The organism is Haemophilus sp. HN_Hi08, from assembly GCF_049824455.1.
Lineage (GTDB): Bacteria > Pseudomonadota > Gammaproteobacteria > Enterobacterales > Pasteurellaceae > Haemophilus > Haemophilus influenzae_D.
The window spans coordinates 403,701-519,043 of the sequence record NZ_CP187493.1; the positions used below are offsets into that span (position 1 = coordinate 403,701).

Genomic DNA, 115,343 nt, shown 5'->3' on the forward strand with positions numbered 1-115,343 from the left:
ACCAAGTCTTCCACTGAACTGGCAAAATTAACCGAAGATGTTTCATTCGTATGCTCCGTTGGCATAAAGCATTGTAAAAATTGAGACACGGGTACATCTAAATTGATATTGATACAAAGCAAACCAATAATACGTTGAGTTTTATTACGAATGGCAATAGTGACTGATTTCATCAGTACGCTACCTTTTGCTCGTGTAAAATAAGGCTTTGAAACACTTTCGCTTTGCATATTTCGTAGCGAACGTAAGGCAAGATCGGTAATTGGCGAACCAACTTGTCGATTCGTGTTATGTCCGTTGGCAATACAAATAGCAGAATGTTCAATATCTTCTAAAGAATGAAGCACGATTTCGCAGTGCTCACCAATCAGTGCGCTGACACCATCAACGACCGCTTTGTAGGAATTTATGATAGCGTGATCTTCGTCAGTGAAAGGATATTTATCGTTTAATGTCATAGCTTTAGGTTAAAAGTGCGGTAAAAATTTCGCTCGTTTTTATAATAAAAAGCACGCATTAAAGAATGCGTGCTGTTAAACTTATCCGTTATTTTTCTGCTTTTGGATTGACGTCTAATACTTCTACATCAAAAATTAATGTTGAATTTGGTGGAATAGATGCACCAGCACCTTGTTCGCCATAGCCTAATTCAGGGGCAATAACTAATTGAATTTTTCCGCCTTTTTTCACTAATTGAAGACCTTCAGTCCAGCCTTTAATCACTTGATCAAGTTGGAATTCTACAGGTTGTCCGCGCTCGACAGAGCTATCAAATACTTTTCCATTTGGTAATTTACCCGTGTAATGTACTTTAACCGTATCTGTTGCTTTGATTGCATCGCCTTTACCTGCGTTTTCAATTTTGTACATTAAACCAGATTGCGTCGTTTTTACATCTTTACCTTTAGCAAATTCAGCACGGAATTTATCGCCTTCTTCTTTTGCTTGTTTAGCAATCGCTTCTGCTTTTGCTTTTGCTGCAGCCACTAATTTTGCTTCAATAGATTCTAAGGTTTTTTGGATTTTTTCATCTTTACGCACATCCACTTTGCCTTCTAAAGCATCTTTTAAGCCATCTAAAATACGAGCATTATCATATTTGATAACATCTTTATGGGAATCAACAAGATCTTTCATTTGACTGCCCATTAACGTACCTACAGCATAAGATGCCGCTTTTTCATCGAATGTGTTATCTTCTGCAAAAACTTGACCAGAAATTACCGCACTTACCATTAATGCTGCGATAGATAATTTTTGAATTTTTAACATATAAGTTAATCCTTTATAATGAATGAAATACTACGAGGAATAGATTAAATTGCTTTCTATCTATTCTCAACTTTTTTTTAGAATTTAGAGAAAAATTTATGCAAATTCAACAAATGTTAGAAAATCGCATTGAAGAACTTGAAATGAAAATTGCATTTCAGGAACAGTTATTAGATGAATTAAATCACGCTTTAGTTCAACAGCAATTTGATATAGATAAAATGCAAGTCCAATTGCGTTATATGGCAAATAAATTAAAAGATTTTCAACCCTCTAATATTGCAAGCCAATCTGAAGAAACGCCACCGCCCCATTATTAATTTCTGTAATGTAAAGAATGAAAAGTAATTGTAGGCTGGGCGTAAGCCCACGCGGGATATAACAAACGCGTGGGCTTATGCCCACCTTACGGAAATTATATAAAAATATTCTGACATCACGCCTTAATGAGTGGGTCTGAGACCTTTTACAACAGGCTACAGCTGCTACTCGCATTTCCATATTTTCCTTACATACTCGATATTGTTTTTCTTCTTGCCATTAAAAATTATCGGCTGAATTATGCATAAAACTATGGTATAGTCCAAGCCATTAATTCCATTCTTTGAAGTTAATTTTTCCACAGGGAAAATCGAATGAATATCCGTGATTTAGAATATCTTGTTGCCTTATCTGAATATAAACATTTCCGTCGTGCTGCTGATTCTTGTAATGTGAGCCAACCCACATTAAGTGGGCAAATTCGTAAGTTAGAAGATGAGCTTGGTATTATTTTGTTAGAACGTACTAGCCGTAAAGTATTATTTACTCAATCTGGAATGTTATTGGTTGAGCAAGCTCGTAAAGTGCTTCGAGAAGTAAAACTATTGAAAGAAATGGCAAGTAATCAAGGTAAGGATATGACAGGGCCGTTGCACATTGGTTTAATTCCAACTATTGGGCCTTATTTACTTCCTTATATTGTTCCAACATTAAAAGCGGCATTTCCTGATTTAGAAGTTTTTCTTTATGAAGCACAAACGCAGCAATTATTAGAACAATTGGAAACAGGGCGTTTAGATTGTGCGATTGTTGCTACAGTGTCAGAAACAGAATCTTTTATTGAAGTGCCTATTTTCAACGAGAAAATGTTACTTGCCGTATCAGAGCATCATCCTTGGGCTGTAGAAAGTAAAGTGCCTATGAATCAATTAAGTGGTCAAGAAATGTTAATGCTTGATGATGGCCATTGTTTGCGTAATCAAGCATTAGATTATTGCTTTACTGCTGGTGCAAAAGAAAATTCCCATTTCCAAGCAACTAGCCTTGAAACTTTGCGCAATATGGTAGCGGCAGATGCTGGTATTACATTTATGCCTGAATTGGCGGTACTTAATGAAGGTACGCGTAAAGGTGTGAAATATATTTCTTGTCATTCGCCAGAACCATCACGAGCTATCGTTTTGGTTTATCGTCCCGGCTCGCCATTACGTAATCGTTATGAACGTATTGCAAGAGTGGTAAGTGATGAGGTTAAATCTATTCTTGGTAGGTTGAAATAATGGCTGGTGTTCGTGCTGTTCAAAAAGAAAAGACTCGCCGCGCTTTAGTGGATGCAGCATTTAATCAACTTAGTGCAGAAAAAAGTTTTTCTAATTTGAGTTTGCGAGAGGTTGCTCGCGAGGCTGGCATTGCACCTACCTCTTTTTATCGCCATTTTAGCGATATGGATGAACTCGGCTTAGAAATGGTGGATGAAGCAGGTTTGATGTTGCGCCAATTAATGCGTCAAGCGCGTAAACGTATTGATGCTGGCGGTAGCGTTATTTCTGTTTCTGTGGATACATTTTTTGAATTTATCACTAACAGTACGAACGTTTTCCGCTTGCTTTTACGAGAAAGTTCAGGCACTTCCCAAGCTTTTCGTACTGCGGCAGCACGTGAAATTAAGCATTTTGTTGATGAGTTAGCAGAATATATTTCCTACAAACATCAATATTCACAATATGTTGCTTATGTTCAAGCGGAAGGCATCGTAACAATTGTATTCACTGCTGGGGCGAATGCCTTAGATATGAGTAAAGCTGAACGTGAGCAACTTAAAGCTCGAGTGATTTTGCAATTGAGAATGCTTGCAAAAGGTGCTGATTTTGCTGCGAATAAGGAAAGAGGTAAGTAAGATAGTTTATATTTAGCTGATTAGTTTTCTCTTTGTGCTTAGATATTCACTATCTTTTATTCTTCTAAGTTATTTTTCATACCAAATTTTATTCACATAAAGTGTGATAAAACCTGAGGGCGTTTCTACCCGCACTTCGTCGTCTAATGTTTTTCCGATTAAAGCCCGAGCAACTGGGGAATCAATGGAGATCCAATTTTTCGCAGGGGCAAATTCATCACAACCGACGATACGATATTGCTTGATTTCGCCTTCTTCATTTTCTAATTCCACCCACGCACCGAAGAAAACTTTTCCCTCTTGCTTTGGGTTGTAATCGACAATTTGTAGCATTTCCAATCTTTTAGTTAAAAAACGTACACGACGATCAATTTCACGTAAGCGACGTTTACCATAAATATATTCGGCATTTTCGCTACGATCGCCTAGTGCGGCTGCATCTGAGACTGCTTGAGTGACTTTTGGGCGTTCTTCTTTCCACAAAAACTTGAGTTCTTGGTCAAGCGCAAGCCAGCCTTGACGAGTAATATAATTTGATTTTGCCATAATGAAAATAAAAGAAAGTTTTTTGAATTATATTTGAGCCAATCTGCTAAAACCAGTATTCTATCTTCGTTTTTTTATAACAAAGAAGTATGACAATGTTAAATCAACAAATTAGCCAAATTATTGCGGCAGAATTAACCGTTCAACCCCAACAAATCCTTGCCGCCATTCAATTATTAGATGATGGCAACACCATTCCATTTATTGCACGTTATCGTAAAGAAGCCACTGATGGCTTAGATGACACCCAACTTCGCCATTTTGAAACCCGTTTAATTTATTTGCGTGAATTAGAAGATCGTCGTCAAACCATTTTGAAATCTATTGAAGATCAAGGGAAATTGACCGATGAACTGCGTGAAAAAATCCATGCGACACAAAGCAAAACCGAATTAGAAGATTTGTATTTGCCGTACAAACCTAAACGCCGCACTAAAGGGCAAATTGCCATTGAAGCAGGTCTTGAGCCATTGGCTGATTTACTTTGGAACGAGCCGAAGAATGATCCTGAAACGGCAGCAGCGGAATTTGTGAATGCAGATAAAGGCATAACAGATACTAAGGTAGCGCTTGATGGTGCACGCTATATTTTAATGGAGCGTTTTGCTGAGGATGCAGGTTTATTAGCGAAAGTCCGTGATTATTTAGCGAAAAATGCGGTTATCGTATCAAAAGTAATCGAAGGCAAAGAAGCGGAAGGCGCAAAATTCCAAGATTATTTCGATCACCAAGAATTATTGAAAAATGTGCCTTCTCACCGTGCATTAGCGATGTTCCGTGGACGTAATGAGGGCATTTTACAATTAAGCTTAAATGCGGATCCTGATGTAGAAGAGGGAAGTCGCCAAAGTTATTGTGAAGAAATTATTCGTGATTATTTAGATGTACGTTTCACAGGGCAGCCTGCGGATAAATGGCGTGAGCAAGTGATTGCGTGGACATGGAAAATCAAAGTGTCGTTGCATTTAGAAACGGAATTAATGGCGAGTTTACGTGAAAAAGCGGAAGAAGAAGCCATTGATGTTTTCGCTCGAAATCTGACCGCACTTTTAATGGCTGCACCCGCTGGCGCGAAAAGCACCATGGGCTTAGACCCAGGCTTGCGTACAGGGGTTAAAGTTGCGGTGGTGGATAACACAGGTAAATTATTAGATACCACCACCATTTATCCACACACGGGGCGTGAAGCCGAAGCGCAAGTGGCGATTTTCAGCTTAATCCGCAAACATAATGTAGAATTAATTGCCATTGGTAATGGTACGGCTTCTCGTGAAACTGAACGTTTTGCGAAAGAAGTGATTAAAGAAATTAAAGAAAATAAACCTCAAACCGTTGTGGTGAGCGAAGCAGGTGCATCCGTTTATTCAGCTTCTGAATTTGCCGCAAATGAATTCCCGAATTTAGATGTATCTTTACGTGGTGCGGTATCAATTGCGCGTCGTTTACAAGATCCATTGGCAGAATTAGTGAAAATCGAACCAAAAGCCATTGGTGTAGGGCAATATCAGCACGATGTAAACCAAATCCAACTTGCGCGTAAACTTGATGCGGTGGTGGAAGACTGTGTAAACGCAGTAGGTGTGGATTTGAATACGGCATCCGCGCCATTACTCGCTCGTGTGGCTGGAATGACAAAAACCTTAGCACAAAACATTGTGGAATATCGTGATGAAAATGGGCGTTTTGAAAGCCGCAGCGAATTGAAAAAAGTGCCACGTTTAGGGCCAAAAGCCTTTGAGCAATGTGCGGGCTTTATGCGTATTGCAGGCGGGAAAAATCCACTTGATGCTTCAGGTGTTCACCCAGAGGCTTATCCTGTGGTCGAAAAAATTTTGCAAGCTACCGCACAATCTATCCAAGATTTAATGGGCAATGCCGGTGTGGTATGTCAGCTTGATGCAAAACAATTTATTGATGAGCAATTTGGTTTACCAACGGTTCAAGATATTTTTAAAGAATTGGAAAAACCGGGTCGTGATCCACGAGGCGAGTTCAAAACTGCTGTATTTGCTGAAGGGGTGGAAGAAATCACGGATTTGAAATCTGGAATGATTTTAGAAGGAACAGTGACTAATGTAACCAATTTTGGCGCATTTGTGGATATTGGTGTTCATCAAGATGGTTTAGTACATATTTCATCATTAAGCGATAAATTCGTGGAAGATCCCCATCAAGTGGTAAAAACAGGCAACATTGTAAAAGTCAAAGTGTTAGAAGTGGATGTGCCACGTAAACGCATTGCATTGACGATGCGATTAGATGAAAGTGCGGTCAAAAATGACGGCAAATCTGACCGCACTTTATCTGCAAGAGCTCGTGGAAATACGCAGCGAGAGGATCGTAATTCAAGAGGTAATAATACAATGGGCAATGTCTTTGCTGATGCGTTAAAAAATTGGAAAAAATAACAAGTTATGGGGCGAAATTATTCGCCCTTTTTTTATCGCTTTCCTTTCCCGAAAAGCATCGCCAAAACGGCGATTTTTTGCTATAATCCCGCCCAATTTTTATTTACAAAAGAATGAGATAAATTATGTCAGAAACGACCAATGATAACTATGGTGCATCGAGCATTAAAGTATTAAAAGGCCTTGATGCAGTGCGCAAGCGTCCCGGTATGTATATCGGCGATACCGATGACGGTACTGGTTTGCACCATATGGTATTTGAAGTGGTGGATAATGCCATTGATGAAGCCCTCGCTGACCATTGTTCCGATATTATCGTGACAATTCACGATGATAATTCTGTATCAGTGCAAGATGATGGGCGTGGAATTCCTGTGGATATTCATCCTGAAGAAGGCGTTTCTGCAGCAGAAGTGATTATGACTGTGCTTCACGCTGGTGGTAAATTTGACGATAATTCCTATAAAGTATCGGGCGGTTTACACGGCGTGGGCGTGTCTGTAGTGAATGCGCTTTCTGATAAATTACAATTAACTATTCGTCGTCAAGGTCACGTTCACGAGCAGTTTTATCATTTAGGGGAGCCACAAGCACCATTAACTGTGATTGGCGACACAGAGGCAACGGGGACAACGGTTCGTTTCTGGCCAAGCTCGGATATTTTTGCTATAACAACCTTTGATTACAAAATCTTAGCAAAACGTTTACGTGAGCTTTCTTTCTTGAACTCAGGCGTATCTATTCGTTTAATTGATAAACGTGATGGCACTGAAGATCATTTTCATTACGAAGGCGGTATTCAAGCATTCGTCGAATATTTGAACAAAAATAAAAACCCAATTCATCCAAAGCCATTTTATTTTACAGCTGAGAAAGATGGCATTGGCGTGGAAGTCGCATTGCAGTGGAATGATGGTGTAAATGAAAACGTGTATTGCTTCACCAATAACATTCCTCAACGTGATGGCGGTACTCACTTAGCAGGTTTTCGTGGGGCTTTAACCCGTAGCTTAAATAGCTATATGGAAAACGAGGGTATGCTGAAAAAAGAAAAAGTGGCGACTTCAGGCGATGATGCGCGTGAAGGTTTAGTTGCGATTATTTCAGTTAAAGTGCCTGATCCAAAATTCTCATCGCAAACTAAAGACAAACTCGTGTCTTCAGAAGTTAAAAGTGCGGTGGAATCTGCGATGAATGAAAAAATGCAGGAATATTTATTGGAAAATCCTGCAGATGCAAAAATCATTGTAAACCAAATTATTGTGGCTGCTCGTGCGCGTGAAGCCGCACGCAAAGCGCGTGAAATGACTCGCCGTAAAGGGGCATTAGATATTGCAGGTTTACCGGGTAAACTTGCAGACTGCCAAGAAAAAGATCCTGCGCTTTCTGAACTTTACTTGGTGGAGGGGGACTCCGCAGGCGGCTCTGCAAAAGTTGGTCGTGATCGTAAAACTCAAGCAATTTTGCCATTGAAAGGTAAAATCTTAAACGTAGAAAAAGCACGTTTTGACAAAATGTTGTCTTCCCAAGAGGTGGGGACATTGATTACTGCCTTAGGCTGCGGTATCGGTCGTGATGAATATAACCCAGATAAATTACGCTATCATCATATCATTATCATGACCGATGCTGATGTGGATGGTTCTCACATTCGTACGTTGCTTTTAACGTTTTTCTATCGTCAAATGCCTGAGCTTATTGAGCGTGGTTATGTTTACATTGCTCAGCCGCCACTTTATAAAGTGAAAAAAGGAAAACAAGAACGCTACATTAAAGATGCGGATGAAATGGAGCAATATGAATTAACGCTTGCTTTAGATGGCGCAGAATTACATATTAGCGCAAATGCACCAGCAATGAATGCCCTTGTATTTGAAAAATTGGTGGCAGAATATAACAGCGTACAAAAACTTATCGGTCGTTTAAGCCGCCATTATCCAGCCCCTGTATTGCAAGGATTAATTTATCAGTCGCCAATTTCTGTTGAAATGATGAAAGACGAAAGTGCGGTTGAAAATTGGGGTAAATCTTTTGTTGAACAACTGACTGCAAAAGAAACAGAAGCACATCAATATTCAGTACGTACACAATTTAATGCGGAACGCCAAGTGTATGAAGCGGTGATTACTGTTCGCAAACACGGTATTGATACCGATTATTTCTTGAATTTTGATTTTGTTCACGGCAATGAATACGCGAAAATTGTTTCTCTTAATAAACAACTCAATGGTTTATTAGAAGAGGGTGCTTATGTTATTCGTGGTGAAAAAGTACAACCAGTACGTAATTTTGAACAAGTCGTTGAATGGTTAGTGAAAGAATCGCGTAAAGGTCTTGAAGTACAACGTTATAAAGGGCTTGGGGAAATGAACGCAGATCAACTTTGGGAAACCACAATGGATCCAAATTCACGTCGTATGTTGAAGGTTTCTATTAAGGACGCCGTTGCAGCGGATCAACTCTTCACGACCTTAATGGGAGATGAAGTTGAGCCACGTCGTGAGTTCATTGAGCTGAATGCCTTAAGAGCAAATTTAGACGTGTAAATTTCCGTGTATTCATATCTATAACTGAAAGGGCATTTAGATGCCCTTTCTTCGTTTATCTTATTATTCATATAAGGATTACTATTGGTTTTTTGAACTTAAGTGAGTAAACTAAATGCACTCATTTTCTCAACGGAGAACCTTTATGAAACCTTATCTTATCGCCCCATCAATTCTTTCTGCCGATCTCGCTCGTCTTGGCGATGACGTACAAAACGTACTTAATGCAGGCGCGGATGTTATTCATTTTGATGTTATGGATAATCATTATGTACCTAATCTCACTTTTGGGCCTGCGGTATGTCAAGCTTTACGTGATTATGGCATTACCGCACCGATAGATGTGCATTTAATGGTAAAACCCGTCGATCGCATTATTCCCGATTTTGCTAAAGCGGGTGCGAACTACATCACTTTTCACCCAGAATCTAGCGAACATATTGACCGCTCTTTGCAGCTTATTCGCGATTGTGGTTGTAAATCTGGATTAGTTTTTAATCCTGCGACGCCGTTGAGCTATTTAGATTATGTTTTGGATAAAGTGGATGTGGTTTTATTAATGTCAGTGAATCCTGGATTTGGCGGACAATCTTTTATTCCAGCAACGTTGAAGAAATTACAACAGGCTCGTAAGATTATTGATGAAAGTGGTTATGACATTCGTCTTGAAGTCGATGGGGGCGTGAAGGTTGATAACATCGCAGAAATAGCCGCAGCGGGTGCTGATATGTTTGTGGCAGGTTCCGCAATTTTTGGTAAGCCAGATTATAAACAAGTTATTGACCAAATGCGTACACAGTTAGCAAGTGTTAGCGCATAACCGTTATTTTAATAAAATACGATCGTAATAGAACAGAGAAAAACAATGAACACACAATTTAAACTTATTGGCTTTGATTTAGATGGCACCTTGGTAAATAGCCTGCCTGATTTGGCATTATCAGTAAATTCTGCTTTGGCTGAATTTGATTTACCGAAAGCGCCAGAAGAATTAGTTTTAACTTGGATCGGTAATGGCGCGCCTGTATTAATTGCTCGAGCGTTAGATTGGGCGAAAAAACAAACAGGAAAAGTGCTAACTGAAACAGAGGTTAAGCAAGTAACAGAACGTTTTAATTTTTATTATGGCGAGAATTTATGTAATGTCAGCCGCTTGTATCCAAATGTAAAAGAAACTTTAGAAACCTTGAAAGAAAAAGGCTATGTCCTAGCAGTTGTTACGAATAAACCGACAAAGCACGTTCAACCTGTATTAGCAGCATTTGGCATTGATCATTTATTTAGTGAAATGTTGGGCGGTCAATCCTTGCCTGCCATTAAGCCACATCCAGCTCCACTTTATTATTTATGCGGAAAATTTGGTTTTGAACCACGCCAAGTGCTTTTCGTGGGCGATTCTAAAAATGATATTATCGCAGGTCACGCTGCGGGCTGTGCAGTTGTTGGTTTAACTTACGGCTACAATTACAATATCCCTATCCGTGAATCCAATCCAGATTGGGTGTTTGATGATTTTGCCCAGCTATTAAGTATTCTTTAAGTTTTCCATCTAATAAAAAGTGCGGTTAATTTTTACCGCACTTTTGTTATCTACTTAATTGATTTTAAAGAATGTTTGAAAATTCTTCTAACATTTCTTTTGGCCATACGCTTGATTGCACTTCACCGATATGTTTTTTACGAAGTAAAAGCATCGCTAAGCGAGATTGACCGATACCACCGCCGATAGTTAATGGCAATTTCCCGTTTAATAAATCTTGGTGCCAATCCATTTTTAAATGGTCTTCATCGCCTGTTAAGCCAACTTGTAAGCGTAATGCACTTTCATCTACGCGGATACCCATTGAGGATAGTTCAAAGGCTTTGCCTAATTGGTCGTTCCATACCAAAATGTCGCCATTTAATCCTTTGTAGCCATTTTCAGATTCTGTTGTCCAGTCATCATAGTCAGGTGCACGACCATCATGAGGTTTGCCATCTGAAAGTTTGCCGCCAATCCCGATTAAGAATACTGCACCGTATTCTTTACAAATTGCGTTTTCACGCTCTTTACTGCTTAAATCTGGATAGCGTTTTACTAAATCTTCGCTATGCACAAAGGTAATCTGTTTTGGAAGAATGGAAGGAATATCAAAACGTGCTTCTACGGCTAATTCTGTTAAACGAATAGCACGATAAATAGAATTTACCGTTTCTTTTAAGTATGCAAAATTACGACGACCTTCAGGAATCACTTTTTCCCAGTCCCATTGATCTACATAAACAGAGTGCGTTGAATCAAGAGAATCTTCATCGGGACGCAATGCTTTCATATGAACAAACAAGCCTTCGTCTTCTTTAAAGTTGAAACGAGCTAATGTATGGCGTTTCCATTTCGCAAGAGAATGCACAACTTCAAATACGGCATTTGGAATACATTTCACATTAACCTGTACGGCTTTTTCAATGCCTGATAAGTTATCTTGCATTCCGTTACCCACTTGGCTCAAAATTGGGCCTTGCACTTCAATAATGCCAAGTTGCTCAATAAGATTTTGGGTAAAAGTGTTCTTCACAAAGCTGATTTCTTGTTGTTGTAAAATAAATGTCTTTTTCATTTTGATAACCTTTTTTAACGAGGAGTAATATTTTTGAGTATTATTCAGTAAATAATGATTTTATTTCAAGTATTTTATTTACTTTCTTTTCTTGGTTGAATATTATCTAATTCATTGTGAAAAAATTAAATAAAATCTAAAGGAGGAAGTTTTATGCACAACATTGATAGTTTAGATCAAAAAATATTACGTGTACTCACTAAAGATGCGAGAACACCATACGCAGAAATGGCTAAAAATTTTGGTGTTAGTCCAGGAACGATTCACGTTCGGGTCGAAAAAATGCGTCAATCGGGCATTATTAAAGGCACAAAAGTAATTATTGATGAACGTAAATTAGGCTATGATGTATGTTGTTTTATCGGCATTATTCTAAAAAGTGCAAAAGATTATGAAAAAGTGATCAAAAAGCTAGAAAGTTTTGATGAAGTAGTCGAGGCCTATTATACAACGGGCAATTATTCGATTTTCTTAAAAGTGATGACACACACAATTGCAGAATTACATTCTGTTTTGGCGACCAAGATTCAGTTAATTGATGAAATTCAATCCACTGAAACCTTGATTTCAATGCAAAATCCAATTTTGCGAGATATTAAACCTTAAGAACATAGAAAGTGCGGTGAAATTTTTATTCAAATTTATCTTGGTGTTTAAATTTCAATAAATCTCTCCGCTCTTTTTTATTTGGGCGACGATCAGGATGGGGCATTGAAAGGGAATTATTTTTTCTTGCCCATGCGATTTCTTCTCTTTTTTTCACGCTACTTTCGGTTTCTTGATAGAGTAATTGTGCTTCTGGCGCACCTCGGCGTTGATCGCTTAAGGCGATAATTTTTATTTCTTTTTCTTCGTTTCCCTGGCGAAGTTTTAACATTGCGCCCACTTCCACAATTTTACTTACTTTCGCACGTTGATTGTTGTAATGCACTTTACCACTTTCAATCATCGCTTTAGCAATGCTCCGTGTTTTGTAAAATCGGGCAGCCCACAACCATTTATCTAATCTGACTTCTTTTTCTGCCATTATTTTCTCCTTATTTTGATTCGACAAAATAGTACCACAAAGTATGCTAATGAACTGTTATTAAAAATTTTATTCTTTAATAGGATTTTTATTAAATGAAAAAAAATAAAAACAGGTTAATTTAAACATTTTTCAATAAAACAAATTTTATGTTAAAAAAACTTGAAAAATAGTCAAATTTTTGACAAGGTTGAGCGGTTTTCTTTTTTTAAGCTCAAGGAACAATTTATGCATAACGAAAACTTAAAAGAATTGACCGTTCGAGGAATTATCCTCGGTGCATTGATTACGGTAATTTTCACTGCATCCAATGTGTATCTCGGTCTAAAAGTGGGGGTGACATTTGCGTCATCTATTCCAGCGGCCGTCATTTCTATGGCAGTACTCAAATTTTTCAAAGATTCTAGCATTCTTGAAAATAATATGGTGCAAACTCAAGCATCTTCAGCAGGTACGCTTTCTTCGGTGATCTTCGTCTTGCCTGGTTTATTAATGATGGGCTACTGGCAAGATTTCCCATTCTGGCAAACGATGTTGATTTGTGCAGCTGGTGGTACATTGGGCGTGTTATTCACTATTCCATTACGCCGTGCAATGGTGGTAAATAGTAATTTACCTTATCCTGAAGGGGTAGCCGCTGCAGAAATTTTGAAAGCAGGTAATCATGCAGATGGCGACAGCGGTGTGAAAGATATTGCTTACGGTGGTGTTTTAGCAGGATTAGTGGCATTTTTAACTAATGGTTTACGCGTGATGGCTGATGGTGCAAGTGCTTGGATTCAAACAGGAAAAGCGGCGTTCCAATTACCAATGGGCTTTTCACTTGCCTTACTCGGTGCTGGTTATTTAATTGGTATCGTGGGCGGTATCGCAATGTTGATCGGTGTTATTTTGACTTGGGGTGTGGCAGTGCCATATTTCACAATGTCAGAAGATATTGCCGCGGATGCAAGTTTAATTGATTCTGCGATGACTGTTTGGAAAACCAAAGTGCGTTATATTGGTGTGGGTACAATTGGCATTGCTGCGATTTGGACATTGCTGATTTTAATGAAACCAATGATTGAAGGAATGGTTCATTCTTTCCGTATGCTGAAAGGTGGGCAAGAGGCATCAGAACATCGTATTGATATTGACCTTTCTCCAAAAACAATGATTTATATCTTAATTGCGACGGTTGCGTTAATTGTTATTTCATTACATCACTTTATTGCGGCGGCACCAATTTCGCCTGAGCTTTCCATTTTATTAGTGGTAGTTTGTACTTTCTTAGCGGTATTTATCGGCTTCTTTGTGGCAGCGGCTTCTGGTTATATGGCTGGTTTAGTGGGTTCATCTTCAAGCCCAATTTCTGGTATCGGAATTATTTCTGTTATCGTGATTTCATTAGTATTGGTGTCAATCGGTAATGCCTCGGGCTTATTTGAAACTGTAGATGGTCAGAAATTTTTAACCGCACTTACATTGTTTACGGCATCTATCGTAATCACTACAGCTTGTATTTCTAATGATAATCTACAAGATTTAAAAACGGGTTTATTAGTTGAAGCAACACCTTGGCGACAACAAGTTGCATTAATTATCGGCTGCTTTGTCGGTGCACTTGTTATTGCGCCAGTATTAGAAATCTTATATCACGCGTATGGTTTCAGTGGTGCATTGCCACGCCCAGATATGGATCCTTCACAAGCCTTATCTGCACCACAAGCAACGTTAATGACCGCCATTTCTCAAGGTATTTTCACAAATAAATTGGAATGGACTTACATCTTAACTGGTGTGGGTTTAGGTGCTGTGTTAATTACGATTGATGCATTTTTGAAAAAAGTCAGCAACAAAGTCTTTAGCTTGCCAGTTATTGCTGTGGGGATTGGTATTTACTTACCACCATCAATTAATACGCCTGTGATTGTTGGTGCATTCCTAGCGTGGATTATGGCTCGCCATATTGCAAAACTTGGTAACAAAGAAGTGTCAGCTAAAGCAGAACGTTTCCGTACGCTTTTCTCTGCAGGTTTAATTGTAGGCGAAAGTTTAATGGGGGTAATTTTAGCATTCATTATTGCGGCTTCTGTTACCACTGGCGGTTCTGAAGCACCATTATCCTTAAATCTTGAAAACTGGGATACAATTGGCGAGTGGTTCGGTTTAATCGTATTTATCGTGGGCATTGTGATTTTTGCATCTCGCGTATTACGTGCGAAAAAAATCTGATTAATCCTTAAATTTATTTTAGAATAGGTTATCTTCTGGATAGCCTATTTTTCACTATGAAATCTTACTTAAAAACACTTATTTTTTTCCCTATGATTTTACAGATAGTCGTCACCGCACTTTTGATTTGGTTCGATGATGACTCAAGTGGCGTTATCGTTCCTTTTTCTAGTTATGCTCTCACAGCATTTCTTCTTGCCACCATTCCCGCATTTTTAACCGTACTTTTAGCCGCAAAATTCCGTTACACACGTTATAACATTGCTTCGATTGTATTAGTTTCATCGATCATTTCATTTGTTTACTGCAATATGGCATCTTATTTTTATTTGTTATTACTCGGCGAACAAGACACTTCCTTTTGGGGCTGGTTGACCGAAGGGGGATTATCCCTCGGGTTAATAAGCACATGCGGAATGGTTTTTTATGCTCTATTTGTAATGCCTTGGTTGCTGCCAAAAACAAGAGAATAATTTTATGCTGACGCTAAACGAACATTTACTTAACCAAGTATTGCTGATTGCTTACCAAGCAGGTAAGCATTTGCAACAGTTTTATCAAAAACAGGTTCATGTTGAATTGAAAGAAGACAACACGCCTGTGACGGAAGCGGATCTTTTTGTGAGCCAATTTTTAACCGAAAAATTGACCGCACTTTTCCCTAATGTCCCTGTTCTTTCGGAAGAAAATTGCCATATTTCCTTTGAAGAACGTAAAAATTGGAAAGAATATTGGTTGATTGATCCTCTTGATGGCACACAACAATTTATTAATCGTACCGATCAATTTTCTGTGTTGATTACCTTAGTTCGTAAAAATAAACCAGTGTTAAGCGTTATTCATGCACCAATTTTATCGACAACTTATTATGCAATGCGTGATTTCGGCGCGTTTAAAAAACAACTGGATCAGGTAAAAAAACTCACTAAAAACACGACAAATTTTGACCGCCCTTTACGAATTGCGGTAGGTGCAACGACTTCACAAGAAAAAGTGCGGTCGATTTTACCGAAGGATTTTCCTTGTGAATTTGTTGTGGTTGGTTCAAGTAGCTTAAAAAGCGGTTTGGTGGCTGAAGGCGCAGTAGATTGTTATGTTCGTTTAGGACAAACAGGCGAATGGGATACCGCTGGGACAGAAGTTCTGCTTGCTGAAACTCACGGTGCCATTTTTGACTCTCATTTTGAGCCTTTAACCTATAACCAGCGTGAAACCTTGATTAATCCGCATTTTGTCATGGTGGGCGATCAATCACTCGATTGGCGTTCTGTCTTTCAATTTAATTGATTGGTTCGATTGGTTTTTTTCTCTAGAATACGGCATTATTTTCGACATTACTCGGAATCTTATAAGGAATAATTATGCAAACAGATAATAACTGTATCGTCATCTTTGGCGCGTCTGGTGACTTAACTCACCGTAAACTCATTCCAGCTCTTTATAATCTCTATAAAATCGGGCGTTTGAGTGAAAACTTTTCCGTTCTGGGTGTTGCACGTTCTGAGTTGAACGATGAAACTTTCCGCGAAAAAATGCGTGAGGCGTTAATCCATAATGAAGAAACAACACCAGAAACCTTAGATGCTTTCTGCTCTCATCTTTATTACCAAGCTGTGAATACATCTGATGCTCAAGATTATGGCAAACTTGTTCCACGTTTAGACGAGCTTCACGATAAATATCAAACCTGTGGTAACACCCTTTACTATATGTCCACTCCGCCAAGTCTTTATGGCGTGATTCCTGAGTGTTTGGCTGCTCATGGTTTAAATACGGAAGAATATGGCTGGAAACGTATTATCGTTGAAAAACCTTTTGGTTACGATGAAAAAACAGCACAAGCATTAGACGTACAAATCCACCATTTCTTTGAAGAACACCAAATTTATCGTATCGATCATTATTTAGGTAAAGAAACCGTTCAAAACTTGCTCGTATTACGTTTCTCAAATGGTTGGTTTGAACCGCTTTGGAACCGTAATTTCATTGATTATGTAGAAATTACTGGCGCAGAATCTATCGGTGTGGAAGAGCGCGGTGGCTATTATGATGGTTCTGGCGCAATGCGCGATATGTTCCAAAACCATTTATTGCAAGTATTAGCGATGGTGGCAATGGAGCCGCCTGCGATTATTAATGCGAATTCAATGCGTGATGAAGTAGCAAAAGTGATGCATAGTTTGCGTCCATTAACCGCCGAAGATATGGAGCATAATCTCGTTTTAGGTCAATACACTGCGGCTGAAATTAACGGCAAAATGGAAAATGGCTATTTAGAAGAAAAAGGCGTACCGACAGATTCTCGCACTGAAACCTACATCGCATTGCGTTGTGAAATTGAAAACTGGCGTTGGGCTGGTGTGCCGTTCTATGTCCGCACGGGTAAACGCTTACCAGCTCGTGTGACTGAAATTGTGATCCATTTTAAAACCACGCCACATCCTGTATTCAGCCAAAATGCACCAGAGAATAAATTGATTATTCGTATTCAACCTGATGAAGCGATTTCAATGCGTTTTGGTTTGAAAAAACCAGGTGCAGGCTTTGAAGCGAAAGAAGTATCAATGGATTTCCGTTATGCAGATTTAGCAGGTGCGCAAGTATTAACTGCCTATGAACGCTTATTGCTAGATGCGATGAAAGGCGATGCAACCTTGTTTGCTCGTACTGATGCTGTTCACGCTGCATGGAAATTTGTGCAACCGATTTTAGATTACAAAGCGAATGGTGGTCGTATTCATGAATATGAAGCCGGCACTTGGGGACCTGTTGCTGCAGATAAATTAATCGCAAAACAAGGCAAAGTTTGGCGTAAACCAACAGGTTTAATGAAGAAAAAAGTTTAATTAATCTAATGTAGGGTGGGCTTGAGCCCACCGCTCTTAATATCTAACATAATAAATTGTGGGCTAAAGCCCACCCTACGGAAAATCAATGAATTATATCAGCTTCCCAACGGCTCAACACGCAGTCGATAAAATTGCACAAGAGTTTTTGATTTATAGTCAATTAAATCATCCCGTACATATTTCCCTTTCTGGTGGTTCAACGCCTAAGTTATTATTTAAAACCTTAGCCAAATTGCCTTATGCGGAACAAATTAACTGGAAAAATCTGCATTTTTGGTGGGGTGATGATCGTATGGTTCCATCATCTGATCCTGAAAGTAACTATGGCGAGGTGCAAAAACTTTTATTCGATCATATTCAAATTCCAACGGAAAATATCCATCGAATTCGTGGCGAAAATGAACCGCACTTTGAGCTAAAACGTTTCGAAGAAGAATTAAGTGCGGTTATTCCAAACGGTGTTTTTGATTGGATCATTTTAGGCATGGGGGCTGACGGTCATACTGCTTCTCTCTTCCCATATCAAACCAATTTTGATGATGAAAACCTAGCTGTCATTGCTAAGCACCCTGAAAGTGGTCAAATTCGCATTTCTAAAACAGCCAAACTTATTGAACAAGCCAAACGCATTACCTACTTAGTCACTGGCGAAGGCAAAGCGGAAATCCTAAAGGAAATTCAAACCATATCTTCTGAGAATTTGCCGTACCCTGCGGCTAAAATTAAAGCAAAAAATGGGGTGACGGAATGGTATTTGGATAAGGCAGCAGCGGAGTTGCTTTAATGCTGAATTTAGATAATAAAAAATTCGTTGCTGTTGAAAATACATCAAATGGTGAGGTTAGTAGCCAAACAGAATTTCATTACCATCAACAAGGTAAAATGATTTGGGCCGAATATGGTGGTGGGGAAATTTTAAAAGGCTTTTTAATTGGGAAATGGATTAACGATACTCAAATTGAATTTACGTATCAACAGTTAAATCAATCTCTAGAAAATCGTTTGGGGCGTTGTTGTACCACATTTTCCTTAGAAGAAAGTAAACTCATTGGTCATGAAAAATGGCAGTGGCTAGACACGTTAGAGCAAGGCAGCTCTTTAATTAGAGAAATTTAAAAGAAGTTTTGCTATAGAATATCTGAGACAAGCTTCTTATACTTTACAATAAATACTAAATGATAGGTGCATTCGTACCTCACAAACAGGAGAAAACAATGTCAGTAAAAGGTGACATCGGTGTTATCGGCTTAGCCGTAATGGGGCAAAACCTCATTTTAAATATGAATGATCATGGCTTTAAAGTTGTGGCGTATAACCGCACTACTTCAAAAGTAGATGAATTTTTACAAGGTGCGGCAAAAGGCACGAATATTATCGGTGCTTATTCTTTGGAAGATTTAGCTGCTAAATTGGAAAAACCACGTAAAGTGATGTTAATGGTGCGCGCAGGCGATGTAGTAGATCAATTCATTGACGCATTACTACCACACTTGGAAGAAGGCGACATCATTATTGATGGCGGTAACTCAAACTATCCTGATACCAACCGTCGTGTAAAAGCATTAGCTGAAAAAGGGATTCGCTTTATTGGTTCTGGTGTGTCTGGTGGCGAAGAAGGGGCGCGTCACGGGCCTTCAATTATGCCAGGCGGTAATCAAGAAGCGTGGCAGTATGTGAAACCTATTTTCCAAGCAATCTCAGCTAAAACAGAACAAGGCGAACCTTGTTGTGACTGGGTCGGCGGCGAAGGTGCTGGTCATTTTGTGAAAATGGTTCACAATGGTATCGAATATGGCGATATGCAGTTAATTTGCGAAGCATACCAATTCTTAAAAGAAGGTTTAGGCTTGAGTTATGACGAAATGCAATCTATCTTCGCAGAATGGAAAAAAACGGAACTTGATAGTTATTTGATTGATATTACTACCGATATTCTTGGTTATAAAGATGTAGATGGACAGCCATTAGTCGAAAAAATCTTGGATACTGCGGGTCAAAAAGGGACAGGTAAATGGACAGGTATCAATGCGTTAGATTTTGGTATTCCATTAACTTTAATCACTGAATCCGTTTTTGCACGCTGCGTGTCTTCCTTCAAAGATCAACGTGTTGCGGCTAATCAATTATTCGGCAAAACCATTGCCCCAGTTGAAGGCGACAAAAAAGTATGGATTGAAGCGGTACGCAAAGCATTATTAGCGTCAAAAATCATTTCTTACGCACAAGGCTTTATGCTGATTCGTGAAGCTTCTGAACAATTTGGTTGGGACATCAACTACGGTGCAACGGCATTATTATGGCGTGAAGGTTGTATTATCCGCAGCCGTTTCTTAGGTAATATTCGCGATGCTTATGAAGCCAATCCAAATCTTGTTTTCTTAGGTTCAGATAGCTACTTCAAAGGCATTTTAGAAAACGCATTAAGTGACTGGCGTAAAGTGGTGGCAAAATCTATCGAAGTGGGTATCCCAATGCCTTGTATGGCATCGGCTATTACGTTCTTAGATGGCTATACTTCAGCACGTTTACCTGCAAACTTATTGCAAGCTCAACGCGACTATTTCGGTGCACACACTTACGAGCGTACAGATAAACCACGTGGAGAGTTTTTCCACACCAACTGGACTGGTCGTGGCGGTAATACAGCATCAACTACTTATGATGTGTAGTTAAAACATTGATAAAAATTACCGCACTTTGAACTGTTGCGGTAAATTTGGATAGCTTATTAATTCGCTAAAATATTGAGCTCTGCATAATGTAGAGCTCAATTGTTTATAATAAGAGGATGCTTTATTGATGGCAACGATCGTACAGAGATTGTAATTGTTGAATGGTTTGCGTGATTAATAAAACGGGATCGATTTGATGAAGTTCAGCTTTTTCAATGCTTTTCCCTATGCACCAAAAATCCTCATCTGAACGCAAGAGAAGATCTTTTTCAGAAATGCTCTTTACTTGGCGAAAATCATCATATTCGCTTTCATCTTCTCTCCAAATATCAAAATCAGCAAATTGTTTGAAATCAAATTGATCAAGCCATTGATTATATTGTTGTACATTAATTTGTGAGCGATCTGCACGATAGCAATGCCAATCTAAACACACTCTTAGTCGGCGACGATTTAATAGAACAGAAAAGATTGCTGCAGAATTTTGGTTAAATTCGTATTTAAAATAAGCGAAGAAATGCGCGCGTACCTGCCAGCCATTCGTCCAACTTTCAATATGCGGTTTCGCAAAAGGTGTACCAAGCTGCTTTGCGACTTCTTGAATAATCGCTTTCCAGTTATCCCAATGTAATTTGTAATCCGATTTAATTGCCGGAATATCTTCTGGGCAGAATTTCTTCATTTGGGCGAATTGGTAGAAAGGAATATTGAACAGTTCGCAAGATTCAGCCGTAAGCGAGAGCATAGCGTTTCCTTAAAAATCACTGTAATTTTTGACCGCACTTTGCGTGAAGAACTGTTTGTCTTCCCAACGCAGCAGGGTCATTCGATTATTCCATACACAACCGGTATCCAAGGCATAAATACCTTTTGGGGTAGGCTCATCCACTAAACTTGCCCAATGCCCAAAGACAATGGGAATTTGTTTATAAAGTGGATTATCTAAATTAAACCAAGGCGTGAGCTCAGTTGGCGCATCTTTTAAAGGAGATTTACAGGCAAAATCAAAGCGATGATCCAAATAGCAAAAACGCATTCGAGTGAAAGCATTAATAATGTAACGATGACGTGCTAAGCCCTGCAAATCAGGCGACCAGCGATCAGGCTGTTCAGAATACATATTTTCAATAAGATAATGAAAATCGCCGTGCTGTAAAATCTGTTCAACTTCAGCTGCACAAGTTTTCGAAGTTTCCAAATTCCAATCAGGCGAAATACCTGCATGTGCCATCAGGAAGTTTAACTTTTCATTATGCACAAGTAATGGCTGATGGCGTAACCAATGAATTAGTTCATCAAAATCGGGCGCATTAAAAATGGCATCAACACGATCACGCGGTTTGACTTTTTTAATACCCAGTGCAGTCGCAATTAAGTGTAAATCATGATTGCCTAGCACGGTTTGCGCAGCATTACCAAGTGATTTTACAAAACGAAGACATTCGAGTGATTTATCCCCACGAGCCACAAGATCTCCCACAAGATAAAGTTTATCTTGAGTCGGGTTGAAATCTACACGTTCTAATAAAAGCTGTAATTCATCATAACAGCCTTGTAAATCACCGACGAAATAGGTTGCCATTTTTGACCGCTCTTTTATAAACAAATTTTGAGAATTTTAACACAGACTTTTATTGTTGATTTATTCTTTTGGTATAGTAGAATGCAAAAAATTTAGTTATTTCCATTTTTATTTAAATATGAGTGCTATTGAAAATATTGTCATTAGTATGGAAAATGCAACTGAACGTCGCAAACATATTACTAAGCAATTTGAATCAAAAAAACTTTCATTTAGTTTCTTTAATGCGTACACTTATCAATCAATCAATCAATCAATCAATCAATCAATCAATCAATCAAACTCCATATTACATAATATAGAGGAATCTAGAATACTTACTAAAGGAGAAAAAGGCTGTTTAATTAGCCATTTCTTATTATGGAATAAGTGTGTGAATGAAAATTTGGAATATCTCACAATTTTTGAAGATGATGTAATTCTTGGCGAGAATGCGGAAGTGTTTTTGGCACAAGATGAATGGTTAAAAACACGTTTTGATTTTAATGATATTTTTATTATTCGTTTAGAAACTTTTTTACAGCCAGTTAAACTTGAGAAACAAACTAAAATTCCACCTTTTTATTCTAGGAACTTTGATATTTTAAAATCGACTCACTGGGGGACGGCTGGTTATATTATTTCTCAAGGTGCGGCTAAATATGTAATTGAATATTTAAAGAATATTCCTTCTGATGAAATTGTTGCAGTTGATGAACTTATTTTTAATAAATTAGTTGATGTTGATAATTATATTGTCTATCAACTTAATCCAGCAATTTGTATTCAAGAACTCCAAGCGAATCAAAGTAAAAGTGTATTAACAAGTGGATTGGAAAAAGAACGAGAAAAACGTCCAAAAATCCGTAAGAAAAAGACATTGAAACAGCGTTTAACTCGGATAAAAGAAAATATTATACGAGCTTTAAATAGAAAAAAATGGAAAGAACAACAACGTATTAAAGAAATGCAAGGTAAAGAAATTGTCCGTTTTATGTAGAAAGCCAAGGTGTAACAAGGATTACACCTTTTATTATTTTTACTCTTCTGAATCTAATATTTCATCGTTATTAACATCTGCTGGTGGATTATCTGCCAGCCAGTTCGCTAAGCGCGCATAATCTGCGATAGCCAAATTTTCTGCACGTGCATTTAAATCAATACCAAGTGCGGTCAGATTTTCAGGTGAAAATAGTGTTGAAAGTGCATTACGCAATGTTTTGCGGCGTTGATTGAACGCTTGGGAGCAAACACGGTTCAACCAATATAAATCTTTTACAGGGTGCGGCAATTCTTTATGCGGAATTAAACGCACAACGGCTGAATCCACTTTCGGTGCTGGTTTGAATGCAGAAGGAGGTACTTCAAGTACAGGCATCACTTGGCAGAAATATTGCGCCATAATGGTTAAGCGACCATAAGCTTTGCTATTTGGCCCTGCGCATAAGCGTTTAACCACTTCTTTTTGCAGCATGAAGTGCATATCTTGAATCACATCATGATACTTAAATAAGTGGAACATTAATGGCGTAGAAATGTTATAAGGCAAGTTACCAAATACACGTAATTTTTGCCCTTTTTCTGCTAAATTCTCTGTTGTATAAAGCTCATCAAAATCAAATTGCATCGCATCTGTTTCAATAACGGTGAGCTTTTGATGTAAAAATGGATGGTGACGTAAACGTTCCGCAAGGTCTCGGTCAAGCTCTACCACAGTCAGATGATCGACAAGTTCACCAACAGGCTCTGTTAATGCGCCAAGTCCCGGACCAATTTCCACTAAGAATTGATTGGGTTGTGGGTAAATCGCCGCCACGATACCTTGAATTACAGAAGTATCATGTAAAAAGTTTTGACCAAAGCGTTTACGCGCCGTATGGCCTAAGTGTTTTTTTGAATTCATAAGTACTATTTAATAAGAAAAGTGCGGTTATTATAGAGCCTGTATTTCTTTTGTAAATTTTAGTGTAACTGTCATGGGTAATATCATTTAGCGATGAGTTCCAGTATAGCTTTAATATGATGACTCAAACTTGGATTATAACGAATACAATCCATTGGATTGAGAATACGGTGTAGCTGTTCAGATGCTTGTTTTACTGATTTTTGAATTGCCTCATCTAAAGTACTTATGTTTTCTCTAGAAAATGTATAGCCAAATTCGTTTTTTAATACTTCTAGGCATCCCATGTTTTCAGAAAAGATAACTGGCGTACCAGATAATATAGATTCTAGTCCAACAAGCCCAAATGGTTCATATTGAGATGCCATAATAGTGAAATCTGCCGCTTGATATAATTCAGGCATATTTTTGCAAAAACCAAGTGAAGAAATTTTAGGATTTTCTTCTACAGGCGTTCCTGCGACCACTAAGCGAATAGGTAACTGAGTTTTTTCAAAATATTTTTTCAAAATATCGAAACCTTTTCGCGTATGGCCAGTAGAAGGGAATAGGTAAATGATTTCATCTTTTTTGAAACCTAACTTTTCTCTGAGCTTTACTCTTTCTTCTTCATTGATTTGTGTGAATTTATCTGTATTAATAGGGGGATAAATCACATCAATTTTGTTTTCAGAGACATGATATAACTCAACGAGTTCTTTTTTCATTAATGCAGAATGAGCGATGACATATTTGGACTGATTTAAGGATTTTTGTTCACCCATGATTTTAAATCGATCTGATATGCTGGGCTTTTTCTTTGATGCTTGTAAATATCCTTTATGATTTCCACCACAAATGACCACGTCAGATAGGGTGTAAGAGGTTGTCAGAGAGATTTCTGATGTTTCTTTATATTTATTTGAAAAATAGGAAAGAAACGAGGTTCTCCATTTTTTAGGAACAAAAGAAAGATTAATCTTAATTGGATTAATTAAATTATATTCAGGTAATGCAGTATCAAACTTGGCAGAGTAAATTTTAGGTGTAATGTTTGTTTGAGATAATCCATTAATAATATCAAGAAGATATCTTTCCATTCCTCCGCCATATTGAAATTTTTGGCAAGTTAATGAAATTGTTATTAATTTAGTCATATTTTTACTTTATCAAATTATAATGTTGGATTATCTAAATGGTACTATGTGTTTAGAAATAAATAGCTTTCTGTATATTTTTCTCAATATTTTTTTAGGTTTTCCTGCTAAAGATATTAATACTGTTTTTAGTGTTCTTTTTTTCTTTACACTAAGATATTTTTGTCTTCCCGTTTCTAACTGACTATGTAATTTTATATCCTTTGGATATAGCTGTCCTTCTTGAACACATACACCTGGTGATACCTGGTATGTAAACTGATTAAATATATTAAACATTAATAAATCTATCGCGAGTAGATGGTTGGATGTGAGCGAACAGATATGAGCATTTAGTTGTTTAACTGCTTCTCTAGATATAACATACCCTGCGGCGCCACAATTTTCTGATACTAGTTTTAATATTTTTCTACCTGAATAAGGTTTAATTTTTTTATCTTTACATTTAGAAAAATTTAGGAATGTTTCAAATCTTAAAATAAATTTATCAGTTTGTTTAAAACGTTCTTCTAACCATTCATCTTCAGCTAAAAATTTGTTTGCATTCTCACCTAATAATACATCATCTTCAAAAATGTAAATATAGGGTAGATCTTCGGACAAGCATTTTTGCCATAGCATGTAATGGCTCATAAAACATGCTTTTTCTCCCTCTGTTAACTTTGCATGGAGTAGATTAGGGATAAATTTCTCCATTAACGAAGTTAGTTCTTTCGAAGGCTTTAAAGCATCAAAAAATTCAAAGGGAATGTTTTGCTGAGAGAATTCTTTTTGAATATGCTCTCGTCGTTGGTATGCTGAAGTAAGACTAATAACGTAATTTATATGCATTTGGGGATCATGCTTATTGAGAAAAGACTTCTGCATTATAGAGGTTATTTTTTTCTTTTCAATTTTATTTTAATCTTTCGTCTAACATTAAAAACGGCTATAATCCGCCCGTTTTTCTTAACTTTTCCGCCTAAAGTGCGGATAAAAATCGATTATTTTTAGAGGATACAATGGCGAAAGAAGATTGCATTGAGATGCAAGGCACAATTTTAGAGACTTTACCGAATACTATGTTCCGCGTGGAGTTGGAAAACGGTCACGTGGTTACTGCGCATATTTCTGGAAAAATGCGTAAAAACTATATCCGTATTTTGACTGGGGATAAAGTGACTGTAGAAATGACGCCTTATGATTTAAGTAAAGGACGTATTATTTTCCGCAGCCGTTAATTGCAGAATATGTGAGATAGACCGATATATATCGGTCTTCTTTTTTGCTCAAAAAGAACTCAAACTAGTTGCGGAACGTAAAAAAATCGGTATAATCCGCAACCCTTAGCCACATTGAATTTTTCGTTCCTTGCCTTTGCAGATTGGTGGCTAATCTACGTCAAAGGCTGATTAACCCGTAAGGAGCAGTAATGCGTCACTACGAAATCGTGTTTATGGTTCATCCGGACCAAAGCGAGCAAGTACCAGGTATGATCGAACGTTACACCGGTTCTGTAAAAGAAGCTGGTGGTCAAGTTCATCGCCTAGAAGATTGGGGTCGTCGCCAATTAGCGTACCCAATCAACAAATTACACAAAGCACACTATGTGCTTATGAATGTAGAAGCGCCTCAACAAGTCATCGACGAGCTAGAAACGACTTTCCGTTATAACGATGCTGTATTACGCAGTCTTGTTATCCATACTAAGCACGCCGTAACCGAAGCGTCCCCAATGAAAGCGGCTAAAGAAGAACGTAAACCTTTAGCTGAAGTTGAAAACAACGATTTTGAGGATGCTGAAGAGTAATTTGAAAATTGATAATCGTTTTTCGGTTATGGGAGTCGTTTCTCAGTTACCAAAGCGATTAAAGAGCCCTAGTGGAATTGAGCATTGCAAGTTTTTGTTAGAACATCGTTCTGAACAGATTGAAGGTGGTTTCACACGTCAAGCTTGGTTAAAGATGCCAGTTCAAATTAGTGGTAATCAATTGATAGAAAAAACTCAAAGCATTACGGTCGGTGGTAAAATTTTGGTGGTGGGATTTATTACATCACATAAAACCCAAAGTGGGTTATGCCAATTAGTTTTACATGCCGAGCAAATCGAATTTATAGATTAGGAGACTAGCCAAATGGCACGTTATTTCCGTCGTCGTAAGTTCTGCCGTTTCACAGCGGAAAATGTTGTTGAAATCGATTACAAAGATATCGCTACATTAAAGAACTATATTTCAGAAAGCGGCAAAATTGTACCTAGCCGTATTACCGGTACTCGTGCGAAGTACCAACGTCAATTAGCTCGTGCAATCAAACGCGCTCGCTATTTAGCGTTACTTCCATACACTGACAATCATCAGTAATTAAGGAGACACGGTAATGCAAGTAATTCTTTTAGATAAAATTGCTCACTTAGGTCAAGTGGGCGATCAAGTAAATGTTAAATCAGGTTTTGCACGTAACTTCTTAATCCCACAAGGTAAAGCAGTTATGGCAACTAAAGCTAACATTGAACACTTTGAAGCACGTCGTGCAGAATTAGAAGCGACAGCGGCAGCAAATCTTGCAGCAGCTCAAGCTCGTGCAGCAGAAGTTACTGCATTAGGTTCTGTGACTATCGCATCTAAAGCAGGTGATGAAGGTCGTTTATTCGGCGCAATCACTACTCGTGATGTGGCAGAAGCAGTAACTGCAGCAGGCGTTAAAATTGCGAAAAGTGAAGTTCGTTTACCAAACGGTCCAATCCGTACTCTTGGTGACCACGATGTTCGTTTCCAACTTCACGGTGAAGTATTTGCAACATTAGATGTAATCGTTGTTGCAGAATAATTTGTCAGATAGACAAAATAAAACCCAGTTTAAAACTGGGTTTTTTTATTTTCATCATATATAACAAAATTTAGAATAGGGTAATAAAAATGTATTTTAAGTCTGAATTAATATAGTATTTTAACTACTCTTTGATAATATAACGATGATTATTCATATTACTATTTTGCTCAGTATTTTTGCTAAGTAAGTTCTGAAATGGTATTGAAGATATAAGGTGGGTGGGGACAATAAATGAAATATTAGTAGGTTAAGATCCTTTATTTGTATGTGTAAATTTTCAATATGTTGGTTAAATACTATGATAAGATGGATAAAACTAGCTACTTCTCCACATTTTCTATTGATTAATATTAATTTTGTATTTTTAGATGCAATTGCTGATAAAATCAGAATAATGAATTTCTCTTTTGTTAATAAATTTTAACAAATGTTAAAACCTTATGAGCAGCCGGCTAAAGATAACCCAATTGAAGTATTTTTGTTTGATAATGTGATATAACAGGCGTAAAATCGTATATTTCCATTAACTCGGGAATTTTTATACTTTTAATTAATTTAAGGATACAACAATAAGCTTATTTTCAGAACCATCTAAACGTCGTTATGGCGTTGCAATTTTTGTTGGTATTATTGCAGGTCTTATTTACATTCCCTGCATTAGGTTTAACCCCGCCAGTAGCAGAATGGCCATTATATGAACATATCTCAGAATTAGTTGGTCATATCTTTTGGTTCTGGACAATTGAGGTCATTCGTCGTGATTTGCGTAATCGCATTACTCGCCAACCAGACGTTGATGAAGTAAATCGCAATAGATAATTCTTTTCTAAATTTAAAAAGCCACAATCAAATGATTGTGGTTTTTTATGCCATCATTTTAGATAGCTTTAATTGGTGGACATAATTAGAAAGCGTGGTATAGTTTAAACACTTTTCACTTAATCTAAATAAAGAGGATTTTATGACAGTTACATTAGCAGGAAACCCTATTGAAGTTAGTGGACATTTCCCTCAAGTGGGCGAAATAGTAGAAAACTTTATTTTAGTCGGTAATGATTTAGCCGATGTTGCATTAAACGATTTTGCAGGTAAACGCAAAGTCCTAAATATTTTTCCAAGCATCGACACAGGTGTGTGTGCGACTTCAGTACGTAAATTTAACCAACAAGCAGCAAAATTAAGTAACACCGTTGTGCTTTGTATTTCAGCAGACTTACCCTTTGCTCAAGCTCGTTTTTGTGGAGCTGAAGGGATTGAAAATGCCAAAACAGTTTCGACTTTCCGTAACCATGCATTACACGCACAATTAGGCGTAGATATTCAAACTGGTCCGTTAGCAGGTCTAACTTCTCGTGCGGTTATTGTGTTAGATGAGCAAAATAATGTTTTACACAGCCAGTTAGTTGAAGAAATTAAAGAAGAACCAAACTATGAAGCTGCATTGGTAGTGTTAGCGTAGTAGATAGAAGATTGAAAACAAGAACCGCCGAAAGGCGGTTTTTTTATTATGCTAATAATCTCTTTCTTTGAGTAAAAAATCTAGAGATTGTATGAAAAATGCTTGTTCTGATTACTTAAAGTTATCAAACAGTTCAATAAAAATATATTTAGATACAAAATGTTTACGCTTATTTAAGAAAAACTCCTCATCTTTTTTTAAGATAAATGGGGAAAAATATTAAAGCGTTATAAACCCATCATAAACATGAGTTGCCTCGCCTGTCATATAAAGTGGATGACCAACGCCATTCCATTCAATGATTAATGAACCGCCTGGTAAATCTACTTGGACATTGTTGTTTAATAAGCCTTGCATAATTCCAACTGCAACAGCTGCACAAGCTCCACTTCCACAGGCTTGAGTTTCTCCTGCACCACGTTCATAAACTCTAAGCTTAATATGTTCTTTGTTGATGATTTGCATAAAACCAGCATTGACACGCTCAGGAAAGCGTTCGTGGCTTTCTAGTAAGGGACCAAGTTGTTCAACATTGGCTGTTTGAATATCATCTACTTGTACAACACAATGAGGATTGCCCATTGAAACTGTACCGCATAATACGGTTTGAATATCTGTACGCAGAATATAATTTTTCTCAAATTTATTTGCGGTAAATGGAATTTTTGCAGGTTCCCAAATTGGCTCGCCCATATTCACACGAATTTGATTATCATCTTTTACCGTTAAAATCATATTACCCTTTTGTGTACTAACCGAGATGTCTTTCTTGTTAGTTAATCCTTTTAATGTCACAAAACGAGCAAAACAACGAGCTCCATTTCCGCATTGTGAAACTTCACTTCCATCAGCATTAAAAATTCTATAATGAAAGTCGAGTTCGGGATCGTAAGGAGCTTCAACAATTAAAAGTTGATCAAACCCAATTCCACAATGGCGATTGGCTAAACGTTGAATCGTTTCTGGAGTAAAAAACACATTTTGAGTGACTCCATCAACCACAACAAAATCGTTACCTAATCCGTGCATTTTGGAAAACTGCATTTTTCCATCCTTTGTATAAATTCAAGATTTTTGCATTATAAAGAGCAGCAAAAATCATCGCAAATAAAGAACTCTAGTATAAGCAAAGTGCGGTAAAAATACCGTAAATTTTTACCGCACTTTATTCATTCTTGGTATCAGATTACATCCAAGCGTTATTACGAATAATTCCTACTGCAATACCTTCAATTTCAAAATTTTTTTGTTCTTCAAGATTGACTACTATAGGATCAAATTCTTCATTTTCTGCGTGTAGATAAATGATAGAACCTTTTTTCTCAAGACGTTTTACTGTTACTTCATCTTCAATACGTGCAACCACAATTTGTCCGTTACGTACATCCTTAGTACTATGCACAGCTAATAAATCACCATCTAAGATACCAACATTTTTCATTGATAACCCATAGACTTTAAGTAAGAAGTCGGCTTGTGGTTTAAACATATCTGCATCTACTCGATATGTCGCTTCAATATGTTGCTCTGCAAGAATCGGTTCTCCAGCAGCTACGCGTCCTACAAGCGGTAAACCGTCAAATTCATCATTCGAACTATTGTCTAAAATACGAATACCACGAGATGCGCCGGGAATAATTTCAATTGCACCTTTACGTGAAAGTGCTTTTAAATGTTCTTCTGCGGCATTTGCAGATTTAAAGCCTAATTCACGAGATATTTCTGCCCGTGTTGGTGGCATACCTGTTGTTTCCAAATGGCGTTTTAATAAATCCAACACTTCTTGTTGGCGTGCGGTTAATGGTCTCATATACACTCCTGTTCTTAAATACAGATAACTGGTATTGTATACAGATTATGTAAAGTTGCAACTGTTATTTTTTAAATCTGTGTATTAAGTTACATTTTGTCGCCAAATTTTCTAAATTAGTTGAGATCGGATGTGTTAAAATATTTGAGTTTTTAGATGATAAAAACACCAAAGGGCTAAAAATAGTTCTATTCACAAACTGCTTTTAAACGTCTATAAGATCTACAAACTTATAACAAAGAGAAAATTTATTATGGCAAATTTTATAAATATGTATCGCCAATTATTGAGCTTGCCGCTGTCTGCATTGGTGAAAAATAATCCTATTCCCGCCAATCCAATCGAAGAGCTTTCACTTAATATTCATCAACCTATTGTTTATGTTTTGCCTTATACATCTCAAACTGATTTCGTTATTTTCCGCCGAAATTGCTTAGCGTTAGGCTTGCCCGATCCCGCAGAGAAAAATGAAATTAATGACGTTAAGTTACCACGTTATGTATATTTAGACGAAGGTCGTCGAATTTTTAAATCGAAAGGTGCGAAAGACGAGACCATCACCATTTTTAATAAATACCTTGAATTACACCGCACTTCTGAAAGTTTAGATGTGCAACTTATTCCTGTTTCTGTTCTTTGGGGACGCTCTCCCGGACAAGAAGATAAATCAGATTTGCCCAATTTGCGTTTATTAAATGGTATACAAAAAACATTTGCAGCAATTTGGTTTGGACGTGATACTTTTGTGCGTTTTTCTCAAGCGGTTTCATTACGTTATATGGTAGTTGAACATGGCTCAGATGAAAAAATTGCACAAAAGCTGGCTCGAGTTGCAAAAATGCACTTCGCAAAACAACGTATTTCAGCAACAGGCCCTCGTTTACCAAATCGTCAAGCAATGTTTAATAAACTATTGCAATCAGAAGCAATCCGACGCGCAATTGAAGATGAAGCAAAATCAAAAAATATCAGTATTGAAAAAGCACAAAAAGAAGCACATAAAATTTTAGATGAAATTGCAGCTGATGTCAGCCATTCAAGTTTACGTGCAGTAGATCGTTTTTTACGTTGGCTTTGGAATAAACTTTATTCGGGTATTGATGTGCAAAATGCGGATCGTGTCCGTAAATTAGCGTTAGAAGGTCATGAAATTGTTTATGTGCCTTGCCACCGTAGTCATATCGATTACTTATTGCTTTCTTATGTGCTTTATCATCAAGGTCTTGTTCCGCCACATATTGCGGCAGGGATTAACTTAAATTTCTGGCCTGTAGGTAGAATGTTTCGTAGTTGGGGCGCATTTTTTATTCGCCGCACTTTCAAGGGAAATCGGCTATATTCTGCCATTTTTCGCGAATATTTATCAGAACTATTCCATCGAGGCTATTCCGTTGAATATTTTATCGAGGGCGGTCGTTCTCGTACAGGTCGTTTACTTGCACCAAAAACAGGTATGATGTCTATGACACTTCAAGCATTGCAACATAGTCAAACTCGCCCGATTTCGATTGTTCCTGTTTACGTTGGTTATGAACACGTATTAGAAGTAGACACTTATGCAAAAGAGTTACGTGGTGCAGCGAAAGAAAAAGAAAATGCGGGTTTAGTGCTTCGTGTAATTAAAAAATTACGTAATCTTGGTCAGGGTTTTGTAAATTTTGGCGAGCCAATCACGCTTTCAAACTATTTGAGCCAACATTTCCCTGATTGGAAAGAGCAAAATCACGAAGAAAAACCGCAATGGTTTACACCTGCTGTGAATAATATTTCTAAACAAGTGATGATTAATATTAATAAAGCAGCAGCAGTTAATTCAATGAACCTTGTGGGCACTGCACTACTTTCATCTCGCCAGCGGGCACTTTCGCGTGAGCAACTGCTAGAACAGCTTAGTAGCCATCAACAATTGTTACAAAATGTCCCTTATTCTACGGACGTAGTGTTACCAAATGTGACACCGCAAGCAATGTTAGAACACGTATTAGCTTTAGATCGCATAGGTGTATTAATTGAAAAAGATAATTTTGGCGAAATTGTACGCTTAGAGCGTTCATCTGCTGTACTAATGACTTATTATCGCAATAATATTCAGCATCTATTCGTATTACCATCTTTAGTTGCGAGTATTATTTTGCATTACGAAGCGATCCAAAAAGATTTATTATTAGACGCGATTAGAAAAATTTACCCTTTCTTACAAGGCGAATTGTTCTTACATTTCAATGAAGATGAATTGAATGTACAAATCCATCAAATCATTAATGAATTTGCACGCCAAAGCGTTATTAATTCAAATAATAACTTCTTATCTATTAATAAATCAAAAGTACGAATTTTACAGCTTTGGTCTGCGGGAACGCGGGAAATCTTGCAACGTTATTACATTACTGTCACTATTTTACAAAAACAACCTGCTATTTCTCGAGCTGAACTTGAAAAAGAAAGCCAGCTTGTTGCTCAACGTTTATCCGTATTACACGGCATAAATGCACCAGAATTCTTTGATAAAGCGGTTTTTTCAAGCTTTATTGCAAACTTGAAAGAACAACGTTACTTTGATGAATCTGGTTATGCTGTTCTTGATAAAATAGAAGAGTTAGCTTCAACGCTTTCCCATTTGATTTCAACAGAAATTTGCTTAACTGTGAAAGGAACAATTGAAAAAGCTGAGGATCATTCTTCATAAAAAATATTGAGGGCATCATTGATGCCCTTTCTTTTATATAAATGATTTAGATGGCATTTAACGAGAAAATTATACTTAATCAATGCAATTTTAATCTTGGTTTTAAATAACGATTTAATTTATCAACGAGAATAATCAAACCAATTTTAATACAACCGTGCAAAGCGTGTTGGTGCATTCGATACAAAGAAACATAAGCAAACTGAGCAAATTTACCTTGAACGGTAAGTGGATTTTTACCAAACTTATTGGTTAGACTACCAAGTGCGGTAAAATCTGACAGCGAAACTAAAGTACCTTTGTCGTTATATTTAAAAGATTTCAGTGGTTTATTTTCAAATAATGCAAAAATATTTTTTGCACAAGCCTTTGCCATTTGATGTGCAGCTTGCGCTCTTGGCGGAACCAATTTACCATTTGATTGTATTAATGCAGCACAATCACCAATTGCAAAAATACTATCATCAACAGTAGTTTGAAGTGTATCTTTAACCACTAATTGATTGATACGATTAATTTCCAATCCATCAAATTGCTGCGTTACTGTTGAAACGCGAACCCCAGCCGCCCAAACAATAAGATCAGCCTTAATTTCCCCACCATCTTTGGTAATAAGTGTATTTGGCTGAGCTTCAGTGATCATTGTGTTTAATTGAACATTGGTGCCCATTTCTTTTAATTCATCTAGCACTGCAGCAGATAAATTTTCAGGTAATGCTGGCAATAAACGTGTTCCCGCTTCGACTAAAGTAACTTGTAAGCAAGAGCTATCAATTTTACCATAACCGTAAGAAGACAAATCTTCAGCGGCATGATAAAGTTCTGCAGTTAATTCCACACCAGTTGCTCCACCTCCCACAATAGCAATATTTACTTTATTTTCGTCTACTAATTTTTGTTTAAACTCTTCTTCGCCAATATCATCTAACGCGCGGTTTTCTGAAAATTTTAAAAATAATTCCAACAGTTTATGTTGAAAACGTAAAGCCTGTTTTGAACTATCTAAAAAAATACAATTATCTGCCACACCTTTTGTATTGAAATCATTAGATTTACTTCCAATGGCAATCACTAAATAATCGTAAGGAATTCGACGAGCAATGACAAGCATATCGCCCTCTTGCCCATAAACAGGTGCAAGTTCAACATATTTTTGTTCGCGATTAATACGTATAATTAAACCTTGCTCAAAACTGAAAAAATGATTTTTACCGTGCGCACGATAACTTAAAGAATCAACGCCATCATCCATTACACCAGTTGCAATTTCATGCAATAAGGGTTTCCATAAATGGGTGGCATTGCGATCAACCAGCGTTACTTTAGCTTGTTTTTGACGACCTAATTTATTACCCAAAAATGTCGCTAATTCAACACCGCCAGCACCCCCACCAACGATCACGACGTTTTTCATAAAGCTCTCCTAAAAGTTTAAAGTGTTAAAAATGCTACATTAATGTAATGATAACATAACAACGAAACAGGGCGGAAAACTTTCATAAAAATAACCGCACTTATATATCAAAGTGCTCTACCTCTTAAAGTTAGACCAAATAATCAATTAATCAAGGTGTAAATTTTTTATTTTCCTTTCTTTACCCAATATTTGAACGGTGGTTTTTCCACTTCACTTTGCAGTAAGGTGTGATCCATAAATTGACAGAAACTTGGAATATCTCTTGTTGTTGCAGGATCATCAGCAATAACCAAAAGTATTTCTCCATCGTTAAGATGACGAATATTTTTACGAACAAGCATGACAGGTTCTGGGCAACGTAATCCTAAAGCATCTAGGATTTGTGTGACGGAAATTTCAGACATATTCTTTTTTCTTTTGAAAAACAGAGCTATATCATACCGCGCTTACGGCAAAATTTCGACAAATCCCAGTCATCAGTGATAGACTAGTGCCATTGAAATTACCTTGAAAAAAGAAATGGCGGAATACCTCGTTCCTAAAAGTGCGGTTGTTTTTGAAGAAGAAATTAAAAAAAGCCGTTTTATTACTTATTTACAGCACACCGAAGGTTTAGAAGATGCAAGAGCTTTTTGGGCAAAGATTAAACAAGAACATCAAAATGCTCGGCATCATTGTTGGGCTGCCGTAGCAAGCAAGCCATCAGATTCTCTACAATTTGGTTTTTCTGATGATGGCGAACCTGCTGGAACGGCAGGAAAGCCAATGTTGAGTGCATTGCAAGGTAGTCAATTAGGTGAAATCAGTGCTGTGGTGGTTCGCTATTATGGCGGTATTTTGCTTGGAACGGGCGGATTGGTTCGTGCTTACGGTAATGGCGTTCAACAAGCGTTAAAGCTGATTGAAAGCGAAATTAAAGTTGAACGAACCCTTTTTAAACTTAATTGTGACTATGGGCAGCTAAATTTAGTCCAACAACTTTGTGAAAAATATCAGGTTGAGATTTTATCTCAAGATTTTCAGGTAAATATTCATTTGATTTTAGGTATTAGTGAAAAAACAATAGAGGCGTTTTCTTCAGAATTAACGGAAAAGTCTTCAGGTAGATTAGTTATTCAACTTTTAGAGATAGGCGAATAGTTGTGCGTATTTTATCGATTATCCGAATTATTGGTATTCTTGTGATGTGTTTTTCAGGTACGATGCTAGTTCCTGCATTTGTTGCTCTGATTTATGGCGATGGGGGCGGTAAGGCATTTATGCAGGCTTTTGTGTTGAGTTTGACGGCAGGCACATTGCTTTGGTGGCCATGCCATCATCATAAGCAAGAATTACGATCTCGTGATGGTTTTTTGATCGTTGTGGCTTTTTGGTTAGTTTTAGGAAGCTTGGCAACATTGCCTCTTTTATTGTTCGATTCACCACATTTAACTATTGCTTCAGCCGTATTTGAAGCATTTTCTGGCTTAACTACTACTGGTGCAACGGTAATGACGGGGCTGGATAATTTACCTAAATCTATTTTGTTTTATCGTCAGTTTTTACAATGGTTAGGTGGTATGGGGATTATCGTATTGGCTGTGGCGATAATTCCGCTGTTGGGAATTGGTGGGACACAATTATATCGAGCAGAATCTTCAGGCCCTCTTAAAGATCAAAAATCTTTGCCTAAAATTTCAGAAGTGGCGAAAGCTCTATGGATTATTTACGCTTCATTAACTGTTCTTTGTGCCATTGCATATTGGCTGTCAGGAATGAATCTTTTTGATGCCATTGGGCATAGTTTTTCAACAATTTCAAATGGAGGATTTTCAACGCACGATGCAAGTATCGGCTATTTTAATCAAGCTTCCATTTATTGGGTTACAACAATTTTTATGCTGATTGGCGGTGTTAATTTTAGTTTACATATTTCTGCTTTTCTTGCATTAGGTAAAAGAAATATTTGGCGAAATTATTGGAAAGATCCCGAATTTCGTTTTTTTCTAACAATGCAAATTATTTTTATCGGTATTGTATCTCTATCTTTATATAGTTACGGTTTAGTTTCAGATATGAACGAGGCAGTAACAAAAGGTGCATTACAATTAACATCAATGTCAATGACTGCTGGTTATACGATTTTTGATATTGATAATCTTCCGCCTTTTATTGGACTTTTACTGGTAATTTCTGCGGTAATTGGTGGTTGTGGCGGTTCAACAACTGGGGGATTAAAAGCGATACGGACACTTATATTGTGGAAACAAATCGATCGAGAACTGCATAGTTTAATCCATCCAAATTTAGTACAGCCAATTCGAATAGGTAAAAATCGTCTAGCACCAAGAATGATAGAAAGTATTTGGGCATTTTTCATTATTTTTATACTGGTTTATTGGGGATGTGTTTTTGCTGTTATTCTTTGTGGAATGAATGTTTTTGATGCGATGGGGGCGGTATTCGCTACATTAACGAATGCAGGACCGGGACTTGGCTTTATTCACGAAAGTTTTATTGATGTTCCAGAAAGTGCTAAATTAGTCTTTAGTTTTGCTATGATCTGTGGACGTTTAGAAATGTTTTCATTAATCGTGCTGTTTATTCCAAGCTATTGGAAAAAATAATAATTGGAAAATTATTGTATTTTTGACCGCACTTTTTAATGAAATGTTTATATTTCCATCAAAAGATCATTTTTTTAAATATTTTTACAAAAAGTACTTGCAAGGGATTTGAAAATCCCTATAATGCACCGCACACAACGACGCACTGTTGTGAAGTTTTTAAGTTTCCACGTGCGTCGTTCTTTTTTGCTCTTTAACAATATATCAGACAATCTGTGTGGGCACTTGTTGATTGACTTGTTTTAAAAATATTTTTTAATTTTGAAGTCTTAATAGGTGCTTAACTGAAAATTCATAATTACTTTTTTAAGTAGTGTTTATTTATAGCTAAGCAGTATATTGAGCGATTGAACTTGAATTGAAGAGTTTGATCATGGCTCAGATTGAACGCTGGCGGCAGGCTTAACACATGCAAGTCGAACGGTAGCAGGAGGAAGCTTGCTTTCTTGCTGACGAGTGGCGGACGGGTGAGTAATGCTTGGGAATCTGGCTTATGGAGGGGGATAACGACGGGAAACTGTCGCTAATACCGCGTAGTGTCGAGAGACGAAAGGGTGGGACTTTTAGCCACCTGCCATAGGATGAGCCCAAGTGGGATTAGGTAGTTGGTGGGGTAAAGGCTCACCAAGCCTGCGATCTCTAGCTGGTCTGAGAGGATGACCAGCCACACTGGAACTGAGACACGGTCCAGACTCCTACGGGAGGCAGCAGTGGGGAATATTGCGCAATGGGGGAACCCTGACGCAGCCATGCCGCGTGAATGAAGAAGGCCTTCGGGTTGTAAAGTTCTTTCGGTATTGAGGAAGGTTGATGTGTTAATAGTACATCAAATTGACGTTAAATACAGAAGAAGCACCGGCTAACTCCGTGCCAGCAGCCGCGGTAATACGGAGGGTGCGAGCGTTAATCGGAATAACTGGGCGTAAAGGGCACGCAGGCGGTTATTTAAGTGAGGTGTGAAAGCCCCGGGCTTAACCTGGGAATTGCATTTCAGACTGGGTAACTAGAGTACTTTAGGGAGGGGTAGAATTCCACGTGTAGCGGTGAAATGCGTAGAGATGTGGAGGAATACCGAAGGCGAAGGCAGCCCCTTGGGAATGTACTGACGCTCATGTGCGAAAGCGTGGGGAGCAAACAGGATTAGATACCCTGGTAGTCCACGCTGTAAACGCTGTCGATTTGGGGGTTGGGGTTTAACTCTGGCGCCCGTAGCTAACGTGATAAATCGACCGCCTGGGGAGTACGGCCGCAAGGTTAAAACTCAAATGAATTGACGGGGGCCCGCACAAGCGGTGGAGCATGTGGTTTAATTCGATGCAACGCGAAGAACCTTACCTACTCTTGACATCCTAAGAAGTTTGCAGAGATGCGAATGTGCCTTCGGGAACTTAGAGACAGGTGCTGCATGGCTGTCGTCAGCTCGTGTTGTGAAATGTTGGGTTAAGTCCCGCAACGAGCGCAACCCTTATCCTTTGTTGCCAGCGATACGGTCGGGAACTCAAAGGAGACTGCCAGTGATAAACTGGAGGAAGGTGGGGATGACGTCAAGTCATCATGGCCCTTACGAGTAGGGCTACACACGTGCTACAATGGCGTATACAGAGGGAAGCGAAGCTGCGAGGTGGAGCGATCTCATAAAGTACGTCTAAGTCCGGATTGGAGTCTGCAACTCGACTCCATGAAGTCGGAATCGCTAGTAATCGCGAATCAGAATGTCGCGGTGAATACGTTCCCGGGCCTTGTACACACCGCCCGTCACACCATGGGAGTGGGTTGTACCAGAAGTAGATAGCTTAACCTTTAGGAGGGCGTTTACCACGGTATGATTCATGACTGGGGTGAAGTCGTAACAAGGTAACCGTAGGGGAACCTGCGGTTGGATCACCTCCTTACAGAAGACGAGAGACAGCGAGTGCTCACACAGATTGGCTGATAGTTGTAGACAAATGAGCAGAAGAAAACATTACCCTTGGGTCTGTAGCTCAGGTGGTTAGAGCGCACCCCTGATAAGGGTGAGGTCGGTGGTTCAAGTCCACTCAGACCCACCACTCTGAGAGTGGATAAAGGCGTAATGGTCAATCATTTATTATAAAAATATTAACTAATTAATATAATAAATGATGAATGATAAATGGGGATATAGCTCAGCTGGGAGAGCGCCTGCCTTGCACGCAGGAGGTCAGCGGTTCGATCCCGCTTATCTCCACCACTTATCATCGTTAAGTAAATTAGAAAAAGACAAAGTAATAAGGTATTGAGATAGTATTAAGCTATTTTAAATATTAGGTTATTTTATTCTTAGTTTTAAGTTTAATTTTAAATTTAATTTTTTTAGTTTATTTAACGATGATAACTGAAAAGTTTTATCAACTGTTCTTTAAAAAATTGGAAACAAGCTGAAAACAAGAGATTTTCGAGAGAAAGTCTGAGTAGGCAAGACAGGAAAGTGAGAGGAGGGAACTGAGAAGGAAACTCTAAAAACAAAACCTGTTTTGCATAAAATCTTGATTGAACAAAAGCAATCAAGTGTTTAGTTGAATGAAAATACGCATCAAATTGACCGTACTTTGAAGTGAAAACTTAAAGTGATTGAAAACATTTGAGGTTGTATAGTTAAGTGACTAAGCGTACAAGGTGGATGCCTTGGCAATCAGAGGCGAAGAAGGACGTGCTAATCTGCGAAAAGCTTGGATGAGTCGATAAGAGGCGTTTAATCCAAGATATCCGAATGGGGAAACCCAGTAGATGAAGAATCTACTATCAACAAGTGAATACATAGTTTGTTGAGGCAAACCGGGAGAACTGAAACATCTAAGTACCCCGAGGAAAAGAAATCAACCGAGATTTCGTCAGTAGCGGCGAGCGAAAGCGAAAGAGCCAGTAAGTGATAACAGTATGGTTAGGAGAATGTGTTGGGAAGCACAATCAAAGAGGGTGATAATCCCGTATCTAAAAACCATATTGTGGTACTAAGCTAACGAGAAGTAGGGCGGGACACGTGATATCCTGTTTGAAGAAGGGGGACCATCCTCCAAGGCTAAATACTCCTGATTGACCGATAGTGAACCAGTACTGTGAAGGAAAGGCGAAAAGAACCCCGGTGAGGGGAGTGAAATAGAACCTGAAACCTTGTACGTACAAGCAGTGGGAGCCCGAAAGGGTGACTGCGTACCTTTTGTATAATGGGTCAGCGACTTATATTTTGTAGCGAGGTTAACCGAATAGGGGAGCCGAAGGGAAACCGAGTCTTAACTGGGCGAATAGTTGCAAGGTATAGACCCGAAACCCGGTGATCTAGCCATGGGCAGGTTGAAGGTTGGGTAACACTAACTGGAGGACCGAACCGACTAATGTTGAAAAATTAGCGGATGACTTGTGGCTGGGGGTGAAAGGCCAATCAAACCGGGAGATAGCTGGTTCTCCCCGAAATCTATTTAGGTAGAGCCTTGAGGTGACACCTTTGGGGGTAGAGCACTGTTTCGGCTAGGGGTCCATCCCGGATTACCAACCCGATGCAAACTACGAATACCAAAGAGTGATACTCAGGAGACACACGGCGGGTGCTAACGTCCGTCGTGGAGAGGGAAACAACCCAGACCGCCAGCTAAGGTCCCCAAGTCTATATTAAGTGGGAAACGAAGTGGGAAGGCTTAGACAGCTAGGATGTTGGCTTAGAAGCAGCCATCATTTAAAGAAAGCGTAATAGCTCACTAGTCGAGTCGGCCTGCGCGGAAGATGTAACGGGGCTGAAATATAGCACCGAAGCTGCGGCATCAGGCGAAAGTCTGTTGGGTAGGGGAGCGTTCTGTAAGCGGATGAAGGTTAATCGAGAGGTTAGCTGGACGTATCAGAAGTGCGAATGCTGACATAAGTAACGATAAAACGGGTGAAAAACCCGTTCGCCGGAAGACCAAGGGTTCCTGTCCAACGTTAATCGGGGCAGGGTGAGTCGGCCCCTAAGGCGAGGCTGAAAAGCGTAGTCGATGGGAAACAGGTTAATATTCCTGTACTTGGTAAAGCTGCGATGTGGGGACGGAGTAGGTTAGGTTATCGCACTGTTGGATATGTGCGTTTAAGTTGGTAGGTGGGAAGTTTAGGCAAATCCGGGCTTCTATTAAACACTGAGAGATGATGACGAGGCTCTACGGAGCTGAAGTAACTGATACCACACTTCCAGGAAAAGCCACTAAGCGACAGGCTTTACTAAACCGTACTGAAAACCGACACAGGTGGTCAGGTAGAGAATACTCAGGCGCTTGAGAGAACTCGGGTGAAGGAACTAGGCAAAATAGCACCGTAACTTCGGGAGAAGGTGCGCCGGCGTAGATTGTAGAGATTTACTCTCGAAGGTTGAACCGGTCGAAGTGACCCGCTGGCTGCAACTGTTTATTAAAAACACAGCACTCTGCAAACACGAAAGTGGAGGTATAGGGTGTGATGCCTGCCCGGTGCTGGAAGGTTAATTGATGGTGTAATCGAAAGAGAAGCACCTGATCGAAGCCCCAGTAAACGGCGGCCGTAACTATAACGGTCCTAAGGTAGCGAAATTCCTTGTCGGGTAAGTTCCGACCTGCACGAATGGCATAATGATGGCCAGGCTGTCTCCACCCGAGACTCAGTGAAATTGAAATCGCCGTGAAGATGCGGTGTACCCGCGGCTAGACGGAAAGACCCCGTGAACCTTTACTATAGCTTGACACTGAACATTGAATTTTGATGTGTAGGATAGGTGGGAGACTAAGAAGTAGTCACGCCAGTGATTATGGAGTCATCCTTGAAATACCACCCTTTAACGTTTGATGTTCTAACGAAGATTGCGGAACGCGGTCTCGGACAGTGTCTGGTGGGTAGTTTGACTGGGGCGGTCTCCTCCCAAAGCGTAACGGAGGAGCACGAAGGTTTGCTAATCACGGTCGGACATCGTGAGGTTAGTGCAATGGTATAAGCAAGCTTAACTGCGAGACAGACAAGTCGAGCAGGTACGAAAGTAGGTCATAGTGATCCGGTGGTTCTGAATGGAAGGGCCATCGCTCAACGGATAAAAGGTACTCCGGGGATAACAGGCTGATACCGCCCAAGAGTTCATATCGACGGCGGTGTTTGGCACCTCGATGTCGGCTCATCACATCCTGGGGCTGAAGTAGGTCCCAAGGGTATGGCTGTTCGCCATTTAAAGTGGTACGCGAGCTGGGTTTAGAACGTCGTGAGACAGTTCGGTCCCTATCTGCCGTGGGCGTAGGAGAATTGGTTGGGGCTGCTCCTAGTACGAGAGGACCGGAGTGGACGCACCACTGGTGTTCCGGTTGTGTCGCCAGACGCATTGCCGGGTAGCTAAGTGCGGAAGAGATAAGTGCTGAAAGCATCTAAGCACGAAACTTGCCAAGAGATGAGTTCTCCCTGTCTTTAAGACAGTAAGGGTTGTTTAAGACGAAGACGTAGATAGGTCTGGTGTGTAAGTGATGTGAGTCATTGAGCTAACAGATACTAATTGCCCGAGAGGCTTAACTATACAACGCTCAAGTGTTTTTGAGAAAAGAGCGAAAGAGAAGAGTAGACAAACAACTTAAATATAGAAGACTTAATAGAAAGGAAAAATAGAAAGAAAATCGAGTTCAGCTTGTTGCCGATAAGAAGAAGAGAGACGAAAAGCGAAAAAAGTGAAGTCGTAAAAGAGAAGAAACAAAGAGAGAAGTTATTAAAGAATTATCCCGGCGGCGATAGTGCGGTGGAACCACCTGAGACCATACCGAACTCAGAAGTGAAACGCTGTAATGCCGATGGTAGTGTGGGGTTTCCCCATGTGAGAGTAGGGCACCGCCGGGTTATCAAATAAAAATCTAAATCACATAAAAAAAGAAGAACCCCAGTCGAAAGGCTGGGGTTTTTGTTTTTATAAATTGATGTCTTAGTTAGGTAATCTGAGATAAAGTTTGTGTTTGTTAGTGAGAAAAATACGCACTAGTGATACAATCTACAAAATTTTTAGAAGGATACCTTATGGCTCGTAAGAAAAAAACGCGCAAAATTAGTGATATTATGCCAATCCGCAAAGCGGATAAAAAACCGGAAATGCCGAAATTGCGTTCGGGTAAAAAACTCACACGTTATGAATTAGATGCGAAAGCGCGTGAAGATAAGAAAAAACGTAAGCATAAAGGTTTAGCTTCAGGATCTCGTCATAGTGCGGTTGAAGAAAAAGCGAATAAACTTCAAAATGAAATTAAAGATCCAAAAATTGGTAGTAAGAAAAAGATACCGTTGGTTGTTGAATTTATTAATAAGCCTGAAAAAGGTCAATTAATTCCTGTAATAAAACAGGCGAAAAAACAAGATCCAATGAAAGAGCTTGAAAATCTGGAAAATAATGAAATTCTTAATGAATTATTGGATGCTTTAGATGCAGGTAAAGCTATTAGTAAAGCAGATCAACAATTTGTAGATGAATGCTTAGATAGAATTTCTGAATTAATGGAAGAACTTGGCATTGAAGACGAAGATGAAAGTGAAGATGATTTATACCGCACTTTCGAGCGTATCGATATTAATCAATTTAGGTAATCTATGATTTGGATATTTTTTGTCATTGTACTTTTCTTGGTAACTGGATTGACTCTATATGCAATCCGTTTATTAAAGCAGTTAAAAGTTCAAAAGGAATTGATTGCTAAAGCTAAGAATAATCGGGTTATACGATTAAAAGAGAGTATTGATATTATTGCTCGTGCAATGCAGTCTGGAGAATGTAATCTTTCTGAAGGCGTAATTCGTCTTACAATGCTATTAATGCCTTTTGGTAAGAATTTATCTACTTATCCTGCGATGGCCAACTTATATGAAGTTGTGCGTGATATGCCTACACATGATGATCGTAAATTGCTTGAAAAAAGAGAAAGAATGCGTCTGGATTTAGAGCGAGAAAGTGCAGAAGCACAGTTTGAAAAAGATATTAAACAAGAATTGTATATTTTATTAGAAGATATTAAATCTATTGAGCTAATTTAAATATTGTAATTTAAAAAATGCGCTAACTTTTCTTAGCGCATTTTTTATGATTATTTTTAACGATTTTGTTCAAAAAATAATACCGTTGCAGCAACACGAGAATGAACATTTAATTTACGTAATAAATTACGGATATGTACTTTTACGGTTTCTTCTGAAATAAACAGTTGTGCTGCAATTTGTTTATTTGATAGACCCGTCGCAATTTGACGAAGTACGCCCATTTCACGATCCGTTAGGCTGTCTAATGGATTTTCTTCATGAGTGCGTTCTAACAATAAATTTTTAATAGAATCACTCAGAATGACTTCGCCTTGTGCAATACGCTTGATTTGCTCTAGCAATGTATCTGGTTCCGTATCTTTTAATAAATAACCATCTGCACCAGCATCAATTAAAGTATAAATATCATTTTTTGCATCAGACACTGTTAAAATTAAGATGCGTGCATCAACGCCTTCTGTGCGTAATCCTTTGAGTGTATCTAACCCAGAAAGTCCTTTCATGTTGAGATCTAAAATGATCACATCAGGTGATGTTTGTAACGCCACTGAAATCCCTTCTGTGCCGCTGCTTACGTCAGCCACCACTTCAAAGTTATCGTCTAATTCTACAAGTTGTTTAATGCCACGACGCATTAACGGATGGTCGTCAATCAATAAAACTTTTAGTTTATCTTGCATAATTTCTCCTTTAGTGGTTAGAAGTCCACTTTAAAAAGCGTGACATTTTATAAAGAATTCAATTCTATGCCAATCTAGAATAGAAAAAAATTTGATTTATCTCACAAACTTACTATTTGAGGTAGGTTTATTGATGGATAAAAATAGAAAAGTGCGGTAGAAAAATAGATAATTTTTTACCGCTCTTTTTTAAGATAAGAAATATTAAATGGTCGATTCCAATGCCCAAAGTTCCTGTAAGGTTTCTCGGCGACGAATTAGATAGGATTGATCTCCATCTACTAAAACTTCTGCAGTGCGAGGTCTTGAGTTATAGTTTGATGACATACTTGTGCCATAGGCACCAGCAGAACATTGAGCAATATAATCCCCTTCGGCAATTGAAAGCTCACGTTGTTTTCCTAAGAAATCTGATGTTTCACAAACAGGCCCTACAACATCATAAATCGCTTTTTCTCTTGCTAAAGTGCGGTCAATTTCTACGATGTTCATATAAGCCTCATACAATGCAGGGCGGATCATATCGTTCATTCCTGTGTCGGTAATCGCGAAATTACGACTTTCATTGCTTTTTAAGTATTGTACTTTTGCTACTAGAATCCCTGCATTTGCAGAAATTGCTCTACCTGGTTCAAGAATAATTTCAAGTTCAGGATAATTTTTTAGTTTTTCTAATAACGCATTTGCGTAATCGCTTGGATGCGGAGGCGTTTCATCCGTATAAGTTACGCCTAAACCACCGCCCAGATCGAGATGTTTTAATGTAATTCCATCCTCTTTTAATTGTTCCATTAGGACAATTAAGCGATCTGTGGCATCTAAAAATGGTTGTAATTCAGTGAGCTGTGAGCCTATGTGGCAATCCATCCCTGTTATTTTTATGTTTGGCAGCGTTGAGGCTAATTTATATACTTCTCGGGCTTCATCTACACTTACGCCAAATTTATTTTCCTTTAATCCTGTTGAAATATAAGGGTGTGTATGCGCATCAACATCTGGATTTACACGTAAAGAAATAGGTGAGATTTTACCCATTTCTCCCGCGATTTGGTTAATGTGCTTGAGTTCAGAAACTGATTCCACATTAAAGCAACGGATTCCAACTTCTAATGCGCGCATAATTTCTTCTCGAGATTTCGCAACGCCAGAAAAGACCACTTTTGACGCATCGCCACCTGCTGCCAGTACACGCTCAAGTTCGCCTTGCGAGACAATATCGAAACCTGAACCAAGTTTTGCCATAATATTTAACACGCCAATATTTGAGCAAGATTTCACGGCAAAACAAATTAGGTGAGGGTGCTTACCGAAAGCAGAGTCAAAAGCGTGCCAATGACGTTCAAGTGTTGCCCGAGAATATACATAGAGAGGCGTGCCAAATTGTTCAGCAAGTTGTTGAACTGGAATATCTTCGGCATAAAGTTTGTTGTGTTTATATTGGAAAAAATTCATGTTGTGTGCCTGTTTTAGTTATTTTTGGAATTATCATTGGATAATAGATTATTGAGTTTGTTGAGCTTGATCTTTTTCAGGAAAATATAAAGAACCTTTTACGCCACATCCTGTAGCTAATATGCACACTGAACTAAGTACTAAAATTAATAGTAATTTTTTCATTTTTTCTTTCTCACTTATCGGTAAATCCGCCTTTCACAAGCTTGAGAAAGGCTTTATAATTTGTCGCATTCTATCAGATTTAAACAGGAAAATTTTATGAATATTGCAGAATTTCACCAAAATATAGAACAAATTTGGCAAAAAATTGAAGAAGAATTGGAAAATCAAGGTGCAGATGTAGATTGCGAAACGCAAGGTTCTGTATTTACAATCACTTTTGATAATCACACTAAAATAGTGATTAACAAACAAGAACCACTGCTTGAGCTTTGGATTGCAAGTAAATTAGGCGGTTTCCATTTTGCATTTAAAAATGGCGAATGGGTGTCTAATGACGGACAACGTTTTTGGGATTGTTTCGTTGAAGCCTGTGCTGCACATGGCGAGAACGTGCAGTTCTAAAATGCAGGATTCTCCTTTACCATCAAAAACAATAGAAAAACCGACCGCACTTTCTGTTTTGAAATCGGTTTTTGGTTATCAATCTTTCCGTAAAGGGCAGGAAGAAGTCATCAATGCTGCTTTAAACGGACAAGATGCTTTGGTGGTAATGGCAACAGGGAATGGCAAATCGCTTTGTTATCAAATTCCCGCCCTTTGTTTTGAGGGTTTAACGTTAGTGATTTCTCCACTAATTTCCTTGATGAAAGATCAAGTGGATCAGCTGCAAGCTAATGGCATTGAGGCGGATTTTCTTAATTCTAGTCAGACTTTAGAACAGCAGCAACAAGTACAAAATAAGCTTATTTCTGGGCAACTTAAACTGCTTTATGTGTCGCCAGAAAAAGTGATGACGAACAGTTTCTTTCAACTTATTTCTTATAGTAAAGTCAGCTTTATTGCAATTGATGAAGCACACTGTATTTCTCAATGGGGGCATGATTTTCGCCCTGAATATACCCAGCTTGGCGGTTTAAAAGCGAGTTTCCCTGATGCGCCGATTATGGCACTTACGGCAACGGCAGATTACGCAACTCGACAAGATATTTTGAGTCATCTTAATCTGGAAAATCCGCATAAATATATTGGTAGTTTTGATCGACCAAACATTCGTTATACCTTGGAAGAAAAATATAAACCAATGGAGCAATTGACACGTTTTGTGTTGGCTCAAAAGGGCAAGAGTGGGATTATTTATTGCAACAGTCGAAACAAGGTTGAACGAATTGCGGAAAGTTTACGCAATAAAGGTGTCTCTGCCACAGCTTATCACGCGGGAATGGAAACGGCACGGCGTGATCGTGTGCAACAGGATTTTCAGCGTGATAATGTGCAAGTAGTCGTCGCAACTATTGCTTTTGGAATGGGGATTAATAAATCCAATGTACGGTTTGTTGCCCATTTTGATTTACCTCGTAGCATTGAATCTTATTATCAAGAAACAGGTCGGGCAGGACGTGATGATTTGCCTGCTGAGGCGGTTTTGTTTTATGAACCAGCGGATTACGCTTGGTTACAAAAAATTCTTTTAAAAAAACCAGAAACGCCACAGCGTCAGATTGAACAGCATAAATTAGAAGCTATTGGAGAATTTGCAGAAAGCCAGACTTGTCGCCGTTTAGTGCTTCTCAATTATTTTGGCGAGCATCGACAAACAGTATGTAATAACTGTGATATATGCCTTGATCCTCCTAAAAAATATGATGGATTAGTCGATGCGCAAAAAGTAATGTCTACCATTTATCGAGTGGGGCAATGTTTCGGTGCTCATTATGTGATAGCGGTGTTGCGTGGAATGCATAATCAGAAAATTATTGAACGCCAACACGATAAACTTTCAGTGTATGGTATCGGAAAAGATAAAAGCAAAGAGCATTGGCAGTCTGTCATTCGTCAGCTTATTCATTTGGGTTTTGTGCAACAGGTCATCAGTGAACTAAATCCAACGTTGCAGCTTACCGAAAGTGCGAAAGTGATTTTGAAAGGCGAAGAAGAGTTAGAATTGGCAATGCCTCGTATTTCTTCAATCAGTAAAATTGTCCATAATCCACAACGTCAAGGTGTTGCAAATTATGATAAGGATTTATTTGCACGCCTGCGTTTCTTACGCAAACAAATTGCCGATAAAGAAAATATTCCGCCATACATTGTCTTTAATGATGCGACGTTGCAAGAAATGGCACAATATATGCCAACGAACAATATTGAAATGTTGCAAATTAATGGCGTGGGTTCAATTAAATTAGAACGCTTTGGGCTGCCTTTTATTAAACTTATTCAAGAACATAAGGCAATTTTGGCGAATGCGTAAAATAATGACTAAGTGTTAAAAGTGCGGTTAAAAATGACCGCACTTTTTGTTATACTTGCGCCAATTTTTTCAGTTCTTAGAATTTAAGGTTAAACAATGCGTACAAGTCAATATTTATTCTCCACCCTTAAAGAAACGCCAAATGATGCTCAGGTCGTGAGCCACCAATTAATGTTGCGTGCAGGTATGATTCGCCCAATGGCATCAGGTTTATATAACTGGTTGCCGACGGGTATTCGCGTATTGAAAAAAGTAGAAAAGATTATTCGTGAAGAGATGAACAAAGGTGGTGCAATTGAGGTATTAATGCCTGTGGTACAACCTGCGGAATTATGGGAAGAGTCTGGTCGTTGGGAGCAATATGGCCCTGAGCTTCTTCGTTTTGAAGACCGCGGAAACCGTAACTTTGTACTTGGGCCAACTCACGAAGAAGTGATTACTGATTTAGTTCGTCGAGAAGTTTCTTCATATAAACAGCTTCCACTTAACCTATATCAAATTCAAACGAAATTCCGTGATGAAGTGCGTCCTCGTTTTGGGGTAATGCGTTCGCGTGAATTTATTATGAAAGATGCGTATTCTTTCCACACTACCCAAGAAAGTTTACAAGAAACCTATGATGTGATGTACCAAGTGTACAGTAATATTTTTAACCGTTTAGGCTTAGATTTCCGTGCGGTGCAAGCGGATACTGGGTCTATTGGTGGTTCAGCTTCTCATGAGTTCCAAGTGTTAGCTTCAAGCGGTGAAGATGATGTAGTGTTCTCAACAGAATCGGATTTTGCAGCGAATATTGAGCTTGCTGAAGCGGTAGCTATCGGTGAGCGTCAAGTGCCAACTGCAGAAATGACATTGGTTGATACGCCAAATGCGAAAACTATCAATGAGCTTGTAGAACAATTCAATCTGCCGATTGAAAAAACCGTGAAAACCTTGATTGTGAAAGGTGCAGATGAAAATCAACCGCTTGTTGCCTTGATTATTCGGGGCGATCACGAATTAAACGAAATCAAAGCACAAAAACACCCGTTAGTAGCAGATCCTCTTGAGTTTGCTGACGAAACTGAAATTAAAGCGAAAATTGGTGCGAGCGTGGGATCATTAGGCGCGGTAAATCTTAATATTCCAGCAATTATTGACCGCACTGTGGCGTTAATGTCTGATTTTAGTTGTGGCGCGAATATCGATGGAAAACATTACTTCAATGTGAACTGGGAACGAGATGTTGCAATGCCAGAAATTTTTGATTTACGCAACGTAGTGGAGGGCGATCCAAGTCCAGATGGTAAAGGCACGCTTCAAATCAAACGTGGTATTGAAGTGGGACATATTTTCCAATTGGGCAAAAAATACTCTGAAGAGATGAAAGCGACCGTTCAAGGCGAAGACGGTAAACCACTTGTGATGACAATGGGTTGTTACGGTATTGGGGTAACTCGTGTGGTGGCTTCAGCAATTGAACAGCATCATGATGATCGCGGTATCATCTGGCCATCAGACGAAATCGCCCCATTCACTGTGGCGATTGTGCCGATGAATATGCACAAATCTGAAAGCGTACAAAAATACGCTGAAGAACTTTACCGCACTTTACAATCACAAGGCGTTGATGTGATTTTTGATGATCGTAAAGAACGCCCAGGCGTGATGTTTGCCGATATGGAACTTATCGGTGTGCCGCATATGGTAATAATCGGCGAGAAAAACCTAGACAATGGAGAGATTGAATACAAAAACCGCCGTACGGGTGAAAAAGAAATGATTAGTAAAGATCAGCTGCTCAGTGTTTTAAATGAAAAGTTAGGTAATCTCTAATCAGTATTTTATTTTGTATATTGTGACAAAAGAGCGGCTAGAAATAGCCGCTTTTTTGTTGATTTAATTTATATTGAAAAGAGTTTAATCCAAACTAAATGCTCGAATATAAGGAAGTTTTCCTTTTTCTAGCATTTCTTGAATGCCACTTTGATGGTCATTGCTGCCTAAACCTCTTAATTCTAAGGTTATGCCAATGCTATTATCATAAATAATTTCATTACGTGTTTGGTTTTGGTGGTTTGTGACATTGCGTTTTACACCAACACCTGCAGCCCAACAGCAACTGTTATATTGAATGCCTAGATATTGTTCTACAGGTTTGTTTAAAGCCAAATCTTGATAATAGCGTCCTACTACAGCCCAATTATTGGCAATTTCCCAGCCTACAACCAATCCCACTTGTTGGATATCTTGTTGATAGGCGTTAGCCGATTTACCCAAGTTTTGGTCAATATATTCTTGGTTAGAGTATCGATAATTTAACTGAATTAAATTATTTTTTTCAGGATTATATTCTAGTGATGTATTCGCTAATGATGTTGAATTGGTATGGGTATCAAATTGATAGCTACCACGCCAATGCCATTTATCACTAATTTTCCAATTAGATTCTAATGCCCAAGCAGATGATGAAGTCGGGGTTTTATTTGCTGGGTTTTCATCAATACGAGAATTACTTAAGTAATAAATTTGACCGGCTGATAAATTAAAGCGTTCTTCGCCATCAATATCATAAAAATGCGTTGTACCACCCAAGGTAACTTGATTCGCCGATGAAATTCGGTCTAAACCACTATAACGGTGATCGCGGAATAGCGAATAGTAATCTTGTTGTACTAATGCTGAGTCGTAACCAAATCCTAAATATTCATTATTAAGTGTTGAACCAATATTGCTTTGATTTCGGTAAGGACGATATAAATACTGTACGTGCGGTTCAAAAGTTTGTGTATAGTCTTTTAAGAACTTTGTATCACGCACTAATACGCTTTGTAAATCAACTTTAAATTGTGGAATAACTCGATTTACAGTTTTTTGTACGTCCTCTGCATTTTTTCCTGAACCTTTTTTCTGCTCGTAGCGAGTCGCATAAAGTTTCGTTTCAATATTCAAACTGCCGTATTTATTTGACATTAAAGAATTTAGGCTAGGCTCTGCATGGAAACGCCATGCAGTTGGCATCAATTCACTGTCATTATCAAAACGAACTGCTTGTGAATGTAATTTGAAATTTAACCATCCATTCGCCAAATCATATTTGTGATAGTTGAAATCTAATTGTGGTACTGCACGGTAAGGGCCGATTTTTACAATATCATCAAAAATTTGGAACTGACGTGCAGAAAGAGAAAAATTATAATTGGGTTGGTAATAGGCTATACGAGCATATTGGTTCGCATAACCATCTGTACTGCGTCCATAAATAGAATCAAAATCGTTGAAATAACGTTTATCGCTTACTCGGGTGTAATCAATATTTAGACGCCAATTTTGTAAAAAGCTAGAATTGTGATTCCAATAGAACAAATGACGTTTTCGATTATTACTAGCATATTCAGAGTAACGATCGCCACCTAGATATTCGCCCGCCACTTTACCTTCGCCAATAGAGGTTAAATAGCGAAATTCCCCATTTGCTTGCCAACCACGTCGAGACATATATTTCGGGGTAAAAGTAAGATCGTAATTAGGTGCGATATTCCAATAAATGGGTTGTGCATACCAAAGGCCATCTCGGCTAGATGTCCCCGCACTTGGAATCAATAAGCCAGAACGACGACGATCTCCAATGGGTAATTGTAAGTAAGGGGTATAAAAGACGGGAACGCCATGCACTTTGAAACGAGCATGCCACATTTCAGCATATTCTTCTTTCACGTATTGACGGATTTCTGACGCATCTACTGCCCAAGCATTGTCGCCGTGCAAACATGACGTAAAGGTGGCATTTTTCATTACTCGATAATTATTACTTAGCGTTATATTATCAGCTTTACCACGTCCTTGACGACCGACAAATTCATATTCTGAATTTGTTAAATTGCCATCGTGACTATCTAAATTAAATTCCGCATCTTTACCTAACATATTGATCTGATTATCTTTATAATCAAATCCATTGAGGACATAAGCCATACGCAAAGGCGTTGGCTGGTTTCCAGATTGTTTTACCTGCACGGATTGCGCTAACAAATGGCGATTGCCTTGTTTCAAATCTACATTACCTTGATAGGTAGCATCATTTGGCTGATTAATTTCTGCATTATCCGCTTCAATATATACAGGCAGAGAATTCACATCACCCGTCACGACTTCACCTCTAAATTTTGGCACGCCCATTAAACATTGTTCATGCAAATCCGCCAAACTTTGTTGGCTATAAAGTGCGGTCAAAATAGCAAGTGAAATTAAAGTGTGTTTTTTATTCATCGTCTTGTTTTAATTTGTCAGAAAATTGGTCAGATTATACTGGAAAAAGCTCAAGGCGAGTAATATTTTTCAAGAAGTGATTAATAGAATATCCACTGGGTTATGATTAAATTTTTTGTCTATTGAACCATCAATACGCCAAGACAGCCCATATCTTCTAACATTAAATTCGATACTCCAAATAAGAATGGGTAGTTGCCAGAAGATACTTGATCAAATTTCACTAAAATTTGAGTTTTGTTTTTTACCCAAACTGTATCTTTCCAAGCTAATTCTTCTGCTTGAAATTGATGTTCTCCTTGGCTTTCCACCACAAATTTGGCACCTTGAATAGTAAATCCAACAGGTAAACTTGCATTTAAAATCCAGCGTTCAATGGTGCCTTTACGAGCCATAACATCAACCTTGCGTGGGTCAAAACGTCTTTGGTTTATTAAACCGTTTGTGACATCAATATTAAATTCTCGAGTTTGTGCAACGGCTTGTTGTAACATTGCTGGCGCATCCGTTTCGAAAGTTAGATTCGGTTGTTTATTAAATGCTGACATTTCTCCCTTGGCACGCAATTCAAGGACGGTGTTATCTGCCAGTTCATCGCCTGAGAACAACATATTTTTTATTTTGTCGTACAAGCTACGTTTACTTCCGCTAATGAGAGATACGTTGTCAATTTCATTCATATTAACGAGTATTTCTGCACGTTCTCCTGGCGAGAGAACCAAAGATTTGACCGATTTAGCTTTTGGTAAGAAACCTAAATCTTGTGCAATAAGCAGCATTTCTTGATCATTATCCAAGCGTAAATCATAAGCGCGAGCTAATGAAGCATTTAGCAAACGTAAACGAATCCAACCCCGTGCGACATCTAAATATGGCGCTTCAATACCATTCACTAATAAGCGATTGCCTACAAAGTGCGGTTGATTTTGTTTGAATAATTGGAGACCATCATTGTTAAATTCCATATCTTGTAAAATCAATGGAATGTCATCTACGCCGTATTTATTGGGAAGATTAGCTTTTAGGCTTTGGTCATCTTCAATTAACCACATTCCAACTAAGCCACGATAGGTTTGATAGGCGGAGTTAGCTAATGTCGCAGAACGATACCAACAGCTTGCTGCGGGTTGTTCAATAGGCACGATGGGCGCCCAAGACTCGCCTTTTTTGAGAACTCGAGCTGCCCCGCCAAACAGTTCGCCTGATGCTTGTAAACCTTGAATAGATAAAGCAACTGATTGTGGCAAATTGTTATGATAATTAAGTTTGGCAAAGCTACCTGATTTGATTTTAATGGTTGGGCCAAGATAATTACCGTTGAATCCCCATACTGTCACATTGTGTGAGCCATCTAACGGATAATTCATTTCCTGCATTGTTAATACAATCGGGCGACCGCGACGGACTTCAATTAGTGGCGGCACAACTAGTTTTTCACGGCTTGCCGCTAACAATGGTGCTGGCACTGTGGAAAGTGCGGTAGAAATTGCAGCTGTTTTTAATAATTGACGGCGGGACAGGCGTGGCATTTTAGTTTCCTTTTGCTATCTCTTCATCAAGTTCGGCAATGCGTTTTTCCATTAGATCATGACAATAAGCCGCAAGATCTCGAACATTGTCTTTGGTATAGCCTGAAACATCAATCGGCTCCATTATTTCGCAAATCACTTTGCCATTATCCCAACGATTTAAATTAATTTTGTTATGCGTGGTTGAACACACCACTGGAATAATCGGTACACCTGCTGAAATTGCCGCATGAAATGCACCCGTTTTAAAGGGTAATAAACTGCGGCCACGACTGCGAGTGCCTTCTGGGAACATCCAAATAGATAAATTATCTTCATTAATTCTTTGTGCGAGTTGCGACATTGTACTGTGTGCTTTTGTGCGGTTTTCTCTATCCAAGAAAATATTGCCCGTTACCCAATATAAAATGCCGAAGAAGGGGATCCAAATTAAACTTTTTTTACCCACGCTTACTGTACGAGGTTGCACCATATAAGAGATTGTTACCATATCATAATTATTTTGATGATTACCGATATAAATAGCGCGGCTAATTTGCTTCTGATCTTGAGGAATACGATGTTCTACCTTTAAGCCAAAAAGTGGATATAAGCGTCCAAACCAACGAGCAACAATGCCTACGTTGCTTGGATTTTTAAAACGGATAAAAGAATAAATCGTACCCAGTACACAAATTAGAATACAGCAGATTAATACGAGGAAAATTCGAAGTAGTTTTAACATAAGGATGCCCTATACAAAATTTCGTTAAAGTATAGCAAATTCGATCTCAATATGTGCTAATCTAAACAAAAATCGTGGAATTTTTATGAAACATAGCTATTTTATTTCTGATTTGCATTTAAGCGAAACTCAGCCAGAATTGACCGCACTTTTTGTCGATTTTATGCAGAATCTTGCACCACAGGCTGAACGGCTTTACATTTTAGGTGATCTTTTTGATTTTTGGATTGGTGATGACGAGCAGTCTATATTGATTCAACAAGTGAAAGATTTAATTAAATCGGTAAGCGAGCAAGGTGTGCAATGTTATTTTCAGCACGGCAACCGAGACTTTTTGATTGGCGAACGTTTTGCGAAAGATACAGGTGTTCAGCTTTTTCCTGATTATCAATTAATCACACTTTATGATAAAAAAATCTTACTTTGTCATGGCGATACGCTTTGCATTGATGATGAGGCTTACCAACAATTTCGCCGTAGAGTGCATCAAAAATGGCTGCAGCGTTTGTTTTTGTGCTTGCCATTAAAAGTGCGGTTGAAAATTGCGGAGAAAATTCGAGCAAAGAGTAATCAAGATAAACAAGCGAAATCACAGGAAATTATGGATATAAATCAAGCCTTCACGACAGAAAAAGTACAAGAGTTTGATGTAAATTTATTAATTCACGGACACACACACCGTGAGGCGATTCATCAACAAGCAGGATTTACCCGAATTGTATTAGGAGATTGGCGAAAAAATTACGCATCAATTTTAAAAATGGATGAAAGCGGAGAATTTGGTTTTATTAAAGATTAGAAGTGCGGTAAAGCAAAAACTCGTTATTTTACTTAAGATACTAGAATAATATTTATCCATAAAATCGTACCTAAAAGCTGGCGGATAAGCCCAACTTTTAGATACAGATAAAAGTGCGGTTAATTTTAGGATTAGTTTTCTTTCGGTAAGCGAAGCAATGCGTAAATTAATCCTCCCCACAATAAGGTAAGGGCTATGATCATCATAATAATTGCGCCAGTAGTCATTTTATTCTCCTTTAGTTTCATCAATCGTTAATTTGGTTTCGCTTTTCCATTTTAAGCGAGAAAGGAAGAATGCCACGATAAGTAAGCTAATCGACATCCCCCAACCAAAGGTGTTTACAAACCAGTTTGGATAACCTTCGTAACCTTCAGAGAAGACTTTTGCTCCTTCGCTGAAAAGCATAAATGCTAAAACACCACTCGTTAATACAATGCATAAACGCCAGAAGAAACCCACTTTGAAAGATGAAGTTTCATTTAAGTGATTACCCAATAAACCGAGTTTTTCATTTGCCACAATCGCAATTAAAGACGCAAATGCTACGGCAACAATACCGAAATAGTTTACGAATTTATCGAACACATCTAACATTGGTAAGCCTGTTGTCGTGCCGAATAAGATGACAGAAACTATCATCATCGGTACACCTACGATGAATGTCACTTTCCCACGGCTAATACGAATTTTATCTTGAATTGCGGAAATAATTACTTCGATAACTGAGATGAATGAAGTCAATGCCGCAAAGGTTAATGAACCAAAGAATAACACGCCTAGCACTTCGCCAAATGGTGCTTTGTTGATGATAGTTGGGAACGCAAAAAATGCTAAACCAATTCCGCCTTTTGCCACTTCGCTGACTTCTTGACCTTGCGCTGTTGCAATAAAACCTAATGCTGCAAATACACCGATACCCGCTAACACTTCAAAGCTACTGTTAGCAAAACCTACAACCAAGCCACTTCCCGTTAAATCGGATTCTTTTTTAAGATAAGAGGCGTAAGTCACCATAATCCCAAAGCCGATAGAAAGAGAGAAGAAGATTTGCCCATAGGCCGCAATCCATACACTTGGATTGGATAATTTTGTCCAATCTGGTGTAAATAATGCATCTAAACCTTTTGCTGCGCCGGGTAAGAATAAGGAATAAATCACAAGTGCCATAAACATCACAACAAGCACTGGCATTAATACGGAGGATACCTTAGCAATTCCTTTTTGGACGCCCATAGAAAGTACGCCTAAGGCAACAATCCACATAGCAATTAATGGTGCGGTTACCATACCAACAAATTCAAAGCTGATACCGTTTTTAATATCGCCCATTTTTAAAAATTCGCCGATGAAGAAATCGATTGGTTTATCGCCCCACGCGCCAGTGAAAGAAAAATATGTGTAGCTTGCTGCCCAACCTAATACTACCGCGTAATATAACCCGATGATGACATTTACCATCATTTGCCACCAGCCAAACACCTCAAAGTGCGAGCTAAAACGACGATAAGAAAGTGGCGCGCCACCACGATGACGGTGACCAATTGCATAATCTAAGAATAAAAGAGGAATCCCTGCGGTTAGTAATGCAATAAGGTAAGGGATAATAAATGCGCCACCGCCATTTTCATAAGTGGTGTAAGGAAAACGCCAAATATTACCAAGACCAACGGCAGAACCAATTGCTGCCAGAATAAATGCACGACGACCAGAAAAAGTCTCACGCTTTTGTGCTTTTGGGGCTGAGTGAGCCATAAATTATCCTATGTAAAAAATGAAAAGAGTTTCAATATAATGAAATCTAATCATCAGTCAATAAATAAGCCAAAAGAGCGGTAAAAATTAATGAATTTTTTAATAAAAAGAACATAAACATTCAAAGCAAGCCAATTTTCACCGCACTTTTTTCGTTTTTTTTCGCGCCAAGCCCTACCAATGACTCGAAATTTCGCTACAATGCTGAACTTATCCCAAAATAAAAACAACAGGAAACAAACACAATGACAGGTGTACAACTCATCATGGAGTGCCTGAAAGCACACCATGTCACGACTCTTTTCGGCTATCCAGGCGGTGCAATCATGCCAACCTACGATGCCCTTTATGATGCAGGTTTAGATGCAATTAATCCAAATGATGATGTGTATATGGGAATGATTGGTATGCATGGCACAAAAGCTGCTAATTTTGCCGTGCAAGAAAGCGATTTATTACTTGTATGCGGTGCTCGTTTTGACGATCGTGTAACTGGTAAACTCGATACTTTTGCACCTCATGCCAAAGTGATTCATTGTGATATTGATGCAGCAGAAATCCATAAATTACATCGGCAGGTTTCGGCACAATGGGCTTTGGCTTACCTGCTGCTGTGGGGGCAAAAAAAGCACGCCCGCAAGATGAAGTCATTTTGGTTACGGGCGATGGCTCGCTTATGATGAATATCCAAGAATTGGGTTCTATCAAACGCGGCGATTTACCTGTAAAAATTTTGCTATTGGATAACCAACGCTTAGGTATGGTTCGTCAATGGCAGGATTTATTTTGGAATAAACGTCGCAGTGAAACCATTTTAGACGACAACCCAGATTTTGTGATGCTTGCTAATGCGTTCGGTATTCCTGCAGAACGTATTGAGTCAGCTGATGATGTGGATGCGGCACTCAACCGATTATTAAACAGCAAAACAGCCTATTTATTACAAGTATGTATTCCACCTGATGAATGTAATGCGGATATGGTAGAGGATATGAATTAATGAATGAATATAAACTTGAACTCGTCGCTCGCCATCGTCCTGAAGTACTAGAACGCATTTTACGCGTAGCACGCCACCGCGGGTTTACCGTTACAACAATGGACATGATACTCATTGGAACCCAAGTGCGGTTAAAAATCACTGTAAAATCTGACCGCACTTTAGATCTATTAGTGAATCAGTTGGCAAAATTGCCAGATGTAAACGAAATAAAATAAGAATTAAGTGCAAGGCATTGCACGCTACTCTAACAAAATTTTACTCGGAGAGATTATTTATGCCAAAACTACGTTCAGCGACCAGCACACAAGGTCGTAATATGGCAGGCGCACGTGCCTTATGGCGTGCAACAGGAATGAAAGAAAATGACTTTGGTAAACCGATTATTGCGGTGGTGAACTCTTTCACTCAGTTCGTACCTGGGCATGTGCATTTAAAAGATATGGGACAGCTTGTTGCCGCAGAAATTGAAAAAGCAGGCGGCGTAGCAAAAGAATTTAACACTATTGCGGTGGATGATGGTATCGCGATGGGACACGGTGGAATGCTTTATTCTTTACCAAGCCGTGATTTAATCGCTGATAGCGTGGAATATATGGTCAATGCGCACTGTGCTGATGCGATGGTATGTATTTCCAACTGTGACAAAATCACTCCGGGAATGTTGATGGCAGCAATGCGCTTAAACATTCCAACTATCTTCGTTTCAGGCGGCCCAATGGAGGCTGGCAAAACTAAACTTTCTGATCAGTTAATCCGCTTAGATTTAGTAGATGCGATGATTGAGGCGGCCGATCCGAATGTGTCAGATGAACGTATTGATGTCATTGAACGTAGCGCTTGCCCAACTTGTGGTTCTTGCTCTGGTATGTTTACCGCAAACTCTATGAACTGTTTAACTGAAGCCTTAGGTTTATCTTTACCAGGCAATGGTTCTATGTTGGCGACCCATGCTGACCGTAAAGAATTATTCTTAAAAGCAGGGCGTCAAATTGTTGAGCTTTGCAAACGTTATTACGAACAAGATGATGTAAGCGTATTGCCTCGTTCAATCGGTACTTTTAAAGCCTTTGAAAATGCTATGAGCTTAGATATCGCGATGGGTGGTTCAAGTAATACTGTTTTACACTTATTAGCGGCAGCACAAGAAGCAGGCGTAGATTTTAAAATGGAAGATATTGACCGTTTATCGCGCAAAGTGCCTTGTTTAAGCAAAATTGCACCAAACACCAATAAATACCATATGGAAGACGTACACCGTGCAGGCGGCATTATGGGATTGTTGGGTGAATTAGATCGCGCTGGATTAATTCATAAAAATACACACACCGTGCTTGGAATGAGTATGGGGGAACAACTAGACCAATACGATATTATTCGCAATCAAGATGAAGAATTACATAAATTCTTCCGTGCAGGCCCTGCTGGTATCCGTACAACTCAAGCATTCTCACAAGATTGCCGCTGGGATAGCGTCGATAATGATCGTGTAAACGGTTGTATTCGCAATAAAGAAAATGCGATTTCACAAGAAGGTGGCTTAGCCGTATTATTCGGTAATCTCGCTGAAGATGGATGTATCGTTAAAACCGCAGGCGTAGATGAATCTATTTGGAAATTCACAGGCACTGCTATCGTATTTGAAAGCCAAGAAGATGCGGTTGCAGGCATTTTGGGTGGCAAAGTCAAAGAAGGTCATGTCGTTGTTATCCGTTACGAAGGCCCTAAAGGTGGACCAGGTATGCAAGAAATGTTATACCCAACCAGTTACTTAAAATCTATGGGCTTGGGCAAAAAATGCGCTTTATTAACGGATGGCCGTTTCTCTGGTGGTACATCAGGCTTGTCTATTGGACACGCATCACCAGAAGCTGCTTCTGGCGGTGCAATAGGCTTAGTATGCGATGGCGACATTATTAACATCGATATTCCAAACCGTGCAATTAACTTAGAAATCAGTAATGAAGAACTCGCAGCACGCAGATCTGGACAAGATCAAAAAGGTTGGCAACCAGCTCACCGTGAACGTGAAGTATCTTTCGCATTGAAAGTATTCGGTCACTTTGCCACCTCAGCGGACAAAGGTGCGGTACGCGATAAAACATTATTAAAATAATTTAACGGTTTCCCCTCTTTCATAAGAGGGGGATAAAACAAAGGAAAAACCAACGCACTTCATCATAAAAACAAATACTATGAAAAATCTACTCACCAATCCTCAACCTTCTCAATCAGATTATATCAGTGCCATTGTTAAACTTGGTTCACGCGTATATGAAGCAGCGCAAGTGACCCCTTTACAAAAAATGGGAAAACTTTCTGAACGACTGCACAATAATATCTGGATCAAGCGTGAAGATCGTCAGCCCGTAAATAGTTTTAAACTACGCGGTGCTTACGCAATGATTTCTAGCCTTTCAGCAGAACAAAAAGAAGCGGGCGTGATAGCGGCATCAGCGGGTAACCATGCTCAAGGCGTGGCATTATCAGCGAAACAATTAGGCTTAAAAGCATTAATTGTTATGCCACAAAATACGCCAAGTATTAAAGTAGATGCAGTGCGTGGTTTTGGTGGCGAGGTGTTGTTGCACGGTGCTAATTTTGATGAAGCCAAAGCAAAAGCTATTGAGCTTTCAAAAGAAAAAAATATGACATTTATTCCTCCATTCGATCATCCATTAGTGATCGCAGGGCAAGGCACATTAGCAATGGAAATGCTACAACAAGTGGCAGATTTGGATTATGTGTTTGTACAAGTCGGCGGTGGTGGCTTAGCTGCGGGTGTAGCAATTTTGCTTAAGCAATTTATGCCAGAAATTAAAATTATCGGCGTAGAATCAAAGGATTCTGCATGCTTAAAAGCCGCTCTCGATAAAGGCGAACCAACAGATTTAACCCATGTTGGATTATTTGCAGATGGTGTTGCCGTAAAACGCATTGGCGACGAAACATTTCGCCTATGCCAACAATATCTTGATGATATGGTACTGGTCGATAGTGATGAAGTGTGCGCAGCAATGAAAGATTTGTTTGAGAACGTTCGTGCTGTTGCTGAACCATCAGGTGCATTAGGTTTAGCTGGTTTGAAAAAATATGCGAAACAAAACCATATTGAAAGCAAAAATATGGCGGCAATTTTGTCTGGCGCGAACTTGAATTTCCACACCTTACGTTATGTATCTGAACGTTGTGAAATTGGCGAAAACCGAGAAGCTTTATTAGCCGTGACCATGCCTGAACAACCCGGTAGTTTCTTAAAATTTGCTTATGTATTAGGTAACCGAGCTGTAACCGAATTCAGTTATCGTTATGCAGATGATAAACGTGCTTGCGTGTTTGTTGGGGTAAGAACGACAAATGAGCAAGAAAAAGCAGATATTATTGCAGACCTCACTAAAAATGGTTTTGATGTTGAGGATATGTCTGATGATGATATTGCGAAAACGCATGTTCGCTATTTAATGGGTGGTCGTGCAGCCAATGATAATGAACGCTTATATACGTTCGAATTCCCAGAGCAAAAAGGTGCGTTATTAAAATTCTTGGAAACCTTGCAAAATCGTTGGAATATTTCATTATTCCATTATCGTGCCCACGGTGCGGACTATGGAAATATCCTTGCTGGTTTCCAAATTGAAGAACACGAACAAGCAGAATTTGAACAGATACTTGCCCAACTCAATTATGTTTTTGAAGATGTAACAGAAAGCAAATCTTATCGTTATTTCTTACGTTAATCTTATAAAAAAGGCGTGATATTTTTCACGCCTTTGTCTTATTCAAACTCTAATTCCACCGCACTTTCGCCAAGTAAATTCACCAATTCCGTCAGAATTTCATCTGTTGGAATAATTGACCATTGCACGCCTAAACGTAACAACGCACGACCTTTCGGACTTTGATAATACACGTTAATCGGCAAGGTTCCACCACTCACTGGCTCAAGTAATGCTTTAAGTTGTTTAATGAAACTTGGTGTAATTTGATGCTCAGAAAGACTAATAGCTAAGGATTTGACATAACGAGAACGTGCTTCGTCTAAGGTCATTAACTCTCGCACCGCCATTTTTAATCCGCCAGAAAAATCATCAAAGCTCACTTGCCCTGATGCAACCACAACGGTATCTTTTTGTAACTTCTCACCAAATTGCTCTAGGCTTTCGCCAAATAATGTTAAATCTAAGCGACCAGAACGATCGTCTAATGTAGCAATGCCTAAGCGATTGCCTTTTTTTGTGATTGCAATTCGTGATGAGACCAATAATCCCGCCACAGTGCTAATTTGTCCACGGCGATTTGGTGCAAGATCTTTCAAGCGCGTCGATGTGTAATGGGAAAGTTCTTTCAAATAACGGCTAACAGGATGGCTGCTTAAATAAAGCCCCAAGGTTTCTCGTTCGCCATCAAGAATTTGTTTTTCAGTGTAAGGTGGTGTATTAGCATAGGCATTTTCTACGTCTTCATGGGTTTCAGTCAGCACGCCGAACATATCTGTTTGTCCTATTGCTTCATCTTTCGCATGTTGATCAGAAGCTCTAAGCGCATCTTCTAAATTCTTAGAAAGTGCGGCGCGATGTGGGCCTAATTTATCAAAGGCACCCGACATAATTAGGCTTTCAAAGGTGCGGCGGTTAATTTTTTTCAAATCTACACGAGCGCATAAATCGAATAAATCTTTGAAAATCCCCCCTTCATTTCTTGCCGTCACAAGTGCTTCAATCGGACCTTCCCCCACGCCTTTAATCGCGCCAATACCATATACAATTTCGCCTTGTTCATTGACGCTAAAATGGTGCTTGCCGACATTAATATCTGGTGGCGTTACTTTTAAGCCCATACGCAAACATTCGTCGTACAAACCTACGATTTTATCCGTATTATCCATTTCAGATGTCATCACTGCAGCCATAAATTCCGCAGGGAAATGGGTTTTGAGCCAAAGGGTTTGGTAAGACACCAAGGCATAAGCAGCGGAGTGAGATTTATTAAAACCATAGCCAGCAAATTTTTCCACCAAGTCGAAAATCTTCATGGAAAGCTCACCATCCACACCGTTTTTTACCGCCCCCTCTTTAAACACAGAACGCTGCTTTGCCATTTCCTCTGGTTTCTTTTTCCCCATCGCTCGACGCAATAAGTCTGCTCCACCCAATGTATAACCAGCCAACACTTGCGCAATTTGCATCACTTGTTCTTGATACAAAATAATGCCGTAAGTCGGCTCAAGAATAGGTTTCAAGCTTTCATGTTGATATTCTGCGTCAGGGTAAGATACTTCTTCTCGCCCATGTTTACGGTCGATAAAGTTATCTACCATGCCCGATTGCAACGGGCCAGGACGGAACAATGCTACCAATGCGATAATATCTTCAAAACAGTCAGGTTGCAGGCGTTTGATCAAATCTTTCATACCACGCGATTCCAACTGGAACACGGCGGTGGTTTCGGAACGTTTAAGTAATTCAAAAGATTCAGGATCATCAAGTGGAATGGCGGCAATATCTACTCGAGACTTGCCTTCACGCACCATACGAACATTAATCATATCCAATGCCCATTTAATGATAGTGAGAGTACGCAAGCCTAAGAAGTCGAATTTCACAAGCCCCGCATATTCCACATCATTTTTATCAAAGTGAGTAACTGGATGTAAGCCTTCATTATCACAATAGAGTGGTGAAAAATCAGTAATTAAGGTTGGCGAAATGACCACGCCACCTGCATGTTTACCTGCATTACGGGTTACGCCCTCCAGTTTACGTGCCATATCAATCAACGCTTGTACTTCTTCATCGCTATCGTAAGCAGTCTGTAATTGCGGCTCGGCTTCAAATGCTTTGGCAAGCGTCATACCCGGATCTAGAGGAATCAATTTAGAAATACGATCCACAAAGCCGTAAGGATGCCCCAATACGCGTCCCACATCTCGAATAACCGCTTTTGCTGCCATCGTACCAAAGGTAATAATTTGTGATACCGCTCCACGACCATAAGTTTCTGCAACGTGTTCAATCACGCGATCGCGACCATCCATACAGAAATCCACGTCGAAATCGGGCATAGACACACGTTCTGGATTTAAGAAACGTTCAAAAAGTAAATCGAATTCTAGCGGATCTAAATCCGTGATTTTGAGTGCGTAAGCCACTAATGAACCCGCCCCAGAACCACGACCTGGTCCAACAGGAATATTGTTATCCTTAGACCATTGAATAAATTCCATTACGATTAAGAAATAACCTGGGAATCCCATTTGGTTAATCACATCCAGCTCAACCTGCAAGCGTTCATCATATTTTGGTCTTTTTTCTAACCGCACTTTTTCATCAGGGAATAAAAAAGCTAAACGTTCTTCCAAGCCCTCTTTGGATTTTTGTACTAAGAAATCTTCTGTACTTAAATCGCCAGTTGGAAATTGAGGTAAGAAATATTGACCGAGACGCAAAGTGACACTACAACGTTGCGCAATTAATAAAGTATTTTCAAGAGCGGAAGGAATGTCAGCAAACAGCTTACACATTTCGTCTTCGCTGCGGAAATATTGCTGTGAGGTATAATATTTCGGACGTTTAGGATCGTCTAAAGTATAGCCATCGTGAATCGCTACGCGAATTTCATGAGCCTCAAAATCATCAGATTTCAAAAACATCACATCGTTCGTCGCCACCAAAGGCAATCCATGACTTTTAGCTAATTTTAATGCTGCTTGGATATAACGTTCTTCATCTGGTTTGCCAGTACGCGTAAGTGCAAGATAAAAATGATCAGCAAAAAATTCTTGATAAAAAGCGACCGCACTTTCAATTTCGGCTACGTTTTCTTTCAACAATTTTTTACCCACATCGCCTTGCGTTCCCCCTGATAAAATAATCACGCCCTCACGATGTTCAATTAACCAATCTTGATCAATATAAGGTAAATCGTTATAACCTCGCTGATAAGCTTTTGATAACAATAAAGTAATATTTTTATAGCCTTCATTATTTTTAGCCAGCAAAGTAAGATCAAAGTATTCATCGCCACACAATGTGCTTTTTACTTTTACATCAGCCCCGATAATAGGCTTCATACCCGAAGAAAGCATTTCGCCATAAAAACGCACCACACCACAAAAATTAGTAAAATCCGTTAATCCCATTGCGACCATTTCATTAGCTGCACAGGCTTTCACTAAAGGTTTCACTTTGACAATACTGTCAATCATCGAAAAATCTGTGTGCGTGCGAAGATGGACGAAACGAGGTTGGGATGACATTGAAAATCCTTAAAGTGCGGTTAAATTTTGCCGTAAATATTGGGGCGATATTATAGCGAATTTTTCAAACAAATTCCTACGATACAAATAGCGTTCCCAAATTAGCTCAGATAATCGATTGCGTGAATAAAAAATGTTAAGTAGATCAAAAAATTAATAATTAGCCGTTTTCATTTTGTGAGATTTCCGCTAGTCTAACGGCGATTTTTTTATTTATTTCAACGAATAAGGATAACGCTATGACAACACTTTTTGAGGTTGCACAACATTGGTTAAACCAAGATCCTGACGCAGAAACTCGTGCAGAATTAACCGCACTTTTAGATGCAGCAAAAGGCGGAGATAAAGCGGCAGAAGCAGAATTGCACGCACGTTTTGATGGTCGCTTACAATTTGGTACGGCTGGTTTACGTGGCCGTTTACAAGCTGGCTCAATGGGGATGAACCGAGTTTTAGTTTCTCAAGCTGCTGGTGGTTTAGCGGAATATTTAAAAGGTTACGATAAAGAACCATCTATCGTCATTGGTTATGATGGTCGTAAAAACTCTGATGTATTTGCTCGTGACACTGCTGAAATTATGGCGGGTGCAGGCGTAAAAGCTTATTTATTACCTCGCAAATTACCGACTCCAGTTTTAGCTTATGCGATCCAATATTTTGATACCACTGCTGGTGTAATGGTAACAGCAAGCCATAACCCACCAGAAGATAACGGCTATAAAGTGTATTTAGGTAAAGCAAATGGCGGCGGTCAAATCGTTTCACCAGCAGATAAAGACATCGCAGCATTAATTGATAAAGTTGCGGCTGGCAATATCCAAGATTTACCACGTAGCGATAATTATGTGGTGTTAAATGATGAAGTGGTAGATGCGTACATTGCAAAAACAGCATCATTAGCTAAAGAGCCAGCTTGTGACATTAACTATGTTTATACTGCTATGCACGGTGTTGGCTATGAAGTTTTAAGTAAAACGTTAGCAAAAGCAGGCTTACCACAACCTCACGTAGTGGCAGATCAAGTTTGGCCAGATGGCACATTCCCAACCGTGAACTTCCCTAATCCAGAAGAAAAAGGTGCGTTAGATTTAGCAATTAAAGTGGCAAAAGAAAAGAATGCTGAATTTATCATTGCTAATGACCCAGATGCAGACCGTTTAGCCGTTGCTGTGCCTGATGCGCAAGACAACTGGAAATCACTACACGGCAACGTGGTTGGCTGCTTCTTAGGGTGGTACTTAGCAAAACAATATCAAGGAAAACAAGGCACATTGGCTTGCTCACTTGTTTCTTCTCCTGCACTTGCTGAAATTGCGAAAAAATACGGTTTCCAATCAGAAGAAACCTTAACTGGTTTCAAATATATCGGTAAAGTATCTGGCTTATTGTTTGGTTTTGAAGAAGCATTAGGCTATTTAGTGGATCCAGACAAAGTACGCGATAAAGACGGTATTTCTGCGGCAATCGTGTTCTTAGATCTTGTGCGTAACTTGAAAAAACAAGGCAAAACTTTAGCGGATTATGCGGATGAATTTACCAAAGAATTTGGTGCTTATGTGAGTGGACAAATCTCTATTCGAGTCAGCGATCTTTCAGAAATCGGAAAATTAATGACCGCACTTCGTAACAATCCACCAGCAGAAATCGCTGGCGTGAAAGTGGCACAATTTATCGACCATACTAAAACAGATCGTCAAAGCGATATCCTTGTATTTAACTTGGAAAATGGCGGACGCTTAATTGCTCGTCCTTCAGGTACTGAACCAAAAATTAAATTCTACTTGGATGCGCGCGGTAAAGATCCAAAAGATGCAGATCGCGTATTAGCAGAATTTGATGAAGGTGTTCGTCACATTCTTCGCCAAGATGCTTATGGCAAACAAGACTGCTAATTAATCGTTTCTAAAAATAAAACGCACTTTGTAGAAAGTGCGTTTTTATTACTAACTTTTTTAGGTTAATCAAGCGTCTTTCTATTTTAATAAGGAATTATCGAGTGCCAAATCTTCATTTTTATTTACCCCTATACCACGTGCGATAACATTTTTGGCAATTTCGTGTGCATCTTCTAAGGAATGTTCCGTATAGCTTCCGCATTGATAGATATTTAATTCGGGAATAGCAGATTGATCTTGTACACCTAAAACATCTTGCATTGAAGCTAACCAAGCCTCAGACACTTGCTGTTCATTTGGTGTGCCAATCAAAGACATATAAAATCCAGTACGACATCCCATCGGAGAAATATCAATAATTTCTATGCTATCGCCATTTAAGTGATCACGCATAAATCCAGCAAACAAATGTTCAAGTGTATGAATACCTCTTGGGGAAAGAATTTCTTTGTTTGGAATACAAAAACGTAAATCAAAAACAGTAATATTATCGCCTTTTGGCGTGCGCATCGTTTTTGCAATGCGTACTGCAGGCGCGTTCATTTTTGTGTGATCCACTTTAAAACTATCAAGTAATGGCATAAATTTCCCTTGTAAATCAGTTGGTTAAGAAATAATTTGAATAAATATTTCTTTTTTACAAATTTTAATGAACTTTATAGTAAGGTTCATTGTCTTATAGAACAAGCAACTTGCAGTTGTTTTAATAAAATTGGTTCCTTAGGTTATTGCCCCACATTTATTGTGGGGTTTCTTTTATACAAAAATTTTTATTTTGAAAATTTTTAAAAAACTTTGAACTTTCTTATAAAGGCTTAGTCTTATAGTGCAAGCAACTTGCAGTTGTTTTAATAAAATTGGTTCCTTAGGTTATTTTCCCCACATTTATTGTGGGGTTTTTTCTTGCGCATTTTATAATAAGAATGGCGTACTAAAAAATAATAACGCAACATAACGAACCATTTTTCCCAAAAAGATAAAGAGGCTACTCGCTACAAAATTTAATCTTAACCAACCAGCTATGGCACAAAATAAATCGCCAATGACAGGTAGCCAGCTCAAAAGTAAAGCAATCGCCCCATAACGCCGTAGCTGATTTATTGCCCATAAAGTGCGGTAATTTTTGGGATCGAATTTTGGTATCCATCGCCCAATCCCGTAAGTAGTTAAACTCCCCAATCCATTGCCAAGCGTGGCGAAAAAAACGAGTGCCAATATATCTGTACTAAATAAAGATCCCAACACTAATTTAGGTACAGCAAGCGCAACAAATATAGCTTCTGAATTACCTGGTAATACTGTTGCACTCAAAAACGCGCTGATAAACATAAGGCATAAGCTATTAGCCTGCCAAAAATCAGCACTAAAAAATGAAAAAATATCCATTATCTTGGCGAAATAATTTCTCGCGTGCGAACATCAAACACATCCATTCCCGCATTTAATCCCGCTTGCACACCTAAATCAGCATCTTCAAATACAATACAACGACTTGGATTTGCTTGAATTAATTCAGCACAGCGTAAAAAGGTTTCTGGGTGTGGTTTATGCTCTTTTACATCGTTTGCACTGACAATGGCATTAAAGTAAGGTGCAATAGCCAGTTTATCCATCAACATATCAATAATTTTACGGTGTGAGCCAGAACCTAGAGCCATTGGCTTTTTCTGATGAAAATATTTAACAATTTCAAAGGTTGGTAATAACTTTGATTGAGTTGGTATAAGTTGATAAGACAACTCACGTTTTGCAGCAAGCACATCCTCAATTCTATCTAATGGCATATTCGCCGCTTTCATCATTTCCCCTGCAATAGTTTTAACCGTCGCCCCGCCTAAGTTATACATAATTTGGCAATCAAATTCATAGCCAAATCGCTCTCCCACCATCGTCCAAGCCTGTGCATGCACGGGCATTGTATCAATTAAAGTTCCATCCATATCAAAAATCAATCCTTCATATGGATTGAACATTTTGTAATCTAACATTTTTACATCCTTACAAGTTTTTTACCATTTTGCTACAAAACTGTGATCTATGCACTGTTTTATTTTAGTAAAGTGCGGTAAATTAATGAACAAATTTTGAACTAACAAAAACAAATGCGGTTATTTAAGCAATTAGAACGTTGGAAAATTCGCAAGCAAATAAATCAATCTATTATTGATGTGATATTTCGTTTACGAGCTCGTTTAGCCAATTACTGGCAAGCGGATGTGAATACGCCTCAAGTGGATTTTATGCTGCTGCATATTGCTTGCAGTTTAGGTCGGATAGAACGGGGAGGTTGCGTTTCTCCGCTTTATTCAGAAATGCTAGAAGAAATTCAAAGTGCGGTCGTTTTTCCACAAGTTTTAGCTATTCATCAAGATTTACTCAAATTAATGCCATTTTCCATTCCTGAAGCAGAACAAACTTATTTTTTAGTGAACATTCATTCTTTGGTTCTTGAACAGAAGCAATTGAAGTCTTTGAAATGAATTATGCGGATGCTTATTCAATTTATGGTATAAAAATGGATATTGATTTAGTAAATAATCCATCAAGTTACTAAAAACATTAAGGAAATCTACCGCACTTTTAAGTAAAATAGCGCAATTTTCCAAAGAGATAATAAATATGAAAGCCAAATTAGTCAGTTTACTTGTGCAAGCAAATATAAAAATAAGCGATCAACAAATTCAGCAGTTGATTGATCTGGTCAATTTACTCAATAAATGGAATAAAGCTTATAATTTGACGTCGGTTCGTGATCCACAAGAAATGTTAGTCAAACATATTTTAGATAGTCTTGTAGTAAGTCCTTATTTACAAGGTGATCGTTTTATTGATGTGGGAACTGGCCCAGGTTTGCCAGGCCTGCCTTTAGCTATTATTAATCCTTCCAAACAATTTGTCCTCCTTGATAGTTTAGGTAAGCGTATTAGTTTTATTAGAAATGCTATACGTGAGCTTAGACTTACTAATGCAACCCCTGTTTTAAGTAGAGTAGAAGAATATCAACCTGAAGATAAATTTGATGGTGTATTAAGTCGTGCTTTTGCTTCACTAAAAGATATGACAGATTGGTGTCATCATTTACCAAAAGAAAATGGATATTTTTATGCATTAAAAGGGATTTATCAGGAAGATGAAATTAATGAATTGAATAAAAAATATACTATTCAAAAAGTGATTGAATTATCTGTTCCTGAACTTATAGGCGAACGACATTTAATCGTTTTACGTTAAATAGTTACAATTTAGTAAAAAATTTCTAAAAGTGTGATTTAGTTAACGTTTTTCAGTGCTTTTTAAGTTGAATCTAATTTCATCAAATGTATAATTAGAACGTTTTAAGGTTTTAAAAATGTCGAGAATTGTACAACAAGCGAAAGTTCAGTATCAAAAAGCTATTTTTATTGAAATAGTCATTATGCTGCTATTGGCTTGTTTTTTTGCTTTATGGCAAATGAAAAGTGCGTTTGATTTTTTATTCGGATTTCTTTCGGCATTAATTCCTTTCGGTGTTTTTGTGTATGTGGTTTTTTATAGAAAACAACATTTAGCCACAAAATTGACCGCACTTTATAAAGGAGAAGCAATAAAATTTGTTTTAACCATTGTTTTTATTAGTATTTCATTTAAATACTTTTCGGTTACAAATTTTATTATTTTTTTTAGTGGTTTTTTTATTGCATTAATGTTGAATAATTTAGTTCCATTTTTGCTTCGCCGAATTTGATTTTTATACTTGTACTAAGGGTTTATTATGTCTGGACAAACAACATCGGAATACATTAGCCACCATTTATCCTTTCTCAAAACAGGGGATGGGTTTTGGAATGTTCATATAGATACGTTGTTCTTTTCTATTCTTGCTGCGGTTATTTTCCTATTTGTTTTTTCTCGAGTAGGAAAAAAAGCAACAACTGGCGTTCCAGGAAAAATGCAATGCTTAGTTGAAATTGTTGTGGAATGGGTTAATGGAATCGTGAAAGAAAATTTTCATGGTCCACGTAACGTAGTTGCGCCACTTGCATTAACAATTTTCTGTTGGGTATTCATCATGAATGCTATCGACTTAATTCCTGTTGATTTCTTACCTCAATTTGCAGGTTTGTTCGGTATTCATTATCTTCGTGCAGTGCCGACAGCAGATATTAGCGCAACTTTGGGTATGTCCATTTGTGTTTTCTTTTTAATTCTTTTCTACACAATAAAATCTAAAGGATTCAAAGGTTTAGTTAAAGAATATACGCTTCATCCATTCAATCATTGGGCGTTTATTCCTGTTAACTTTATTCTTGAAACGGTGACTTTATTGGCTAAACCAATTTCACTTGCTTTCCGTTTATTCGGTAACATGTATGCAGGGGAATTGATCTTTATTCTTATCGCTGTGATGTATTCCGCTAATATGGCCATTGCAGCATTAGGGATTCCGTTACATCTTGCTTGGGCTATTTTCCATATTTTGGTTATTACCTTGCAGGCTTTCATCTTTATGATGTTGACGGTTGTTTATTTAAGTATTGCTTATAACAAAGCAGATCATTAATCATTTTTTATTAACCGGCTCTAGGGCTAAAACTTAACTTCTATTGGAGAAAATTATGGAAACTGTAATTACAGCTACAATCATCGGTGCATCAATTCTTCTTGCATTTGCTGCATTAGGTACTGCAATTGGCTTTGCTATTCTAGGTGGTAAATTCTTAGAATCATCAGCTCGCCAACCAGAATTAGCATCTAGCTTACAAACTAAAATGTTTATCGTGGCTGGTCTTTTAGATGCGATTGCAATGATTGCTGTTGGTATTTCATTACTTTTCATTTTCGCAAACCCATTCATCGGTTTATTACACTAATCACCTTATTTGCTTATCAACGTAAAACAAGCATAGTAAGGAGGACGTTGTGAATTTAAATGCAACATTAATTGGTCAACTTATCGCATTCGCACTTTTCGTGTGGTTTTGCATGAAATTTGTTTGGCCACCAATTATTAATGCGATTGAAACTCGTCAAAGTCAAATTGCGAACGCTTTAGCGTCAGCTGAAGCAGCTAAAAAAGAGCAAGCAGATACGAAAAATCTTGTTGAACAAGAACTTTCAGCTGCAAAAGTACAAGCTCAAGACATTTTAGATGCTGCGAATAAACGTCGCAATGAAGTATTAGACGAAGTGAAGGCAGAAGCCGAAGAACTAAAAGCAAAAATTATTGCTCAAGGTTATGCAGAAGTAGAAGCAGAACGTAAACGTGTTCAAGAAGAATTACGTCTTAAAGTGGCTTCATTGGCAGTGGCTGGTGCTGAGAAAATTGTGGGTCGTTCTATTGATGAAGCGGCAAACAATGACATTATTGATAAATTAGTTGCAGAGTTATAAGAGGCTTAGCTTATGTCAGAATTAACTACAATAGCTCGCCCTTATGCAAAAGCTGCATTCGACTTTGCCATTGAACAAAGTGCGGTCGAAAAATGGACTGAAATGTTAGGTTTTGCTGCAGCCGTAGCTGAAGATGAAACGGTAAAAGCTTACTTAAGTAGTTCTCTTTCAGCACAGAAATTAGCTGATACAGTAATTTCTATTTGTGGCGAACAATTGGATCAATATGGGCAAAATCTTATTCGGTTAATGGCTGAAAATAAGCGTTTGAGTGCTATTCCTGCGGTGTTTGAAGAATTTAAACATCACGTAGAGGAACACCAAGCTATTGCAGAAGTTGAAGTAACCTCTGCACAACCATTGAATGCAACACAAATCGAAAAAATTGCAACTGCAATGGAAAAAAGATTAGCTCGCAAAGTGAAATTAAATTGCAACGTGGATAACGCACTTATTGCTGGTGTGATTGTTCGTACTGAAGATTTTGTGATTGACGGAAGTAGCCGTGGGCAACTTACTCGTCTCGCAAATGAGTTGCAATTATAAGAGGAATACAAGATGCAACTAAATTCAACTGAAATTAGTGAATTGATTAAAAAACGCATCGCTCAATTCGACGTGGTCAGTGAAGCGCGTAATACAGGGACGATTGTTTCTGTAAGCGATGGTATTATTCGCATCCACGGTTTAAGCGATGTGATGCAAGGTGAAATGATCGCCTTACCAGGTAATCGTTATGCGATGGCACTTAACCTTGAACGTGATTCTGTTGGTGCTGTAGTTATGGGACCTTACGCAGATTTAGCGGAAGGTATGGAAGTTCAATGTACAGGTCGTATTCTTGAAGTACCAGTTGGTCGTGGTTTATTAGGTCGTGTAGTTAATACGCTTGGTCAGCCAATCGATGGTAAAGGCGAAATTGAAAACGATGGTTTCTCTCCTGTTGAAGTTATTGCTCCAGGTGTTATTGATCGTCGTTCTGTTGATCAACCTGTTCAAACTGGTTATAAAGCTGTCGATTCTATGGTGCCGATTGGTCGTGGTCAGCGTGAGTTAATCATTGGTGACCGCCAAACTGGTAAAACTGCGTTAGCAATTGACGCAATTATTAACCAACGTAATTCTGGTATTAAATGTATCTATGTTGCGATTGGTCAAAAAGCCTCTACTATCGCAAATGTTGTGCGTAAATTAGAAGAACATGGTGCGCTTGCAAATACTATCGTGGTAGCCGCATCTGCATCTGAATCAGCAGCGTTACAATATTTAGCACCTTATGCTGGTTGTGCGATGGGGGAATATTTCCGTGATCGCGGCGAAGATGCGTTAATTGTTTATGATGATTTATCAAAACAAGCCGTAGCTTATCGTCAAATTTCATTATTATTACGTCGTCCACCAGGTCGTGAAGCCTATCCAGGTGATGTATTCTATTTACATTCTCGTTTACTAGAACGTGCTTCTCGTGTAAATGAAGATTACGTAGAAAAATTCACTAAAGGCGAAGTGAAAGGAAAAACAGGTTCTTTAACCGCACTTCCTATTATTGAAACCCAAGCTGGTGACGTATCTGCATTCGTTCCAACCAACGTAATCTCTATTACCGATGGTCAGATCTTCTTAGAATCTAACTTGTTTAACTCAGGTATTCGTCCTGCGGTAAACCCAGGTATTTCGGTATCTCGTGTTGGTGGTTCAGCGCAAACTAAAGTTATTAAGAAATTAGCGGGTGGTATTCGTACCGCGCTAGCTCAATATCGTGAATTAGCAGCGTTTGCACAGTTTGCATCAGATCTAGATGATGCGACTCGTAAGCAACTTTCTCACGGTGAAAAAGTAACTGAATTATTAAAACAAAAACAATTCGCGCCATTATCTGTTGCAGAACAAGCGGTTGTATTGTTTGCTGTTGAATTTGGTTATTTGGATGACGTGGAATTATCAAAAATTGCAAGTTTTGAGACCGCACTTTTAGATTATTCTAACCGTAATCACGCTGAGTTTATGCAAGAACTTAATAAAACCGGTAACTATAATGACGAAATCAAAGATACATTAAAAGGTATTTTAGATAGTTTTAAAGCGAATAGTGCTTGGTAGTAACGGAGAGATAAGATGGCAGGTGCAAAAGAGATAAAAACCAAAATTGCCAGTGTACAAAGTACACAAAAAATCACTAAGGCAATGGAAATGGTGGCGACCTCGAAAATGCGTAAAACGCAGGATCGTATGGCTGCATCTCGTCCGTATTCTGAAACTATCCGTAACGTTATTAGTCATGTGTCTAAAGCAAGTATCGGTTATAAACACCCGTTCTTAGTTGAGCGTGAAGTGAAGAAAATCGGTATCTTGGTTATTTCAACAGATCGTGGTATGTGTGGTGGATTAAATGTTAATTTATTCAAAACCACGCTTAACCAAATCAAAAATTGGAAAGAACAAAATATTTCTACAGATTTGGGCTTAATAGGTTCAAAGGGGATTAGTTTTTTCCGTTCCTTTGGATTTAATATCAAAGGTCAGCTTTCTGGTTTAGGCGATACGCCCGCTCTAGAAGAATTAATTGGTGTGGCAAATACAATGTTTGATGCTTATCGTAATGGTCAAATTGATGCAGTTTATATTGCATACAATAAATTTGTTAATACGATGTCGCAAAAACCTGTTGTGCAACAGTTAGTTCCTTTACCAGAATCTAAAAACGATCATTTAAATGAAAGACAACAGACTTGGGATTATCTCTATGAACCAGAACCAAAGGCACTTTTAGATAGCCTTTTAGTTCGTTATTTAGAATCCCAAATTTATCAAGCGGTTGTAGATAATGTAGCTTCAGAACAAGCGGCTCGAATGGTAGCAATGAAAGCAGCAACGGATAATGCAGGCAATTTAATTAATGATCTGCGGTTGGTGTACAACAAAGCTCGTCAAGCAAGTATCACAAATGAATTGAATGAAATCGTAGCCGGTGCGGCAGCGATTTAAGAAAAGAGGAACGGTAATGTCAGCAGGAAAAATTGTACAAATCATCGGGGCGGTGATTGATGTTGAATTTCCACAAGATGCGGTGCCAAAAGTTTACGATGCATTAAAAGTTGAATCAGGTTTAACACTTGAGGTGCAACAACAATTAGGTGGTGGAGTAGTTCGTTGTATTGCATTGGGTACATCCGATGGTTTAAAACGAGGCTTAAAAGTAGAAAACACAAATAACCCAATTCAAGTACCAGTAGGCACAAAAACTCTTGGTCGTATTATGAATGTATTGGGCGAACCAATTGACGAACAAGGAGCAATTGGTGAAGAAGAACGTTGGGCTATCCACCGTTCGGCACCAAGCTATGAAGAACAATCAAACAGTACGGAATTATTAGAAACTGGTATTAAAGTAATCGACTTAATTTGTCCATTTGCTAAAGGTGGTAAAGTTGGTCTATTCGGTGGTGCGGGTGTAGGTAAAACCGTAAATATGATGGAGTTGATTCGTAATATTGCGATTGAGCATTCAGGTTACTCTGTATTTGCGGGTGTGGGCGAACGTACTCGTGAAGGTAATGACTTCTATCATGAAATGAAAGATTCTAACGTATTAGATAAAGTATCTTTGGTTTATGGTCAAATGAACGAGCCACCGGGTAACCGTTTACGTGTTGCATTGACTGGTTTGACTATGGCTGAAAAATTCCGTGATGAAGGTCGAGATGTATTATTCTTTGTGGATAATATCTATCGTTATACCCTTGCGGGTACCGAAGTATCTGCATTATTAGGTCGTATGCCATCAGCGGTAGGTTATCAACCGACATTGGCAGAAGAAATGGGTGTGTTACAAGAACGTATCACTTCAACCAAAACAGGTTCTATCACTTCTGTGCAAGCGGTGTACGTACCAGCGGATGACTTAACTGACCCATCTCCGGCAACAACTTTCGCACACTTAGACTCAACAGTTGTATTAAGTCGTAATATCGCATCTTTAGGTATTTACCCTGCGGTTGATCCATTAGATTCAACTTCACGTCAGTTGGATCCACTTGTAGTTGGTCAAGAACATTATGATGTTGCTCGTGGTGTACAAGGTATTTTACAACGTTATAAAGAATTGAAAGATATTATCGCAATTCTTGGTATGGATGAATTATCTGAAGAAGATAAATTAGTGGTAGCACGTGCACGTAAAATTGAACGTTTCTTATCACAACCATTCTTCGTTGCAGAAGTCTTTACAGGTTCACCGGGTAAATATGTGACATTAAAAGACACCATTCGTGGCTTCAAAGGTATCTTAGAGGGCGAATATGACCATATTCCTGAACAAGCGTTCTATATGGTTGGTTCAATCGATGAAGTGTTAGAAAAAGCCAAAAATATGTAATCACTTCAAGTCATTTGAAGGAGAACAAAATGGCGACATTTAATTTAACAATAGTAAGCGCAGAGCAGAAAATCTTTGAAGGTGAAGTAAAACAAATTCAGGCAACTGGTGTGGAAGGGGAGCTTGGTATTTTGCCCGGACATACGCCATTGCTAACAGCAATTAAGCCTGGGATTGTTAAATTTACTCTTAAAGATGGGAATGAAGAAGTTATCTATGTTTCTGGTGGTTTTTTAGAAGTTCAACCAAATATTGTGACAGTGTTAGCAGATATTGCTATTCGAGGTAGTGAATTAGATGCAGATCGTATTCACGAAGCAAAACGTAAAGCAGAAGAAAATATAGTATCTCACGGATCTGATGCAGATCACGACTTACTTGTTGCAAAACTTGCTAAAGAGTTAGCAAAACTTCGAGCTTATGAACTCACTGAAAAACTATTGAAAACAAGACGATAATTGAAAGTATAATATAGATGAAGTGAACTTCATTTAGTTTAAGGGCTAAGTTCTATAATTTTAGAACTTAGCCTTTTTGTTGTATAAGATTAACGATAAGTTTTTGTCTGAACTTTTTATCTAAATTAATTAGGATAATATTTACTCTTTTTTAGATAAAAAGTGCGGTAAATTTCTAGTTTGTTTTTAACCTACTACAAATGGCAAGTAACCCGCACGAATCGCAAATGGAATAGATGTAATAGTTATGCCTAATACCAATACGATAATTAAAGTCAGATTTCCTCCCCATACTTTGTATGGCAAATTGGTGTGAGTTCGACGAGCTTTCCAAACAAGGCTAACTGGCAATACTACGGCATAGAATGCGAACATTTGACCTGCGTAGCCTAGTGCTAAAATAAAACCTTCTGGGTAAAATAATGCAAAAACAAGCGGTGGAATAAAAGTCAGCAAACCGAGAGAAATTCTGCCTGCTGTAACGTTAAATGAACGTTTTAGTAAATCTTCAATACATTCTAACAATCCTAATCCCACGCCTAAGAAAGAAGTGATAAGTGCTAATGTAGAAAATAATTTTACCGCACTTGCGATCACATTGCTTCCAGTGATGGCAAAGGTTGCTTTTACTAAGCCATTTAAGGTGGCGTCTTTTTTTAAGATTTGTAAAAATTCATTTTGTGTGAGCAATCCGTGCGTGGATAGTTGCCATAGAATATAAGCGCAAAGTGTTATGGCAGAGCCGACCAAAATGGAGAAGCGCAATGCTTTTACGTTGCCACCTAAGTATTTATTTAAACTTGGAATAGAACCGTGGAAACCAAATGCTGTAAAAAATACAGGGCTTGCAGAGATAATTAAAGCGTTATCAATTGGCGTCGCCATTAAGTTATCAAATTTGATTTCTGGTAACATTAAGATTAACACGATTGCAAAGACTGCAAGCATCACAAAAAATAACACGCGATTAATTTTATCTACGCTATGTGTACCGATGATGATAAATGAACCGAAAATCACGGTAAATAATAAGATGCTGACTTTATCGCCAAAACTTTCTGGTAATAAATCTTTTAATAGTGAACCGCCACCACTAACATAAGCGGCAATTAATGCGTATAAGAAAATAATTAGCACTGCCGTAGCAACAATGCGTCCTGCTTTACTAAAATATTGTTCAGCGAGTGTACCGATACCAGCATCACTTTCCGCAGTTTGATAGAGTTCAACGAATAAAAGTGCGCTAAAAGTTAATAATGCCCAAAGCCCTAACAATAAGACTAAAGTAAAGCCGAAGCCGATGCCTGCAGAAGTGAGTGGCATAGCCAACATTCCTGCTCCAATCATCGTACCAGCAACAAGAAGTGTGCTGCCAACAGTTTTGTTCATTTTTGTTTCCTTATAGTGTAATGTAAAATTTACGATGATTGTATTGTATAATTTACAGTATGTAAACAACAGAATACAAAATATCTTTATTATTTACCGCACTTTTCTTTTCCCTTTCTGTGTTCATCTCGTTAAAATACTTAGCGAATCAACTAAGACAAAGTTAAGAGAAAATAGGAGAGCTTATGATTTACAGTATGACCGCCTTTGCACGCCTTGAAGTGAAAAAAGATTGGGGCGATGCGGTATGGGAAATTCGTTCCGTCAATCAACGTTATTTAGAAAACTTTTTCCGTTTGCCCGAGCAATTCCGCGGATTAGAAAACACGTTGCGTGAGAAACTTCGTCAAAGTCTTACTCGCGGGAAAATTGAATGTTCTTTGCGTATTGAAACAAAAAAACAAACAAATGCTGAATTGAATTTAAATAAAGAACTTGCGAATCAAGTCATTCAATCTTTGCAATGGATTAAAACGCAAGCTGGCGAAGGCGATATTAATTTAACAGATGTATTGCGTTATCCTGGTGTGGTGGAAGCACAAGAGCAAGATTTAGATGCGATTAGTCAAGATTTATTGACAGCCTTTGATGATTTACTGACCGATTTTATTGCAATGCGTGGTCGTGAGGGGGAAAAACTGAACGATATTATTCAACAACGTTTAGATGCCATTGCTGTGGAAGCGGATAAAGTGCGGTCACAAATGCCAGCAGTTTTACAATGGCAGCGTGAACGTTTATTGCAACGTTTTGAAGATGCTCAAATCAATCTTGATCCGCAACGTGTGGAACAAGAAATGATTTTACTTGCTCAACGCATTGATGTGGCGGAAGAACTCGATCGTTTACAAATGCACGTGAAAGAAACTACGAATATTTTGAAAAAAGGCGGCGCAGTTGGGCGTAAATTAGATTTTATGATGCAAGAATTGAATCGTGAATCTAATACCCTTGCGTCTAAATCCATTAATGCGGATATTACGGCTTCTGCGGTGGAACTAAAAGTGCTTATCGAACAAATGCGTGAACAAATTCAGAATTTAGAATAGGAAAGCAGAATGTCTCAATTTATTTCTCTTACTCAATATCAACTGATTGAAGTACAGGGTGCGGATGTAGAAAAATATTTGCAAGGGCAATTAACTTCTGATGTTGTGCGATTAGCGAGTGGCGCAACGACGCTTACAGCTCACTGCGACCCAAAAGGTAAAATGAATGCAATTTACCGTTTGTTTAAAGTAAGTAGTGAACAATTCTTTTTGCTCGTTAAGAAAGATATTTTGCCAAGCGCTCTGGATGCTTTGAAAAAATATGCGGTATTTTCCAAAGTGAGTTTTGATTTACGTGATTGGCAAATTATCGGCGTAATAGGTGAAAAATGTGGAAAAATTACACCGCACTTTTCCTTGGAAATTGATGGACAGCGTTCAATTTTATTAAATGAAACTGAATTACCCGTGAATTTTAATGGCGATGAAAAAATTTGGGAAGTAGCCGATATTCAAGCAGGATTGCCAAATTTAAGTCCGCAAACGCAAAATGAATTTATCCCACAAGCACTAAATTTACAGGCCGTTGAGCAAGCAATTTCTTTTACCAAAGGCTGTTATATTGGGCAAGAAACCGTGGCACGTGCGAAATATCGTGGGGCAAACAAACGTGCAATGTTTATTTTTAAAGCGCAAACTCAGCAGGAAGTGGAAATTGGCAGTGAAATCGAAATGCAGCTTGAAGCCAATTGGCGTAAGACTGGCACGATTACAAGTGCGGTCAATTTAGACGGTGTTTTATGGTTGCAAGTTGTGATGAATAATGACATGGATTCAGAGCAACAATTTAGATTGCCGAGTAATGAAATACTGTTAGAGCGAGTGCAGTTACCTTATTCGATTACTGAATAAGAAAGCAAAAAAGATCAGGCATTACCCTGATCTTTTTTCTATTTAGTAAAGTACTCTAGCACGAATTGTGCCATCAATTTCCTTCAATTTTGTCAGTAATGGTGATGCATCATTCGTTTCTACATCAACGACAACATAACCAATTTTTGGGTCAGTTTGTAAATATTGCGCGGCAATATTGAGGTTGGCTTCGACGAAAATTTGGTTCAGTTTGTTCAATATACCAGGGCGATTTTCATGAATATGCAATAAGCGTTTTGTTCCCTCGTGCTCTGGTAAAGAGACTTCTGGGAAGTTTACCGAAGAAAGGGTTGAGCCATTATCTGAATATTTAACAAATTTGCCTGCCACTTCAAAACCGATATTTTCTTGTGCTTCCGCTGTTGAGCCGCCAATATGTGGCGTTAAAATCACATTATCAAATTCACGTAACGGCGAGACAAATTCTTCATTAATTGAAGCGGGTTCAACGGGGAATACATCAATTGCCGCACCGTGAATTTTACCGTCTTTTAAGGCTTGAGCAAGAGCATCAATATCTACTACTGTGCCACGCGCAGCATTGATCAAAATAGCCCCTTGTTTTAATTGTGCGATACGCGTTACGTTCATTAAGTTTTTGGTGGAGGGCAGTTCTGGCACGTGTAGTGAAATCACATCGCAAGAACTAAGTAATTCTTCAAGACTACGAACCTGTTTTGCATTACCAAGCGGAAGTTTATTTTCAATATCGTAGAAATACACATCCATGCCTAATGATTCAGCAATAATACTTAATTGTGAACCAATGTGGCCGTAACCAATAATGCCTAATTTTTTTCCCCGCACTTCATGAGAGCCAGTCGCAGATTTATTCCAAACACCACGATGTACTTCGGCATTAGCCTGTGGCACATTGCGCATAAGTAATAAAATCTCGCCTAATACAAGTTCTGCGACGGAACGAGTGTTTGAGAATGGCGCATTAAATACAGGAATACCACGTGCTTTTGCTGCATTTAAATCCACTTGGTTGGTGCCAATACAGAAACAGCCTACTGCGATTAATTTGGGTGCAGCTTCAATCATTTCTGCAGTTAAATGGGTGCGAGAACGTAAGCCGATAAAATGTGCATCTTTAATGGCTTCTTTTAATTCATCGCCATCTAGTGCTTTTTTATAGTAATCAATATTGCTATAGCCTGCCGCGTGGAGCGTATCAAGTGCGCTTTGATGCACGCCTTCAAACAATACAAATTTAATTTTTGATTTGTCGAGTGAAACTTTGTTTGTCATATTTGCTTCCTTATGATTTTTATTATGAATTAGTCAATAATTTGGGCACCTTCAGGCGTGCCGACGATTACAACATCTGCGCCACGCAATGCGAATATCCCATTAGTGACGACACCTGCAACATTGTTTAATTCTTTTTCCATTTCAACTGGATTTAAAATACTGAAGTTGTGTACATCTAAAATCACATTGCCATTATCTGTAACCACGCCTTCACGATACTCAGGTGCGCCACCAAGTGCGACTAATTTTCTGCCCACTTGTGAACGAGCCATTGGAATAACTTCAACTGGCAATGGGAAAGTCGAACCTAACACATCTACTTGTTTACTAGAATCTACAATACAAATAAATTTTTTCGCTAATGCCGCAACGATTTTTTCACGAGTAAGTGCCGCACCGCCGCCTTTAATCATCATTTTTTGTGGATTGATTTCATCTGCGCCATCCACATAAATATCTAAGCTAGAGACATCATTTGCATTAAATACTTCGATCCCTTGTTTACGTAATAATTCTTCTGATGCTTTTGAAGCCGCAACTGCGCCTTGAATTTTATTTTTGATTGTACCCAAAGCCTCAATAAAGCAGTTCACAGTAGAGCCACAGCCCACGCCAACAATTGTGTCAGCTTTTACATATTCTAATGCAGCTTGTGCGGCGAGTTTTTTCATTTCTAATTGATTCATTTCTTTTCCTTATTTCAATAAGTAAACGATTGCGTTACTTTATTACGAGCCTACTTAATAAACAAGTATAATTTTTAACGGGCGTTTTTCTCAAGCAATGCTATTTCATGACTAGGCTATTCTTCCGTTAAAAATAATTCCAAAAGTTCATTGAGAAATAACTTGCCGTGTTCTTTGATTTGCCAAGAATCAGTGTTTTCTACAATATAGTTTTGTTGAATGGCAAAATCAATTTGATTTTTCACCGCACTTTGCGATAAACCTGTGTAATCTTCAAATTCTTGTTTGGGAACCGCTTCTAATAAACGAAAGCGATTCATAAAAAACTCAAAAGGGCGGTCAATTTCTGGCACGTTTTTTTCTTCGTAAAGATATTCGCCACGCAAATAACCTTTCGGGTGTTTGGTTTTAGAAAAGCGAGTAATCTCGCCATTCGGAAACGTCAATTTCCCGTGTGCGCCACAGCCAATGGCTAAATAATCCCCAAACCGCCAATAATTCAAATTATGTTTACATTGAAAACCTGTTTTTGCGTAAGCTGAGGTTTCATATTGCTGGTAGCCTGCCGCCGTTAAAAGTTGGTGACCTTGCTCAAAAATATCCCAAAGCGCATCATCATCTGGCAATTTAGGTGGGCGGTAAGCAAACATCGTATTTGGCTCAATAGTGAGCTGATACCAAGAAATATGGGGAGGGGATAGCTCAATCGCTTGACGAAGATCATCTAAAGCTTCTTCCAACGTTTGGTTCGGTAAGCCGTGCATTAAATCTAAATTGAAACTTTTTAGTCCAGAAACTTTCGCTAAATTGACCGCACTTTTTGCCTCTGTTGCATTATGAATTCGCCCAAGACGCTGTAATTTGTCATCATTGAAACTTTGAATTCCCATAGAAATTCGTGTGATGCCTGCAGATACATAACCTTTAAAACGTTCAGCTTCTACCGTGCCAGGATTAGCTTCTAATGTAATTTCAATATTATCTTCAAAATCAATCTGTTTTTTTATTTCCTTTAAAAGGTGTGCAATACTTTCTGACGAAAATAAACTTGGCGTACCGCCACCAATAAAAATTGAATGGAGTTTTCGTTGTTGAATGGAATTTTTAAAGCGTTGTAAATCAGCCTGCAAATCTTGCAGAAGATGATAAATATAGTCTTGTTCTGGTATATCGCCTTTTTGTGCGTGTGAATTAAAATCACAATAAGGACATTTTTGAACGCACCAAGGAATATGTATATACAAGGAAAGTGGAGGAAGTTGTAGCATTGTGTTATTAACAAGTTTTCAATTTGGAAAAGTATAAATTAACCTTGTGTAAAGATGAAATTTTCATCTCTAAAGTCAATAAAAAGGCTTGTTTTCACAAGCCCTAAAACATTCAATTAATTGACCGCTCTTTCCGATTTACTCGTCACTTTACGGCGTGGTGCTTTAGGTTTAGCCTCCACTTTAACAAATTCAATGCCTTCTGGTGGATTTTCCAACGCAAGACCAAGCACTTCATCAATGGTTTCTACCGCATGAATTGCAAGATTTTGTTTCACGTTTTCTGGAATTTCTTCGAGATCTTTAACGTTTTCTTTTGGAATTAATACGGTTTTAATTCCACCACGATGTGCTGCAAGAAGTTTTTCTTTTAATCCACCGATTGGTAATACTTTACCGCGTAAACTGATTTCTCCCGTCATTGCTACATCAGCACGCACAGGATTACCTGTTAAACAAGACACTAATGCAGTACACATTGCAATACCTGCACTTGGGCCATCTTTTGGTGTTGCACCATCTGGCACGTGAATGTGAATATCGCGTTTTTCGTGGAACTCAGAATTAATACCTAATTTTTCAGCACGAGCTCGTACAACTGTCATTGCCGCTTGAATGGATTCTTTCATCACATCGCCTAATGAACCAGTGAAAGAAAGTTTTCCTTTACCCACAACGGAGGCTGTTTCAATGGTGAGTAAATCGCCGCCCACTTCTGTCCAAGCTAAACCAGTTACTTCGCCAATACGATTTTGCGTGTCAGCTTTGCCAAATTCAAAACGTTTTACGCCAAGATAGTCGTGCAGATTATCTGAATTTACCGTGATAGATTTAAGTTTTGGATTTACCAATAAATTTTTCACGGCTTTACGGCAGATTTTTGAAATTTCACGTTCTAGCCCACGCACGCCCGCTTCACGGGTGTAATAGCGGATAATATCTAAAATTGCGCTTTCTTCGACGGTAAGTTCGCCTTTCTTCAAACCATTACGTTCAATTTGTTTGGCTAATAAATGACGCATCGCGATATTAAGTTTTTCATCTTCGGTATAACCAGAAAGACGAATCACTTCCATACGATCCAATAATGGGCCTGGAATGTTCATAGAATTTGATGTCGCCACAAACATTACATCAGAAAGATCGTAATCCACTTCTAAATAGTGATCATTAAATGTGGTGTTTTGCTCAGGATCTAATACTTCAAGCAACGCTGAGGCAGGGTCACCTCGCATATCGGATGCCATTTTATCTATTTCATCAAGCAAGAATAATGGATTTTTAACCCCCACTTTTGCCATCTTTTGAATTAATTTACCTGGCAATGCACCAATATAGGTTTTACGGTGACCACGGATTTCTGCTTCATCGCGAACACCGCCTAATGCCATCCGCACATATTTACGACCAGTGGCATTGGCAATAGATTGACCAAGAGAGGTTTTACCTACACCCGGAGGGCCAACTAAACAAAGAATCGGGCCTTTCACTTTGTTTAAACGCGCTTGTACTGCTAAATACTCAAGAATACGTTCTTTCACACGATCTAAACCATAGTGATCGGTATCTAAAACTTGCAGTGCTTTAACAATGTCTTTTTTCACTTTAGAACGTTGATGCCAAGGCACTTGGATCATCCATTCAATATAACTGCGTATTACGGTTGCTTCAGAAGACATCGCCGACATCATTTTAAGTTTTTGTAATTCATTTTCTACTTTGTCGCGTACCTCTGCCGGCATGCCTGCCGCTTCCACCTTTTGATGCAGTTGTTCAACTTCATCAATGGTATCTTCATTTTCTCCACCATCCATTTCTTTGCGAATGGCTTTAATTTGTTCGCTTAAATAATAGTTTCGCTGGCTTTTCTCCATTTGTTTTTTGACACGACCACGAATACGTTTCTCCACTTGAAGAATATCAGCCTCTGATTCCATCATACTAAGCAAATATTCTAAACGTTCTTGCACATTAGCGAGTTCTAACGCATTTTGTTTATGGCGAATGCTTACAGGGAGATGGGCTGCCATTGTGTCAGCTAAGCGATCAACATCATCAATACGTTGAAGGGCATTGAGAATATCTGCAGGCACTTTTTTGTTGAGGGTAAGATAATTTTCAAACTCAGAAAGCACCGCACTTTTTGCCACTACTAACTCTTTTTCATCGCCATAAGTGGTTTCGATAGGGGTAATTTGGGCAGAAAAGCATTTTTCGCCGTCTTCAAGGTTGTTAATTTTCGCGCGATTTTGACCTTCAACTAGCACTTTTACTGTGCCATCAGGTAATTTTAATAACTGAATAATGTTAGCAATAGTACCCACATCAAATAAATCTTCAGGGGTCGGTTCTTCTAAATCTGCTTCTCTTTGGGATACCAAAAGAAGCTGTTTATCATCATTCATTGCTTCTTCAAGGGCATTAATGGATTTTGCACGCCCTACAAAAAGTGGCATTACCATATAAGGAAAAACGACAACATCGCGTAATGGCAATACGGGCATTGTACGTTGGATATTCTTCGCCATAATTGGTCTCTCTTATAATTTCGTTCCGATAATTTGGGTAAATATGGGGGTAGGGAAAAGGAATTCAAGGAAAAGATTATAACAAAATCTGACTTATAAAGTGGGTTTCTAACAAAAAGAATTTTGGCAAATGAAGTGATAATGGCTAAAATAATGAAAAATTTTATTAAATTTCACAAAATATTGAATTATGTCCACGAAAAATAATTTTATTTTCCCCACCTATGTTCAAATGTATCCTTATTCTAAGGATCGCCCTTTTCTCAAACAAGTGCGGGAAAAATTACGCTATTATGGCTATAAATGGTTGTATCAAAAGCAATGTAACCAATTAGTGGATTTTCTTAATAAAGAAACGCAATGGCAGCCTTTATTTACACAAAATTATTACCGTATCAATACAATTCTGACTACTTTTTGCGATAAACGTTTTTCTGCTGCAGAACGTTTAACGGCGATTACGGAGAATTTACGTTTGGCAGAAGAAAAAATGGGACGTTTGCTTTGCCAACAATTATTAGATCAACAACATATCGTGCTAACCCAATTAACAGAGGATTTGCGTTTATCTTTGAGTATCAATCATATCGATCCCTTTGAGGGATATTTTTCTATTAACATTCGCAATCAAAATAACGAACGAGTATATGATGCGTCTTTCACTTTTTTAAGCCCGAATAAATTGCTTATCGCCTCAATTCAAGGCCCCTCAAGTGGTAATGCTCAAGAGCTTGTGAAACAGGCTACGAAAGCATTACACGGTATGCGTCCAATGTTTATGTTGGTTAATGCGTTCAAAATGCTTGCTGAAAAATGGCAATGTGAGTTAGTGGGTATTCCGCACAAAGCACAAGGAAAATATCGTCTTTCTGCACGCAGTAAGATTTTGTTTAATTACAATGAATTTTGGCAAGAGAACCAAGGGAAATATGATAATAATTATTGGCAATTACCTTTGGATATTGAACGCAAACAATTAGAAGATATCGCAAGTAAAAAACGTTCTATGTATCGTAAACGTTATGAAATGCTAGACCAAATGGCATTGGATATTCAGCAACTTTAACGAAGAACGTGCGGTAAAAAAAGTGCGGTCAAAACTTGATATAAAAGTCTTTAGTCAATTCAATAAACGCTTCCGTGTATTGATTATCCTCATCATAAATCACCAATTGATCTTGCATTAAAACTTGGGGCTGTTTGGCAAAGGTAAGTAGCATTCTTTGGGGCGTTTTTCCCACTTTAGTAATGACATTCGTCTGTTTTATGCAAAAAAGTGCGGTGGATTTTGTGAGCGTTTTCCCCGCATTATAAGGCAAAACAAAACTTATTTTCCCATTTTCCGATAAGCACGTGGCAGCCCATTCTAACCAATTTAAGTGGCTTTGCTTGGTATAACGAGCCAATGCTCTTTCCTCATTTTTGCAAGCAATACCTTGTTCAAAATAAGGTGGATTTGCCACAATTAAGTCAAAGGTTTGTTCAGTTTGTTGTAAAAAATGTTGTATATCCGCTTGAATAAGTTGAATGCGATTTTTCCACACCGAATTATTGATGTTTTCTTGTGCTTGTTTTGCTGCAATGGAATCCAACTCAACCGCTTGAATTTGACAGTTTCCTTCAGTTCGTTGTGCTAACATTAAAGCCAATAATCCTGTGCCGCTCCCCATATCTAAAATATTTTTACAATGTTTTACATCTGCCCAAGCACCTAACAAAATGCCATCAGTACCGACTTTCATGGCACAAGAATCTTGATTGATATGGAATTGTTTAAAGGTAAATCCGCTCATAAATTTTTCGTAAATTGACCGCACTTTCAGGTATAATTCCCACTAATTTTAACAAAGAACCGCACAATAATGAATTTATCCCAATTTGAACAATTCGATCTTTCTCCTGAGCTTTTAAAGGCACTTGAGAAAAAAGGTTATTCTCGTCCAACAGCTATTCAAATGGAAGCCATTCCTGCCGCAATGGAAGCGCGTGATGTATTAGGCTCTGCACCAACGGGAACAGGGAAAACGGCTACTTTTTTATTACCTGCGCTACAACATTTATTGGATTATCCACGCCGTAAACCGGGCTCACCGCGTATTTTGGTATTAACGCCAACCCGTGAATTGGCAATGCAAGTGGCAGAACAAGCGGAAGAATTAGCGCAGTTTACCCATTTAAATATTGCGACAATTACAGGTGGCGTGGCGTATCAAAATCACGGTGATGTGTGCAATACCAATCAAGATTTGGTGGTGGCTACGCCTGGCCGTTTATTGCAATACATTAAGGAAGAAAATTTTGATTGCCGTTCCGTTGAAATGCTGATTTTTGACGAAGCCGATAGAATGTTACAAATGGGATTTGGACAAGATGCGGAAAAAATTGCGGCTGAAACCCGTTGGCGGAAACAAACCTTGTTGTTTTCTGCAACCTTAGAAGGAGAGTTATTAGTCGATTTCGCGGAGCGTTTGTTGAATGATCCTGTGAAAGTAGATGCGGAACCAAGCCGTCGAGAGAGAAAAAAAATCAACCAATGGTATTACCATGCAGACAGCAATGAACACAAAATCAAATTGCTCGCGCGTTTTATTGAAACTGAAGAAGTAACCCGTGGAATTGTGTTTATTCGTCGTCGTGAAGATGCACGAGAACTTTCTGAAACATTGCGTAAACGAGGCATTCGTTCTGCGTATTTAGAAGGTGAAATGGCACAAACTCAACGTAATAATGCGATTGATAAATTGAAATCAGGTATTGTGACGGTATTGGTTGCAACAGATGTGGCTGCGCGTGGTATTGATATTGACGATGTAACTCACGTGATGAATTTTGATTTGCCCTATAGTGCGGATACTTATTTGCATCGAATTGGACGTACAGCGCGAGCAGGTAAAAAAGGCACAGCGGTCTCTTTTGTCGAAGCCCATGATTACAAGTTACTAGGTAAAATCAAACGTTATACTGAGGAAATTTTAAAGGCACGCATTTTAGAGGGTTTAGAGCCTCGCACTAAGCCACCAAAAGATGGTGAAGTGAAATCTGTCAGCAAAAAACAAAAGGCACGCATTAAAGAAAAACGTGAAGAAAAGAAAAAAACAGAGGCAAAGAAAAAAGTAAAATTGCGTCATAAGGATACGAAAAATATCGGCAAACGACGCAAGTCAAGCAACAGTAATATTTAATTAGGTGTGTAAATTCTGCTTGAGGCAAATTTTACATAGGAAATTTTTCTATATTGCTTTAACGTTTTTTTATAGTAGAAGTATATACTCAGTTATGGTTATGGTTACATAGTAAGCTTTTACTTTGTTCTAATTCACTTTAATAACCCTAAATAATTGAGGATTCCTTATGAAAAGAAATTTATTAAAACAATCTGTAATCGCTGTGTTAGTAGGTGGTGCATTACCAGTTTTGGCTTCTGCTAGTAATAGTGCTACTGTAGCAACTCAGTCACAGTCAGATACAGAATTAGATAATGAGATGATTTCTATCTTAGAGGATATTTCTAATATAAACGATGATCTTGATGGACTTACAAATAAAGTAGCTAGTCATTCTAGAACATTAGGTCGTCATACAAATAGACTCAATAATCTTAAAGATCTTGTAGAACGTTTGACAAATAGGGTAAATGGAGCTGCTAATGCACTTAGTTTACTTTCTCAAAATATTGGTTTAAATAAAACTAACATCGAGAAAAAAGCAGACAAAACAGAAGTCTCTCTTTTGAAAAATAGGGTAGATGGAGCTGCTGGGGCACTTAATTTACTTTCTCAAAATATTGGTTTAAATAAAACTAACATAGAGAAAAAAGCAGACAAAACAGAAGTCTCTCTTTTGAAAAATAGGGTAGATGGAGCTGCTGGGGCACTTAATTTACTTTCTCAAAATATTGGTTTAAATAAAACCAACATAGAGAAAAAAGCAGACAAAACAGATGTAGATGCAAACAAAGCTGACATTGCAACTAACAAAGCTGACATTGCAACTAACAAAGCTGACATTGCAACTAACAAAGCTGACATTGCAACTAACAAAGCTGACATTGCAACTAACAAAGCTGACATTGCAACTAACAAAGCTGACATTGCAACTAACAAAGCTGACATTGCAACTAACAAAGCTGACATTGCAACTAACAAAGCTGACATTGCAACTAACAAAGCTAACATTGCAACTAACAAAACTAACGTTGCAACTAATACAGTTGTAATCGCAACTCACACTCAACGTCTTGATAATTTAGATAACAGAGTAAATAACCTTAATAAAGATCTTAAACGTGGTCTTGCTTCTCAAGCTGCATTAAATGGTTTATTCCAACCGTATAACGTAGGTAAATTAAATCTTACTGCTGCTGTAGGTGGTTATAAATCTCAAACTGCGGTTGCTGTAGGTACTGGTTATCGTTATAACGAAAATATCGCGGCTAAATCAGGTGTTGCTTTCACTCGTGGTGGCAGCGCAACTTATAATGTTGGCGTAAATTTTGAATGGTAATTAGATAACTAATTTTCCATAACAGAAAATAAATACCTGTTTTTGAGTAATATCAGAAACAGGTATTTTTTATAGGCTTCGTTTCGCACACTCGTTACTAGTGTGGATATGTGAATAAAATCAATAATATTTGGTGTATTTCATCTATTTTATTAATTTTGTTAGCGGATAAAATAACTTTCTGTGTGTTCCTCCAAATTCTTTAAATTCAATAAACCCTAATCGTTCATAAAACGAGCTGGCATCATCATTTTTTGCTTCAACGACTAAAATTGTAGCAGCTACCGTAGCATTCTTAATCTTATGAATGGCGTCTACAATTAGAAACTTTCCATACCCTTGCTTCTGGAAATTCGTATCAATGGCTAATCGCCCTATTAAAACAGCAGGAATATTAGGATATGGTACACCTTTACTTATTCGTTCTTGTGGTATATCTGCAATTGGTATTGATAATGCCGATAAAGTGTAATAGCCAACAATCCTAGATTGTTGTTCATTTATAAGCACAAAACACTTTGCAAGCCCTTTTTTTACATCTTGAGAAACGTACTTATGAAAGTAGTTTTCTAAAGGTTCAACTGAACAAGAAAATGAACTTCTCTCAATCTTTACATCTTCTAAGGGTAATACTCTTAAATATGCTAAATTTTCATTTATCATTATTTTTTCCTGTAATAGATAGATATGCTTCATACATATTAAGCGCATTTTTCATTGATTGATTAGGCTCAAATGGTTTACTTAGACTTTCAATCAGCAATGCTTGATCATTCACTGCTAAACGTAAAACTTGATGTTCTGAAATGGTCTTTTTGGCTTCCTCGTAAGCTACACTTACCACAAAGTCGGTTAATGTTCGCCCTGTAATTGCAGCCGCTTGTTTTAGTAATTCATATATATCTATGTTTACTTTAGCCTCCAATCTAGCTTTTGTTACTTGTGTTTTCATTCATCTACTCCTTATGTTGTTAATATAATATCTTATATTATACGGCTAATAGACGTACATTATCAAGAAAAATACAATACATATTTATCGTTTTGGAGCGTGGGCGAGCTATCGTCCAAGTGTAATAAATATCAGGCTGGGACACAGCCGTCGAGCTTGTGAAGTGAACTTCATTGAGAAGTCAGCAGCAAGAACCCATCGAGAGTAACCCACGCAAAGCGTGGGAGCTAGTAGAAATTCCCGTCCTTTAGAGCGGGGAGTATGTTAATTAGAATGTGGATTTCTTGTATTTGTATTAACTAAATTACGCATTAATAAAGCGTAATTTAAGTTAATATCTTGTGGCACATTTAAGAATACAAAATGCCCATCACCTAGTGCTGCATCAACTGCTTCATTTTTACGATTTAGCATTTTTTCAATTTTGAAATTAATATTGCCTTGTGGCGTCATCATTTCTACCTTGTCGCCAAGTAAGAATTTGTTTTTTACTGCCACTTCAGCCATACCTTGTTCGTTACGTTTACCGGTAAATTCACCGACAAATTGCTGACGATCAGAAATAGAATAGCCATATTCGTAGTTTTGGTATTCATCATGCGTATGACGACGTAAGAAACCTTCGGTATAACCACGGTGTGCAAGGGATTCTAATGTATCCATTAAATTTTCATCAAATGGTTTGCCTGCTGCCGCGTCATCAATTGCCTTGCGGTAAACTTGAGCAGTTCTTGCACAATAATAAAATGATTTAGTACGACCTTCGATTTTTAAAGAATGCACACCAAGTGCGGTCAATTTTTCCACGTGTTGTACGGCACGTAGATCTTTTGAATTCATAAAGTAGGTGCCGTGTTCATCTTCAAACGCCGTCATTTGCTCGTCAGGCTTTTGTGATTCGGTATAAAGGAAGACTTTATCCGTTACCGCACCCTCGCCTAAGGTTGGAGCAACATTTTTCACTTCAATTTGTTGAGCAGGATCGATTTTTGGCACAATGTTGCCCACTTCATCGGTGGTGCCTTCTTCCATTTTGTATTCCCAACGGCAAGCATTAGTGCAAGTGCCTTGGTTTGGATCGCGTTTGTTGATATAGCCAGAAAGCAAGCAACGACCAGAATACGCCATACATAACGCACCATGTACGAAAATTTCGAGTTCAATATCTGGCACCTGTTGGCGAATTTCAGCAATTTCATCGATTGAAAGTTCGCGCGATAAAATCACACGAGTTAATCCCATTTGTTTCCAGAATTTCACTGTTGCCCAGTTTACCGCATTTGCTTGCACAGAAAGATGAATATCAATATTAGGGAAATTTTCACGCACCAACATAATTAAGCCTGGGTCAGACATAATTAAAGCATCTGGTTTCATATCGATGACAGGTTGTAAATCTTTAATAAAAGTTTTGAGTTTGGAATTATGGGGCGCAATGTTTACCACTACATAGAATTTTTTGCCAAGGGAATGGGCTTCATCGATCCCGATTTTTAAATTGGCGTGATTAAATTCATTGTTACGCACGCGCAAGCTATAACGAGGTTGGCCTGCATAAACGGCATCTGCACCATAAGCAAACGCATAGCGCATATTTTTAAGAGAGCCTGCAGGGGAAAGTAATTCAGGTTTGAATTGGGTTGTCATAATATTCTCTTGTCTGATTTCAGGTCAGGGATTTGCGCTAGGCAAATCGTTAGGTGGGGTATTGTAGAGAAAATATTTGGCTTGTAAAGGAAAGTGCGGTCAAATTCTTAGTAGAATTTTATGTAAAATTTAACCGCTTAATAGATTTTATTTAATTATACAAATCTTAGGATAGTAATTTATCTTTCGTTTCTGAAATAAACCACAACCCGACCAAGCTCAATACAGCGTTTAGGGTTAAATAAATGCCCACGCCTTTTAAACCATAGTTGGCGTTGAGTGGTAAAGCAATCACAGCAGCCACGCTTGCCCCGAATAAGCCTGCAATATTATAGGTTAAAGAGGCTCCTGAATAGCGAGCATGAGTGGGGAAGAGTTCAGGTAAAAAACTCGCTAATGGCCCATAGCCCATTCCAATTAGGCCCATACCGATGATTAAAAACCAAAACAGACTAGCAGTTGTACCGTTTTCGAGAAATAACGGTAAGGATAAACTAAAAATCGCAACGCCAACAGTTGTCCAAATTAACCAAGTTCTTCGTCCGATTTTATCGATATATTTACCCGAAAGTGCAATAGTTATTGCCAAAGAAACCGCACTTGCCATCAATAAAGCGGTGAAAATTTGCGGGGAAAATCCTAATCCCATTGCATAGCCGGCTTCTGATACTGTTGGGGCAGATTTTGCATAAATTTGGCTAAAGGCAATCATAATATAGAACAGCACATAGCCTGCGATGCAAACCAACATTCCTAAGAAAAACGGCTTAAAATGAGTAGTGACAACTTCCAACATTGGTAAGCGTTTTGGTTGGGGTTTGTTGAGTGCGGCGAGGAAAATCGGGGCTTCAGTTAGTTTTAGGCGAACATATAAGCCAATTGCCACTAAGATAACGGAAGATAAAAACGGTATCCTCCACGCCCATTCCGCCATAGCTTCTTGCCCAAAAATTGCAGTCATGCCTAAGAATACGCCATTTGCCAACAACAAGCCAAGTGGTGCTCCAAGCTGTGGAAATGTGCCATACCAACCTCGTTTACCTTCGGGAGCATTTTCGACCGCAACTAACGCTGCACCGCCCCACTCTCCGCCTAAACCGATACCTTGCCCGATGCGACACAAACAGAGCAAAATTGTTGCCCAAATACCGATGCTGTCATAAGTTGGCAACAAACCAATAACAACAGTGGAAACGCCCATCAACAGCAAGCTCATCACAAAAGTATTTTTCCGCCCGAAACGGTCACCGAAATGCCCGAACAATATTGCTCCCAAAGGACGAGCAATAAAAGTGAGTGCTAAAGTGGAAAGGGCGGCAATCTGCCCTGAAAGTGGATCTGCGGCATGGAAGAATTGATGGTTAAATACCAATACCGCAGCCATTGCGTAAATGTAGTTATCGAAATACTCAATTGCGGTGCCGACCATCGTTGCCGTCGCAACCTGTTTTAGACTATTTTGCGTATTCATCGCTTGCCTCCCGTAATGCTTTTGTTGCTGCTTTAACATTTTCTGCTTGGCTGATGGCTGTAATTACTGCCACACCGTCCGCACCAAATTCTCGTAAGGTTTTAACGTGAGCTAACTTCACTCCACCAATTGCCACAAGCGGTTTAGTTATGCCCGCATTTCGCAAAGTTTGAATAAACGCCATTCCTAGCGTTGGCTTCGGATTCTCTTTTGATTGCGTTGGAAAAATCGGGCCAATTCCAAAATAATCAATTTCCGCTAAATTTTCCCCAATATTCGCCTCATCTAAACGATTCACCGACCAACCAATAATCAGCGGTTTATCTGTTTTAGCTCGAATCTCTTGCACAGGCATATCGCTTTGCCCAACGTGAATACCATCCGCCTCGATTTCCAACGCCAAATCAACGTTGTCGTCCACAATAAACGGTACGCCATATTCACGGCACAAATCACGACAATTAATCGCCAGCGCCTTCTGTGCTGAGGGCGTATGTTCTAACGAAAATTTGCCTTTATCCCGAAATTGAAAGCAGGTAATCCCGCCTTCTAACGCTTGTTTTAGCACGAATAATAAATTTTCTGACAAGTTCTCGCCCAAATGACGGCAATCTTGCGTGCCTGCCACAAAGTAAAGCGGTAAGATTTTTTGAATGTTTTGCATCTTCCAATCCTTAAAGGCGACTGTAAGCCCAATGATTGGTTGGTCCATGTCCATGCCCGATATTCAACGGGTGAGAAATCGCAGCGGTAATAAAATCTTTCGCTGTTTGCACCGCACTTTGCAACGGTTCACCTTTTGCCAATTCAGCGGTTAAACAGGCAGAAAAGGTGCAGCCTGTGCCGTGCGTATGAGGCGTATCAAAACGTGGACTTTGCAAAGCGAAATATTCGCCGTTTTGTAAAAGGATCCAATCTTGGCACAGCTCACTTTGCGAATTGAGCGAATGTCCACCCTTAATAATCACATTCTTCGCTCCCTGTTTTTGCAAGGCTTTTGCGGCTTGTTGAATACTGGTGTCGTCCACAATCGCAATCCCCGTTAAAGCTTCCGCTTCGGGAATGTTCGGTGTAATCACGTCTGTCAACAGCAGCAATTTTTGGCTTAACACACTCACCGCTTGCTGTTGCAATAACGGTGCCCCACCTTTGGCGATCATCACTGGGTCTAGCACCAGCGTGCCGAATGGTTTATCAGCAAGAAAATCTGCCACGCATTCAATAATTTCTGCATTGCCCAGCATACCAATTTTGCAACTTGCAATTTGGAAGTCATTTTTGACCGCTTCCAGTTGCGCTTGAATTGTTTTCAGTGGAATAGAGTGAATATCAAATACGCCAAGGGTATTTTGTGCCGTAACTGCCGTGATTACTGAAGTACCAAACACGCCTTGCATTTGGAAGGTTTTAAGATCCGCCTGAATGCCTGCCCCGCCGCCACTGTCTGACCCTGCGATGGTTAAAACTTGTTTCACATTACTCATTGATGCGTCCTCTTTGTTCAATGATTTCAGGGGAAATGGCAGCAAGTTCGTCCAACAAACGGATTTGGAACTGTCCCACTTGTGTGGTTAAGCCTTGCGCCGCACGCTCGCCAGCAATGGTGTATGCTACACAGGCTTCTAATGTCGCAGAAAAATAATTCCCTTCACTTACCGCTAAAAAAGCCGCACACACGGCACTCAACAGACACCCCGAAGCCGTGACTTTCGGGAACAATGGCGTGCCGTTGTGAATGGTCGCAGTTTGTGTGCCATCGCTGACAATATCCACCATTCCGCTAATCAACACCGTACAGCCATGGCGTTGAGCCACTTTCTCGGCAACGGCTTTTAAATCCACTTCGCCCTGCCCTGCATCTACACCTTTTGCCTGCCCTGCATCTACACCTTTTGCCTGCCATGCTTCTCCTGCAATCGCAGCCAGTTCACCTGCATTGCCACGAATCAGAGCAAATTTTACCTCGGCTAAAAGCTCACGAATGGTCTCACGGCGATAGCTCGTTGCCCCCACACCAACAGGATCTAACACCACAGGAATCCCAACCGCATTCGCGGTTTTGCCCGCTAATAACATCGCCTCTCGCTCCTTTCCAATCAGCGTGCCGATATTAATGACCAACGCTTGACTGATTTTCGGTACTTCCTGCATTTCTTCGACATTCGCCGACATCAATGGCGAAGCCCCCAATGCCAACAAGCCATTGGCACTAAAATTCGCTGCCACAATGTTGGTGATGTTATGAATGAGCGGATTCTGCTCACGGATTTTGGATAGATAGATGGATTTCATTTTGTCTCCTGTTGTTATGCCAAATCCAACCCCATTTGCCAAAACGCAATTTCCATTCTGGTTGCGGTGGTGAAAATCTGTTGAATCTCGGCAAGTTGGCTTGGGTTTAGCGGTTTGCAAAGTGCTGTAAGAAAATCAACGGTTTCTTGGGCGGATTGTTGAAATTCCTCGCTCGTATAGGTGTCAATCCACGTTTGATAAGGGTTGTTCGGTAAGCGAGGATAATGCTGAGTAATGTAACGGGCAACTTGAGCGTAACCCAAAGCACAAGGGGTCACGGCTGCATAAAGCTCAGCTAAACCGCCCGTCATGCCGCAATCAAGCAAATAGCGGGTATAAGCAATACAAGCGGCACTTTCTTGAGTAGCAAAAATCTCTTGTTCGCTAATGCCCCATTGGCGGCAATAATTTAAATGCAATTGAATTTCTTGGCAGAGTATCTCTAACGTTTTGCGAGGAATTTCCATTTCCGCAAAATTTTTTGCTTTATATACACCCAAAGCAAAGGCTCGACTATAGTGGAACAGATAGAGGTAATCTTGCTTCAAATAATGCTGAAAACAAGCTTTTGGCAGCGTACCTTTTGCTAGCTGTTGCACAAATTCGTGTTCAATATATTGTTGCCAATAAGGTTGAGCTTGTTGAATGAGTTGTTCAATCATCTTTTTTCCTTATTTAATTTCTACCGCATATTCTTTCAACGCTAAGGCTTTTGGAATTAAGCCTTTTTGTTGCATAAATTCTGCCATTTGTTGATAACGTTTAACGTCTAATTGGCGAGGTTTATTGGCTAAGAAGGGGAGCGTGTCTTTCCACGCTAGTTGGTTTAATGGCGTGTTGAGTTCGTTCGGTTTATAGCTTACAAAGGCTTGCCACGCTTCATTGGGGTGAGCTTGCAGATAGTCGGTGGCTTGTTCAAGTGCGGTTAAAAATGCAGATGTTTTTTTATCTGTTATGCTGTTTTTATTGGTAACTAAAATCAATTCATCATAAGCAGGCACGCCATATTGTTCAGGGAAGAATGCGATACCTTCTTGCTTTTCTAAAGCAAGCTGATTGAGTTCAAAATTACGAAATGCACCAATCACAGCATCCACTTGTCCAGTTAAAAGAGAGGGCGAAAGCGACCAATTTACATTCACTAATTCCACATCTTTATTGCTTAAACCAATAGAATGAAGCATTGTATCAAGCAATCTATCTTCAAAACCGCTGACAGAATACCCCACTTTTTTACCTTTTAAATCAGCAAGGCTTTTCAAATTGCTCTTTTTTAGTACCACTACGCTATTTAATGGATTTGAAATCAGTGAACCCACTCGCACTAAAGGTAAGCCTTCTGCCACTTGTTGATAAAGCTGAGGTTGATAACTCACGGCTAAATCAACTTTTCCTGCCGCCGCTAATTTCGGCGGTAATGCGGGATCAGCAGGTTCGATAATTTCAACCTCAAGGTTATTTTTTTCAAAAAAGCCTTTTTGTTGAGCCACAATAATGGCAGCGTGATCGGGGTTTACATACCAATCTAGCATTATGCTGATTTTCTCCTTTGCCAAGCTAGGAAGCGTGAGCATTAGCCCCATTACAAAGCTGAAATAACGGATGATTGTCTTCATTTTTTTCTCCTTTAATGAAAAGTTAAACAGACCAAATAAAACGGTGTAATAGCCTATCAATACTGAAATATAAACAGAGTGAAATTGACACTAAAATCAGTAAGGCAGCAAACATTAAATCGACTTGCATTCGGGCATTGGCGTGAATCATCAAATACCCCAACCCTTCAGACGAACCTACCCATTCGCCTACCACCGCACCAATCGGGGCAACCGAAACCGCAATTCGCAAGCCCGAAGCAAAAGCAGGTAAAGCCGCAGGTAATCGCACTTTAAGTAATAAACGCAAGGGGGAAATGTTAAAGGTTTTCGCCAGATCGAGCCACGCTTGCGGGGCGTTGCGTAGTCCATCATAACAAGCTGCCGTGACGGGGAAGTAGATAATCAGCACCGACATCACAATTTTGGATGCCATTCCATAGCCAAACCACAACACCAACAACGGTGCGATAGCAAACACAGGAATCGCTTGCGAAATGACCAAAATCGGCAATAACACGGCAGAAATTTGACGAGAAAATGAGAGCAACAACGCCGAAATCAACCCAAACAGAAAGCCTAACAACAGTCCTAAGCAGATTTCTAACAACGTGACTTGCGTATGCTGCCAAAGCAGCTCAGCGTGTGTGAACAACTGCTGCCCTACAGCTTGCGGTGAGGGAAAAATGTAGTGTGGAAAGCTGCCCAAGGTTGCAACCATTTGCCAGAGCATCAACAACATGCCTACAATTAAAAGCGGTTTAAGTAGGCGAATTTTCATTGTTCGCCCCCTAATTCTCTCAATAATTGCTGCTGCAACGCCCATAAATTGGCTTGATGCAACTCACGCGGAGCGTTCCCTTCGGGAAGAATTACCTCCGACAATGCTGTTTGATGAGTCTCAGGCGAACGCAACACAAAAATTCGATGGCTTAGTCGCAACGCCTCTTGCGGATCGTGGGTCACGAGCAGCACTGATTTATCTTCGAGCAGTTCAAAGGCTAAACCTTGAAGTTGATGGCGACTGATGGCATCAAGAGCGGAAAAAGGCTCATCTAGCAAAATCAAATCTACCTCTTGCATTAAGGTGCGTGCCAAGGCAACCCGCTGTTTTTGCCCGCCTGAAAGTTGCGAACAAGGCTTGTGCCAATGTGCTGCCATTCCCACTTTTTCAAGCAACATTTTAGCTTTTTCAGTGGTTTTTGCAGATTTTCGTCCAAATAAGACCGCTTGCAATTGTACGTTATCGACAATTGATAGCCACGGATAAAGCGTCTCTTTTTGAGGCATCCACGCAATGCGAATTTTCGGTTCAAATAGGATTTTTCCCTGCACCACGCCTTGCGTTTCAATGCCCGACAGTAGTCGCAAAAGTGTCGATTTCCCCACGCCTGAACTGCCCAACAAGCTTACCCATTCGTTCGGCAACAGGGTTAAATTAAGATGCTCAAATAACGTTTGCCCATTAAAGGCAAGACTCAAATCTTGAATACGCACCATCGCTCGCCTCAATGATTAAAGGGAATGCGTAATAAAAAGGAAAGGATAAGAAATGGAATGAAAAGAAAATGGATTTATTGGCATATTAGTTTCCTACGTCAGTGCTAACTGTTTCAGGTTCACGGGTATCATCTCAGCCTTTCGGCACCCCGACTAAAAGTGGGAAAAATTCTATACTGTAATGAAAAATAAAACAAGGCTGAATTTTATTTGCTTTGGTTTATGATTTTTTAGAAAAACTAAATTTATAAAAAATGCCTTTCCCATTTATGAACGAAAAGGCATTTTTACCAAATGAATTTCAGTGCTTTTTATTACTGCAACATAATATATCGCAGAAATTAACCGCACTTTTTTATCTAAATGATTATTTTACGCGAGAGACGTATTCGCCAGAGCGGGTATCAACTCTGATAACTTCGCCGATTTGAACGAAAAGAGGAACTTTTACTACTGCGCCAGTGCTTAATGTTGCTGGTTTACCGCCAGTACCTGCGGTATCGCCTTTTAAGCCTGGGTCTGTATCGACGATTTCTAATTCAACAAAGTTTGGTGGAGTAACAGTAATTGGTGCGCCGTTCCATAAAGTCACGATACAATCTGCTTGGTCTAATAACCATTTTTCTGCATCGCCTACAGCTTTTGCATCTGCAGAGTACTGTTCAAATGTTTCTGGGTGCATGAAGTACCAAAACGCATCGTCTTTGTATGAATAAGTTAAGTTAAGATCCATAACATCAGCCGCTTCAACTGAGGTGCCAGATTTAAAGTTTACGTCTAATACTTTGCCTGAAATTAATTTACGAATACGAGTACGAGTGAATGCTTGACCTTTACCTGGTTTTACAAATTCATTTTCAACGATTACACAAGGCTCGCCGTCTTGCATAAATTTTAGACCCGGTTTGAAATCACTGGTAGTATATGTGGCCATATTTGAAATATCCTAAAAATGAGAGATGGTTTGAAAAGTGCGTATTTTAACCCAAGAACCCGTCATTAGAGAAGAACAAAATTGGCTCACAATTCTAAAAAATGCCATTTCAGATCCTAAATTGTTGCTAAAAGCCTTAAATTTACCAGAAGATGATTTTGAGCAATCCATTGCTGCGCGGAAACTTTTTCCCCTTCGCGTGCCACAACCTTTCATTGATAAAATGGAAAAAGGCAATCCGCAAGATCCGCTTTTCTTGCAAGTGATGTGTTCTGATTTAGAGTTTGTACAAGCGGAAGGATTTAGTACAGATCCATTAGAAGAAAAAAATGCCAATGCGGTGCCGAATATTCTTCATAAATATAGAAATCGCCTACTTTTTATGGCAAAAGGCGGTTGTGCAGTGAATTGTCGTTATTGTTTTCGCCGACATTTTCCTTACGATGAAAATCCAGGAAATAAAAAAAGCTGGCAGCTGGCATTAGATTACATTGCAGCGCATTCTGAAATTGAAGAAGTGATTTTTTCTGGTGGCGATCCTTTAATGGCGAAAGATCACGAATTAGCGTGGCTAATAAAACATTTGGAAAACATACCGCACTTACAACGTTTGCGTATTCACACCCGTTTGCCTGTTGTCATTCCGCAACGAATTACTGATGAATTTTGCACTTTACTAGCAGAAACTCCTTTGCAGAAAGTTATGGTGACACACATTAATCATCCAAATGAAATTGATCAAGTTTTTACTAATGCGATGCAAAAATTAAATGCCGTGAATGTCACGCTTTTGAATCAATCTGTTTTGCTAAGAAGCGTGAATGATGATGCGCAAATTCTAAAAATATTGAGCGATAAACTTTTTCAAACAGGAATTTTGCCTTATTACTTGCATTTGCTAGATAAAGTGCAAGGGGCGAGCCATTTTCTGATTAGCGATATTGAAGCTATGCAAATCTATAAAACCTTGCAATCTCTGACTTCTGGCTATCTTGTTCCTAAACTTGCACGAGAAATTGCGGGCGAGCCAAATAAGACTTTATACGCAGAATAAGATCCGATAAAATACGCCTAATTTTCTCGCCGCACTTTTAGGTTTATCAATTTTGTGGCTAATTAATATGAATAAGAACAAGCATCAGGGGCAATCCAGTGAATTCTATGGATAAAAATGTACAATCATCCCAAAATGAATTAGATTTAGGGCTTAATCAAGCGGAGCCGATTACACCAAAGAAAACAATTCAGCCAAGTTCATCAATTTTAGGTAAAGCAAAAGGGTTGTTTACCAAAAAAAATCACGTGCAAACTAACTTTCAGCAACGTAAAGAACCCACTTTTGGGCATACTCCTGCTCAAGAAAGCATACCTTTTATTTCTAGCGAAACATTGAGAACGGAACAAGAGCCTGTTCTTCAAACAAATTCCACAGAAGAAAATATTTCTGCGGTTGATGAAGAAATCAGTGCTGAAAATAATGCGGATGAAACCGTCGAAAAGGCTGAAAAACCTATTTTAGCCCAACCAGAAAAATGGAAAGTATTACAAGTATTGCCAGCAAAACATCGTCGTTTGTTTATGGCTATTTTTGTATTGGTTATTTTATTGATTATTTTCTTCGCATTAAAACCAAGTTCTGACACCGTTGAGTCTTTCACTCAATCTAACAGCAATGAAATTCCAGTGCAGTTTCAATCGTTAGATCAAAGTCAGCTAGTGGAAACCACGATTTTAGATAATCCTCCTGCACAAAATCAAATGCCAAATGAAATGGCTGCGGCATCTGTTATGCCTATGCAAGCAGCTCAAGCGGAACAGCCTCAAATGCAACCTGCACAAACGCAAGCAGAACACTCAAAACCAACTGTGCCTGTTCAGCCGATGAAAAAAACGGTAGAGCCACAAGTTGAGCATAAAGATACCGCGAAAAAAGAAGTGAAAGTGGCGGAGAAAGCACAGGCTCCATCAAAAGCAATGGAACAAAGCGTCGCTAAAACAGCAGGAAAAGCACTGATTGTTGAAGCCAAACCTGTTCAAGTTAAAAAAGAAAAGAAAGTTCAAATCGTTGATGCAAAACCTGTGAGTAAATCTACAGCTTCTCGCCTTGCTGCAAAAACATTAACTGTGCCTAAAGGTGTTTCACTGATGCAAGTCTTCCGTGATAATCAACTTAATATTTCCGATGTAAACGCAATGAGCAAAGCGGCAGGGGCGGGCAATGTATTAAGTAGCTTTAAATCTGGCGATAAAGTAACGGTATCTGTGAATAATCAAGGGCGAGTAAATGAAATGCGTTTATCCAATGGTGCGCGTTTTGTTCGTCAGTCTGATGGTTCTTATCAATATAAAAAATAATTTTTTGGGCGAGTAATCGCCTTTTTTCTTTTTAAATTCTTTTCTCAAGGTAGGATTTATGTTGAAAAAAACATCTCTTATTTTTACCGCACTTTTGCTGGCTGGCTGTACGCAAAATACGAATGTGACAACGCCCCAAGCGCAAAAAATGCAAGTAGAAAAAGTGGATAAAGCCTTACAAAAAGGCGAAGCTGACCGATATTTATGTCAAGATGATAAAGTTGTTCGTGTTGTACACGCTACGCATAAAAAATACAAAAAAAATTTGCATTATGTCACTGTCACTTTTCAAGGCGTATCAGAAAAACTCACCTTAATGATTTCTGAACGTGGTAAAAATTACGCCAATATTCGTTGGATGTGGCAAGAGCGTGACGATTTTAGTACGCTAAAAACAAATCTTGGCGAAATTTTAGCGGCGCAATGTGTGTCACAAACAAGTGAACGCTTATCTGGACAATAATCGTGCAAAGCGAACTTCAACGTGGTTTTGTTTTGCATCGCCGCCCTTATAGTGAAACGAGCTTATTGGTGGATTTATTCACTGAAGAAAGTGGGCGTTTAACAGTCATTGCAAAAGGGGCGCGTGCAAAGCGTTCATCTTGGAAGTCGGTCTTGCAACCTTTCACACCTTTATTGTTGCGTTGGACGGGAAAAAGCGCATTGAAAACCCTTACCAAAGCTGAACCCGCCGCAATTACACTGCCTTTACAACAAATCGCCCTTTATAGTGGCTTTTATGTAAATGAATTACTCACTCGCGTTATTGAGTCTGAAACGCCAAATCCTGCGCTATTTCAACATTATTTAAAATGCTTAACGGGCTTGGCAACGGAAAGCAACGTTGAGCCAACGTTGCGTCTTTTTGAATTTCAACTTTTACAAATTCTTGGTTACGGCGTGGATTTTCTGCATTGTGCAGGTTCTGGCGAGCCTGTCGATTGCACAATGACATATCGTTATCGTGAGGAAAAAGGTTTCATCGCGTCTTTAGTGAAAGATAATCTCACCTTTTGCGGCAGAGATTTGTTAGCCTTTGAAGCCCTCGATTTTTCTGATGATGCGGTACGTCAAGCGGCAAAACGTTTTACTCGTATTGCGCTGAAACCTTATCTTGGCGATAAACCATTAAAAAGCCGAGAATTATTCACTCAAAATATTTTACTTCTAAAATAATGGTTCTTCTTTATACCCCAAAGCAAAAAACAAAAAATGTTCAAACCATTACGGCGGATATTCTTGATTTAGATTATCAAGGTTTAGGCGTGGCGAAAATTAATGGTAAAACTTGGTTTATTGAAAATGCGCTTCCGCACGAAAAAGTGGAATGTCGTATTTTGGAAGATAAACGTCAATACGGACACGCCATTGCAAAAAAATGGCGAGTAAAAAACCCTGAACGTTTAGCACCAAAATGTGCTTATTTTATGCGTTGTGGTGGTTGCCAAGGGCAGCATATTCCCATTGAAATGCAGAGAAAAGCGAAAGAATCCGCATTGTTTAAGCGATTAAGTAAATTACAGTCAGAACCTATTTCATTCCAACCTATGATTTGTGGCGATGCTTGGGCATATCGTCGTCGTGTGCGTTTGAGTTTATGGTTTAACCCAAGCACAAAACAAATCGACATGGGCTTTCGTCAGAAAAATACCAACGATTTAATACCCGTTCAATCTTGCGAAGTAGCAGAACCTGCAATTAATTATTTACTGCCTAAATTAACCGCACTTTTAGAAAAATTTTCAGCACCGAAACAGCTTGGGCATATTGAACTTGTGGCTGCCGATAATGGCGTCGCAATGTTGTTACGTTACACCAAAAACCTTGCGGAAATTGACCGCACTTTATTGCTTAAATTTGCTGAACAAGAAAAGTTAATGCTGTTTTTACAAAGCGATGAAGGCATTGAACAAATCTATGGCGATGCGCCTTATTATCAATTTTCTGATGGCATAAAATTACATTTTGATATTCGTGATTTTATTCAAGTAAATAGTGCATTAAATGAACCTATGGTCAATACAGCCTTGGATTGGCTTGAATTGAGCCAACAAGATTGCGTGCTAGATTTATTTTGCGGCATGGGAAATTTTACGCTTCCTCTCGCCAAACGCGTGAAAAGTGCGGTAGGAATTGAAGGTGTTTTTGAAATGGTACAAAAAGCGGCGCAAAATGCCGAGAGAAACCAAATCAAAAATATTGAATTTTTCCAAGCGGATCTTGACCAATCCTTTGTTGAACAACCTTGGGCTAATCAGTCGTTCAATAAAATTTTGCTTGATCCTCCACGCAGTGGCGCAGCTTTCGCGTTAAATGCGTTGTGCGAGCTGAAAGCAGAGAAAATTTTATATGTATCTTGTAATCCTGCAACATTAGTGCGTGATGCGGAAATTTTATGTGATTTTGGCTACAAGATTGAAAAAAGTGCGGTGATAGATATGTTCCCTCATACGGGGCATTTGGAATCGATAACCTTATTCACTACAAAATAACTCGGTTATTCGGTACAATCTCAACCCAAAATAAAAGCGACAGGAAGTTGCTTGCTCTTCATCAACAAGGGGGTATTATGGTTGCTGTTCGTGGTTCTCATTTGTTAAATCCGCAGGATTTTGTGATTGAACAATGGTGCACTGGCTTAAAACTAGCAGAACAAACAGAAAAAAGTTTGATCGATGCGTGGTATTACGCACGTGATTTAATGAATGCCTACCCCGATGAAATGAAGAATGCGACCTTGATGCTGCAGTCTGGCGTGGAAATGGTAGAAATTTTGCACGAACTTAATATGGATGCGGAAACATTGCTTACTGCCATGTTGTTTCCTATTGTTGCAAATAAATTAACAGACTGGGAAAGTCTAAAAGAAAAATTTGGTGCGAAAATTACTAAATTACTTAAAGGCGTGTTGGAGATGGATAATATTCGCCAACTTAATGCCAGTCATTCCGCTAATGCGTTACAAGTGGATAATGTTCGCCGTATGTTGTTGGCGATGGTGGACGATTTCCGCTGCGTGATCATTAAACTTGCCGAACGTATTACTTTCTTGCGTGATGCAGAGCATCGTTGTGCAGAGGAAGACAAAGTCCTTGCCGTCAAAGAATGTTCTTATATTTATGCCCCTCTTGCCAATCGTCTTGGAATTGGTCAGCTGAAATGGGAGTTAGAGGATTACTGCTTCCGTTATCTTCATCCTGAACAATATCGCGCTATTGCTAAATTATTACAGGAACGTCGTCTTGATCGTGAACATTACATTGCTGATTTCGTCAGTGAGTTGAGCGGTTATTTACGTGAAAATATCGAGCAAGTGGAAGTCTATGGTCGTCCGAAACATATTTACAGCATTTGGCGTAAAATGCAGAAAAAGCATCTTGAATTCAGCGGTTTATATGACGTAAGAGCGGTCAGAATTATCGTGCAAAAATTACAAGATTGTTACACCGCACTTGGGATTGTTCATACTCAATTTAAACACTTACCCAAAGAATTTGACGATTATGTAGCTAACCCGAAACCGAACGGTTATCAATCTATTCATACTGTTGTTTTAGGTAAAGGTGACAAGCCAATTGAAGTACAAATTCGAACCCAACAAATGCATGATGATGCAGAGTTAGGTATGGCGGCACACTGGAAATATAAAGAAGGCAATACAGGCAGTATGTCTGCCTATGAAGAAAAAATTGCGTGGTTGCGTAAATTGTTAGCTTGGCAAGATGATATTACGGATTCTGGCGAAGTGATGTCAGAGTTGCGTAGCCAAGTGTTTGATGACCGTGTATATGTGTTTACGCCAAAGGGCGAAGTGGTGGATTTGCCAACGGGATCTACACCATTAGATTTTGCTTATGCCATTCATAGTGAAATTGGTCATCGCTGCATCGGGGCAAAAGTGGCTGGACGTATTGTACCATTTACCTATCAGCTACAAATGGGCGATCAAATTGATATTATTACCCAGAAAAATCCGAACCCGAGCCGTGACTGGCTAAACCCAAATTTAGGATTTACCCATACGTCAAAATCTCGAGCCAAAATTCAAGCGTGGTTTAAAAAACAAGATCGCGATAAAAATATTCCAGCGGGTAAAGAATTACTCGATAATGAACTCACGCTTTTGAATTTAAGTATTAAGCAAGTGGAACCTTATGCGTTACCACGCTATAACTTGAAAAATTTGGACGATCTTTATGCAGGTATTGGGAGTGGCGATATTCGTTTAAATAACTTAATCCATTTCTTGCAAAGTAAATTGATTAAAGTGACTGCTGAAGAAGCGGATCAAGAGATTTTGCGTCATGTTGCTAATAAAAGTGCGGTCAATTCTCAGCAGAAATCTGAAAAGAACAATGGATATGTAATTGTGGAGGGTGTGGGCAATCTTATGCATCATATTGCGCGTTGCTGTCAGCCGATACCAGGCGATGCGATTGTTGGCTATATTACAATGGGACGTGGTATTTCTATTCACCGAGCGGATTGTGAACAATTCTTAGATTTGCAAGCGGCTCATCCAGAACGCGTGGTGGAATCAATTTGGGGCGAAAATTACGCAAGTGGTTTCCATATTAATATCCGTATTGTGGCAGGCGATCGCAATGGCTTATTACGTGATATTACGACGGTTCTGGCAAATGAAAAAATTAGCGTGTTAGGGGTCTCAAGCCGTGCTGATACCAAAAAACAGCTTGCTACCATTGATATGGAAATTGAACTCCATAATGTCGAAAGTTTAAGTAAAATATTGGCTCGATTAGCAAAATTAGATGATGTTATCGAAGCGAAGCGTTTATAAAAATAGGAAAATTTATGTATAAAACGACGGGGCTAACCCATTTAATCAATTCCACGAAATATTCATTACAAGGCTTAAAAAGTGCGTTTAAAAATGAAACGGCTTTTCGCCACGAATGTTTTTTAGCCTGCATTTTAATTCCTCTTACTTTCTTTTTAGGCGAAACAAAAATTGAAATTATATTGATGATTTCTTCTGTTTTGCTTGTGATGGCGTTAGAACTTTTAAACAGTGCGGTAGAGGCAGTTGTTGATCGCATTGGTACAGAACGCCACGAACTTTCAGGGCGTGCGAAAGATCAAGGTTCTGCATCGGTATTTATTGCCCTTTGTATTGTCGGTATCGTTTGGGGCGGAATTTTATTCTTCTAGCCCTTCCAAAGTGCGGTAAGTTTTTACCGCATTTTTGATTTATCCAATCACGTCAAAATCATTTATAAAAATAAGGAAAAATATGACCGCACTTTTAAAAATTGGTCTGGTGTCTGTTTCTGATCGCGCATCAGCAGGCGTGTATCAAGATCAAGGTATCCCAGAATTACAGGCTTGGTTAGAACAAGCGTTAGTAGATCCTTTCCATTTAGAAACAAGATTAATCCCTGATGAACAACCGATTATTGAACAAACCTTAAAAGAGCTGGTGGATGAACAAGGTTGCCATTTAGTGCTGACAACTGGTGGAACTGGGCCAGCAAAACGCGATGTAACGCCTGATGCAACCCTTGCGGTAGCGGATCGAGAAATGCCAGGTTTTGGCGAACAAATGCGTCAAGTGAGTTTGCATTTTGTGCCTACCGCAATTTTATCTCGCCAAGTGGGTGTGGTTCGTAAGGAAAGCTTGATTTTAAATCTTCCTGGGCAGCCTAAAGCGATTAAAGAAACCTTAGAGGGCGTGAAAGATAAAGAAGGAAATGTGCTTGTAAAAGGCATTTTTAGCGCAGTGCCTTATTGTTTGCAACTGATTAACGGCTTATATATTGATACCAAGCCTGAAATCATCGAAAGTTTCCGTCCTAAATCTGCAAGACGTGAAAATCTGGAGAAATAGCATGAAAAAAATCGAAGCAATGATCAAACCCTTTAAATTAGATGATGTGCGAGAAAGTCTTTCAGATATTGGTATTTCAGGTATGACAATCACGGAAGTACGTGGATTTGGTCGTCAAAAAGGTCATACAGAACTTTATCGTGGTGCGGAATATATGGTGGATTTTCTGCCGAAAGTGAAATTGGAAGTGGTGGTTCCTGATGAGCTTGTGGATCAATGTATTGAAGCCATTATTGAAACGGCACAAACAGGCAAAATCGGCGACGGCAAAATTTTTGTTTATAACGTTGAGCGAGCGATCCGCATTCGCACGAGCGAAGAAAACGAGGATGCGATTTAGTGCAAAATAATTTAAATTTACACCGCACTTTGCTTGGCATTGCTGCGGTAATTATTATCTTAGCTGGCGTAAAATTGGCGGCAGAAATTGTGGTGCCATTCTTGCTATCGCTATTTATCGCGATAATTTGTTCGCCGATGATTAAGGCGATGACGCAACGCCGAGTCCCTCATTGGTTAGCCATTACTTTACTTTTCGTCTTGATTTCTTTGGTGTTTTTCTTCTTAGTCGGGTTGATTAACAGCACGGCAAGAGAATTTACCCAATCTATTCCACAATATAAAATTTTGCTTTCACAACGCATAAGTGATTTGACTGCTTTATCGCAACGTTTCAATCTGCCTTTCACGCTTTCGCGTGAAACCATCCAAGAAAATTTTGACCCAAGCAGCATTATGAATTTTGTAAGCCGAGTATTGCTGAATTTCTCTGGTGTGGTGAGTAATGTGTTTGTTTTAGTGTTGGTCGTGATTTTTATGCTTGCTGAAGCGCCAACGATGAAACATAAATTTGCTATGGTGATTAGCTCAACACATTATGATGCAGTCAAAGAAGAACGTCATATTGACCGAGTTTTGCAAGGCGTAATTGGTTATCTTGGAATTAAAAGCATCACGAGCTTACTGACTGGTGTTGGGGTATTTATTTTGTTGGAAGCCTGTGGCGTTCAATATGCCATTTTGTGGGCAACCTTGAGTTTCTTGCTGAATTATATTCCCAATATAGGTTCTATCATTGCAGCTATTCCGATTATTGTGCAAGCCTTATTACTGAACGGTTTTGGCATTGGCTTTGGCGTGGCAATTGGTGTTATTGCGATCAATATGGTTGTCGGTAACATTATTGAGCCTAAAATGATGGGACAACGATTAGGGCTTTCAACCTTAGTGGTGTTCCTTTCATTATTGTTTTGGGGATGGTTACTTGGAACAGTGGGAATGCTACTGTCTGTTCCTTTGACGATGGCATTAAAAATTGCCTTGGAGTCCAGTCCCAATACAGCGAAATATGCCTGTCTATTGGGGGATGTCGAAGATTTCAAATAGATTTTAGAGATAAAAGTGCGGTGAATTTTCACCGCATTTTTTATGATAAGTCTTGCGGATCAACGTCCAAAATTAACCGCACTTGGCTGTTTTTTTCAAGTTCGGCTTGTTGATATTCTCTCAATGCTTTTTGCAACGTCATTCTTGACGGATGCTGCAATAATAACTGCCAGCGATATTGCCCTGCTTTTTTGCTGAACGGTGCAGGCATTGGACCAAGCATTTGTAATCCCGCGATTTGCTTTGATTGAAAAAAATCTGCAATCTGGCTTAAGCAATTTTCTGCAAGCTCAGAATGTCTAGCCTGTGCTTTGAATAACGCCTGAAAAGTGAAAGGGGGTAATCCCATTGAATGGCGTAATTGTAAGGTTTCTTTGGCAAAAGCTTGATAACCATTTGCCAATAAGGTGGTAAGCAAAGGATGATCGGGATAATGTGTTTGTAGCACGACTTCGCCTTGTTTATCGGCACGTCCAGCACGTCCAGCAACTTGAATATAAAGTTGAGCTAAACGTTCTTCTGCACGAAAATCCAGTGAAAATAATGCACTATCTACATTCACTAAGGCAACGAGGGTAACATTCGGAAAATGATGCCCTTTCGCAAGCATTTGTGTGCCAATCAAAATTTGGCTTTTGCCTTGTTGAATATCTTCTAAATAACCTTCCAATTTTCCTTTACGCGAAGTACTATCGCGGTCGATTCGTGCTACAGAATAATGAGGAAATAGCGTTTTCAAGGTTTCTTCTAATTGTTCCGTGCCGAGACCTGTGGTGACTAAATGGGTAGAACCGCAATCGCCACATTGACGAGGAATAGTTTTCTGAGTGCCACAATGATGACAACGCAATACATTTTGATGTTGATGATAGGTATAAGGTTTTTCACAATGAGGGCATTGGGCGATCCAACCACATTCGTGGCAAAGCAATACGGGCGCAAAGCCACGACGATTTAAGAAAAGCAACACTTGATTGCCTTTTTCAAGGTGGGCTTTCATTCGTTCCAATAAGGGTTTTGAAAGCCCGTTTTGTATGTTTTGATTTTTCAAATCAATAACGAAATGACGAAGTGCGGTAGAATTTCCCGCTCTTTTTGATAAAACTAAATGTTGGTATTTGCCGTTTTGTACATTATTAATACTTTCTAAACTTGGCGTGGCGGAGCCCATTAATACCGCAATATTTAGTTTTTGAGCCAGTACAATCGCTAAGTCTCGCGCATGGTAACGCCAACTGTCTTGCTGTTTGTAAGACGAGTCGTGTTCTTCGTCCAAAATAATTGCACCAAGATTAGAAAATTGCGTGAACAATGCCGATCTCGTGCCAATCACAATGGCACTTTGTCCAGAGCGGGCGCGATCCCATACATAAAGCCGTTGCGTATCGGTTAAATTAGAATGCAGTACATCAATTTCTACATTAAAACGTGCTTTAAAACGTTGCACCGTTTGAGGTGTTAGTCCGATTTCGGGTACAAGCACCAATATTTGTTTACCCGATTTTAAAATTTCTTCAATATATTGCAGATAAATTTCTGTTTTGCCTGAACCTGTCACCCCATCGAGCAGCCATACGTTGAAACCAGAATGAAAGCGCAATTGACTAAACGATAAGGCTTGTTGCTTATTTAAGGTTAAACGATTTTCAGCATTGACAATTGGGTTATCGCCTAAGCTTTGTTGCCAGCTTAGGGGCTTTGTTTGGATAGTCATTTCCTCAATGAACCCTTTGGCTTTTAAGGCTGACCAAATGGCAGAGGAAAAATTATTATTGCCTTTTTCAAGATCAGTTTCAGATAAGTATTGGAGGGCTTCAGCTTGCTTTTTCGAGCGTTTTAATTCGCCTTGTTCAAGGGCATTTTTCCCCGCATCTGTAATTCGCCAAAAAGTGCGGTCATTTTTCACCGCACTTTCGCCGTTACGTAATTTTACAGGCAAGGCTTGAAATAACACATCGCCTAATCCTGCTTGATAATAATTTGCTGCCCAATGCAGCCAATTCCAATAAATAGGGGTAAAGATCGGTGCTAAATCTAATGGTTGAAGAATGGCTTTGAGCTTATCCTCTGGCACGTCCGATTTTGTCGGAAAATCAACCACAATGGCGATGCGTTTTTGCGTACCAAAAGGCACAAGAACACGCATACCGATTTGTAATGAAACATCATCGGGGACGAGATAATCAAATAAACGAGGAAGCGGCACAGCCAGTGCCACTCGGACAATTTTCATAATCAACCTTGGGAAAAAATTTGCCCTATTATACGAGAAAAATTGGTATAATCGCCGCCAATTTTTTTCACGAACAAGATTTTTATGACACAAACTTTTGCTGATCAAAAACGTAAAACCGTTGAAACCGCAGAATTTACCGAAGATGGCCGCTATAAACGCAAAGTCCGTAGTTTTGTTCTCCGCACTGGTCGTTTGAGCGAATTTCAAAGAAATATGATGAATGATAACTGGGGAACACTTGGTTTAGATTATCAAACGGAACCTTTTGATTTTGCGAAGATTTATGGCAATGATAATCCAGTTGTATTAGAAATTGGCTTTGGAATGGGAAAATCGCTCGTGGATATGGCTTTTTCTAATCCCGACAAAAATTACCTTGGCATTGAAGTTCATACTCCAGGTGTTGGTGCTTGTATTGCTTATGCAGTGGAAAAAGGCGTCACGAATTTACGCGTGATTTGCCACGATGCAACGGAAATTTTACGAGACAGTATTGCAGATGGTGCACTTGGCGGTTTGCAATTATTTTTCCCCGATCCTTGGCATAAAGCAAAGCATCATAAACGTCGTATTGTTCAACCGCACTTTGTGACACAAGTTGTACAAAAATTAGGTGGAAATGGTTTTATCCATATGGCAACAGACTGGGAAAATTATGCAGAGCAAATGCTAGAAGTATTAAGCACGAATACCGATTTAGTGAATACCTCGAAAAATGGCGATTATATTCCAAGACCAGATTTTAGACCTTTAACTAAATTTGAAGCCAGAGGCCACAGACTTGGACACGGTGTTTGGGATTTATATTTTGTGAAGAAATAAGCTGGTTTTAAATAATGCGTGGGCTTACGCCCACCCTACCACAAAATTTTCATAAACAACTATAATAATATTTCTCGTAGGGTGGGCGTAAGCCCACGAAATAACAAAAGAAA

At 38.9% G+C, this 115,343-nt stretch carries 108 protein-coding genes, 2 tRNA genes, 3 rRNA genes, 1 pseudogene and 1 riboswitch (1 of these 115 only partly in view); of the genes and pseudogenes, 69 read left to right on the top strand and 45 right to left on the bottom strand.

The window, feature by feature from the left end:
• A protein-coding gene (locus tag ACPT8O_RS02030; RefSeq protein ID WP_021034516.1) for a helix-turn-helix transcriptional regulator crosses the window boundary here: on the bottom strand, positions 1 to 458 show its 5' portion. The gene continues 208 nt to the left of window position 1, outside the view; 458 of the gene's 666 nt are visible here — the first part of the coding sequence; the start codon lies at positions 456 to 458; its stop codon lies beyond the left edge, outside the window.
• Positions 459 to 546: 88 nt separating this feature from the next.
• The gene (gene fkpA, locus ACPT8O_RS02035) at positions 547 to 1,272 is read right to left on the bottom strand and encodes an FKBP-type peptidyl-prolyl cis-trans isomerase (RefSeq protein ID WP_021034515.1); all 726 of its coding nucleotides are present in this window, start codon (positions 1,270 to 1,272) and stop codon (positions 547 to 549) included.
• A gap of 98 nt (positions 1,273 to 1,370) precedes the next feature.
• Here fkpA and ACPT8O_RS02040 point away from each other — a divergent pair, with 98 nt between their 5' ends.
• From ACPT8O_RS02040 to fabR, 3 genes are all read left to right on the top strand, one after another.
• Complete coding sequence (locus ACPT8O_RS02040) at positions 1,371 to 1,592, top strand: SlyX family protein (RefSeq protein WP_005649565.1); 222 nt, start codon at positions 1,371 to 1,373, stop codon at positions 1,590 to 1,592.
• A gap of 315 nt (positions 1,593 to 1,907) precedes the next feature.
• Positions 1,908 to 2,813 (top strand): DNA-binding transcriptional regulator OxyR, encoded by a 906-nt coding sequence (gene oxyR / locus ACPT8O_RS02045; protein WP_021034514.1) that lies wholly within the window; start codon positions 1,908 to 1,910, stop codon positions 2,811 to 2,813.
• Positions 2,813 to 3,430, top strand: a complete 618-nt coding sequence (fabR, locus tag ACPT8O_RS02050; RefSeq protein ID WP_005629669.1) for an HTH-type transcriptional repressor FabR — start codon at positions 2,813 to 2,815, stop codon at positions 3,428 to 3,430. The genes oxyR and fabR overlap by 1 nt, the downstream gene beginning before the upstream one ends.
• A gap of 69 nt (positions 3,431 to 3,499) precedes the next feature.
• Here the strand turns inward: fabR and greB are convergent, their stop codons facing one another.
• Positions 3,500 to 3,976: a transcription elongation factor GreB gene (gene greB / locus ACPT8O_RS02055; RefSeq protein ID WP_021034513.1), complete on the bottom strand. Its 477-nt coding sequence runs from the start codon at positions 3,974 to 3,976 to the stop codon at positions 3,500 to 3,502.
• 95 nt (positions 3,977 to 4,071) lie between these two features.
• Here greB and ACPT8O_RS02060 point away from each other — a divergent pair, with 95 nt between their 5' ends.
• The 4 genes from ACPT8O_RS02060 to ACPT8O_RS02075 all read left to right on the top strand — a co-directional run bounded on the left by ACPT8O_RS02060 (position 4,072) and on the right by ACPT8O_RS02075 (position 10,470).
• On the top strand, positions 4,072 to 6,384 hold the full coding sequence (locus tag ACPT8O_RS02060; RefSeq protein ID WP_041175254.1) for a Tex family protein: 2,313 nt from the start codon (positions 4,072 to 4,074) through the stop codon (positions 6,382 to 6,384).
• 125 nt (positions 6,385 to 6,509) lie between these two features.
• Positions 6,510 to 8,930 carry a DNA topoisomerase (ATP-hydrolyzing) subunit B gene (gene gyrB / locus ACPT8O_RS02065; protein ID WP_021034511.1) on the top strand — a complete coding sequence of 807 codons (2,421 nt, stop codon included), beginning with the start codon at positions 6,510 to 6,512 and terminating at the stop codon, positions 8,928 to 8,930.
• Between the two features lie 145 nt (positions 8,931 to 9,075).
• Complete coding sequence (gene rpe / locus ACPT8O_RS02070; protein ID WP_005630536.1) at positions 9,076 to 9,750, top strand: ribulose-phosphate 3-epimerase; 675 nt, start codon at positions 9,076 to 9,078, stop codon at positions 9,748 to 9,750.
• A 45-nt stretch (positions 9,751 to 9,795) separates the two neighbouring features.
• Positions 9,796 to 10,470 (top strand): phosphoglycolate phosphatase, encoded by a 675-nt coding sequence (locus ACPT8O_RS02075; RefSeq protein ID WP_021034510.1) that lies wholly within the window; start codon positions 9,796 to 9,798, stop codon positions 10,468 to 10,470.
• 64 nt (positions 10,471 to 10,534) lie between these two features.
• Here ACPT8O_RS02075 and asnA read toward each other — a convergent pair whose 3' ends face one another.
• Positions 10,535 to 11,527 carry an aspartate--ammonia ligase gene (gene asnA / locus ACPT8O_RS02080; protein WP_021034509.1) on the bottom strand — a complete coding sequence of 331 codons (993 nt, stop codon included), beginning with the start codon at positions 11,525 to 11,527 and terminating at the stop codon, positions 10,535 to 10,537.
• 153 nt (positions 11,528 to 11,680) lie between these two features.
• On the opposite strand from asnA, the gene asnC reads away from it, so the two are divergent.
• Positions 11,681 to 12,133 carry a transcriptional regulator AsnC gene (asnC, locus tag ACPT8O_RS02085; protein ID WP_005649540.1) on the top strand — a complete coding sequence of 151 codons (453 nt, stop codon included), beginning with the start codon at positions 11,681 to 11,683 and terminating at the stop codon, positions 12,131 to 12,133.
• A gap of 25 nt (positions 12,134 to 12,158) precedes the next feature.
• Here asnC and hslR read toward each other — a convergent pair whose 3' ends face one another.
• The gene (gene hslR / locus ACPT8O_RS02090) at positions 12,159 to 12,554 is read right to left on the bottom strand and encodes a ribosome-associated heat shock protein Hsp15 (protein WP_005654696.1); all 396 of its coding nucleotides are present in this window, start codon (positions 12,552 to 12,554) and stop codon (positions 12,159 to 12,161) included.
• 228 nt (positions 12,555 to 12,782) lie between these two features.
• Here hslR and ACPT8O_RS02095 point away from each other — a divergent pair, with 228 nt between their 5' ends.
• The 7 genes from ACPT8O_RS02095 to gnd all read left to right on the top strand — a co-directional run bounded on the left by ACPT8O_RS02095 (position 12,783) and on the right by gnd (position 20,286).
• Positions 12,783 to 14,768 (top strand): OPT family oligopeptide transporter, encoded by a 1,986-nt coding sequence (locus tag ACPT8O_RS02095; RefSeq protein WP_425623331.1) that lies wholly within the window; start codon positions 12,783 to 12,785, stop codon positions 14,766 to 14,768.
• 56 nt (positions 14,769 to 14,824) lie between these two features.
• A complete protein-coding gene (locus ACPT8O_RS02100; protein ID WP_021034507.1) occupies positions 14,825 to 15,241 on the top strand; it encodes a hypothetical protein in 417 nt (138 codons plus the stop codon).
• A gap of 4 nt (positions 15,242 to 15,245) precedes the next feature.
• Positions 15,246 to 16,055 (top strand): 3'(2'),5'-bisphosphate nucleotidase CysQ, encoded by an 810-nt coding sequence (gene cysQ, locus ACPT8O_RS02105; protein WP_021034506.1) that lies wholly within the window; start codon positions 15,246 to 15,248, stop codon positions 16,053 to 16,055.
• A gap of 74 nt (positions 16,056 to 16,129) precedes the next feature.
• Positions 16,130 to 17,614 (top strand): glucose-6-phosphate dehydrogenase, encoded by a 1,485-nt coding sequence (zwf, locus tag ACPT8O_RS02110; protein ID WP_005690241.1) that lies wholly within the window; start codon positions 16,130 to 16,132, stop codon positions 17,612 to 17,614.
• Between the two features lie 88 nt (positions 17,615 to 17,702).
• Positions 17,703 to 18,401 carry a 6-phosphogluconolactonase gene (pgl, locus tag ACPT8O_RS02115; RefSeq protein ID WP_021034505.1) on the top strand — a complete coding sequence of 233 codons (699 nt, stop codon included), beginning with the start codon at positions 17,703 to 17,705 and terminating at the stop codon, positions 18,399 to 18,401.
• The gene (locus ACPT8O_RS02120; RefSeq protein ID WP_021034504.1) at positions 18,401 to 18,733 is read left to right on the top strand and encodes a hypothetical protein; all 333 of its coding nucleotides are present in this window, start codon (positions 18,401 to 18,403) and stop codon (positions 18,731 to 18,733) included. The genes pgl and ACPT8O_RS02120 overlap by 1 nt, the downstream gene beginning before the upstream one ends.
• 98 nt (positions 18,734 to 18,831) lie before the next feature.
• Positions 18,832 to 20,286, top strand: coding sequence for a decarboxylating NADP(+)-dependent phosphogluconate dehydrogenase (gnd, locus tag ACPT8O_RS02125; protein WP_041175253.1), 1,455 nt, complete (start codon positions 18,832 to 18,834; stop codon positions 20,284 to 20,286).
• Positions 20,287 to 20,410: 124 nt separating this feature from the next.
• Here the strand turns inward: gnd and ACPT8O_RS02130 are convergent, their stop codons facing one another.
• Together ACPT8O_RS02130 and apaH are read right to left on the bottom strand one after the other, a co-directional pair.
• Complete coding sequence (locus ACPT8O_RS02130; protein ID WP_021034502.1) at positions 20,411 to 21,034, bottom strand: glucose-6-phosphate 1-dehydrogenase family protein; 624 nt, start codon at positions 21,032 to 21,034, stop codon at positions 20,411 to 20,413.
• A 9-nt stretch (positions 21,035 to 21,043) separates the two neighbouring features.
• Positions 21,044 to 21,871 (bottom strand): bis(5'-nucleosyl)-tetraphosphatase (symmetrical) ApaH, encoded by an 828-nt coding sequence (gene apaH / locus ACPT8O_RS02135; RefSeq protein ID WP_041175252.1) that lies wholly within the window; start codon positions 21,869 to 21,871, stop codon positions 21,044 to 21,046.
• A gap of 118 nt (positions 21,872 to 21,989) precedes the next feature.
• On the opposite strand from apaH, the gene ACPT8O_RS02140 reads away from it, so the two are divergent.
• Positions 21,990 to 22,850 (top strand): glycosyltransferase family 25 protein, encoded by an 861-nt coding sequence (locus tag ACPT8O_RS02140; RefSeq protein ID WP_105883335.1) that lies wholly within the window; start codon positions 21,990 to 21,992, stop codon positions 22,848 to 22,850.
• Positions 22,851 to 22,889: 39 nt separating this feature from the next.
• On the opposite strand, the gene rsmA is transcribed toward ACPT8O_RS02140, so the two are convergent.
• The 3 genes from rsmA to ACPT8O_RS02155 all read right to left on the bottom strand — a co-directional run bounded on the left by rsmA (position 22,890) and on the right by ACPT8O_RS02155 (position 25,756).
• Positions 22,890 to 23,753 (bottom strand): 16S rRNA (adenine(1518)-N(6)/adenine(1519)-N(6))-dimethyltransferase RsmA, encoded by an 864-nt coding sequence (gene rsmA / locus ACPT8O_RS02145; RefSeq protein ID WP_005660972.1) that lies wholly within the window; start codon positions 23,751 to 23,753, stop codon positions 22,890 to 22,892.
• Between the two features lie 83 nt (positions 23,754 to 23,836).
• A complete protein-coding gene (locus tag ACPT8O_RS02150; protein ID WP_021034499.1) occupies positions 23,837 to 24,889 on the bottom strand; it encodes a glycosyltransferase in 1,053 nt (350 codons plus the stop codon).
• Between the two features lie 30 nt (positions 24,890 to 24,919).
• On the bottom strand, positions 24,920 to 25,756 hold the full coding sequence (locus tag ACPT8O_RS02155) for a glycosyltransferase family 25 protein (RefSeq protein ID WP_021034498.1): 837 nt from the start codon (positions 25,754 to 25,756) through the stop codon (positions 24,920 to 24,922).
• A gap of 134 nt (positions 25,757 to 25,890) precedes the next feature.
• Here ACPT8O_RS02155 and infA point away from each other — a divergent pair, with 134 nt between their 5' ends.
• The 7 genes from infA (at position 25,891) to tpx (ending at position 29,159) form a co-directional block, all read left to right on the top strand.
• Positions 25,891 to 26,109, top strand: a complete 219-nt coding sequence (gene infA, locus ACPT8O_RS02160; RefSeq protein ID WP_005627617.1) for a translation initiation factor IF-1 — start codon at positions 25,891 to 25,893, stop codon at positions 26,107 to 26,109.
• Between the two features lie 191 nt (positions 26,110 to 26,300).
• Positions 26,301 to 26,678, top strand: coding sequence for a 30S ribosomal protein S6 (gene rpsF / locus ACPT8O_RS02165; protein WP_005627620.1), 378 nt, complete (start codon positions 26,301 to 26,303; stop codon positions 26,676 to 26,678).
• Positions 26,665 to 26,991: a primosomal replication protein N gene (priB, locus tag ACPT8O_RS02170; RefSeq protein WP_041175251.1), complete on the top strand. Its 327-nt coding sequence runs from the start codon at positions 26,665 to 26,667 to the stop codon at positions 26,989 to 26,991. Before rpsF ends, priB begins: the two co-directional genes overlap by 14 nt.
• A 12-nt stretch (positions 26,992 to 27,003) precedes the next feature.
• Complete coding sequence (gene rpsR / locus ACPT8O_RS02175) at positions 27,004 to 27,231, top strand: 30S ribosomal protein S18 (protein WP_005598105.1); 228 nt, start codon at positions 27,004 to 27,006, stop codon at positions 27,229 to 27,231.
• A gap of 16 nt (positions 27,232 to 27,247) precedes the next feature.
• Positions 27,248 to 27,697, top strand: a complete 450-nt coding sequence (gene rplI, locus ACPT8O_RS02180) for a 50S ribosomal protein L9 (RefSeq protein ID WP_005660979.1) — start codon at positions 27,248 to 27,250, stop codon at positions 27,695 to 27,697.
• 606 nt (positions 27,698 to 28,303) lie between these two features.
• Complete coding sequence (locus tag ACPT8O_RS02185; RefSeq protein ID WP_021034495.1) at positions 28,304 to 28,519, top strand: DUF1440 domain-containing protein; 216 nt, start codon at positions 28,304 to 28,306, stop codon at positions 28,517 to 28,519.
• 142 nt (positions 28,520 to 28,661) lie between these two features.
• On the top strand, positions 28,662 to 29,159 hold the full coding sequence (gene tpx, locus ACPT8O_RS02190; RefSeq protein ID WP_021034494.1) for a thiol peroxidase: 498 nt from the start codon (positions 28,662 to 28,664) through the stop codon (positions 29,157 to 29,159).
• A gap of 219 nt (positions 29,160 to 29,378) precedes the next feature.
• On the opposite strand, the gene dapF is transcribed toward tpx, so the two are convergent.
• Positions 29,379 to 30,203, bottom strand: a complete 825-nt coding sequence (dapF, locus tag ACPT8O_RS02195) for a diaminopimelate epimerase (RefSeq protein WP_021034493.1) — start codon at positions 30,201 to 30,203, stop codon at positions 29,379 to 29,381.
• A gap of 142 nt (positions 30,204 to 30,345) precedes the next feature.
• Positions 30,346 to 30,969, bottom strand: a complete 624-nt coding sequence (gene lexA, locus ACPT8O_RS02200; protein ID WP_005648504.1) for a transcriptional repressor LexA — start codon at positions 30,967 to 30,969, stop codon at positions 30,346 to 30,348.
• A gap of 253 nt (positions 30,970 to 31,222) precedes the next feature.
• Here lexA and plsB point away from each other — a divergent pair, with 253 nt between their 5' ends.
• Positions 31,223 to 33,655 carry a glycerol-3-phosphate 1-O-acyltransferase PlsB gene (gene plsB, locus ACPT8O_RS02205; RefSeq protein WP_041175250.1) on the top strand — a complete coding sequence of 811 codons (2,433 nt, stop codon included), beginning with the start codon at positions 31,223 to 31,225 and terminating at the stop codon, positions 33,653 to 33,655.
• A gap of 79 nt (positions 33,656 to 33,734) precedes the next feature.
• Here plsB and ACPT8O_RS02210 read toward each other — a convergent pair whose 3' ends face one another.
• A complete protein-coding gene (locus ACPT8O_RS02210) occupies positions 33,735 to 35,069 on the bottom strand; it encodes an NAD(P)/FAD-dependent oxidoreductase (RefSeq protein WP_021034491.1) in 1,335 nt (444 codons plus the stop codon).
• 167 nt (positions 35,070 to 35,236) lie between these two features.
• Positions 35,237 to 35,476, bottom strand: a complete 240-nt coding sequence (tusA, locus tag ACPT8O_RS02215; RefSeq protein WP_021034490.1) for a sulfurtransferase TusA — start codon at positions 35,474 to 35,476, stop codon at positions 35,237 to 35,239.
• A gap of 115 nt (positions 35,477 to 35,591) precedes the next feature.
• Here tusA and ACPT8O_RS02220 point away from each other — a divergent pair, with 115 nt between their 5' ends.
• The 9 genes from ACPT8O_RS02220 to ACPT8O_RS02260 all read left to right on the top strand — a co-directional run bounded on the left by ACPT8O_RS02220 (position 35,592) and on the right by ACPT8O_RS02260 (position 44,680).
• The gene (locus ACPT8O_RS02220; protein WP_041175249.1) at positions 35,592 to 36,212 is read left to right on the top strand and encodes a YigZ family protein; all 621 of its coding nucleotides are present in this window, start codon (positions 35,592 to 35,594) and stop codon (positions 36,210 to 36,212) included.
• 2 nt (positions 36,213 to 36,214) lie between these two features.
• Positions 36,215 to 37,678 (top strand): TrkH family potassium uptake protein, encoded by a 1,464-nt coding sequence (locus ACPT8O_RS02225; protein ID WP_021034488.1) that lies wholly within the window; start codon positions 36,215 to 36,217, stop codon positions 37,676 to 37,678.
• A gap of 355 nt (positions 37,679 to 38,033) precedes the next feature.
• Positions 38,034 to 39,570 (top strand): 16S ribosomal RNA (locus ACPT8O_RS02230).
• 79 nt (positions 39,571 to 39,649) lie between these two features.
• Positions 39,650 to 39,726 (top strand) — tRNA-Ile (locus ACPT8O_RS02235).
• Between the two features lie 85 nt (positions 39,727 to 39,811).
• Positions 39,812 to 39,887 (top strand) — tRNA-Ala (locus ACPT8O_RS02240).
• A 402-nt stretch (positions 39,888 to 40,289) separates the two neighbouring features.
• Positions 40,290 to 43,187: ribosomal RNA gene (locus ACPT8O_RS02245) — 23S ribosomal RNA — on the top strand.
• Between the two features lie 198 nt (positions 43,188 to 43,385).
• Positions 43,386 to 43,501: ribosomal RNA gene (gene rrf, locus ACPT8O_RS02250) — 5S ribosomal RNA — on the top strand.
• The 16S, 23S and 5S rRNA genes sit together here with 2 tRNA genes alongside, the layout of an rRNA operon.
• A 174-nt stretch (positions 43,502 to 43,675) precedes the next feature.
• A complete protein-coding gene (gene yihI, locus ACPT8O_RS02255) occupies positions 43,676 to 44,236 on the top strand; it encodes a Der GTPase-activating protein YihI (protein ID WP_021034487.1) in 561 nt (186 codons plus the stop codon).
• Between the two features lie 3 nt (positions 44,237 to 44,239).
• Positions 44,240 to 44,680 carry a DUF2489 domain-containing protein gene (locus ACPT8O_RS02260; RefSeq protein WP_021034486.1) on the top strand — a complete coding sequence of 147 codons (441 nt, stop codon included), beginning with the start codon at positions 44,240 to 44,242 and terminating at the stop codon, positions 44,678 to 44,680.
• Between the two features lie 56 nt (positions 44,681 to 44,736).
• Here ACPT8O_RS02260 and ACPT8O_RS02265 read toward each other — a convergent pair whose 3' ends face one another.
• The 3 genes from ACPT8O_RS02265 to lptM all read right to left on the bottom strand — a co-directional run bounded on the left by ACPT8O_RS02265 (position 44,737) and on the right by lptM (position 46,980).
• Positions 44,737 to 45,363 carry a response regulator gene (locus ACPT8O_RS02265; RefSeq protein WP_021034485.1) on the bottom strand — a complete coding sequence of 209 codons (627 nt, stop codon included), beginning with the start codon at positions 45,361 to 45,363 and terminating at the stop codon, positions 44,737 to 44,739.
• A gap of 204 nt (positions 45,364 to 45,567) precedes the next feature.
• Positions 45,568 to 46,815 (bottom strand): diaminopimelate decarboxylase, encoded by a 1,248-nt coding sequence (gene lysA / locus ACPT8O_RS02270; protein WP_021034484.1) that lies wholly within the window; start codon positions 46,813 to 46,815, stop codon positions 45,568 to 45,570.
• Positions 46,816 to 46,863: 48 nt separating this feature from the next.
• On the bottom strand, positions 46,864 to 46,980 hold the full coding sequence (gene lptM / locus ACPT8O_RS02275; RefSeq protein WP_021034483.1) for an LPS translocon maturation chaperone LptM: 117 nt from the start codon (positions 46,978 to 46,980) through the stop codon (positions 46,864 to 46,866).
• Positions 46,981 to 47,076: 96 nt separating this feature from the next.
• Here lptM and cyaY point away from each other — a divergent pair, with 96 nt between their 5' ends.
• The 3 genes from cyaY (at position 47,077) to proS (ending at position 51,046) form a co-directional block, all read left to right on the top strand.
• Positions 47,077 to 47,382: an iron donor protein CyaY gene (gene cyaY, locus ACPT8O_RS02280; RefSeq protein WP_021034482.1), complete on the top strand. Its 306-nt coding sequence runs from the start codon at positions 47,077 to 47,079 to the stop codon at positions 47,380 to 47,382.
• Between the two features lies 1 nt (position 47,383).
• Positions 47,384 to 49,231, top strand: a complete 1,848-nt coding sequence (recQ, locus tag ACPT8O_RS02285) for a DNA helicase RecQ (RefSeq protein ID WP_021034481.1) — start codon at positions 47,384 to 47,386, stop codon at positions 49,229 to 49,231.
• A gap of 96 nt (positions 49,232 to 49,327) precedes the next feature.
• Positions 49,328 to 51,046 (top strand): proline--tRNA ligase, encoded by a 1,719-nt coding sequence (proS, locus tag ACPT8O_RS02290; RefSeq protein ID WP_021034480.1) that lies wholly within the window; start codon positions 49,328 to 49,330, stop codon positions 51,044 to 51,046.
• Between the two features lie 84 nt (positions 51,047 to 51,130).
• Here proS and lptD read toward each other — a convergent pair whose 3' ends face one another.
• The 3 genes from lptD to ACPT8O_RS02305 form a co-directional block, all read right to left on the bottom strand.
• Positions 51,131 to 53,479 (bottom strand): LPS assembly protein LptD, encoded by a 2,349-nt coding sequence (gene lptD / locus ACPT8O_RS02295; RefSeq protein WP_021034479.1) that lies wholly within the window; start codon positions 53,477 to 53,479, stop codon positions 51,131 to 51,133.
• Between the two features lie 119 nt (positions 53,480 to 53,598).
• A complete protein-coding gene (locus ACPT8O_RS02300; protein WP_021034478.1) occupies positions 53,599 to 55,008 on the bottom strand; it encodes a multicopper oxidase domain-containing protein in 1,410 nt (469 codons plus the stop codon).
• 1 nt (position 55,009) lies between these two features.
• Entirely contained in the window at positions 55,010 to 55,732 is a 723-nt protein-coding gene (locus ACPT8O_RS02305) for a 1-acylglycerol-3-phosphate O-acyltransferase (protein ID WP_012054610.1), read from the bottom strand.
• A gap of 85 nt (positions 55,733 to 55,817) precedes the next feature.
• Between ACPT8O_RS02305 and lpxH the strand changes: the two genes are divergently transcribed.
• On the top strand, positions 55,818 to 56,531 hold the full coding sequence (lpxH, locus tag ACPT8O_RS02310; protein ID WP_021034477.1) for a UDP-2,3-diacylglucosamine diphosphatase: 714 nt from the start codon (positions 55,818 to 55,820) through the stop codon (positions 56,529 to 56,531).
• A 131-nt stretch (positions 56,532 to 56,662) separates the two neighbouring features.
• Here the strand turns inward: lpxH and ACPT8O_RS02315 are convergent, their stop codons facing one another.
• Together ACPT8O_RS02315 and ACPT8O_RS02320 are read right to left on the bottom strand one after the other, a co-directional pair.
• Positions 56,663 to 56,758, bottom strand: a complete 96-nt coding sequence (locus ACPT8O_RS02315; protein WP_005648534.1) for a methionine/alanine import family NSS transporter small subunit — start codon at positions 56,756 to 56,758, stop codon at positions 56,663 to 56,665.
• 1 nt (position 56,759) lies between these two features.
• Positions 56,760 to 58,286: a sodium-dependent transporter gene (locus tag ACPT8O_RS02320; RefSeq protein WP_021034475.1), complete on the bottom strand. Its 1,527-nt coding sequence runs from the start codon at positions 58,284 to 58,286 to the stop codon at positions 56,760 to 56,762.
• Between the two features lie 281 nt (positions 58,287 to 58,567).
• Here ACPT8O_RS02320 and ACPT8O_RS02325 point away from each other — a divergent pair.
• The 4 genes and pseudogenes from ACPT8O_RS02325 to ilvA form a co-directional block, all read left to right on the top strand.
• Positions 58,568 to 59,286, top strand: a pseudogene (locus ACPT8O_RS02325) (thiamine pyrophosphate-dependent enzyme); the annotation flags it as partial.
• Positions 59,286 to 59,504: an acetolactate synthase 2 small subunit gene (ilvM, locus tag ACPT8O_RS02330; RefSeq protein WP_021034471.1), complete on the top strand. Its 219-nt coding sequence runs from the start codon at positions 59,286 to 59,288 to the stop codon at positions 59,502 to 59,504. The pseudogene ACPT8O_RS02325 and the gene ilvM, both read left to right, overlap by 1 nt.
• A 59-nt stretch (positions 59,505 to 59,563) precedes the next feature.
• On the top strand, positions 59,564 to 61,402 hold the full coding sequence (ilvD, locus tag ACPT8O_RS02335) for a dihydroxy-acid dehydratase (protein ID WP_021034470.1): 1,839 nt from the start codon (positions 59,564 to 59,566) through the stop codon (positions 61,400 to 61,402).
• 79 nt (positions 61,403 to 61,481) lie between these two features.
• A complete protein-coding gene (ilvA, locus tag ACPT8O_RS02340) occupies positions 61,482 to 63,023 on the top strand; it encodes a threonine ammonia-lyase, biosynthetic (protein WP_021034469.1) in 1,542 nt (513 codons plus the stop codon).
• A 38-nt stretch (positions 63,024 to 63,061) separates the two neighbouring features.
• Here ilvA and dnaE read toward each other — a convergent pair whose 3' ends face one another.
• Positions 63,062 to 66,541 carry a DNA polymerase III subunit alpha gene (gene dnaE / locus ACPT8O_RS02345; protein WP_041175248.1) on the bottom strand — a complete coding sequence of 1,160 codons (3,480 nt, stop codon included), beginning with the start codon at positions 66,539 to 66,541 and terminating at the stop codon, positions 63,062 to 63,064.
• Between the two features lie 239 nt (positions 66,542 to 66,780).
• Between dnaE and ACPT8O_RS02350 the strand changes: the two genes are divergently transcribed.
• Positions 66,781 to 68,433: a phospho-sugar mutase gene (locus ACPT8O_RS02350; protein ID WP_021034467.1), complete on the top strand. Its 1,653-nt coding sequence runs from the start codon at positions 66,781 to 66,783 to the stop codon at positions 68,431 to 68,433.
• Positions 68,434 to 68,514: 81 nt separating this feature from the next.
• On the opposite strand, the gene luxS is transcribed toward ACPT8O_RS02350, so the two are convergent.
• The 3 genes from luxS to ACPT8O_RS02365 all read right to left on the bottom strand — a co-directional run bounded on the left by luxS (position 68,515) and on the right by ACPT8O_RS02365 (position 70,424).
• Positions 68,515 to 69,018: an S-ribosylhomocysteine lyase gene (gene luxS / locus ACPT8O_RS02355; protein ID WP_021034466.1), complete on the bottom strand. Its 504-nt coding sequence runs from the start codon at positions 69,016 to 69,018 to the stop codon at positions 68,515 to 68,517.
• Between the two features lie 330 nt (positions 69,019 to 69,348).
• Positions 69,349 to 69,822: a YqaA family protein gene (locus ACPT8O_RS02360; protein WP_021034465.1), complete on the bottom strand. Its 474-nt coding sequence runs from the start codon at positions 69,820 to 69,822 to the stop codon at positions 69,349 to 69,351.
• Positions 69,822 to 70,424 carry a beta-phosphoglucomutase family hydrolase gene (locus ACPT8O_RS02365; protein WP_005649420.1) on the bottom strand — a complete coding sequence of 201 codons (603 nt, stop codon included), beginning with the start codon at positions 70,422 to 70,424 and terminating at the stop codon, positions 69,822 to 69,824. Before ACPT8O_RS02365 ends, ACPT8O_RS02360 begins: the two co-directional genes overlap by 1 nt.
• 114 nt (positions 70,425 to 70,538) lie before the next feature.
• Between ACPT8O_RS02365 and ACPT8O_RS02370 the strand changes: the two genes are divergently transcribed.
• From ACPT8O_RS02370 to ACPT8O_RS02420, 11 genes are all read left to right on the top strand, one after another.
• Entirely contained in the window at positions 70,539 to 70,916 is a 378-nt protein-coding gene (locus tag ACPT8O_RS02370; RefSeq protein WP_005649419.1) for a PRD domain-containing protein, read from the top strand.
• Positions 70,917 to 71,055: 139 nt separating this feature from the next.
• Complete coding sequence (rsmG, locus tag ACPT8O_RS02375; RefSeq protein ID WP_021034464.1) at positions 71,056 to 71,667, top strand: 16S rRNA (guanine(527)-N(7))-methyltransferase RsmG; 612 nt, start codon at positions 71,056 to 71,058, stop codon at positions 71,665 to 71,667.
• Between the two features lie 118 nt (positions 71,668 to 71,785).
• Positions 71,786 to 72,160, top strand: coding sequence for an ATP synthase subunit I (locus tag ACPT8O_RS02380; RefSeq protein ID WP_005686968.1), 375 nt, complete (start codon positions 71,786 to 71,788; stop codon positions 72,158 to 72,160).
• Positions 72,161 to 72,187: 27 nt separating this feature from the next.
• Positions 72,188 to 72,976: a F0F1 ATP synthase subunit A gene (atpB, locus tag ACPT8O_RS02385; protein WP_005629251.1), complete on the top strand. Its 789-nt coding sequence runs from the start codon at positions 72,188 to 72,190 to the stop codon at positions 72,974 to 72,976.
• Positions 72,977 to 73,031: 55 nt separating this feature from the next.
• The gene (gene atpE / locus ACPT8O_RS02390) at positions 73,032 to 73,286 is read left to right on the top strand and encodes a F0F1 ATP synthase subunit C (RefSeq protein ID WP_005629249.1); all 255 of its coding nucleotides are present in this window, start codon (positions 73,032 to 73,034) and stop codon (positions 73,284 to 73,286) included.
• A gap of 49 nt (positions 73,287 to 73,335) precedes the next feature.
• A complete protein-coding gene (gene atpF, locus ACPT8O_RS02395) occupies positions 73,336 to 73,806 on the top strand; it encodes a F0F1 ATP synthase subunit B (protein ID WP_005649414.1) in 471 nt (156 codons plus the stop codon).
• A gap of 12 nt (positions 73,807 to 73,818) precedes the next feature.
• Positions 73,819 to 74,352 carry a F0F1 ATP synthase subunit delta gene (atpH, locus tag ACPT8O_RS02400; protein ID WP_021034462.1) on the top strand — a complete coding sequence of 178 codons (534 nt, stop codon included), beginning with the start codon at positions 73,819 to 73,821 and terminating at the stop codon, positions 74,350 to 74,352.
• 12 nt (positions 74,353 to 74,364) lie between these two features.
• The gene (gene atpA / locus ACPT8O_RS02405) at positions 74,365 to 75,906 is read left to right on the top strand and encodes a F0F1 ATP synthase subunit alpha (RefSeq protein WP_005686966.1); all 1,542 of its coding nucleotides are present in this window, start codon (positions 74,365 to 74,367) and stop codon (positions 75,904 to 75,906) included.
• Between the two features lie 15 nt (positions 75,907 to 75,921).
• The gene (gene atpG, locus ACPT8O_RS02410) at positions 75,922 to 76,791 is read left to right on the top strand and encodes a F0F1 ATP synthase subunit gamma (protein ID WP_021034461.1); all 870 of its coding nucleotides are present in this window, start codon (positions 75,922 to 75,924) and stop codon (positions 76,789 to 76,791) included.
• 16 nt (positions 76,792 to 76,807) lie between these two features.
• Complete coding sequence (atpD, locus tag ACPT8O_RS02415) at positions 76,808 to 78,181, top strand: F0F1 ATP synthase subunit beta (protein ID WP_021034460.1); 1,374 nt, start codon at positions 76,808 to 76,810, stop codon at positions 78,179 to 78,181.
• A 29-nt stretch (positions 78,182 to 78,210) separates the two neighbouring features.
• A complete protein-coding gene (locus ACPT8O_RS02420; protein WP_021034459.1) occupies positions 78,211 to 78,639 on the top strand; it encodes a F0F1 ATP synthase subunit epsilon in 429 nt (142 codons plus the stop codon).
• Between the two features lie 186 nt (positions 78,640 to 78,825).
• On the opposite strand, the gene ACPT8O_RS02425 is transcribed toward ACPT8O_RS02420, so the two are convergent.
• On the bottom strand, positions 78,826 to 80,028 hold the full coding sequence (locus ACPT8O_RS02425) for an aromatic amino acid transporter (protein ID WP_021034458.1): 1,203 nt from the start codon (positions 80,026 to 80,028) through the stop codon (positions 78,826 to 78,828).
• Between the two features lie 185 nt (positions 80,029 to 80,213).
• Here ACPT8O_RS02425 and ACPT8O_RS02430 point away from each other — a divergent pair, with 185 nt between their 5' ends.
• On the top strand, positions 80,214 to 81,077 hold the full coding sequence (locus tag ACPT8O_RS02430; RefSeq protein ID WP_041175247.1) for a YicC/YloC family endoribonuclease: 864 nt from the start codon (positions 80,214 to 80,216) through the stop codon (positions 81,075 to 81,077).
• Positions 81,078 to 81,086: 9 nt separating this feature from the next.
• On the top strand, positions 81,087 to 81,929 hold the full coding sequence (locus tag ACPT8O_RS02435; protein ID WP_021034456.1) for a YgfZ/GcvT domain-containing protein: 843 nt from the start codon (positions 81,087 to 81,089) through the stop codon (positions 81,927 to 81,929).
• A gap of 42 nt (positions 81,930 to 81,971) precedes the next feature.
• On the opposite strand, the gene serA is transcribed toward ACPT8O_RS02435, so the two are convergent.
• The 4 genes from serA to lon form a co-directional block, all read right to left on the bottom strand.
• Positions 81,972 to 83,204 (bottom strand): phosphoglycerate dehydrogenase, encoded by a 1,233-nt coding sequence (gene serA, locus ACPT8O_RS02440; protein ID WP_021034455.1) that lies wholly within the window; start codon positions 83,202 to 83,204, stop codon positions 81,972 to 81,974.
• Between the two features lie 29 nt (positions 83,205 to 83,233).
• The gene (gene rpiA, locus ACPT8O_RS02445; protein ID WP_021034454.1) at positions 83,234 to 83,893 is read right to left on the bottom strand and encodes a ribose-5-phosphate isomerase RpiA; all 660 of its coding nucleotides are present in this window, start codon (positions 83,891 to 83,893) and stop codon (positions 83,234 to 83,236) included.
• Between the two features lie 116 nt (positions 83,894 to 84,009).
• The gene (gene hemW / locus ACPT8O_RS02450; RefSeq protein WP_021034453.1) at positions 84,010 to 85,161 is read right to left on the bottom strand and encodes a radical SAM family heme chaperone HemW; all 1,152 of its coding nucleotides are present in this window, start codon (positions 85,159 to 85,161) and stop codon (positions 84,010 to 84,012) included.
• Positions 85,162 to 85,277: 116 nt separating this feature from the next.
• Positions 85,278 to 87,689: an endopeptidase La gene (gene lon, locus ACPT8O_RS02455; protein WP_021034452.1), complete on the bottom strand. Its 2,412-nt coding sequence runs from the start codon at positions 87,687 to 87,689 to the stop codon at positions 85,278 to 85,280.
• Positions 87,690 to 87,879: 190 nt separating this feature from the next.
• On the opposite strand from lon, the gene ACPT8O_RS02460 reads away from it, so the two are divergent.
• Complete coding sequence (locus ACPT8O_RS02460; protein WP_041175246.1) at positions 87,880 to 88,755, top strand: VirK/YbjX family protein; 876 nt, start codon at positions 87,880 to 87,882, stop codon at positions 88,753 to 88,755.
• A 28-nt stretch (positions 88,756 to 88,783) separates the two neighbouring features.
• On the opposite strand, the gene ACPT8O_RS02465 is transcribed toward ACPT8O_RS02460, so the two are convergent.
• Positions 88,784 to 89,482, bottom strand: coding sequence for a tRNA1(Val) (adenine(37)-N6)-methyltransferase (locus ACPT8O_RS02465; RefSeq protein ID WP_041175245.1), 699 nt, complete (start codon positions 89,480 to 89,482; stop codon positions 88,784 to 88,786).
• 69 nt (positions 89,483 to 89,551) lie between these two features.
• On the opposite strand from ACPT8O_RS02465, the gene srmB reads away from it, so the two are divergent.
• Entirely contained in the window at positions 89,552 to 90,871 is a 1,320-nt protein-coding gene (srmB, locus tag ACPT8O_RS02470) for an ATP-dependent RNA helicase SrmB (RefSeq protein ID WP_021034449.1), read from the top strand.
• 169 nt (positions 90,872 to 91,040) lie between these two features.
• On the top strand, positions 91,041 to 92,192 hold the full coding sequence (locus ACPT8O_RS02475) for a YadA-like family protein (RefSeq protein ID WP_425622354.1): 1,152 nt from the start codon (positions 91,041 to 91,043) through the stop codon (positions 92,190 to 92,192).
• Between the two features lie 144 nt (positions 92,193 to 92,336).
• Here ACPT8O_RS02475 and ACPT8O_RS02480 read toward each other — a convergent pair whose 3' ends face one another.
• The 12 genes from ACPT8O_RS02480 to efp all read right to left on the bottom strand — a co-directional run bounded on the left by ACPT8O_RS02480 (position 92,337) and on the right by efp (position 102,583).
• A complete protein-coding gene (locus ACPT8O_RS02480) occupies positions 92,337 to 92,855 on the bottom strand; it encodes a GNAT family N-acetyltransferase (RefSeq protein WP_021034447.1) in 519 nt (172 codons plus the stop codon).
• Entirely contained in the window at positions 92,845 to 93,144 is a 300-nt protein-coding gene (locus ACPT8O_RS02485) for a DUF1778 domain-containing protein (protein WP_006995116.1), read from the bottom strand. The genes ACPT8O_RS02480 and ACPT8O_RS02485 overlap by 11 nt, the downstream gene beginning before the upstream one ends.
• Positions 93,145 to 93,408: 264 nt before the next feature.
• Positions 93,409 to 94,791: a tRNA 5-hydroxyuridine modification protein YegQ gene (yegQ, locus tag ACPT8O_RS02490; RefSeq protein ID WP_021034446.1), complete on the bottom strand. Its 1,383-nt coding sequence runs from the start codon at positions 94,789 to 94,791 to the stop codon at positions 93,409 to 93,411.
• A gap of 166 nt (positions 94,792 to 94,957) precedes the next feature.
• Complete coding sequence (locus ACPT8O_RS02495) at positions 94,958 to 96,262, bottom strand: MFS transporter (protein WP_425623332.1); 1,305 nt, start codon at positions 96,260 to 96,262, stop codon at positions 94,958 to 94,960.
• Positions 96,246 to 96,926, bottom strand: coding sequence for a thiamine phosphate synthase (gene thiE / locus ACPT8O_RS02500; protein WP_021034444.1), 681 nt, complete (start codon positions 96,924 to 96,926; stop codon positions 96,246 to 96,248). Before thiE ends, ACPT8O_RS02495 begins: the two co-directional genes overlap by 17 nt.
• Positions 96,927 to 96,936: 10 nt before the next feature.
• Positions 96,937 to 97,746 (bottom strand): bifunctional hydroxymethylpyrimidine kinase/phosphomethylpyrimidine kinase, encoded by an 810-nt coding sequence (gene thiD, locus ACPT8O_RS02505; RefSeq protein ID WP_021034443.1) that lies wholly within the window; start codon positions 97,744 to 97,746, stop codon positions 96,937 to 96,939.
• On the bottom strand, positions 97,739 to 98,554 hold the full coding sequence (gene thiM, locus ACPT8O_RS02510) for a hydroxyethylthiazole kinase (RefSeq protein WP_054249423.1): 816 nt from the start codon (positions 98,552 to 98,554) through the stop codon (positions 97,739 to 97,741). Before thiM ends, thiD begins: the two co-directional genes overlap by 8 nt.
• Before the next feature lie 14 nt (positions 98,555 to 98,568).
• Entirely contained in the window at positions 98,569 to 99,216 is a 648-nt protein-coding gene (gene tenA / locus ACPT8O_RS02515) for a thiaminase II (RefSeq protein ID WP_005666624.1), read from the bottom strand.
• A 9-nt stretch (positions 99,217 to 99,225) separates the two neighbouring features.
• Entirely contained in the window at positions 99,226 to 100,170 is a 945-nt protein-coding gene (locus tag ACPT8O_RS02520; protein WP_041175244.1) for an ABC transporter substrate-binding protein, read from the bottom strand.
• Between the two features lie 22 nt (positions 100,171 to 100,192).
• Positions 100,193 to 100,930 carry an ABC transporter permease gene (locus tag ACPT8O_RS02525; protein ID WP_021034440.1) on the bottom strand — a complete coding sequence of 246 codons (738 nt, stop codon included), beginning with the start codon at positions 100,928 to 100,930 and terminating at the stop codon, positions 100,193 to 100,195.
• Positions 100,927 to 101,649 (bottom strand): ABC transporter ATP-binding protein, encoded by a 723-nt coding sequence (locus ACPT8O_RS02530; RefSeq protein WP_021034439.1) that lies wholly within the window; start codon positions 101,647 to 101,649, stop codon positions 100,927 to 100,929. The genes ACPT8O_RS02525 and ACPT8O_RS02530 overlap by 4 nt, the downstream gene beginning before the upstream one ends.
• A gap of 73 nt (positions 101,650 to 101,722) precedes the next feature.
• Positions 101,723 to 101,811: riboswitch (TPP riboswitch) on the bottom strand.
• Positions 101,812 to 102,016: 205 nt separating this feature from the next.
• A complete protein-coding gene (efp, locus tag ACPT8O_RS02535; protein ID WP_005544066.1) occupies positions 102,017 to 102,583 on the bottom strand; it encodes an elongation factor P in 567 nt (188 codons plus the stop codon).
• 37 nt (positions 102,584 to 102,620) lie between these two features.
• On the opposite strand from efp, the gene epmB reads away from it, so the two are divergent.
• From epmB to ACPT8O_RS02585, 10 genes are all read left to right on the top strand, one after another.
• Positions 102,621 to 103,637, top strand: a complete 1,017-nt coding sequence (gene epmB, locus ACPT8O_RS02540; protein ID WP_021034438.1) for an EF-P beta-lysylation protein EpmB — start codon at positions 102,621 to 102,623, stop codon at positions 103,635 to 103,637.
• A gap of 98 nt (positions 103,638 to 103,735) precedes the next feature.
• Positions 103,736 to 104,938 carry a LysM-like peptidoglycan-binding domain-containing protein gene (locus ACPT8O_RS02545; protein WP_080228088.1) on the top strand — a complete coding sequence of 401 codons (1,203 nt, stop codon included), beginning with the start codon at positions 103,736 to 103,738 and terminating at the stop codon, positions 104,936 to 104,938.
• Between the two features lie 58 nt (positions 104,939 to 104,996).
• Positions 104,997 to 105,401 carry an MliC family protein gene (locus ACPT8O_RS02550; RefSeq protein ID WP_021034436.1) on the top strand — a complete coding sequence of 135 codons (405 nt, stop codon included), beginning with the start codon at positions 104,997 to 104,999 and terminating at the stop codon, positions 105,399 to 105,401.
• Positions 105,402 to 105,403: 2 nt separating this feature from the next.
• On the top strand, positions 105,404 to 106,114 hold the full coding sequence (gene recO, locus ACPT8O_RS02555; RefSeq protein ID WP_021034435.1) for a DNA repair protein RecO: 711 nt from the start codon (positions 105,404 to 105,406) through the stop codon (positions 106,112 to 106,114).
• Positions 106,114 to 107,430, top strand: coding sequence for a 23S rRNA (uracil(1939)-C(5))-methyltransferase RlmD (rlmD, locus tag ACPT8O_RS02560; RefSeq protein WP_021034434.1), 1,317 nt, complete (start codon positions 106,114 to 106,116; stop codon positions 107,428 to 107,430). Before recO ends, rlmD begins: the two co-directional genes overlap by 1 nt.
• A 77-nt stretch (positions 107,431 to 107,507) precedes the next feature.
• Complete coding sequence (relA, locus tag ACPT8O_RS02565; protein WP_041175243.1) at positions 107,508 to 109,739, top strand: GTP diphosphokinase; 2,232 nt, start codon at positions 107,508 to 107,510, stop codon at positions 109,737 to 109,739.
• Positions 109,740 to 109,753: 14 nt separating this feature from the next.
• Positions 109,754 to 110,110: a diacylglycerol kinase gene (locus ACPT8O_RS02570; RefSeq protein ID WP_005632174.1), complete on the top strand. Its 357-nt coding sequence runs from the start codon at positions 109,754 to 109,756 to the stop codon at positions 110,108 to 110,110.
• Positions 110,111 to 110,192: 82 nt separating this feature from the next.
• Positions 110,193 to 110,786 (top strand): molybdopterin adenylyltransferase, encoded by a 594-nt coding sequence (gene mog, locus ACPT8O_RS02575; protein WP_005654048.1) that lies wholly within the window; start codon positions 110,193 to 110,195, stop codon positions 110,784 to 110,786.
• Between the two features lies 1 nt (position 110,787).
• Positions 110,788 to 111,126, top strand: coding sequence for a nitrogen regulatory protein P-II (gene glnB / locus ACPT8O_RS02580; protein ID WP_021034432.1), 339 nt, complete (start codon positions 110,788 to 110,790; stop codon positions 111,124 to 111,126).
• A complete protein-coding gene (locus tag ACPT8O_RS02585; RefSeq protein WP_054249422.1) occupies positions 111,126 to 112,172 on the top strand; it encodes an AI-2E family transporter in 1,047 nt (348 codons plus the stop codon). Before glnB ends, ACPT8O_RS02585 begins: the two co-directional genes overlap by 1 nt.
• A 40-nt stretch (positions 112,173 to 112,212) precedes the next feature.
• Here the strand turns inward: ACPT8O_RS02585 and priA are convergent, their stop codons facing one another.
• The gene (priA, locus tag ACPT8O_RS02590) at positions 112,213 to 114,405 is read right to left on the bottom strand and encodes a primosomal protein N' (RefSeq protein WP_021034430.1); all 2,193 of its coding nucleotides are present in this window, start codon (positions 114,403 to 114,405) and stop codon (positions 112,213 to 112,215) included.
• Between the two features lie 84 nt (positions 114,406 to 114,489).
• On the opposite strand from priA, the gene trmB reads away from it, so the two are divergent.
• Positions 114,490 to 115,230 carry a tRNA (guanosine(46)-N7)-methyltransferase TrmB gene (gene trmB / locus ACPT8O_RS02595; protein ID WP_021034429.1) on the top strand — a complete coding sequence of 247 codons (741 nt, stop codon included), beginning with the start codon at positions 114,490 to 114,492 and terminating at the stop codon, positions 115,228 to 115,230.
• The last annotated feature ends 113 nt before the right edge of the window (positions 115,231 to 115,343 follow it).

Bases quoted from the DNA above. Each gene is read 5' to 3' on its own strand.
- fkpA (WP_021034515.1), bottom strand. From the start codon at position 1,272: ATGTTAAAAATTCAAAAATTATCTATCGCAGCATTAATGGTAAGTGCG.
- ACPT8O_RS02040 (WP_005649565.1), top strand. From the start codon at position 1,371: ATGCAAATTCAACAAATGTTAGAAAATCGCATTGAAGAACTTGAAATG.
- oxyR (WP_021034514.1), top strand. From the start codon at position 1,908: ATGAATATCCGTGATTTAGAATATCTTGTTGCCTTATCTGAATATAAA.
- fabR (WP_005629669.1), top strand. From the start codon at position 2,813: ATGGCTGGTGTTCGTGCTGTTCAAAAAGAAAAGACTCGCCGCGCTTTA.
- greB (WP_021034513.1), bottom strand. From the start codon at position 3,976: ATGGCAAAATCAAATTATATTACTCGTCAAGGCTGGCTTGCGCTTGAC.
- ACPT8O_RS02060 (WP_041175254.1), top strand. From the start codon at position 4,072: ATGTTAAATCAACAAATTAGCCAAATTATTGCGGCAGAATTAACCGTT.
- gyrB (WP_021034511.1), top strand. From the start codon at position 6,510: ATGTCAGAAACGACCAATGATAACTATGGTGCATCGAGCATTAAAGTA.
- rpe (WP_005630536.1), top strand. From the start codon at position 9,076: ATGAAACCTTATCTTATCGCCCCATCAATTCTTTCTGCCGATCTCGCT.
- ACPT8O_RS02075 (WP_021034510.1), top strand. From the start codon at position 9,796: ATGAACACACAATTTAAACTTATTGGCTTTGATTTAGATGGCACCTTG.
- asnA (WP_021034509.1), bottom strand. From the start codon at position 11,527: ATGAAAAAGACATTTATTTTACAACAACAAGAAATCAGCTTTGTGAAG.
- asnC (WP_005649540.1), top strand. From the start codon at position 11,681: ATGCACAACATTGATAGTTTAGATCAAAAAATATTACGTGTACTCACT.
- hslR (WP_005654696.1), bottom strand. From the start codon at position 12,554: ATGGCAGAAAAAGAAGTCAGATTAGATAAATGGTTGTGGGCTGCCCGA.
- ACPT8O_RS02095 (WP_425623331.1), top strand. From the start codon at position 12,783: ATGCATAACGAAAACTTAAAAGAATTGACCGTTCGAGGAATTATCCTC.
- ACPT8O_RS02100 (WP_021034507.1), top strand. From the start codon at position 14,825: ATGAAATCTTACTTAAAAACACTTATTTTTTTCCCTATGATTTTACAG.
- cysQ (WP_021034506.1), top strand. From the start codon at position 15,246: ATGCTGACGCTAAACGAACATTTACTTAACCAAGTATTGCTGATTGCT.
- zwf (WP_005690241.1), top strand. From the start codon at position 16,130: ATGCAAACAGATAATAACTGTATCGTCATCTTTGGCGCGTCTGGTGAC.
- pgl (WP_021034505.1), top strand. From the start codon at position 17,703: ATGAATTATATCAGCTTCCCAACGGCTCAACACGCAGTCGATAAAATT.
- ACPT8O_RS02120 (WP_021034504.1), top strand. From the start codon at position 18,401: ATGCTGAATTTAGATAATAAAAAATTCGTTGCTGTTGAAAATACATCA.
- gnd (WP_041175253.1), top strand. From the start codon at position 18,832: ATGTCAGTAAAAGGTGACATCGGTGTTATCGGCTTAGCCGTAATGGGG.
- ACPT8O_RS02130 (WP_021034502.1), bottom strand. From the start codon at position 21,034: ATGCTCTCGCTTACGGCTGAATCTTGCGAACTGTTCAATATTCCTTTC.
- apaH (WP_041175252.1), bottom strand. From the start codon at position 21,871: ATGGCAACCTATTTCGTCGGTGATTTACAAGGCTGTTATGATGAATTA.
- ACPT8O_RS02140 (WP_105883335.1), top strand. From the start codon at position 21,990: ATGAGTGCTATTGAAAATATTGTCATTAGTATGGAAAATGCAACTGAA.
- rsmA (WP_005660972.1), bottom strand. From the start codon at position 23,753: ATGAATTCAAAAAAACACTTAGGCCATACGGCGCGTAAACGCTTTGGT.
- ACPT8O_RS02150 (WP_021034499.1), bottom strand. From the start codon at position 24,889: ATGACTAAATTAATAACAATTTCATTAACTTGCCAAAAATTTCAATAT.
- ACPT8O_RS02155 (WP_021034498.1), bottom strand. From the start codon at position 25,756: ATGCAGAAGTCTTTTCTCAATAAGCATGATCCCCAAATGCATATAAAT.
- infA (WP_005627617.1), top strand. From the start codon at position 25,891: ATGGCGAAAGAAGATTGCATTGAGATGCAAGGCACAATTTTAGAGACT.
- rpsF (WP_005627620.1), top strand. From the start codon at position 26,301: ATGCGTCACTACGAAATCGTGTTTATGGTTCATCCGGACCAAAGCGAG.
- priB (WP_041175251.1), top strand. From the start codon at position 26,665: ATGCTGAAGAGTAATTTGAAAATTGATAATCGTTTTTCGGTTATGGGA.
- rpsR (WP_005598105.1), top strand. From the start codon at position 27,004: ATGGCACGTTATTTCCGTCGTCGTAAGTTCTGCCGTTTCACAGCGGAA.
- rplI (WP_005660979.1), top strand. From the start codon at position 27,248: ATGCAAGTAATTCTTTTAGATAAAATTGCTCACTTAGGTCAAGTGGGC.
- ACPT8O_RS02185 (WP_021034495.1), top strand. From the start codon at position 28,304: ATGGCGTTGCAATTTTTGTTGGTATTATTGCAGGTCTTATTTACATTC.
- tpx (WP_021034494.1), top strand. From the start codon at position 28,662: ATGACAGTTACATTAGCAGGAAACCCTATTGAAGTTAGTGGACATTTC.
- dapF (WP_021034493.1), bottom strand. From the start codon at position 30,203: ATGCAGTTTTCCAAAATGCACGGATTAGGTAACGATTTTGTTGTGGTT.
- lexA (WP_005648504.1), bottom strand. From the start codon at position 30,969: ATGAGACCATTAACCGCACGCCAACAAGAAGTGTTGGATTTATTAAAA.
- plsB (WP_041175250.1), top strand. From the start codon at position 31,223: ATGGCAAATTTTATAAATATGTATCGCCAATTATTGAGCTTGCCGCTG.
- ACPT8O_RS02210 (WP_021034491.1), bottom strand. From the start codon at position 35,069: ATGAAAAACGTCGTGATCGTTGGTGGGGGTGCTGGCGGTGTTGAATTA.
- tusA (WP_021034490.1), bottom strand. From the start codon at position 35,476: ATGTCTGAAATTTCCGTCACACAAATCCTAGATGCTTTAGGATTACGT.
- ACPT8O_RS02220 (WP_041175249.1), top strand. From the start codon at position 35,592: ATGGCGGAATACCTCGTTCCTAAAAGTGCGGTTGTTTTTGAAGAAGAA.
- yihI (WP_021034487.1), top strand. From the start codon at position 43,676: ATGGCTCGTAAGAAAAAAACGCGCAAAATTAGTGATATTATGCCAATC.
- ACPT8O_RS02260 (WP_021034486.1), top strand. From the start codon at position 44,240: ATGATTTGGATATTTTTTGTCATTGTACTTTTCTTGGTAACTGGATTG.
- ACPT8O_RS02265 (WP_021034485.1), bottom strand. From the start codon at position 45,363: ATGCAAGATAAACTAAAAGTTTTATTGATTGACGACCATCCGTTAATG.
- lysA (WP_021034484.1), bottom strand. From the start codon at position 46,815: ATGAATTTTTTCCAATATAAACACAACAAACTTTATGCCGAAGATATT.
- lptM (WP_021034483.1), bottom strand. From the start codon at position 46,980: ATGAAAAAATTACTATTAATTTTAGTACTTAGTTCAGTGTGCATATTA.
- cyaY (WP_021034482.1), top strand. From the start codon at position 47,077: ATGAATATTGCAGAATTTCACCAAAATATAGAACAAATTTGGCAAAAA.
- recQ (WP_021034481.1), top strand. From the start codon at position 47,384: ATGCAGGATTCTCCTTTACCATCAAAAACAATAGAAAAACCGACCGCA.
- proS (WP_021034480.1), top strand. From the start codon at position 49,328: ATGCGTACAAGTCAATATTTATTCTCCACCCTTAAAGAAACGCCAAAT.
- lptD (WP_021034479.1), bottom strand. From the start codon at position 53,479: ATGAATAAAAAACACACTTTAATTTCACTTGCTATTTTGACCGCACTT.
- ACPT8O_RS02300 (WP_021034478.1), bottom strand. From the start codon at position 55,008: ATGCCACGCCTGTCCCGCCGTCAATTATTAAAAACAGCTGCAATTTCT.
- ACPT8O_RS02305 (WP_012054610.1), bottom strand. From the start codon at position 55,732: ATGTTAAAACTACTTCGAATTTTCCTCGTATTAATCTGCTGTATTCTA.
- lpxH (WP_021034477.1), top strand. From the start codon at position 55,818: ATGAAACATAGCTATTTTATTTCTGATTTGCATTTAAGCGAAACTCAG.
- ACPT8O_RS02315 (WP_005648534.1), bottom strand. From the start codon at position 56,758: ATGACTACTGGCGCAATTATTATGATGATCATAGCCCTTACCTTATTG.
- ACPT8O_RS02320 (WP_021034475.1), bottom strand. From the start codon at position 58,286: ATGGCTCACTCAGCCCCAAAAGCACAAAAGCGTGAGACTTTTTCTGGT.
- ilvM (WP_021034471.1), top strand. From the start codon at position 59,286: ATGAATGAATATAAACTTGAACTCGTCGCTCGCCATCGTCCTGAAGTA.
- ilvD (WP_021034470.1), top strand. From the start codon at position 59,564: ATGCCAAAACTACGTTCAGCGACCAGCACACAAGGTCGTAATATGGCA.
- ilvA (WP_021034469.1), top strand. From the start codon at position 61,482: ATGAAAAATCTACTCACCAATCCTCAACCTTCTCAATCAGATTATATC.
- dnaE (WP_041175248.1), bottom strand. From the start codon at position 66,541: ATGTCATCCCAACCTCGTTTCGTCCATCTTCGCACGCACACAGATTTT.
- ACPT8O_RS02350 (WP_021034467.1), top strand. From the start codon at position 66,781: ATGACAACACTTTTTGAGGTTGCACAACATTGGTTAAACCAAGATCCT.
- luxS (WP_021034466.1), bottom strand. From the start codon at position 69,018: ATGCCATTACTTGATAGTTTTAAAGTGGATCACACAAAAATGAACGCG.
- ACPT8O_RS02360 (WP_021034465.1), bottom strand. From the start codon at position 69,822: ATGGATATTTTTTCATTTTTTAGTGCTGATTTTTGGCAGGCTAATAGC.
- ACPT8O_RS02365 (WP_005649420.1), bottom strand. From the start codon at position 70,424: ATGTTAGATTACAAAATGTTCAATCCATATGAAGGATTGATTTTTGAT.
- ACPT8O_RS02370 (WP_005649419.1), top strand. From the start codon at position 70,539: ATGCGGTTATTTAAGCAATTAGAACGTTGGAAAATTCGCAAGCAAATA.
- rsmG (WP_021034464.1), top strand. From the start codon at position 71,056: ATGAAAGCCAAATTAGTCAGTTTACTTGTGCAAGCAAATATAAAAATA.
- ACPT8O_RS02380 (WP_005686968.1), top strand. From the start codon at position 71,786: ATGTCGAGAATTGTACAACAAGCGAAAGTTCAGTATCAAAAAGCTATT.
- atpB (WP_005629251.1), top strand. From the start codon at position 72,188: ATGTCTGGACAAACAACATCGGAATACATTAGCCACCATTTATCCTTT.
- atpE (WP_005629249.1), top strand. From the start codon at position 73,032: ATGGAAACTGTAATTACAGCTACAATCATCGGTGCATCAATTCTTCTT.
- atpH (WP_021034462.1), top strand. From the start codon at position 73,819: ATGTCAGAATTAACTACAATAGCTCGCCCTTATGCAAAAGCTGCATTC.
- atpA (WP_005686966.1), top strand. From the start codon at position 74,365: ATGCAACTAAATTCAACTGAAATTAGTGAATTGATTAAAAAACGCATC.
- atpG (WP_021034461.1), top strand. From the start codon at position 75,922: ATGGCAGGTGCAAAAGAGATAAAAACCAAAATTGCCAGTGTACAAAGT.
- atpD (WP_021034460.1), top strand. From the start codon at position 76,808: ATGTCAGCAGGAAAAATTGTACAAATCATCGGGGCGGTGATTGATGTT.
- ACPT8O_RS02420 (WP_021034459.1), top strand. From the start codon at position 78,211: ATGGCGACATTTAATTTAACAATAGTAAGCGCAGAGCAGAAAATCTTT.
- ACPT8O_RS02425 (WP_021034458.1), bottom strand. From the start codon at position 80,028: ATGAACAAAACTGTTGGCAGCACACTTCTTGTTGCTGGTACGATGATT.
- ACPT8O_RS02430 (WP_041175247.1), top strand. From the start codon at position 80,214: ATGATTTACAGTATGACCGCCTTTGCACGCCTTGAAGTGAAAAAAGAT.
- ACPT8O_RS02435 (WP_021034456.1), top strand. From the start codon at position 81,087: ATGTCTCAATTTATTTCTCTTACTCAATATCAACTGATTGAAGTACAG.
- serA (WP_021034455.1), bottom strand. From the start codon at position 83,204: ATGACAAACAAAGTTTCACTCGACAAATCAAAAATTAAATTTGTATTG.
- rpiA (WP_021034454.1), bottom strand. From the start codon at position 83,893: ATGAATCAATTAGAAATGAAAAAACTCGCCGCACAAGCTGCATTAGAA.
- hemW (WP_021034453.1), bottom strand. From the start codon at position 85,161: ATGCTACAACTTCCTCCACTTTCCTTGTATATACATATTCCTTGGTGC.
- lon (WP_021034452.1), bottom strand. From the start codon at position 87,689: ATGGCGAAGAATATCCAACGTACAATGCCCGTATTGCCATTACGCGAT.
- ACPT8O_RS02460 (WP_041175246.1), top strand. From the start codon at position 87,880: ATGTCCACGAAAAATAATTTTATTTTCCCCACCTATGTTCAAATGTAT.
- ACPT8O_RS02465 (WP_041175245.1), bottom strand. From the start codon at position 89,482: ATGAGCGGATTTACCTTTAAACAATTCCATATCAATCAAGATTCTTGT.
- srmB (WP_021034449.1), top strand. From the start codon at position 89,552: ATGAATTTATCCCAATTTGAACAATTCGATCTTTCTCCTGAGCTTTTA.
- ACPT8O_RS02475 (WP_425622354.1), top strand. From the start codon at position 91,041: ATGAAAAGAAATTTATTAAAACAATCTGTAATCGCTGTGTTAGTAGGT.
- ACPT8O_RS02480 (WP_021034447.1), bottom strand. From the start codon at position 92,855: ATGATAAATGAAAATTTAGCATATTTAAGAGTATTACCCTTAGAAGAT.
- ACPT8O_RS02485 (WP_006995116.1), bottom strand. From the start codon at position 93,144: ATGAAAACACAAGTAACAAAAGCTAGATTGGAGGCTAAAGTAAACATA.
- yegQ (WP_021034446.1), bottom strand. From the start codon at position 94,791: ATGACAACCCAATTCAAACCTGAATTACTTTCCCCTGCAGGCTCTCTT.
- ACPT8O_RS02495 (WP_425623332.1), bottom strand. From the start codon at position 96,262: ATGAATACGCAAAATAGTCTAAAACAGGTTGCGACGGCAACGATGGTC.
- thiE (WP_021034444.1), bottom strand. From the start codon at position 96,926: ATGCAAAACATTCAAAAAATCTTACCGCTTTACTTTGTGGCAGGCACG.
- thiD (WP_021034443.1), bottom strand. From the start codon at position 97,746: ATGAGTAATGTGAAACAAGTTTTAACCATCGCAGGGTCAGACAGTGGC.
- thiM (WP_054249423.1), bottom strand. From the start codon at position 98,554: ATGAAATCCATCTATCTATCCAAAATCCGTGAGCAGAATCCGCTCATT.
- tenA (WP_005666624.1), bottom strand. From the start codon at position 99,216: ATGATTGAACAACTCATTCAACAAGCTCAACCTTATTGGCAACAATAT.
- ACPT8O_RS02520 (WP_041175244.1), bottom strand. From the start codon at position 100,170: ATGAAGACAATCATCCGTTATTTCAGCTTTGTAATGGGGCTAATGCTC.
- ACPT8O_RS02525 (WP_021034440.1), bottom strand. From the start codon at position 100,930: ATGAAAATTCGCCTACTTAAACCGCTTTTAATTGTAGGCATGTTGTTG.
- ACPT8O_RS02530 (WP_021034439.1), bottom strand. From the start codon at position 101,649: ATGGTGCGTATTCAAGATTTGAGTCTTGCCTTTAATGGGCAAACGTTA.
- efp (WP_005544066.1), bottom strand. From the start codon at position 102,583: ATGGCCACATATACTACCAGTGATTTCAAACCGGGTCTAAAATTTATG.
- ACPT8O_RS02550 (WP_021034436.1), top strand. From the start codon at position 104,997: ATGTTGAAAAAAACATCTCTTATTTTTACCGCACTTTTGCTGGCTGGC.
- rlmD (WP_021034434.1), top strand. From the start codon at position 106,114: ATGGTTCTTCTTTATACCCCAAAGCAAAAAACAAAAAATGTTCAAACC.
- relA (WP_041175243.1), top strand. From the start codon at position 107,508: ATGGTTGCTGTTCGTGGTTCTCATTTGTTAAATCCGCAGGATTTTGTG.
- ACPT8O_RS02570 (WP_005632174.1), top strand. From the start codon at position 109,754: ATGTATAAAACGACGGGGCTAACCCATTTAATCAATTCCACGAAATAT.
- mog (WP_005654048.1), top strand. From the start codon at position 110,193: ATGACCGCACTTTTAAAAATTGGTCTGGTGTCTGTTTCTGATCGCGCA.
- glnB (WP_021034432.1), top strand. From the start codon at position 110,788: ATGAAAAAAATCGAAGCAATGATCAAACCCTTTAAATTAGATGATGTG.
- priA (WP_021034430.1), bottom strand. From the start codon at position 114,405: ATGAAAATTGTCCGAGTGGCACTGGCTGTGCCGCTTCCTCGTTTATTT.
- trmB (WP_021034429.1), top strand. From the start codon at position 114,490: ATGACACAAACTTTTGCTGATCAAAAACGTAAAACCGTTGAAACCGCA.